Below are 115343 nucleotides of genomic sequence, written 5' to 3'. Positions count from 1 at the left end.
GACCGGCTGCCTCATACCCGGCGGGCTCCGGCTGGGCCATCCTCCGAGGGTGCTGCTGGTACACCCCGGGGTGGACCGGGTGTGCCACGAAGGGGGTTCCCGCTGCGGCGCGATCTGCTTCGGCACCGCGCAGCGCGATCTCGCGCGCGGCCTCCAGGTAGGAGAGCGCGCCCGTCGACCCAGGGTCGTAGGTCAACACGGTCTGCCCATAGCTGGGAGCCTCCGACACCCGGACCGAGCGGGGGATGCTGGTCTTGAGCACCTCCTCCTGGAAATGGGTGCGGACCTCCTCGGCAACCTGCGAGGCGAGGCGAGTGCGCGCGTCGTACATCGTCAGCAGGATCGTCGACACATGCAGATGCGGATTGAGGTGCGCTCGTACCAGGTCCACATTGCGCAGCAGCTGACCCAATCCCTCCAGTGCGTAGTACTCGCACTGGATCGGGATCAGCACCTCGCGCCCGGCGACCATGGCGTTGACGGTGAGCAGTCCCAGCGACGGCGGACAGTCGATCAGCACGTAGTCCAGCGGCTGCTCATAGGCCTCGATCGCCCGCTGCAGTCGGCTCTCCCGAGCCACCAGCGAGACCAGTTCGATCTCTGCGCCGGCGAGGTCGATGGTCGCGGGGCAGCAGAACAGACCTTCCACGTCGATCACGGGCTGCACCACATCGGCCAGTGGCTTGCCCTCGACCAGTACGTCGTAGATGGAAGGAACCTCGGCGTGATGGTCGATTCCCAACGCCGTGGAGGCGTTCCCCTGAGGGTCCAGGTCGATCACCAGTACGCGGGCTCCATGCAGGGCCAGCGAGGCGGCAAGGTTGACCGTGGTGGTCGTCTTGCCCACGCCGCCTTTCTGGTTGGCCACCACCATCACCCTGGTGGTGGCGGGCCGGGGAAGTGCTTCCCCAGTGCGTCCCATCGCCTCGACCGCTGCCTGTGCGGCACGTCCGATGGGTGTGTCGTCGATCAGCGGGGTGGCCTCAGAGTCCTGCATGGGCGCCAGTGTTTCATGGGCGACCCGCGCCTGGGGGGTGACCCCCGATCCATGGCTCCGGCCACGAGGGCCCGGCAAGGGGTCACCGACTGGATGAAGTCCGTTGGGCACCTGGATTTCGCTGGGCACCTGAATCTCGCTAGGCAAGGGTTCGCCCCCCTCTCTGTCCTGGCTGACGCTGAAATCATCGCGCAACCGACTGACACGAGGTGGCTGTTGTGGTTCTTCTGGACCCCGACGGGCCGGATCTTCACTCGAACGACGACTGAGCTGTGCGGCCCCGCGGCTGCGGCTCAGAATTCCCGGAAGCAGAGAGCGACGTTTCACGTGAAACACGATGCCCGTTTTGCTGGAAATCTGACGTTTCGACACTCCGGTGAAGGCAGGAGAGAGATCCAGTGCCGACCAGGCCACCACACCACTGAGGGCTGGTGTTTCACGTGAAACGTGAAACACCAGCCCTCAGTGGTGTGGCTCTGACTACTGCCTTCTCGCCTACCGCCTTCTGACTTGCTGCCTAGCGGCGGCGCTTGGACGAGGTTCCGCGCGCGGCAGCGGCCCCCGCCCGTCCGGCACGCGCCGCTCGGGCTCGTCGCGTCGCGGCCTTAACGCCGCCTGGACTCTCGCCCACCGTGACCCGGACCACGTGAGTCGGAGTCTCCACGACACCCTCGCCGGCCGTCCCCACCGACCAGTCCTGCGCCCCCAGCCGTACCAGGGCCGCCTGGTGGTCGACCAGCTCCTGGGCCGCCGAGTCGCCCTTCAGTGCCAGCATCTCGCCGTAGGGCCGCAGCAGCGGCAGTCCCCAGCCCGCCAGGCGGTCCAGCGGAGCGACCGCTCGCGCCGTCACCACATCGACGGACAGGGTGCCGACCATCTCCTCGGCCCGGCCGCGCAGCACTCGCACATTGTCCAGCTCCAGCTCCCGGACGACCTCCTCCAGGAAGTTGGTCCGGCGAAGCAGCGGCTCCAGCAGGGTGATCTGCACATCGGGACGGGCCAGCGCCACCGGGATCCCCGGCAGCCCCGCCCCGGACCCGACATCACAGAGGGTCACCCCGGGCCGGAGCAGCTCACCCAGCACCGCGCAGTTGAGCACGTGCCGGTCCCACAAGCGCGGCACCTCTCGCGGGCCGATCAGCCCACGCTTGACGCCTGCGTCGGCCAGCAGTTCGGCGTAGCGGACCGCCTGATCGAAGCGGTCTCCGAAGATCCTCCGGGCCGCTTCCGGTGCCGCAGGGAGTTCCTGGGAGAACTCCTCAGCCGCCGATTCTGCTTCCGCCATCGTTCACCCTCTCCTCAGTGCTCCGTTCACGCAGGAAGCGATCAGGCAGGAAGGACGACGACGCGCCGCTGCGGCTCCTCGCCCTCCGACTCGCTGCGCAGCCCGGCCGCCGCTACCGCGTCATGCACGACCTTGCGCTCGAAGGGCGTCATCGGACGGAGCTTCACCGGGACGCCACCCTCCTTGGCCTCCTTGGCCGCCTCGGCCCCCAGCTCCGCCAGCTCGGCACGCTTGCGTGCGCGGAACCCGGCAATGTCCAGCATCAGCCTGCTCCGCTCACCGGTCTCGCGGTGCACGGCCAGGCGAGTCAGCTCCTGGAGCGCCTCCAGCACCTCACCATCCTGGCCCACCAGACGCTGCAGCGACCGGTCCGCACCGGGACCCTCACCGATGATCGACACAGAGGCGCGGTCGCCCTCCACATCCATGTCGATGTCACCGTCCAGGTCCGCGATGTCGAGCAGCGCCTCCAGGTAGTCCGCCGCGATCTCGCCTTCCTGCTCCAGCTGGCCGAGCAGATCGCTCTTCGACTCGCCGTTCTCGACGGGCGTCACGGTGCCTTCCGTCACGGATGGGCTCCTTTTGCATTCTGTGGTGGGTAGGTCAGGCGAGAGGTGCGGGGGTACCGGCCGACGGCTAGGACTTCTTCTTCGGCTGCTGCTGCCGGCCCGCAGGCTGCGTGCTGCGCTTGCCCGGCTGGTTGCCGCGCTTCTGCTGGCCGCCGCCCTGCGCCGGCGGGGTGCTGCCGGAGGTCTTGGCTCGTCCGCGTGCCGCGGTCTGGCCGGAGCCCGACTTCTTGGCCGCACCGGCGGTCGCCGGGTCCAGAGTCTTGGCATCGGCAGTGGCAGCCTCGGCCGTGCGCACCACCGCATCCGCCGGGGCGGTGCCCGCGGCCCCGGCGCCGCCCGTGCCACCGCTCTGCCGCTGCGACTTGCTCTGGCGCTTCGGCTGCTGGCGCTTCACCGGAGCGGCGTCCTGCGGCTCCTCCTCGACCGGGGCGGCACCCTTCACCAGCGAGGCCAGGCCCGCCTTGACCGGGGTACCGTCGGCGTTCAGCTTGCCGGCCGCCTTGAGCCGCTCGATGCGCTGCTTGTGGGCGACGGAGCCGGGGGTCGGGTTCTGCCGGATGATCACGAGCTGCTGGCCCAGCGTCCAGAGGTTGCTGGTGACCATGTAGATCAGCACACCGACCGGCATGTTGATACCGAAGAAGATGTACAGCACCGGGAAGACGTACATCATCATCTTCTGCTGCTGCATGTACGGCGTCTTGACCGAGAGGTCGACGTTCTTCGTCATCAGCTGGCGCGTGGTGAGGAACTGCGTGAAGCACATCACCAGGATCATGACCGCGGTCACGACCTTGACATTGGTGATGGAGGAGTTCACGAACGTCGCCGACAGCGGCGCACCGAAGATGTGGGTGTGAAAGGCGCTGTGGAGCAGCGAACCCTTGAGCACACCGACCGGCTTGTTCTGCGCGACATCCCTCAGCACGCCGTACAGCGACATGAAGAACGGCGACTGCACCAGCAGCGGCAGGCAGCTCGACGCCGGGTTGGCCCCGGCCTCCTTGTAGAGCTTCATGCTCTCTTCGGAGATCTTCTGGCGGTCGCCCTTGTAACGCTCCTGGATGACCTTCAGCCGGGGCTGCAGCGCCTGCATCGCCCGCATCGACTTGGTCTGCTTGATCGTCAACGGGATCATGCAGGCCCGGACGAGGATCACCAGCGAGACGATCGCCAGACCCCAGGCCCATCCGCTGGTCGAGGGGAAGACGTGGCTGTAGAGCGAGTGGAACTGGGCGATGATCCATGAGACAGCGGTGTACAGCGGGCCGAGGATCGGGTCAAGAAACCCCACGGTCATGCTCCTTGGGCTTTGGTCGAGTGAGTCGGGCCAGGAGGCTGACTCGTGGTGTGGGGTCCCAAGTTCTCGGATCCTCGGGACAGGAGACGGCGCACTGACTGATGCCAGACAGGCCGCTTACGAGCCGGAACGTAGTCGACTCCGCCGGCGCTCCACGGGTTGCACCGCAGGATCCGCCACGCTGTGAGGACTGTGCCCTTGGCGGCACCGTGGACCCGTACCGCCTCGTACCCGTAGTGCGAGCACGAGGGGTGGTAACGGCAGACCGGTCCCAGCAGTGGACTGATCGTCCACTGGTAGACCCGGATCAGTCCCATCAGCAGGTATTTGCCCGCCAGCAGCACGGCCAGGCCGATGACAAGTACCAGCAGGTACGTCACTGCCCTGCTCCCGTCGGCGAGGATGCGGCGCCGCCGCGGGGCCGACCGCCCCGGGGGGCGGCGAGCTTCCGCAGCGCGGAGTCGAGATCGCGTTCCAGGTCCGCGTAGTCCGCTGTCCCGGCAGGGGGCAGCGCGCGTACCACTATCAGGCTACCTGGGGGCAGGACGGCCAGACGTGCGGCTACCAGATGGCGCAGCCGCCGCTTCACACGGTTACGGACCACAGCGGGTCCGACGGCCTTGCTGACGACAAAACCCGCACGCACCGGGGACAGTGAGTCCCCGGCGCTGTGCGGGTCCGTTGACGACAATCCCGTGACTGCCACGGGGTCACCCTCGCCGTACGACCCCCTGGTCGTGGCGCCCTCGTCCTCGTTGAGGCTGAGGTGCACGACCAGGAGGGGACGTCCGGCGCGGCGGCCCCGCCGCACCGCGGTCGCGAAGTCCTGGCGCCGCCTCAGCCGATGTTCGGAAGGCAGCACAACATGACCTGATGGATCAGGCGGACAGGCGAGCGCGGCCCTTTTCGCGGCGAGCCGCGAGGATCGCACGGCCGGCACGGGTGCGCATACGCAGGCGGAAGCCATGCGTCTTCGCGCGACGGCGGTTGTTCGGCTGGAAGGTGCGCTTGCTCACGGGGGGACTCCAGGATCAATCGAAGGGTGGCGGGGCGTCGCTTGGCCGTCACCGTGCGTCCGCGCGATCCCCATAACCGTTATGTACGGTGATCCACGACGCCCGTAGCTGCGCGCCGTGGTGTGCGGATATTCCGCGGGCATGCGGCAGCGGCCATCGACAACTCGACCTCGTTACGGTACGCGGAGAGCGACCGACGGGTCAAACCGATCACCTCGCGCCGCCGCACCACGGGCTTGACGCTCCGGTCTGCGACACTGCTGTACACACCCTGTGGACAAGAACTTGAACGCAGGCCCCCGCGCTGACTACCGTTGGCAGACTCTCAGGTCCCCTCCCCACTCCAGACCCCCCACCACCTGCCCTTGGTGGAACGAGAAAGCGTGCACAGTGGCTGATGCGAACAGCGACCTTGCGACCGTCTGGGCGCGGGTCGTCGAGCGACTGGGCAACGACCAGGGCGTCGAGTCCAAGGACGCCCAGTGGCTGCTGCGCACCCAGCCGATGGGGCTGATGCACGACACCGCGCTGCTGGCCACCACCAACGACTACGCCAAGAGCGTCCTGGAGGGCCGGCTGCTGCCGGCCATCACCGAGCTGCTGAGCCGCGAGTACGGCCGCCCGATGCGCATCGCGGTGATCGTGGACGCGAACGCCGCGCCGCTCGCCCCGCCGGTGCCCCGTGAGACCCAGCCGCAGTCACATCAGCCACAGTCGCACCAGCCGCAACAGCACCAGCCGTCCGATTACCCGTACGAGCAGCAGCGTCGCGACTACGCCCCCGGCTACGGCGGCTACGACCCGAGGGACCAGCGGGACCCCAGGGACCAGCGCGATCCGCGGGACCAGCGTCCCGGCCAGTACGGTCAGGAGCGCGGCGACTACTACGGCGGTGTCCCCTCGACCGGGCCCGGCGCCGGCTACTCCGGTTCCTTCCCCGGGCGGTCGCCTCGCGACCGCGATCCCGAGGACGAGTGGCCCCCGGCCGCGCCCGCCCCCCAGCAGCCGCGGCCCTGGGAGCAGCGCCCGTCCGAAGAGGCGTTCCGGCCGGTGCCCCGGCAGGAGGACGGCTCCGAGCGCCGGATCGACCTGCCCTACCCCGGTGAGGGCGGGGAGAGCGGCGACCACCTGCCCGCGATCCGCCCGGACGGCTCGCTTCCGGACCACCAGCAGCAGTTGCCCGGGGGTGACGCGCCGGGCCCGGTGACGCGTCCCGGTGGCGGTTCGGCCGGGTCGGGGCTGCCGCGCAAGGACGAGCCGGCCGCACGGCTGAACCCCAAGTACCTCTTCGAGACCTTCGTCATCGGTTCCAGCAACCGGTTCGCGCACGCAGCGGCCGTGGCCGTCGCCGAGGCGCCCGCCAAGGCGTACAACCCGCTGTTCATCTACGGCGAGTCGGGCCTGGGCAAGACCCACCTGCTGCATGCCATCGGGCACTACGCCCGCAGCCTCTATCCCGGCACCCGGGTCCGCTACGTGAGCTCCGAGGAGTTCACCAACGAGTTCATCAACTCGATCCGCGACGACAAGGGCGACGGCTTCCGCTCCCGCTACCGGGACATGGACATCCTGCTGGTCGACGACATCCAGTTCCTGCAGAACAAGGAGTCGACGCAGGAGGAGTTCTTCCACACCTTCAACACCCTGCACAACGCCAACAAGCAGATCGTGATCTCCTCCGACCGGCCGCCCAGGCAGCTGGTCACCCTGGAGGACCGGCTCCGCAACCGCTTCGAGTGGGGCCTGACCACGGACGTCCAGCCGCCCGAGCTGGAGACCCGGATCGCGATCCTGCGCAAGAAGGCCATCCAGGAGCAACTCAACGCCCCGCCGGAGGTGTTGGAGTTCATCGCGTCCCGGATCTCGCGCAACATCCGCGAGTTGGAGGGCGCGCTGATCCGGGTGACCGCCTTCGCCAGCCTCAACCGGGCGCCGGTGGACCTGCAGTTGGCAGAGATCGTACTCAAGGACCTGATCCCGGGCGGCGAGGAAGCAGGACCGGAGATCACCGCGACGGTCATCATGCAGCAGACCGCCGCGTACTTCGGACTCAGCGTCGACGACCTGTGCGGCTCCTCGCGCAGCAGGGTGCTGGTGACCGCCCGGCAGATCGCCATGTACCTGTGCCGGGAGCTGACCGACCTGTCGCTGCCCAAGATCGGGGCACAGTTCGGCGGCCGGGACCACACCACGGTGATGCACGCGGACCGGAAGATCCGCACGATGATGGCCGAGCGCCGGTCCATCTACAACCAGGTGACCGAGCTGACCAACCGCATCAAGAGCTGACGCCGGCACCGCCGTCGGCCCCAGGGGCACCAGGACATCTGTCCTGGTGCCCCTGTTTTTTCGAACAGCGAGGGCTGCCGGAGCGCTGTTCCACAGGTGGCAGTGGATTTTCCCGTCCACACCCTGGGGAGAGCGGAGTTATCCAGAATCCCTCCACAGCTTCGGCCATCATGGAGGGGTCTGCCCAGGTCACCCCCCTGTGGGCTTGTGGGCAGAAGTTCTCCACAGGCTGTGGAGAACTTGGGGCGACCCACTACCCCTTCCGGGTTATCCACCCGCCATCCCCAGGAGCAGGGCACTTTTCCCCAGGTTCTCCACAGCGACGTCCACAGTTCGGCAACATCAATCAGCATTTCACCGGCACGAGTGAAAGCCGTCACACGATGTTGTCCGAGGGGCTGGGGAGAACCAGGGGAAAATCTGGGGACGATGCTGGGGATAACCTGGGGACAACTCAACTGCCCTGTGGGGGAAGGGGTTCACGTCCACAGCAGGGGTAGTTTTTCCACCGGTGCCACCCACAGTCGATGTGGATAAAAAAGTGGGCCTGACCAGGCCGTAATGGGGTTATCCACGGTATCCACAACCCCTACTACTACTACCCCACGTATAGAGCTCGGGGATGATCGAAAAGCAGGTGGGTGCCTGATCTGTGGATGAGCGCAACCCGACACGGGTTCGAGGCCTCTTCGGCCCCATCTGCCTCGACTGTCGGTGGAGTGCGTCAGACTGTTCCTCGGCAACCAGAGGGATGCTCCCCATCCCGAGGCCAGACTCAAACAGACGCAGCGAGACAGACGCAGCACACAGGAGGCGGTTACCGGTGAAGTTCCGGGTCGAGCGTGACGTCCTCGCGGAGGCCGTGGCCTGGGCCGCGCGCAGCCTCCCGGCCAGGCCTCCGGTGCCGGTGCTGGCCGGACTGCTGCTGGCGGCCGACGAGGGCAAGCTGAGCCTGTCCGGATTCGACTACGAGGTCTCGGCGCGGGTCGAGACCGAGGCGGACGTCGACGAGCCGGGCACGGTGCTGGTGTCCGGCCGGATGCTGGCCGACATCGCCAAGTCCCTTCCCAACAGGCCTGTGGAGATCTCCACCGACGGGGTGCGGGTGGTCCTGGTCTGCGGCAGTTCGCGATTCACACTCCCCACCCTCCCTGTGGAGGAGTACCCCGCGTTGCCGCAGATGCCCACCGTCTCCGGGGTGATCCCGGGCGAGGCGTTCGCGGCCGCGGTCGCCCAGGTCGCGGTGGCCGCCGGACGCGACGACACGCTGCCGGTGCTCACCGGTGTGCGGGTCGAGATCGAGGGGGACCGGGTCACCCTGGCCGCCACCGACCGCTACCGGTTCGCGGTCCGCGAGCTGCTCTGGAAGCCGGAGCAGCCGGGCCTCTCGGCGGTCGCCCTGGTGCCGGCCAAGACACTGCTGGACACCGCCCGCTCGCTGAGCGCCGGCGACGTGGTCAGCATCGCGCTGGCCGGCAGCGGCCGGGGCGAGGGCCTGATCGGCTTCGAGGGGGCGGGGCGGCGCACCACCACCCGGCTGCTGGAGGGCGAGTTCCCGAAGTTCCGGGCACTGTTCCCGACCGAGTTCAACTCGGTTGCCACCATTGAGACCCAGCCGTTCGTGGACGCGGTCAAGCGCGTGTCCCTGGTCGCCGAGCGGAACACCCCGGTGCGGCTGAACTTCGAGCAGGGCGTGCTCTCGCTGGAGGCCGGTTCGGGCGACGACGCCCAGGCGACCGAGCGGGTGGACGCGGTTCTGGAGGGCGACGACATCTCGATCGCCTTCAACCCCGCCTACCTGCTGGACGGCCTGTCCGCGATCGACTCGGCGGTGGCCCAGCTCAGCTTCACCACCTCGACCAAGCCGGCGCTGCTCAGCGGCAAGCACGCGGTCGACGCCGAGGCTGACGACGCGTACAAGTACCTCATCATGCCGGTGCGGTTGTCCGGCTGAAATTGGTTGGAGTATGCCGGTGCGGTTGTCCGGCTGACGTCACAGCTGACGTAGTCGCAGCGTCCTTTCCGGGCAGCTCACGCGGATGGATCCCGCGCCCGGTGCCGTCGCGGCATCGGGCGTAGGGTTCTGCATGGCGGCAAGGGGGCCGCGCGCTGGAAGCAGTCACCTCGACACGAAGGACTTCTGATGGAGCTCGGACTCATCGGTCTCGGCAAGATGGGCGGCAACATGCGCGAGCGCATCCGCCGCGCGGGCCACACCGTGGTCGGTTACGACTTCAACCCCGAACTGGCGGATGTGTCGAGCCTCAAGGACCTGGTCGCGGCGCTTCCGGCGCCGCGCGTGGTGTGGGTGATGGTCCCGGCCGGCGCGCCCACCCAGGCCACCGTGGACGAGCTCGCCGAGCTGCTGGAGCCCGGCGACGTGGTCGTCGACGGCGGCAACTCCCGCTGGACGGACGACGAGAAGCACGCGGCGGAGCTCAGCGCCAAGGGCATCGGGTTTGTCGACTGCGGCGTCTCCGGCGGCGTCTGGGGCCTGCAGAACGGCTACGCGCTGATGTACGGCGGTGAGGCCGGGGACATCGCCAAGGTGCAGCCGATCTTCGACGCGCTCAAGCCGGAGGGCGACTTCGGTTCGGTGCACGCCGGCAAGGTCGGCGCGGGCCACTTCGCCAAGATGGTCCACAACGGCATCGAGTACGCCATGATGCAGGCCTACGCCGAGGGCTGGGAGCTGCTGGAGGCCGTGGACTCGGTCACCGACGTGCGAGAGGTCTTCCGCAGCTGGCAGGAGGGCACGGTGATCCGTTCCTGGCTGCTGGACCTGGCGGTCAACGCGCTGGACGACGACGAGCACCTGAGCAAGCTGAAGGGCTTCGCCCAGGACTCCGGCGAGGGCCGCTGGACCGTCGAGGCGGCCATCGACCACGCGGTGCCGCTGCCCGCGATCACGGCCAGCCTGTTCGCCCGCTTCGCCTCGCGTCAGGACGACTCCCCGCAGATGAAGATGATCGCCGCGCTGCGCAACCAGTTCGGCGGCCACGCGGTCGAGTCCAAGTAGGCTCGCCCCCGTCCGGTACGACGGGCGCGCCGACAGCGGTGCTGCCGACCGGTGGTACTCGCTGACAAGACACCGACGACAACTGACGAGAAGAAGGCTGACGAGTCCAGGGCATGCACGTCGCGCATCTGTCGCTGGCCGACTTCCGTTCCTACGCCCGGGCCGAGGTTCCCCTCGGCCCGGGCGTGACCGCGTTCACCGGCCCCAACGGCCAGGGGAAGACCAACCTGGTCGAGGCGATCGGCTATGTGGCCACCCTCGCCAGCCACCGGGTCTCCGGTGACGCCCCGCTGGTCCGCCTCGGGGCCGAGCGCGCGGTGATCCGCGCCAGCGTGGTCCGCGACCAGCGGCCGACCCTGATCGAGCTGGAGCTGAACCCCGGCAGGGCCAACCGGGCCCGGATCAACCGCTCCGACAACGTCCGCCCCCGCGATGTGCTGGGACTGCTGCGCACCGTGCTGTTCGCCCCCGAGGACCTGGCGCTGGTGAAGGGCGATCCGGGGGACCGGCGCCGGTTCCTGGACGAGCTGCTGGTCGCCCGGGCGCCCCGGCTCGCGGGAGTGCGCCAGGACTACGAGCGGGTGCTGAAGCAGCGCAACGCGCTGCTGAGGACCGCGGCGATGGCGCGCCGGGCGAAGGGCCGGGTCGAGCTGTCCACCCTCGACGTCTGGGACGACCACCTGGCCAGGGCCGGCGCGGAACTGCTGGCCTGCCGGATCGACCTGGTGGCAGCACTGCAGCCGCTGGTCCGGGCCGCCTACGAGGAACTGGCCCCGGGCGGCGGGCCGACCTTCCTTGAGTACCGCAGCTCGATGGGCGAGGGCGTGCCGCTGGGCGGCGGCCGTGATCCGCTGTACGCGGCGCTGCTGGGCGCGCTGGGCGCGGCCCGTCAGCAGGAGATGGAGCGCGGGGTCACCCTGGTCGGCCCACACCGGGACGAGCTCGGCCTGCGGCTGGGCGAGCTGCCCGCCAAGGGCTACGCGAGCCACGGCGAGTGCTGGTCGTTCGCGCTGGCGCTGCGGCTGGCGTCGTACGAGCTGCTGCGCGCGGACGGCGGCGAGCCGGTGCTGATCCTGGACGACGTCTTCGCCGAGCTGGACGCCCACCGCCGGCGCCGGCTGGCGGAGCTGGTCGCCGGCGGCGAGCAGGTGCTGGTCACCGCGGCCGTTCCGGAGGACGTGCCGGACGCGCTGACCGGGGTCCGCTTCGCGGTCGCCGGCGGCGAGGTGGACCGGGTCGGCTGACCGGGGGATCCCGGTGAGATCCCGGGCGGGTGAGCACTCGGGTGACTGCTGGAGGCCGCCGATGTCGGTGGGGCCTCGTAGGCTTGCAGACCCAGGCTGGGGAGAGCGAGGCGGCTGTGAGCGAATCCAACGAATCCGTGCGACCGGCGACGGCGGCTGCCGAGGCGGAGCCGGAGCTGTCCGGTGTCGACCTGGCCCGGGTGGCGCTGCGGAACGCGAAGGAGCAGGCCAGGCTGCGCGGCGACAGCGTGCGGCAGAAGAAGGAGGCCCGCAGGAACGGGCTGCGCTCCGGGGCGCGTGCGGACGGCCGCGATCCGCAGCCGCTGGGTGCGGCGATCAGCCGGCTGGTGGCCGAGCGCGGCTGGGAGGCGCCGGCGGCGGTCGGCGGGGTGATGGGCCGCTGGCCGCAGATCGTGGGCCGGGACCTGGCCGCGCACTGCGAGCCGGAGCACTACGCGGAGGAGGAGCGGGTGCTGACGGTGCGCTGCAGTTCCACCGCCTGGGCCACCCAGATCCGGCTGATGGCGCCGCAGCTGGTGGGCCGGCTGAACCAGGAACTCGGGCACGGCACCGTGAAGTTGATCAGGGTTCAGGGACCGGCGGGGCCCGCGCGTTCGTACGGGCGGTTGCGTGCTCCGGGGAGCCGTGGTCCCGGAGACACCTGGGGGTGACCGAGGGATCACCGTCGGGTGACCCGGCAGATCGGCTGAGCACCCACGTGAGCCCGCGTCGCCCCCCGTGCGGGTGGTGGGACACATCCGACCCGGATTTCGTGCGGCACGGGGGAAGCCAGGGGCCGCCAAAGGCCCATGAGTGTCACTCCTACCGGTAGACTGGACCGTGAAACCGCCGCTTGCGGTGACGCAGCGGTTACCTAGCAGTGACCCAAGCAGTGACTGAGTCGAGTACCGCGGCCGCTCCGGTCCCACCCACGGGGTACGGAGTAGGCCCGAGCTGTGCCAGAAAGGGCGCTTCGTGGCCGATTCCGGCGACCCCAGCCAGACCTCCGAGAACCTCCTGTCCGCCGCGGCCGCGCCTGGTGTCACGCCCGGCGACGTGGCCGGGGGTGACCCCGTGCCGGTGAGCGGCTCGCTCTCGGAGAACAACTCCTCCTACGACGGCAGCGCGATCACCGTGCTGGAGGGCCTGGACGCGGTCCGCAAGCGCCCCGGCATGTACATCGGCTCCACCGGCGAGCGCGGGCTGCACCACCTGGTGTACGAGGTCGTCGACAACGCGGTGGACGAGGCCCTGGCCGGCCACGCGGACACCATCGCCGTCTCCATCCTGCCGGACGGCGCGGTGCGGGTGACCGACAACGGCCGCGGCATCCCGGTGGACATCGTCCCCGGGCAGGGCAAGCGGGCCGTCGAGGTCGTGCTCACCGTGCTGCACGCCGGCGGCAAGTTCGGCGGCGGCGGCTACTCCGTCTCCGGCGGCCTGCACGGCGTCGGCGTGTCCGTGGTGAACGCGTTGTCGCAGCGTCTCGCCGTGGAGATCCGCAAGGACGGCTACCGCTGGACCCAGGACTACAAGCTGGGCGCCCCGACGGCCGAGCTGGAGCGCCACGAGGAGACCGAGGAGACCGGTACCACCGTCACCTTCTGGGCCGACGGCGACATCTTCGAGACCACCGAGTACTCCTTCGAGACGCTGTCGCGGCGCTTCCAGGAGATGGCGTTCCTGAACAAGGGCCTGACCATCGGCCTGACCGACGAGCGCCTCGACCACGTCGACGACGACGGCAACCCGATCGCCGTGAAGTACCACTACGAGGGCGGCATCTCCGACTTCGTGAAGTACCTCAACTCCCGCAAGGGAGACGTGATCCACCCCACCGTGATCGGCTTCGAGGCCGAGGACAAGAGCCGGACGATCTCGGCCGAGGTCGCGATGCAGTGGAACACGGCGTACAGCGAGGGGGTGTACTCCTTCGCCAACACCATCCACACGCACGAGGGCGGTACCCACGAGGAGGGCTTCCGCGCGGCGCTGACCGGTCTGATCAACCGCTACGCCCGTGAGAAGAAGCTGCTCCGCGAGAAGGACGAGAACCTCACCGGTGAGGACATCCGCGAGGGCCTGACCGCGATCATCAGCGTCAAGCTGGGCGAGCCGCAGTTCGAGGGCCAGACGAAGACCAAGCTGGGCAACACCGAGGCCAAGACCTTCGTGCAGAAGGTGGTGCACGAGCACCTCAACGACTGGCTGGACCGCAACCCGGTGGAGGCGGCGGACATCATCCGCAAGTCCATCACCGCCGCCACGGCCCGGGTCGCCGCGCGCAAGGTGCGCGACCTGACCCGGCGCAAGGGCCTGCTGGAGACCGCCTCGCTGCCCGGCAAGCTCTCGGACTGCCAGAGCAAGGACCCCTCCGAGTGCGAGATCTTCATCGTCGAGGGTGACTCGGCCGGCGGCTCCGCCAAGCAGGGCCGCGACCCGCGGGTGCAGGCGATCCTGCCGATCCGCGGCAAGATCCTCAACGTGGAGAAGGCCAGGATCGACAAGGTCCTGCAGAACACCGAGGTGCAGGCGCTGATCTCGGCCTTCGGTACCGGGGTGCACGACGACTTCGACGCCTCCAAGCTGCGTTATCACAAGATCGTGCTGATGGCCGACGCCGACGTCGACGGCCACCACATCAACACCCTGCTGCTCACCCTGCTGTTCCGTTTCATGCGACCGCTGATCGAGGGCGGCCACGTGTACCTGGCCCGTCCGCCGCTGTACAAGATCAAGTGGGGCCGGGACGACGTCGAGTACGTCTACTCCGACCCCGAGCGGGACGCGGCGATCCAGGCCGGCCGTGAGGCCGGGCGCAAGCTCCCCAAGGACGACGCGATCCAGCGCTTCAAGGGTCTTGGTGAGATGAACGCCGAAGAGCTCCGGATCACCACCATGGACCGGGACCACCGGATCCTGGGCCAGGTCACCCTGGAGGACGCCGCCCGCGCGGACGACCTGTTCTCCATCCTGATGGGCGAGGACGTCGAGGCCCGCCGCTCCTTCATCCAGCGCAACGCCAAGGACGTCCGCTTCCTGGATGTCTGACGACCCGGCAGGTCGCACCGACGTCCCTGGCAGCACGCACGAGAGGAACAGACCAGCAGTGGTCGACGACGACAACCCCACCGGTCCCGACGGCACCGAGCCCGGCCCGGACGAGTCCGCGGCGGCGCTCCGGATCGAGCAGGTCGAGCTCGAGAGCGAGATGCAGCGCTCCTACCTCGACTACGCGATGAGCGTCATCGTGAGCCGGGCCCTGCCCGAGGTCCGCGACGGCCTCAAGCCGGTGCACCGCCGGGTGCTGTACGCGATGTACGACGGCGGCTACCGGCCCGAGAAGGGCTACTACAAGTGCGCCCGCGTCGTCGGCGACGTGATGGGCAACTACCACCCGCACGGCGACACCTCGATCTACGACACCGTGGTGCGACTGGCGCAGCCCTGGTCGATGCGGATGCCGCTGGTCGACGGCAACGGCAACTTCGGCTCGCCGGGCAACGACCCGGCTGCGGCCATGCGCTACACCGAGTGCAAGATGATGCCGCTGGCCATGGAGATGATGCGGGACATCGACGAGGAGACCGTCGACTTCTCCGCGAACTACGACGGCCGCTCGCAGGAGCCCGACGTACTCCCGGCCCGCTTCCCGAACCTGCTGGTCAACGGCTCCACCGGGATCGCGGTCGGGATGGCGACCAACATCCCGCCGCACAACCTGCGCGAGGTCGCCTCGGGCGCGCTGTGGTACCTGAACAACCCCACCGCCTCGCACGAGGAACTGCTCGAGGCGATGATCGAGCGGATCAAGGGCCCGGACTTCCCGACCGGCGCGCTCATCGTGGGCCGGCGCGGCATCGAGGACGCCTACCGCACCGGCCGGGGCTCGATCACCATGCGCGCCGTGGTCGAGGTCGAGGAGATCCAGGGCCGCCAGTGCCTGGTGATCACCGAGCTGCCGTACCAGGTCAACCCGGACAACCTGGCGCTGAAGATCGCGGACCTGGTCAAGGACGGCCGGGTCGGCGGCATCGCCGACGTCCGCGACGAGTCCTCGTCCCGGACCGGTCAGCGCCTGGTGGTGGTGCTGAAGCGGGACGCGGTCGCCAAGGTGGTGCTGAACAACCTCTACAAGCACACCGACCTGCAGACCAACTTCGGCGCCAACATGCTGGCGCTGGTGGACGGGGTGCCGCGGACGCTGGCGGTCGACGCCTTCATCCGGCACTGGGTCAACCACCAGGTCGAGGTCATCGTCCGGCGCACCACCTTCCGGCTGCGCAAGGCCGAGGAGCGCGCGCACATCCTGCGCGGTCTGCTCAAGGCCCTGGACGCGATCGACGAGGTGATCGCGACGATCCGCCGCTCGCAGACGGTGGAGGAGTCGCGGCAGGGCCTGATGGCGCTGCTGGCGATCGACGAGATCCAGGCGAACGCGATCCTGGAGATGCAGCTGCGCCGGCTGGCCGCGCTGGAGCACCAGAAGATCACGGCCGAGTACGACGAGCTGATGGCCAAGATCAACGAGTACAACGCGATCCTGGCCTCGCCGGACCGCCAGCGCGCGATCATCGCCGAGGAGCTGGCGATCATCGTGGAGAAGTACGGGGACGAGCGCCGCAGCACGCTGATCCCGTACGAGGGCGACATGTCCGTCGAGGACCTCATCGCCGAGGAGGACATCGTCGTCACGATCACCCGTGGCGGCTATGTCAAGCGCACCCGCAGCGACCTCTACCGCTCGCAGAAGCGCGGCGGCAAGGGGGTGCGCGGCGCGCAGCTGAAGCAGGACGACATCGTCGACCACTTCTTCGTGACCACGACGCACAACTGGATCCTGTTCTTCACCAACAAGGGCCGGGTCTACCGCGCCAAGGGCTACGAGCTGCCGGACGCCGGCCGCGACGCCCGCGGCCAGCACGTGGCGAACCTGCTGGCCTTCCAGCCCGGCGAGCACATCGCGCAGGTCATGGCGGTGCGCACGTACGAGGCGGCGCCGTACCTGATCCTGGCCACGCGCGAGGGTCTGGTGAAGAAGACACCGCTCAAGGACTACGACTCGCCCCGCTCGGGTGGTCTGATCGCGATCAACCTGCGCACCGACGAGGAAGGCCGGGACGACGAGCTGATCGGCGCCGCGCTGGTGTCGGCCGAGGACGACCTGCTGCTGGTCAGCAAGAAGGCCCAGGCGATCCGCTTCACCCCGACCGACGAGGCGCTGCGGCCGATGAGCCGGGCCACCTCGGGTGTGAAGGGTATGAGTTTCCGTGAGGGCGACGAACTGCTCTCGATGAACGTGATCCGGCCCGGCACGTACGTCTTCACGGCCACCGACGGCGGTTACGCCAAGCGCACCAAGGTGGACGAGTACCGCGTTCAGGGCCGTGGCGGCCTGGGCATCAAGGCGGCCAAGATCGTCGAGGACCGGGGCACACTGGTCGGGGCGCTGGTTGTGGAGGAAACCGACGAAATCCTCGCAATCACCCTCGGCGGCGGCGTGATTCGCACCAGGGTTTCCGAGGTTCGTGAAACCAGTCGTGACACCATGGGCGTCCAACTGATCAACCTGGGTAAGCGGGACGCCGTGGTCGGCATCGCCCGCAACGCCGAGGGAGCCGGTGACGACGACCTGGACGAGAGCCCCGAGGCGGAGGCCGAGTCGGTCGACCACGGGGGCGAGGAGCAGGCGGGCGGCGCGTCCGACTGATCCATCGGGACCGGTTCCACTGCGGTTCGGACGGGCTCCGGCTACTGCCGGGGCCCGGACGGCTGTCGTGTGACCAGAAACAACGCGTCGACTGACAACGGAAAGACCACGACTGTCCAGGACTGACCGGTCCTGGTGGGGAACTGCGGGAGGACCAGGGTGAGTGGACCCACGGGTGCGACGGGCGGTGCCGGCGGCGGTGCCGCGGGACGCCAGACCCCGGGGCCTGGTATGCCCCCGGGAGGCGCGGGCGGTGCTGCGGACCGTGCGCCGGGATACGGGCAGGCCGGCCGTGAGGCGGCCGGAACCACCTCGATGATGCCCACGGTCTCCGGAGCGGCCGCCCAGCCGGCGGCTCCGCGCCGCCGCCAGGGCGGAGCGCAGGGCCAGCAGGCGCAGCAGACCGCGTCCGGGCCGCGTCCGGCTCCGGCCGGGCCGGCCGGGTCGGGGTACTCGACGCCGACGACCTACCAGAAGGGCCAGCCGACGCCGCCCGGCGGCACCCGGGTTCCGCCGGGTGCGGCCGGCGCGCCGGGTGCCGCGGCTCCGGCGGCTCCGGCGGCCTCGCCGGTCGCGGCGGCGGGTGCCCAGCTCAAGGCCAAGCTGCAGCGCTCCGGCCCTGCGGCGCCGGCGTCCGGCCGGACCCGCCGGGCGCGGCTGCGGGTGGCCAGGGCCGACCCGTGGTCGGTGCTGAAGGTCAGCTTCCTGCTGTCGATCGCCCTCGGCGTGGTCACCATCGTGGGTGTCTCGCTGCTGTGGATGGTGCTGGACGCCGCAGGCGTCTTCAGCTCGGTCGGCGGCACCCTGAAGCAGGCCACCGGCTCCGACACCACCACCGGCGGCTTCGATCTGCAGTCGTACCTGTCGTTCGGCAACGTGCTGACGTTCACGGCGCTGATCGCCGTGATCGACGTGGTGCTGCTGACGGCGCTGGCGACGCTGGGCTCCTTCATCTACAACACCGCCGCGGGCATGACCGGCGGCGTGGAGCTCACCCTCGCCGAGGAGGAGTAGGTCGTTCCGTGGCCGGGTCGCGGGGGTGTTTCCGCACCTCCGCGACCTGCCGGACGATACGGATTTGGGCGCACGGCCATCGGTGCGCTAATCTTTCAACGCAGCGAGGGCCTATAGCTCAGACGGTTAGAGCGCTTCCCTGATAAGGAAGAGGCCACAGGTTCAAGTCCTGTTAGGCCCACCCGCGCGGACGCCCCGGAAGGATCTCCTTCCGGGGCGTTTCTGCGTGCCGTACGCCCGGCGTCCACGCCGGCAGGCCCGTCCCCGGTGACTGCGGGGCGCGGGTGCGGGGTTCCGGCCCCGGGGTTCCCGCGGGCTCACCGCGTCCTCCGGGGCGTCATGGGCCATCTGCCGAGCACGACTTGCGGTTCTGGCCAGGTGTGTATCATCGGCCGGAAGGACGGCAAACACAGAAGGACGAGGTCGTGCGGTGAAGAAGCTTCTCCTGGTAGTCCTGGCTGCTCTGGGTGGGTACTTTGTGTACCGCCAGGTCCAGGCGGACCGTGCCGAGCAGGACCTGTGGACCGAGGCGACGGACGCGGTCCCGGTCGGCGCTCGCTGAACTCAGCCGTCACCCGAGGCCGCTCGCGTGGCCCGGTGAGGCACGCAACCCCGGCCCTCTGCCGGGGTTGCGCCGGTGTCGGGGCCTGCACGGCGCCGCCCGGGGGCGTACCGGCCCTGGGCGGACCGACGCGAGGGGAAACCCAGGTCGGGATTCCGTCCGGAAACCGGTACCCTGGTGCGCGGCGGTGCTGACCAGCACCGCCGAGGGGCCTTAGCTCAGTTGGTAGAGCGCCGTCTTTGCATGGCGGATGTCAGGGGTTCGACTCCCCTAGGCTCCACAACTCAACAGCAGTGTCACATCAACACCGGTGCCACGACGACGGCCCCACCTGTTCCGCGCAGGTGGGGCCGTCGTCGTGGCACCGGGTCTGCCGTCGTCGCGTGACCGGTCAGGCCTGGGACGAGCCGCTGGTGCCCTTGCGGCGGTGGTTCCCCGAGCCGGCCGTGCCGGTCTGCCTGGTCTTCTCCTCCACCTCGGGGTCCAGCGGCATGGCGCCGTCGTCCGGGCCGGCGGAGCCGCCGTCCGTGCCGGTCGTGCCCGTGCCGGTCGACGACGCTCCGGCAGGCCGCGCGTTGGCGGACGGCGCCGTGGCCGGCGTGGAGCGCGGCGGGAGGGCGCTGGACGGGGGTTCCACCAGCCAGTCCGGGTTGCTCTGCTTCTGCCACCACTTCCAGGCCGCCAGGCCGCCGCCGGCGGCGGCTCCCAGGGCGAGCAGCACCATGCCCCGCCGGGCGCGGCGCATCCGCCGGGTACGCGCCTGCTTGGCCGCGACCAGCGCCTCGACCTCGGCCAGGGTGATCTGTCCGCGCAGCACCGGCAGGGTCGCCGCGCCGCGCTCGCGGGCGGCGTGCGCCGCCTGCGCGGTCACCTGCACGGCGCCGTCCAGGGCCTGGCTGACCGCCGGGACGGCCGTCTCCCGGGCCTGGACGGCCGCCTGCGCGGCGGCGGCCCTGGCGGCCGCTGCGGACTGCCCGGCCGACTTCCTGGCGGCCTTCGCCGCGCGCCTGGTCTGCACCGTCGCCTTGTCGAGGGCGTCCTCCACCGCGGGCGGGACATGGCCGCGGGCCTGCTCCCAGAGCGGCGCGACACGCCCGTCCACGGTGCTCTGTGCCGCGTGCCGGGCCTGCTCCACGGCGGACTCGATGCGCGGTGCCAGCCGCTGCCACGCCTCGTCGGTGTAGTGCGCTGCCGCGTCCCGTGCCCCCACGGCGTACGGGGCGAGCTGTTCCCGGGTCTTGCCGGCAGCCTCGCGAGCTGCGTCGATGCGGGTCACCAGTACCTCCTCCTCGATGGCGTCCGATTCATGACCGGTCCACCCAGTTAAGGATCATGCCTCCCGGAACGTCCCCAGGCGCGCCGGTGCCACTCCAGGTGGACCACGACTCCCTCTCCCCGCATCCTGCTCCTTTGCGCTGCTTTGTGCAGGGCATGGGAGGATTCGTCCGTCAGAGCCGTACCCGGGTACGCACGTACGCAGCACAGCAGGAAGGCGCATCGTGGCCGAGGAACTGTTTGCCACTCTCACGACCAACCACGGGGACATCGAGGTCAAGCTCTTCCCGAACCACGCCCCGAAGACGGTGGCGAACTTCGTGGAGCTCGCCGAGGGCGGCCGTGAGTGGACCGACCCGCGGACGGGTGCCAAGTCCCAGGAGCGGCTCTACGACGGAACGGTCTTCCACCGGGTCATCTCCGGGTTCATGATCCAGGGCGGCGACCCGCTGGGCACCGGCACCGGCGGCCCCGGCTACGAGTTCGGCGACGAGTTCCACCCCGACCTGGCCTTCGACCGCCCCTACCTGCTGGCGATGGCCAACGCCGGCCCGGGCACCAACGGCTCGCAGTTCTTCATCACGGTGGCCCCCACCGCCTGGCTGAACCGCAAGCACACCATCTTCGGCGAGGTCAGCGGTCTGCCCGGCCGGCAGGTCGTGGACGCCATCGCGGGTGCCAAGGTGACCCCGTTCAACGACCGCCCGGTCGAGGACGTGGTGATCGAGTCGGTGAAGATCTCGCGCCGCTGAGCGGACTCCGCGACGGCGGGCAGCTGTGGCCTGCCGGTGCTTTTCTCCGGGCCCGGTACGGGGCAGGCTGGTCCTGCGCACGCACCGGGCCCGGAGCGTGTCCGTGGCGCACGAAGCGCGCAGAAGGCAGGAAGTGATGTTGTCCGACCAGCAGGGTTCCGGCGCACCCGAGCAGCCGCCGGTGCACACCCTCCCCGACTGCTACCGCCACCCCGGGCGGGAGACCGGGGTGGGCTGCACCCGCTGCGGTCGCCCGGTCTGCCCCGAGTGCCGGGTGGACGCGGCGGTGGGCTTCCAGTGCCGGGAGTGCGTGCACGGCGGGAACGCCGCGGTCCGGCGGGCGACGACGGAGTTCGGCGGTCGCCCGGTCGGCGACCACGCGCTGGTCACCAAGATCCTGATCGGGATCAACCTGGTGGTCTGGGGACTGCAGTACGTGGTGTCCCCGTCGACCCTGGACTACCTCTACATGTGGGGCACCGGGGTGGCCGTGGACGGCCAGTGGTACCGGATGATCACCTCGGTGTTCTTCCACACCGCCCTGCTGCACATCGCCATGAACATGTGGTCGCTGTGGGTGCTGGGTCCGCCGCTGGAGCAGTTGCTGGGCCGCTGGCGGTTCCTGGGGCTGTACCTGGTCTCCGGGCTGGCCGGCTCCGCGCTGCAGCTGGTGGTGGCACCGGACACGCCGGCGCTGGGGGCCTCCGGGGCGATCTTCGGGCTGCTGGGCGCGCTGGTGGTGATCCAGCGCAAGCGCGGGTTCTCCCTGGGGCCGATCCTGGCGATCGTGGCGGTCAACCTGGTGGCGACCTTCACCATCCCCAACATCAGCTGGGAGGCCCATGTGGGCGGCCTGGCGGCCGGCGCCCTGATCGGCCTCGGCCTGGCGCACGCGCCGGCCCGGAACCGCACCGCGGTCCAGGCGGCCACGCTGGTGGCGGTGCTGGCCGTGGTGCTGGTGACCACGCTGCTAGGGGTGTCCCGGATCAGCTGAGCGGCAGCCGTCCACGGGGAGCTGCCCACGGAGCTGTCCATGGAGTTGTCCACAAGGGGACCGCACAGGTGTGCGGTCCCCTTGTGTATGTCCCTGTCTACCCGCGTCCACCAGCCACTTTGATCGCTTTGACAAGCATGGGGCAGGTGTGCGAGGGGCTGGTGGGTTCAAGTTATCCACAGATAGTCATGGTTTTCCCCACTGTGGATAACCATGTGGACAACGAACATCCCAGCGGCCCCGTCGTTCGCCGGGAAGGCTACTTCCACTGCGTGGAAACGCCGAACCCGCCCGCGATGAACGCGAAACCGATGACGATGTTCCAGTTGCCGATGGCCTCGATCGGCCAGGCGGCGCTGGTCACGTAGTAGACGACGATCCAGATCAGGCCGACCAGGAACAGCCCCAGCATCAGCGGTGCGATCCAGCTGCGTCCCGAACTCAACTTCACCGCTGTCGCCGTGGTGGGCGGGGTGTAGTCCGACTTCTTCCGGATACGGGACTTCGGCACGAGGGGCACTCCTGTCGATGCGCTGCGCTGCATGGCCCTGGGTCTGTCCCGGAGCGGCTGCTGAGCTGTGGGTTGTGGGGGAGCGGCGGCGGGCGGTCGGTGCGACCGTGGATCGCCGCATACGTCTCCAGCGTCCGTTAGCGTAGTGGCTCGCGGAGTCAGAAGGAGATAAGGGTACGTGGCAGATTCGCGAGAAGTTCCGCCAGTTTCCGAAGCGAGACCTCGGTCGCGCGGTGGCAGTGCCCGGATTGTCGGTCGTTTCGCGACATGTATGGTCTTCGCCCTCGCCGGCTTGCTCTTCTATGTCAGCGCCCAGACCGCCCACGGAACCTCGCTGCGCAACGACGACACCCTGCTCCGGCTGTCCGACCTGATACAGCAGCGCAGCCAGGAGAACGCGGCGGACGAGAACGCCGTCGCCGCCCTCCGCGCCCAGATCGACGCGCTGGCCGCCCAGCACTCGCAGAACCCCGACGACCTCAGGCGGCTGGCCGTCCTGGAACAGCAGGCCGGTCTCGACCCGCTGCACGGTACCGGTGTGGTGGTCACCCTGAACGACGCGCCGCCCGGAGCCACCGCCAAGATCCCGGGTATCCCGCAGCCGCAGCCGGACGACCTGGTGGTGCACCAGCAGGACCTGCAGGCTGTGGTCAACGCGCTGTGGCGGGGCGGCGCCCAGGGGATACAGGTGCAGGACCAGCGGCTGATCTCCACCAGCGCGGTCCGCTGTGTCGGCAACCAGCTGATCCTGCAGGGCCGGGTCTACTCCCCGCCGTACGTGATCAGGGCGGTCGGCAACCAGCAGGCGCTCTCCGCGGCGCTCAACCAGGACAGCTACATCCAGACCTATCTGGAGTACGTCAGCGCCTACGGTCTGGGCTGGAAAATGGACCAGCCGAAGACGATGACTCTTCCCGCCTACTCGGGCACAGTGGACCTCCAGTACGCCACGGCGCAGGGGTGACATCCGGGGGGAGTGCGACAGGTGGGACGCGCGATAGCCCGGACGCTGGTGGAACTCTGCATCACCGCCGGCGGGCTGATCGTGCTGTTCACCGTCTACGTGCTGTTCTGGACCAGCGTCACCGCCGACAGCGCCATGGGCGGTGAGATCTCCCGGCTGCAGGCGCAGTGGCAGCAGTCCGCGGCCGCCCCGGCCGGCTCTCCCTCCGACTCCCCCACCGTCGCCGCCCCCGGCGGCCCGGCCACGGCCTCCCCGTCGGCCGGACCCGCTGCGGCCGCCTATCCACCGGGGCAGGCCTTCGCCGTCCTGTACATCCCGCGCTTCGGCAGGGACTGGAAGAAGCCGGTGGTCGAGGGGACCGGCGTCACCGACCTGCAGCACGGCATCGGCCACTACACCGGGACCGCGGCGCTGGGCGGGGCGGGCAACTTCGCGCTGGCCGGACACCGCCGGACCTACGGCAACCCGTTCAACGACTTCCCTGAGCTGCGCCCCGGCGACGCGGTCGTCCTCGACGACGGCACCGACTGGTACGTCTATGTGATCACCCGCACGCCGTTCCTCACCCTGCCCACGGACGTCCAGGTGCTGGACCCGGTCCCGGCCGAGTCCGGCTTCACCGTGCCGGGCCACTATCTGACGCTGACCACCTGTGATCCGCCCTGGGGACACAGCCACCGGCTGATCGAGTGGGGCCGGTTGCAGTCGGTCACGCCGGTGACCCAGGGGACACCGGCCGCCCTGCGGGGGTGAGCGGACCACCGGGGCCGGAGAGAGATGGGTAAAGGCTGGGCGGGTGGCGCCCCTGCCACGGGCCCGGCCCCGTACTCTGGTGCGGCGATGCGTTCGGCCGCGCCCGGCGCGGGACGTGGAGACGGGACGAGGGAGGTGGGAGCGCGGTGTACTCGTGGATCTGGCACCGGCTGCCCGGCAACGGTCTGGTGCGGGCGTTCCTCTCGCTGGTGCTCTTCCTCGCCGTGGTCGCCGTCCTCTTCCAGTGGGTCTTCCCCTGGGCGGAACCGCTGCTCCCCTTCGGCGACGTCACTGTGAACAACGGCGGCACCACCAGCGTGCAGCCGGTCGGCACCCCCGGGGCGACGCCGAGCACGGCGCCGTCCGGCTCCGGCAAGCCCTCGGCGCCCGCGCTCAACGGCGCGGCCCTCCCGACGTACCTGCCCCTCGTTCCGACCGGAGTCGCAGTCTGATGGCCACCCCAGCCCGCATCCTCGTCGTCGACAACTACGACAGCTTCGTCTTCAACCTGGTCCAGTACCTCTACCAGTTGGGCGCGACCTGCGAGGTCGTGCGCAATGACGAGGTCGAGGTCGCCTCGGTGACCAGGGACGCCTACGACGGGGTGCTGCTCTCCCCCGGCCCCGGTACGCCCGAGGAGGCCGGGGTCTGCATCGAGATGGTGCACCACTGCGCCGAGGCCGGCCTGCCGGTGTTCGGGGTCTGCCTGGGACTCCAGTCCATCGCGGTCGCCTACGGCGCGGTCGTCGACCGGGCCCCCGAGCTGCTGCACGGCAAGACCTCGGCGGTCAGCCACGAGGACGGCGGGGTGTTCGCCGGACTGCACTCGCCGCTGACCGCGACCCGCTATCACTCGCTCGCGGTCGAGCGGGACACCGTGCCGGCCGAGCTGGTGGTCACCGCATGGACCGACTCCGGACTGGTGATGGGCCTGCGGCACCGTGAACTGCCGATCGAGGGCGTGCAGTTCCACCCCGAGTCGGTACTCACCGAGGGCGGCCACCGGATGCTCGCCAACTGGCTCGCGGTGTGCGGGGACCAGGACGCGGTGGGACGGTCCGGCGGCCTGGCGCCGGTGATCGGCAGGGGCGTCGCGTGACCGCGCTGCGCCCGGAGCGGAGCTCCCCCTGGGAGTCCCAACCGGGGGGCGACTGGGACTCCCCCGGCGGCGAGAGCGTCTACCGGCAGCCCGGCGAGGGCCTTCCGGGCGAGCGTCTCCACGACGGTGGCCAACACGGCAGCGGTCAACAGGGCGGCGGTCAACACGGCGGCGGGCCGTACGGCGGCGGCGCCGAGCGTTACCCGGTGCAGCCGCAGCCCGACAGCTCCGACACGCTCGCGCTGCGGGTCCCGCGCGGGGCGGCGTTCGGCGCGGTGCTCACGGACGAGCCGCTGGCCGGTGGCCGGGCCGCACGGCGCCGGGCCGAGCAGGGCCGTCGCCGGGGCGCGCGTCGCGGTGGCGGGCGGCCGCAGGTCAAGGAGAGCGCCGGGATCATCGCGGTGCGGGTGATGGGGGAGCTGTTCATCACGCTGGGCGTGGTGATGTTCCTCTTCGTCGCCTACCAGCTGTGGTGGACCAACGTCGCGGCGGACAGCTACGCCAACGGCACCGCGAAGACGCTGGAGCAGCAGTGGGCGCCGTCCGGCGGCGGCGCGGGTACCTCCAAGGCCCATCCCGCGTACCCGACCTCCATATCCCCCGGCACCAAGTTCGCCATCATCTACATCCCCAAGCTGGATGTGATGACGCCGATCGCCGAGGGTGTGGACAAGGCGTCCATCCTCGACAACGGCCTGGTCGGGCACTACACGGGGGCGCTGGAGACGGCCTTCCCGTGGGCGGCCACCGGCAACTTCGCGCTGGCCGGGCACCGCAACACGCACGGCGAGCCGTTCCGCTACATCAACCGGCTGGTCCCGGGCGACAAGGTCGTCGTGGAGACCGCCTACGACTACTACACCTACACGGTGACGAGCACCCTGGCGCAGACCTCGCCGAGCGATGTCAGCGTGATCGCGCCCGTGCCGCCGGAGTCCGGCTTCAAGGGGCCGGGCCAGTACATCACACTGACCACCTGTACACCGGAGTTCACCTCGACCTACCGGATGGCCGTGTGGGGCAAGCTGACCGAGGACCTGCCGAAGAGCTCGGGCCGCAAGCCCCAGGCGCTGCAGTCCGGCTGACGGTGCGCCACGGACGGACGGGTGGCCGGGCACCCCGTCCGTTCCGAGGAGCCAGCGCATGCCGCGTCCGTCCGAAGCACCGTCCCGCCGTCTGCCCGCCGTCCTCGGCCTGCTCGGCGAACTGCTGATCACCCTCGGGGTGCTGCTGGGGCTGTTCGTCGCCTACTCGCTGTGGTGGACCAATGTGGTGGCCGACCGCAGCGCGGACGGGCTGACCCGGCGGGTCCTCAGGACCTGGGCCGCGCCCTCCGTCCCGGGCGACGCCGCGCCGCGGACCTACCGGGCCGGGGACGGGGTGGGCTTCCTGCACATCCCCAGGCTGGGGAGGGACTTCTCGGTGCTGATCCTGATGGGCACCGGGCTGGACACCCTGAACCAGGGCGTGGCCGGGGTGTACCAGGAGCCGTACCCGGCGGCGATGCCCTGGGCCGCCTCGGGCAACTTCGCGATGGCGGCGCACCGCGACGGCCACGGCGCCAGGTTCCACGACCTGCCGGAGCTGCGGCGCGGTGACCCGGTCGTGGTGGAGACCCGGGACACCTGGTACGTCTACCGGGTCGACAGCACGCTGCAGCAGACGTCCAAGTACGACGTGGCGGTGACCGCACCGGTGCCGCCGGAGTCCGGCTACACCCGGCCCGGCCGCTACCTGACGCTGACCACCTGCACTCCCGCCTACACCTCGCGCTACCGCATGGCCGTCTGGGCCTCGCTCACCCGTACCCAGCCGGTGGACCCCTCCCGCGACCTTCCGGCGGAACTCCGCTGAGGCATCGGCGTAACCGGTCGTATGAACCGTCGTTGGGCACCCGCGTGGAGGTGCTCGACAAGGTCAAGGCCCTGGAACTGCTGCCGGACGGGGTGCACGTGACCACGCGGATGGTCGCGGACTACTTCGAGGTTGGGCACGAAGCTGTGCACAAGGTGATCCAGCGCCACCGGGCGGAGCTGGAGGGAAACGGCCTCGTCGTTCTGCGAGGCTCTGACCTGCAGCGCTTTGAAATGGACATCTTGTCCATTTCAAAGACGAGTTATCCACAGGGGCGGGTGCACCTGACGCTCCTCCCGCGCCGGGCCGTGCTCAACACGGCCATGCTGCTGCGCGACAGCGAGGTGGCCCGGCGGGTGCGTACGTACCTGCTGGACATCGAAGACGCTGCGCGGAGCGGGCAGGGTGGGGAATCCGTGACCATGAGGACGCTGGAACTCCACGCGGGGGCCGGGGAACGTGGTGTGTTCCCCGGCCCCCGGCGGTGGCGCGGTGTGGCCCGGATCAGGGGCCGGACAGACGGTCAGTGGCCGGTGACGCCCTGGATGATGCCCTGGGTCTGGCCCTGGTTGCCGTTGCCGTTGCCGTTACCGGTGGTGTCCGTGGACCCCGGGGTAGGGCTTCCGGTGGTTCCTCCCGGGTTGCCGCCCTGGGTGGGGTTGGAGGCCGGGTTCACCACGATGGTGATCGTGCTTCCGGCCGGGACCTGCTGGTTGCCGGTGATCGGCTGTCCGTTGTAGGTCTCCTCGATGACCGCGTTCGCGTTGTAGCTGGTGTTGAACGTCTGGCTGACGTTCACTGCGACGTGCAGTCCCACCGAGGTCAGCTGGCTCTGCTGGCTCTGGTCCTGGCCCACCAGGTAGGCCGCCTGCACCTGGGCCTGGCCGGTGGACACGGTCAGGCTGACCGTGGATCCGACCGGTGCCTGGGCGTTCGCCGCGGGCGAGGTGCTGATGACGTTGCCGCTGGCGACGGTGCTGCTGCTCGCCGAGGTCGGCGGGCCGACGGTGAAGCCCTGTGCCTGGAGCGCCTGGGTGGCCTGGTCCACGGTCTTGTTGGTGACGTCGGGCACCGCCTTCGCCGGGGCGCCGGTGCTGATCCGCACGGTGATGGTGCCGCCCTTGGCCAGCGCGGTGCCGGCGGCCGGGGACTGCTGGCAGACCTTGCCCTTGTCGGCGATGGAGGGGTCGCAGGCCATCGGCTGGCCCTGGGCCACGACCAGGTTGCCCGGGAAGTTGGCGATCTGGGTCTGCGCGCCGGCCAGGTCCTGGCCGACCAGGTTGGGGGCGTTGTAGGTGGCGGCGGCGGAGCTGCCGCCGAACACGGACTTGGCCACGAAGAACGAGCCGACCAGGACCAGTACCGCCGCGACGGCGAGGATGATCCAGGAGGTGTTGCGGTTCTTCCCGCCGCCGCCGCCGGCCCGGCGGCGGTCGCCGCGGCCGCCGGGGCCCGCGCCGTCGTCGTAGCCGTCGTCGTAGCCGTCGCCGCCCACGTCGTAGCCCTGGCCGACGCCGGGGAGCAGGCTGGTCTGGCCGGCCGCGCTCTGCTGCGGCATCGCCGTGGTGCGGCCGTAGGGGTCCTGCTGGCCGTAGACCTGGGTCTGGTCGTAGCCGCCCATCGAGCCGGCGCCGTAGGCGACCGTCTGCGCGGCGGCGACCGGCAGGCCGTCCAGGGCCCGCTCGATGTCGGCGCGCATCTCGTCGGCGCTCTGGTAGCGGTAGTCACGCTCCTTGGCGAGGGCCTTGAGCACGATCGCGTCGTACTCCGGCCGCACCTCGGGGTCGTACACCGACGGAGGCTGCGCCTCCTCGCGGACGTGCTGGTACGCCACCGCCACCGGCGAGTCGCCGATGAACGGCGGGCGCATGGTGAGCAGCTCGTACAGCAGGCAGCCGGTGGAGTACAGGTCGGACCGGGCGTCGACCTGCTCGCCCTTGGCCTGCTCGGGGGAGAGGTACTGGGCCGTGCCGATGACCGCGGCGGTCTGCGTCATGGTCATGCCGGCGTCGCCCATGGCACGGGCGATGCCGAAGTCCATCACCTTGACCGTGCCGTTGCGGGTCAGCATGACGTTGGCCGGCTTGATGTCACGGTGCACGATGCCGTTGCGGTGCGAGTACTCCAGCGCCTGCAGGACGCCGGTGGTCATCTCCAGCGCACGCTCGGGCAGCAGCCGCCGCCCGGAGTGCAGCAGCTCGCGCAGCGTGGAGCCGTCGACGTACTCCATCACGATGTACGGGATGGAGATCCCGTCGATGTAGTCCTCGCCGGTGTCGTACACGGCGACGATGGAGGGGTGGTTCAGCGAGGCGGCTGACTGTGCCTCGCGGCGGAAACGGGCCTGGAACGACGGGTCACGGGCCATGTCGGCCCGCAGCGTCTTCACAGCGACGGCGCGTCCGAGCCGGATGTCGTGGCCGAGGTAGACCTCTGCCATTCCGCCGCGTCCCAGGACGCCGCCCAGCTCGTACCGGCCGCCGAGGCGACGCGGTTCTTCCATGGTTCCAACCCTCTCCCTCGCCCGTGCCGAGGTTGATCTGTCGGTCCTGCTGTGGTCTGCGGATGCTTCGGCTCGCATCCGCACGCGCGGCAATGGGCAGACCGCTGCTGGCGGATACGCTACCGGGCGCGGGTACGGTTCCGGTTCCGGCGGCCCACTTGATATGAGACCGGTATCCGTCCGCGCTGGTCTCTTGCACGTCTCTCACCTGAATGCGGGCCCTCACCAGCGGCGAGCGCTCACCCGAACGCAGTCTTCCCGTCCGGGCGACGAGACGCAGGTCACTTGCCCAGGTAGGCCTTCATCATGTCCTTGGCGATCGGCGCGGCCAGCCCGGCGCCGGAGATCTCGGTGCGGTCGGTGTTGCTCGCCTCGACCACGACGGCCACGGCGATCTCCTTGTTGCCGTCCTTGGCGTAGGACACGAACCACGCGTACGGGTTGTCGGCGTTGTTCACGCCGTGCTGCGCGGTGCCGGTCTTGCCGCCGACGGTGACCCCGGGGATCTGCGCGGGGGTGCCGGTGCCGCTCTGGACGACGTTCTCCATCATGGTCTGGATCTGCGCGGCGACCTGCGGGGTGGTGGCCTGGGAGAGCTGCTTCGGCTGGGTCTGGTCGATCACCGAGAGGTTCGCCGAGCGCAGCTGGGAGACCAGGTACGGCTGCATCAGCGAGCCGTTGTTGCAGATGGCGGCGGCGACCATGGCCATCTGCAGCGGGGTGGCCCGGGTGTCGAACTGGCCGATGGCGGACAGCGCGTTGGAGGGCCGGTTCATCCCGGTGTCGTAGTTGCTCGCGGCGACGCCGACCGGGATCAGCATGTTGGGGTTGTTGAAGCCGAACTTCTGCGCCTCGGCGACCATCTTGTCGGCGCCGACCTGGTCGCCGATGTTGGCGAAGACGGTGTTACAGGAGACCCGTAGCGCCTCGTTCATCGAGACGTTGGTGCACTGGTCGCCGCCCTCGTTCTTCAGCTCGGTGCTGGTCTGCGGAAGGATGTACTTCGCCGGGCTCTGGGTCGGCGCGTTGATGTCGGTGATCACGTTGTTCTCCAGCGCGGCGGCCGAGGTGATCAGCTTGAAGGTGGAGCCGGGCGGGTAGGTCTGCCGCAGCGCCCGGTTCAGCATCGGGTTCGACGGGTCCGCCTGCAGGGCGTTCCAGGCGGTGCTGCTCGCGGTGTCCGCCCCGGCGATCGTGGTGGGGTCGTACGAGGGCGCGCTGACCAGGCCGAGGATCGCACCGGTGGTCGGGTCCAGGGCGACCGCCGCACCCTTCTTGCCGTTGGTCTGGAAGGCGTCCCAGGCGGCCTTCTGCACCTTGGGGTCGATCGTGGTGACCACGTCGCCGCCCTGCTTCTGCTTGCCGGTGATCAGGTCCAGGGTGTTCCGGAAGAACAGCCGGGAGTCGTCGCCGGTGAGGATCGGGTCCTCGACGTTCTCCAGCAGGTTGCTGCTGAAGACCTGCGAGGAGTAGCCGGTGATCGGCGCGTACATCGCACCGTCGGTGTAGGCCCGGCGGTACTTGTAGTAGTTGCCGTTGACCAGCAGGTCCTTGGTGACCGGCTGTCCGCCGACGATGATGTTGCCGCGCGGGTAGCTGTAGGCCTCGATGGCGATGCGGCGGTTGTTCTTGTTCTGGTCCAGCGAACTGGCCTGGACGCCCTGCACGTAGTTGACGCGGATCATCAGCGCCAGCACCAGCACCAGGCAGAACACCGATACCCGTCGGATGGGCTTGTTCACGGGCGGGGTCCCCTCCTGGCGGTACTGCGTAGGCGGATCGGGCGGTTCGGGCAGGGCTGCGGATCGGACAGAGCTAACTGTCTACACGGTGTTCATGACGGTCTGAGCACCTGGGTCGGTTCTGTGCGGGTGTCGGCGGGTGTGGGCGCCGGTCTGCGCGCCACGTCGCTGATCTTCAGCAGGATGGCGACCAGGGCCCAGTTGGTGATCACCGAGGAGCCGCCCTGGGCGATGAACGGGAGCGTCATCCCGGTCAACGGGATGGTACCGGTGACGCCGCCGGCCACGATGAAGACCTGCAGCGCGAAGGCCGCGGACAGGCCCGCCGCCAGCAGTTTCCCGAACGGGTCGCGGGCTGCCAGGGCGGTCCGCAGTCCGCGCTCGAACAGCAGCGCGTAGAGCAGGAACAGCGCCATCAGCCCGGCCAGCCCGAGTTCCTCGCCGATGGTGCCGAGGATGAAGTCGCTCTTGGCGGCGAAGCCGATCAGCCAGGAGTGCCCCTCGCCCAGGCCGGTGCCCAGGGTGCCGCCGGAGCCGAGCGCGAACAGGGCCTGGCCGATCTGTCCCACGCCGCCGCCGGGGGCGGTGGCCAGCGGGTGCAGCCAGGCGGTGATCCTGGTCTGGACGTGGGCCTCGCTCGACGCCACCAGCCAGAAGCCGAGCCCGGCCATCAGCGTGCCGAACAGGATCCAGCTGGTCCGCTCGGTGGCCACATAGAGCATGATCACGAAGATGCCGAAGAACAGCAGCGAGGTGCCCAGGTCGGTCTCGAAGACCAGGATCATCAGGCTGAGCACCCAGACCGCGATGATCGGGCCCAGGTCCCGCCCGCGCGGCAGGTAGAGCCCCAGGAAGCGGCGGCTGGCCAGCGCCAGCGCGTCCCGCTTGACCATCAGGTAGCCGGAGAAGAACACCGGGAGGATGATCTTGACGAACTCTCCGGGCTGGATCGAGAAGCCGCCGACGTGGATCCAGATCTTGGCGCCGAAGTCGGACGCCCGGGTCGGCAGGAAGGCCGGCAGTGCCAACAGCACCAGCGCCGCCAGCCCGGTGAGGTAGGTGTAGCGCTGCAGCAGCCGGTGGTCCTTGAGCAGCACCATGACCGTGATGAACAGGGCGATGCCCAGGCCGGTCCAGATCAGCTGGTTCTGCGCGGCCGGGTAGTTGGGGTGCAGCTGCTGGGCCCGGTCGAGCCGCCAGATGAAGACCAGGCCCAGCCCGTTCAGCAGGGCGGCGACGGGCAGCATCAGCGGGTCGGCGTACGGCGCGTAGCGGCGCACCGAGACATGGGCCAGCAGGGCGAAGAGTCCCATGCCCAGCCCGTACTCCAGCATCCCCGCGGGCACCCGGCCGTCCATGGCCAGGCCGGTGTCCGCGAAGGCGAAGAGCGGGATCAGGACGGCCGGCACCAGCAGCGCCAGCTCGGTGTTGCGGCGGTTGGGGGCGCCCTGCGGGGTGATCGTGGCGGTGGCCCGCCAGATCTCGCCGCTGCCGCCGGGCGCCCTCACCGCAGGTGTCCGGGGCGGTGCCCGGGCCGCACGGACGCGGGAAGGGGGGTCGGAGGACGCGCGGTCAGGCGCCGGCGCACTGGGCGGCCATGGTCTGCTGCTGGGGCGTGAGCGTGGCGGTCGCGCTGGCGGACGCGGGCGGCGCGGCGGGCGGTGTGGCCTTGGTGCCGGCGCTGGCGCCGGGCTTGGGGGTCGCCGGGGGGGTGCTGCTCGCGGCCGGCGTCGGGACGGTGGAGGCTGTGGAAGCCACGGTCTTGCACACGTCCGCCTGCGTCTGCAGGGTGGCGATCTGCTGCTGCGCGTCGTTCAGGCTGGAGAAGCCGATGGTGTCCTTGACGTGGCTCTGGTCGATCTGCGGCAGGAACTTCAGCTGGACCCCGGTCGACTGGTAGACCTTGGACAGGCTCAGGCCCAGCAGGTTCTGGTTGACGCCCCGGTAGATCGCCACGGAGTCGCCGTTCGCGCCGACGTAGTACTGCGTCTGGGTCCACTGGTAGCCGAACCAGCCGCCGCCGCCGAGCAGGCCCAGCAGCACCAGGATCACCACCGTGGGGGCCAGCCAGCGTCGCTTGCGCGGCTCCCGGCGGCGCCGGCGGGAACGCCGGCCGCCCTCCTGGTCGTCGCCGTGGCCCTCGTCGCCGTAGCCGTCGTAGCCCTCGTCCGGGTAGCCCTCGCCGTCGTAGCCGTCGGCTCCGGCCGCGCCGTCGGCGGGCGGGGCGGGCTGCGGGCGGCCGAGCGAGGCGGCGCGGGCGGCGGGGGTGTTCGCCATGGTGTGGTGGCTGATCGTGGGCGGCCCGTCGGCGACCGCGCCGACCACGACCGGCGTGTCGGTGAACTGCCCGGCCACGGTGTCGCCGTCGGTGACGTCCAGGACGTCGGCGACCACGCAGGTGATGTTGTCGGGGCCGCCGCCGCGCAGCGCCAGCTGGATCAGCTCGGCGATGGTCTGCTCGGGCGCGTAGTAGCTGCCGAGGGTCTCCTCCAGGGTCTGGTGGCTGACCACCCCGGAGAGGCCGTCGGAACAGATCAGATAGCGGTCGCCGGCCCGGACCTCACGGATCGACAGGTCCGCCTCGACCTCGCTGGTGCCCATCAGCGCGCGCATGATCAGCGAGCGCTGCGGGTGGGTGCTGGCCTCCTCCTCGGTGATCCGGCCCTCGTCGATCAGCCGCTGCACCCAGGTGTGGTCCTGGGTGATCTGGCTGAGCGAGCCGTCCCTGAGCAGGTAGGCGCGGGAGTCGCCGATGTGGATCAGACCGGCCCGCTGGCCGGTCCAGAGCAGGGCGGTGAGGGTGGTGCCCATGCCCTCCAGCGAGGGGTCGCCCTCGACCAGCAGCCGCAGCCGCTCGTTGGCCCGGTCGGCGGCCTGGCTCAACGCGGTCAGCGGATCGTTGCCCGGGACGTCCTCGTCCAGCTCGACCATGGTGGAGAGGACCTCCGCGGAGGCCACCTCGCCGGCCGCCTGGCCGCCCATGCCGTCGGCGACGGCGAGCAGCCGCGGACCGGCGTAGCCGGAGTCCTCGTTGCCCTCGCGGATCATGCCCTTGTGCGACCCGGCGGCGAAGCGCAGCACGAGGCTCATGTGCCGTCCGCCCCCTTCCCTCGGTCCCCTGCGCGATGCCCCGGTGCAGCGTGCGTTGATGCATCGTACGGTGCGCTGTCCAGCCCCGCCGGGCGCGGGTGTGCCGCGCCCCGCTGTGCATGCCTCATGCGTGACTACTTCCGCAGCTCGATGACGGTCCTGCCGATCCGGATGGCAGCGCCGGGCTGGAGCGGGGTCGGGCTGGTCAGCCGGGTCCGGTCCAGGTACGTGCCATTGGTGGAGTTGAGGTCCTCGACGATCCACTGACCGCTCTGGTCCGGGTAGATCCTGGCATGCCGGGAGGACGCGTAGTCGTCGTCGAGCACGATGGTCGAGTCGTGGGCCCGGCCGAGCGTGATCGTCTGGCCCTGCAGGGCCACCGTGGTGCCCGCGAGCGAGCCCTGGGTGACCACCAGCTGACTCGGCGCCCCGCGGCGCGGCCGGCCGGCCTGGGTCTGCTGCTGGCGGCCCTCCCGCTGCGGCGGCGGAGCCTGACGGCCCGTCGGCGCGGCCCCGCCGCGCCGGGCGGTGGCGGTGCGCTGGGTCACCTTGGTGCCGAACAGGTCGCTGCGGATGACCTGCACCGCGACGATGACGAACAGCCACAGCACGGCGAGGAAACCCAGCCGCATGACTGTGAGGGTGAGCTCTGACATGTGCCCCGCGTCACCCTTCGGCTTGCCGGTAGACGATGGTGGTGCTACCCATGATGATCTTCGATCCGTCATGCAGCGTAGCGCGCTGGGTGTGCTGCCCGTCGACCACGATGCCGTTGGTGGACCCTATGTCCTGGACCACCGAGGGGGAACCGATCCGGATCTCGGCATGCTTGCGGGACACCCCGGGGTCGTCGACCCGGATGTCGGCCTCGGTGCTCCGGCCCAGCACCACCACCGGAGTGGTCACCTGCTGCCGGTCACCGTTGATCTCCAGCCAGCGCCGGGTGCCCGGCCCGGCCGCGCCGTAGCCGCTGCCCGGCATCGGCCGCACGGCCGCCTCCTGCGGCGGGGGCGGCCCGTAGCTCGGGGCCGGCGGGACGCTCGGCTCCCACTGCCCCGGCGGCCGGCCCGGCTGCACCGCGGGGAACGCCGGAGCGGTGGCCGGCATCGGGGGCACCTGCGGCTGCCAGGCCTCGGCCTGCCGACCGCCGTACGGGGCGTACGGGTCGGCGGCCGGCGGCTGGGCGGCGTCGGCGGTCGCCTCGATCCGGCTGCGTACCCGGTACAGGCCGGTGTCCAGGTCCTCGGCACGCTCCAGGGCGACCTTGAGCGGGCCCATGAAGGAGTAGCGCTGCGCCTGGGCGTACTCCCGCACCATGCCGGCGAGCTCCCCGCCGAGCTGGGCCGCGTACGGGCTCAGCCGCTCGTGGTCGTGGGGGCTGAGCTCCACCATGAAGTCGTTGGGGACGACGGTGCGGTCACGGTTCCAGATGCTGGCGTTGTTGTCGCACTCGCGCTGCAGCGCTCCGGCGATCTCCACGGGCTGCACTTCGGACTTGAACACCTTGGCGAAGGCGCCGTTGACAAAACCCTCGAGTCGCTGCTCGAACTTCTTCAGGGCTCCCACGGGGCACCCCCTTCCATCGGGCGTTCTGGGCTCACCGCGCGGTCGCGTGGCGGCTACGTGCTTGTAGTCCTTACTGATCGTATCTACGCCGGGGGCCGGTGTGCGGTTCCTCGTCGTAGCGGATGGGGCAGTGGGATCGGACACGTCGGCACCGCCGCGGGTCACCGTAGCGAAGGATGCCATCCGGTGGAGGCCGACGGGTAAGAGTCGGGGTCTGCAGGCTGAGTCGTACCCGCCGCGGCGGCTGGTCATCCGCCGATCACCCGTTCGGCTTGCGGTGACCGCCGGTCGATCACCGGTCGTTCGCTCGTCGCGGGGGCTCCGCGGGTGACTCCGAGGCGAGCCGGCGGCGTCCGCCGGGCGACCGGGGTATGGCCGGGACACCCCTTCCGACGTGCTAGTGTTCTTCTTGTCGAGAGGCGCTGACGCAGGCCGAACGGGACGTCGGAGGACCAGTCAGGAACTGGTTTGAAGACACCGGGGAGTCTTCGGTAGAGTCAACGGCATCACTCACTGCGCGAGTGGCGGAATGGCAGACGCGCTGGCTTCAGGTGCCAGTGTCCGAAAGGGCGTGGGGGTTCAAATCCCCCCTCGCGCACATGGAAGTACCGACAAGGTGCCTCCCCCGGAGACGAAAGTCGCTGGGGGAGGCACCTTGTCGTTGTGGTCGATCCTGGTGGTGCGGTCCGTCGTCCCGGCCGCGCGGCCGGGACGACGGGCGACGGACGGCGGTCAGCGCCTGGTGCCGCAGTCGGGGCAGAAGGCGGCGCCGTGCGGCACCTGGGCGTTGCAGGAGGTGCACTGGTCCGGCTGCGCCAACTGGTGGCCGCAGCCGGGACAGAAGCGGGAGCCGTGGGTCTCGGTGGCGCACTGCGGGCAGACGAGCTGCGTCGGACGCTCCACGTCGTAGGCCGCGCCCCGGGTGCCGCCGGAGTCGTAGGCCCGCTGCGAGGCGACGTCGTTCAGGCCCCGCTGCTGGGCGGCGGCGACCTCGGCGGCGGTGTCCGGCGCGCAGCCCAGGCAGAGTCCCTGGCCCGGGTTCCAGCACCGCTCGCACACATAACTGGTGCACCGGGCACAGCGGTTGAAGTGGGCGGTGGCGTCACTGACGGCCCGTTGGAACGCGGTGTCCTTGGCCGGTCCCCAGTTGGCGCCGACCAGGCCGCCGATGGCGGTGCTGGCCTCGCTGCCGGCCCGGCCCAGCGCGCCCCAGGCGCCGCTGACCGCCTTGTCCATCCAGCCCGCCATCCGGCCGCTGGTGTACGGCTGGAACGGTGAGCGCCAGGTGTCCTGGCAGCGGGAGCAGGAGAACTCGAACTGGAAGCCCGCGCCGGTGCCGTACTGCTCGCACAGGTCACGGTAGTTGTTGCTGAAGTGGATCTCGTTGCCCATGGTGCTGTGCCCCCCACGTCGTACCCTCGTTCACTGGGGCAAAGGGTGGCACAACCGACCGGCGGGCGCGACGGTGGGGCGGCTGCTCCGCCGAACCGTTACGCCCGCCGGGACGGCGGGCGGGCGGAGGCGGTCAGCGGTCGGCGATCAGGGTGCCGCCGGTGGCCCAGTTCTCCGCCGGGAGTTCGTCGATGGTGACCCAGATCGACTCGGGCTTGGCGCCGGTGGCGCGGACGAACGCGTCGGTGAGCTCACGGGCGATGGCGCGCTTCTGCTCCTCGGTGCGACCGGCGATCTGCTTGACCTGGATGAGCGGCATGGCGGGGTCTCCTTGGTGAGCGGCGGTGCTGCTGCTGACCTCAGGGTCAAGATCGGTGCCCGGCCCGGTTATTCCGCGGCCCGCGCGGGTCAGGCGCTGGCGTTGTAGCGGGCCAGGTAGGCGGCGAAGCGCTCCAGGTCGTCCTTGTCCCAGTCGCGCAGCCGCTGCAGATAGGCGCGGTGGCGCTGGTCCAGGACCTGGCGCAGCAGGTCGGCGCCCTGGGTGGAGGGGCGGATGATCTGCCCGCGCAGGTCCTCCGGGTCGGCGGTGCGTTCGACCAGGCCGAGCTTCTCCAGCGACGCGACCTGGCGGCTGACGGTGGACTTGTCGAGCATGAAGTGGGCGGCGAGGTCGGTGCCCCGGCAGCCGCCGCGTTCGTTCAGGTGGTCCAGGATCGTGAAGGTGACCAGGGTCAGGCCCGGGTGGATCTGCGAGGCCAGTGAGCGGGCCCGGCGGGCGAACGCCGTGAGCTCGCGCTGGATCGCGTCCACGGCCTCGGCGCGTTCGCCGTCGAGCAGGTCGGACGCGGTGGTGCTGGGGGGCATGGCGGCTGCTCCTTCCTTTGTTGCATCTTACAACTAAGGAGAGGATGCCCCCGGCGCGCCACGCGGGCCGGTGCCGATCAGCCCCGGTGCGGCAGCGGCAGCTCGAACCAGACCACCTTGCCGACCGCCTTGCGGCTGGTGCCCCAGCGCGCCGACAGATGGCTGACCAGGCTCAGGCCCCGGCCGTCCTCGTCCAGGGCCTCCGAGGGCTCCAGCGAGGGCAGGTTGTGGTCGTCGTCGCTCACCTCGACCAGCAGCTTCCCCACCCGCATCAGCTGCAGCTCGACCCGGTCCTTGGCGACCCGGAGGGCGTTCGTGACCAGCTCGCTGACCAGCAGCTCGGCCGCTTCGGAGAGCTCCGGGAGCTCCCATCGGGAGAGCTGGTCCCGCACCAGCAGCCGGGCCCGGCGCACCTCGGAGGTGTCGAGCTGCAGGGACCAGGAGATCACATCCTGCGGCGGGATCCCGTCGAACCGGGCGATCAGCAGCGCCAGGTCGTCGTTGCGGTCGTCGGTGTGCAGCCGCTGCAGCACGGTGTCGCAGACCTCGTCGGGGCTGCGGCGCGGGTCGACGATGTCGCCGCACAGCGCGGCCAGCCCGTCTCCTATGTCGCCGCCCCGCATCTCCACCAGGCCGTCCGTGCACAGCACCAGCATGCTGCCGTCGGAGACCTTGATCTCGCGGGAGGCGAACGGCACCCCGCCCACGCCGATCGGCGCGCCGGAGGGGATCTCCAGCAGTTCGCCCCGCCCGTCCGGGTGCACCAGCACCGGCGGAACATGGCCCGCGCTGGCGATGGTGCAGGTCCTGGCGATCGGGTCGTAGACCGCGTACAGGCAGGTCGCCAGATGGTCGTCGCCGAGCCGCTGGGCCAGGTTGTCGAGGTGGCGCAGGATCTGACCCGGCGGCAGGTCCAGTGCGGCCAGGGTCTGCATCGCGGTCCGGAACCGGCCCATCGCCACGGCGGAGTGCAGCCCGTGGCCCATCACGTCGCCCACCACCAGGGCGACCCGGCTGCCGGGCAGCTGCACCGCGTCGAACCAGTCGCCGCCCACCTCGGCCCTGCGGTCGCCGGGGATGTAGCGGTGCGCGATCAGCACCCCGGGGATCTTCGGCGGACGGGTCGGCAGCATGCTGCGCTGCAGCGTCAGCGCGGTCTTGGCCTCCATCCGGTGCAGCCGGGCGTTGTCGATCGACAGTGCGGCGCGGGCCGCCAGCTCGCGCAGGTACGCGGCGTCGGCCTCGTCGAAGGCGGGGCGGTCGGGATTCCGCAGCAGGGTCAGGATGCCCAGTACGGTGCCGCGCGCGGCCAGCGGCAGGGTCAGCATCGAGCGGCCCTCGAACAGTGCCGTGAGCGCCTCGCCGCCCCGGCCGGCCGCGCACTCGCGGGCCACGGAGGGATCCACCACCGGGACCAGTACCGGCTGGTTGGTCTGCAGGGCGAGACCTGACGGGGTGTTGCCGGGCAGCGAGAACAGGGCGCCCTCGTGCACCCGGTGCTCCCAGTCGGTCAGCGACTCGCTGAACGTGCGGGCCACCCGTCGCAGTTGGGTGGCGTCGTCGGGGCGGTCCCGGGGCAGCTCGGTCTCCACGATCAACCGGTCCCGCAGGTCCACGCAGGCGAAGTCGGCGATGCCCGGAACCACCACGTCGCAGAGCTCGTGCACGGTGGCGTCCAGGTCCAGGGTGGTGCCGATGCGTGCGCCGGCATGGCTGAGCAGCCGCAGCTGCTCGTTCACCGGCTCGGTCCCGGGCTGCGGTACGGGCCGTCGGGCGCCGGTGACACCGGCCGGGAGGGTGAGCGTCGGGACCGTCGGCGGGCCGCTGAACGGGCCGTCGTCGCTGCCGGCCGGACGTGGGACCTCGGGCCGGGAGTCGGTGGCGGGGGTGCGGCCGCCCCGGTCCGGCTGGGTACGCGGGCTGGGGACGGAGGGCAGCACGGCCGAAGCCGGGGACGACGGGCGCGGTGCCGCCGGTGCCGGGCCGGGTTCCTGCAGCGGCTCGGCCGGGGATCGGTCCGACGACTGCTTCGGCGCCTGGGCGGCGGAGGCCAGGTCGCCGGGTTCGAGCGGCAGCACCGGCAGCCGGATGGAACCGTCCAGCAGCAGCGCCGGTGCGCCGGCGGCGACCACCTGGCCGATCAGCCGCAGCCGGCGCTCCCCGCCGCCGCCGGGCAGCAGCGCGGCCAGCCGTTGGGTGGTGCGTCCCGCGTCGGCCGCGTCGGCGGGCGCGGTCCGGTCCGGGGCGACCAGCAGTGCGGGCGGACTGGAGACCGAGGTGGTGGCGTAGGGGAGGAAGTGGTTGCCCAGTGCGATCCGGGGCCCGGCGGCGCGCAGCGGCCGGGCGTCGGCGGCCAGAACCAGCAGGCTGCGGCCGGTCGGCTCGATCAGCCGGTAGGCCCAGCACAGGACGTCGACGATCCGCCCGTCCCGGTCGGTCACCAGCAGGTCGCCGCACCAGGAGGAGGCACAGGCGGTGAGGTCGTCCAGGTGGTCCAGCGCGTCGCCGAGCTTGCCGCCGCCGGGCGCCGGCATGCCCTGGTACGGGGTGACCGCGCTGCGGGCCAGCGGGAGCAGACCGGCGGCGGGCCGGTCGAAGACGTCGTCGCGGCGGTGCCCGAAGACCTCCTCGGCGGCGCGGTTCCAGTGCGTCAGCCGTCCGTCCGGGTCGACCACGAGCGCGGCCAGCCGCACCATGGCGACCACGCCGGGCGGCGCGGGCTGAGGCACCGGCTCAGCCGCTGCCGGGGCGGTCTCCGGGTCTGCGGTGCGGTCTGCCGTGGGTGCGTCGGGTGCATGGCCGGGCTCCGTCACCTGGGGCCACTCGTGTTCGGGCGCGGTGAAGGTCTCCTCCGCCATGCTCACCCTCTCTCCGCTCCCGCCGTTGTTCGAGGTGCCTGTCTGCCCGGACAGCCCTACCCGGCTGGACCGTGGTGCAAGCCGGGGACCGACGTTCCGGAGATACAGGGGTATCCCAGGCAAGCACGAAAATCGGCTCCGATACCCGTATTCGGAGAAGTCCTGAGGCGTTCAGTAGTGCGCGCGGGCTCGCACGCTCCAGTGTGCGCCCTTTGTGGTACCCCCGGGGACAGTAGGGTGACCAGGCGGACACGCGGTACAAACAACAAGTATTGAGGTTGAGATGGCTCCCGACGCCCCGGCCCGGTGGACCGACCCCGAGGAGCAGCGCCTGGAACAGGAGATCTCGCAGGCCGAGGCTATGCTGGTGGACGCCGAGGTCGAGGTCGAGACGCTGCGCGTGGAGCTGGACAACTTCGCGCTGCTGCACCACCAGCGACTCGGGCCCATGTACGTGCGCCTGGACGAGCTGGACGCGCTGATCGCCGAGGCCACCGCGGCGCGGACCGGCAGCCCCGAGGACATCCGGCGGGCCTTCGAGGCCCGCAGCGTGCTCGAACCGATGCCGGACCTGGAGGAGTTCTTCGCCCAGGGAGCGGCCGACGGCCCCGACGCCGCCGACGGCCCGGCGACCGAACAGCCCGTCATCCCGCAGGCGCCGCAGCGCATCCGCCCCGACAAGGAGGCCCAGCGGCTCTACCGCGACCTGGCCCGCCGGGCCCACCCGGACCTGGCCCAGGACCCGGCGGAGCAGCAGCTGCGCGGCGCGTTCATCGCCCGGGTGAACGAGGCGTACGCACGTGGAGATCTCCGGACGCTGGCCGCGCTGGCCCAGGAGTGGGCGGGCGAGACCGGTGACAGCGCGGCGCCGGCGGCCGGCACCCCGGAGCGGGCGGCCTGGCTGCTGCAGCGGCTCGACTGGCTCTCCGCGCGGCTGCGGCAGCTGGAGGCGGCCCAGGCCGAGCTGGCGGACAGCCCGATGGGACAGCTGCTGATGCTGCTCCCGGACGACCCCGACGCGTTGCTGGAGGTGCTCGCCGAGCAGCTGCTGGCCACGGTGGCGACTCGGCAGGCCGATCTGGACCGGTTGCTCGGTACCGTGTGAGGAGCACAGTCCGACATTCCCGTACCGCAACCGTTCCCGTACCGCAATGGAGACCCCCATGTTCCATGCCGCTGTTCCCACCGTGGACGTCGCGTCCGTACCCGCGGACGGTGCGCTGCTCGACGTGCGCGAGCAGGACGAGTGGGAGGCCGGCCACGCCGAGGGCGCGCTGCACATCCCGATGGGGCAGCTGATGGCCAGGATCGACGAGCTGCCGGAGGAGCGGCTGTACGTGGTGTGCCGCGTCGGCGGCCGCTCCGCGCAGGTGGTGCAGTACCTGGTCGCGCAGGGGCGGGAGGCCTTCAACGTGGACGGGGGCATGTACGCCTGGGAGGCGGCGGGCCGCCCGCTGGTGGGCATCGACGGAAGCCAGGCCTTCGTCCTGTAGGACGGGCAGTCGTAGCCGGCGCCGTGTGGTCGGCGCTGTAGAGCCGGCACGAGCAGGGATTCAGACGTACACGTACGTACGCACAATCGGAGGGGGCCAGATGACAGCCGTGGGCGAGGTTGCACGGACCGGGCGGGTCGAGCTGCGGGAGATCCTGCCGGCCGAGGCCGAGAATCTGGCGGCGGGCGGCAGCGGTGGCATCGGCTGGGTGCCCGACGGTCCCTACCGGGGCACCAGGGACGCCTGCACGGGCATGACCCGGGCCGTGCAGGCGGGCGGGTACGAGCCGGCCTGGGGCGTGTTCGCGATCATCCGGCTGGAGGACGGGGCCGCGGTCGGCGGCATCGGCTTCCACGGACCGCCGAGCGACGGCGTCGCCGAGATCGGCTACGACCTCGCCGCCTCGGCCCGCGGCAACGGATACGCGACCGAGGCGGCCCGGCTGCTGGTCGCCCGCGCCCTGGCCCGGCCAGGGGTCTCCCATCTGATCGCGCACACCGAACCGGGAAACACCGCGTCGCAGGCGGTGCTCACCCGGGTGGGCTTCGAACGGGACGGGGTGGGCGCGGACGACCTGTACCGCTTTGTCCTGCGAGGCGGGTCAGAGGTGGCGTAGCAGGGTGGTCGGGGACTCCACGGCGTCGGCGACGAAGCGGAGGAACGCTCCGGCGGTCGCGCCGTCGCAGACCCGGTGGTCGAAGCTGAAGGACAGCTGCACGACCCTGCGGACCGCCAGTTCGCCCTGGTGGACCCAGGGCTTCTCGGCGATCCGGCCGACGCCCAGCATGGCCGCCTCGGGGTGGTTGATGATCGGCGTGGAGCCGTCGACGCCGAAGACCCCGTAGTTGTTGAGGGTGAAGGTGCCGCCGGTGAGCTCGGCCGGCGTGAGCCGGCCGGCCCGGGCGGCGGCGGTCAGCCGAGCCATCTCGACCGCCAGATCGGCGGTGCTGCGCAGGTGTGCGTCGCGCACCACCGGGACGGCGAGGCCGCGCTCGGTCTGCGCGGCGAAGCCGAGGTGCACGGCGGAGTGACGTCGCACGCCCGTGGCGGTGCCGTCCTGGTCGGTGACCACGCTGGAGTTGAGCTCGGGATGCCGGGCCAGACCGGCGGTGCAGATCCGCGCGAGCAGCGGCAGCAGTCCGATCCGGTCCTGCGGGGCGCTGCCCGCGTTGAGGGCGCCCCGGGCCGCGAGCAGCGCGGTGGCGTCGGCGTCCACCCAGCAGGTGGCGTCGGGGATCTCCCGGCGGCTGCGGGTGAAGGTGGCGGCGGCGAGCCGGGCCACACCCTTGAGCGGGACGACCACGTCGTCGGCCGCGGGACTGGTCGCGGGCGAGGCCGCCGCCGTGGGCCGGGCGCGGCGGGTGATGGCCGCATCCACGTCCGCGCGGAGGATCAGGCCCTGCGGGCCGCTGCCGGTGAGGGCGGCGAGGTCGATGCCCTGCTCCCGGGCCAGACGCCGGACCAGCGGGGAGATCACCGCGACCGGCCCGGACGGCTGGGCTGCCGGGGTGGCTGCCACCGCGGCCCTGCCCGTGGGGGCGGGTGCTACGGCGGCGCGTACTGCGGTGCTCTGTGCGGCGGTGCTCTGTCCTGCGGCGACCGGTGCTGCGGCAAGCGGTGCCGCGGCTGCGCTGGTGGTGGGCGCGCTGAGGGGGCTCGTCACGCGGCGTCGGCGGCTGGAGCTGCTCTCGCTGGTCCCGTACCCGACCAGCACGTTGCCGGAGCCGGAGCCGGAGCCGGAGCCCGATCCGGAAGCCGAGCCCGTGTCGGTCGGGGCGGGGCTGCCGCCGGCGGGCGGGCTGACGGCGACGGTGACCAGGGCGGCGCCGACCGGGACCTCCGTGCCGGCCTCGCCGAAGCGGGCGGTCACCACTCCCCCGTACGGGCAGGGCACCTCGACCACGGCCTTGGCGGTCTCCACCTCGGCGACCGGCTGGTCGACGGCGATCACGTCGCCGACCTCCACCAGCCAGCGGACGATCTCGGCGGAGGTCAGCCCCTCACCGAGGTCGGGCAACGGGAACTCTCGTACCGAGGGCATCACGTCACTGCTCCCACTGGAGTCGAGCCACGGCGTCGAGGATGCGGTCCACTCCGGGGAGGTGGTGGCGCTCCAGCATCGGCGGCGGGTAGGGGATGTCGAAGCCGGTGACCCGCAGTACCGGGGCGGCGAGGTGGTGGAAGCAGCGTTCGCTCACCCGGGCGGCGATCTCCGCGCCCACTCCGGCGAAGCCCGAGGACTCGTGCACGACCACGGCCCGTCCGGTGGCGCGGACCGCCGCGCAGACCGTCTCGTCGTCGAAGGGCGCCAGGGTGCGCAGGTCGACGACGGACAGGTCCCAGCCTTCGGCGCGCGCGGCCTCGGCGGCCTCCAGGCAGACCGGCAGCGAGGGGCCGTAGGTGATCAGGGTCGCCGAGGTGCCCTGGCGGCGGACCACGGCGCGGCCCATCGGCTCGATCGGGGTCGGGTCGGCCGCCGACCAGTCGTCCTTGCTCCAGTACAGGCGCTTGGGCTCCAGGAACACCACCGGGTCGTCGGAGGCGATCGCGGCGCGCAGCAGCCCGTAGGAGTCGGCGACGGTGGCGGGGGTGACCACGTGCAGCCCGGGGGTGTGCGCGTAGTAGGCCTCGGAGCTGTCGCTGTGGTGCTCGACGCCGCCGATGCCGCCGCCGTAGGGGATGCGGATGGTGATCGGCAGCGGCATCCGGCCCGCGGTGCGGTTGCGCATCCGGGCGACGTGGGAGACCAGTTGCTCGAAGGCCGGGTAGGCGAAGGCGTCGAACTGCATCTCCACGACCGGCCGCAGTCCGTACATGGCCATGCCGACGGCGGTGCCGAGGATGCCGGCCTCGGCCAGCGGGGTGTCCAGACAGCGGTCGGCGCCGAAGGTGGCGGCCAGTCCGTCGGTGATCCGGAAGACCCCGCCGAGGGCGCCGACGTCCTCGCCCATGACGTGCACGGACGGGTCCGCCTCCAGGGCGTCGTGCAGTGCGGCGTTCAGGGCCTGGGCCATGGTGGCCTGGGTCCGCGCGGGCGTCGGGACGGGTGCCAGGGTGGTGCTCACTGCTGCTCCCCTTCGGCTTCCGCGGCCAGCTCGGCGGCGAGCTGGGCGGCTTGTTCCCGCAGCTGCGGTGTGGGCTCGGCGTAGACGTGGGTGAACAGCGACATCGGATCCAGTTCGGGTTTCACGTGAAACATCGAGCGCATCCGGTCGGCGAGCGCCTCGGCGGCCTCGGCCGCCTCGCTCACGTCCTTGTCGCCGATCAGACCGGCCTCGCGCAGATGGTGCTCCATCAGGGTCAGCGGGTCCCGCTGACGCCAGGCCGTGACCTCCTCCGGGGTGCGGTAGCGCCCCGCGTCGTCGGCGTTGGTGTGCGCGTCCAGTCGGTAGGTGACCGCCTCGACCAGGACCGGGCCCCGGCCGGAGCGGGCGTGCTCCACGGCCTCGCTGAGCACAGTGTGCATCGCGGCGGCGTCGTTGCCGTCGACCAGACGTCCATGGATGCCGTAGCCGACCGCCTTGTGCGCCAGGGTCGGAGCGGCGGACTGCTTGGCCAGCGGCACCGAGATCGCGTAGCCGTTGTTCTGGACCAGGAAGACCACGGGGGCGTTGAGCACCCCGGCGAAGTTCAGCGCCTCGTGGAAGTCGCCCTCGCTGGTGCCGCCGTCGCCGACCAGGGCCAGTGCGACCACGCCGTGCTCGGGGCCGGTCTCGCCGCGCAGGCGGGCGGCGTGGGCCAGGCCCACGGCGTGCGGGGCCTGGGTGGCCAGCGGGGTGGAGAGCGGGGCGACCCGGTGCTCATAGGGGTCGTAGCCGGTGTGGGCGTTGCCGCGCAGCAGGGTCAGCGCCTCGATCGGCTCCACGCCCCGGGAGACCACGGCCAGCGTGTCGCGGTAGCTGGGGAACAGCCAGTCGGTGGGCCGCAGTGCCGTCGCGACGGCGACCTGGCAGGCCTCCTGGCCGGTGGAGGCCGGGTAGACGGCGAGGCTGCCCTGCTTGGTCAGCGTGGTGGCCTGCTGGTTGTAGCGGCGTCCGACGACCAGCCGGCGGTAGAGGTCGCGCAGCAGCTCGGCCGGCATCTCGGCGAGGGCAGGGGTGCCCAGGATGCGCACCGGCTCCGGGTCGGGGAGCAGCGGTGCGGGGTCGCGCCGCGGCCCGTGGGCGTCGGGCGTCCAGCCGGGCGCGGTCGCGGAACCTGCATCTGAACCTGGGGAGCGTGAACCCGGGGCGTCTGAACCTGGGGCGGATCCGGGCGCGTGGTCGAGCACGGTCATGGAGGGCACCTCCTGCGAGGGTGGTGGGGAGAGGTGCGGGACGTGGCGCTGAGAGGGGTGGCTCTCCCTACCGATTGTTCGGTTGTCTGATCGAATCGGCTACTGTCCTCCCCCAGTGGTGGACAAACGGCTGGTCTCGCGCTGTGCTGGAATCAGGACGTCCACCAGGGGAGGGCTGAGGGACATGCCCGCTGAACACATGGCCGACGCGGGTGACCCGCGTGCCGTCCCGGCGCCGGCCCGCGCCCCGGAGCCGCCCGGCGCGAGCCGGGTGCTGGACCGGATCGACCGGGCGATCCTGCGGCTGCTCCAGGCGGACGGCCGGGCGTCCATCCGGTCGGTCGCCGAGCGGGTGCATGTCTCGCGGGCCAACGCCTACGCGCGGATCGCGCGGATGGTGGAGGACAACGTCATCCGCGGCTTCACCGCCAGGGTGGACCACGAGCGGGCCGGTCAGGGCGCGTCGGCGTACATCACGCTGAAGATCGTGCAGAACTCCTGGCGCTCGGTACGGGGGCAACTGCTGGAACTGCCCGGTGTCGAGCACATCGCGCTGGTGAGCGGCGAGTTCGACGTGCTGATGCTGGTGCACACGGTGGACAACCGGGCGCTGCGGGAGCTGGTGCTCAACCGGATCCAGGGCATTCCGGAGGTGCTCGGCACCAACACCCTGCTGGTGTTCGACGAGACCGACCGGACCCCGGTGCTGCCCGACTGACCCGCCGGGCCGCCGCGGCTAGCGGGGGGTGCGCAGCCCGCCGAAGGCGAGGTGGGTGACGGCGTCGGCCACCTGCTCCGCGGCCCTGACGTCGGTGGCGTCCACGCCGGTCGGGCGGTACCACTCCACCAGCGAGTTGATCATGCCGAAGAGCAGCCGGGTCGCCAGCCTGGGCTCCACGTCCGTGCGCAGGTCCCCGTCCCGTACCGCCTGCGCGAGCAGCTCGGCGACCTGGTGGTCGAACTCCCGGCGGCGCTGCAGGGCCCACTGCTCGGTCTCGGTGTTGCCGCGCACCCGCAGCAGCAGGGTCACGTACGGCAGTTCGGTGAGCAGCACCTCGGTGGTCCGCCGCACCACGTGCTCCAGCCGCGACACCGCGGGGCCGGTGGCGGCCTCCGGTTCGGCGAGGGTGCCGAACAGGGCGTCCAGGGCCCGTCCGACGGCCAGCCGCAGCAGTTCCTCCTTGCCGCGGACATGGTGGTAGATCGACGACTTGGTGATCCCGGCGGCCCGCGACAGGTCCTCCATCGAGGTGCCGTCGTAGCCGCGCTCGTTGAAGACCCGGACGGTGACCGCGAGCAGTGACTCCACGGTGTAGCTCTCCCGCCGGGAGGCACGGCTGTTGTCGACCATGCGCGCAGCCTACGGTCTCCACCCGCCGCCGTGCTGCGCTGTTCCAGCACCGGACGTCCGGTCAGGCCGCGACCGCCCACCGGGCTTTGCTGTATTGACCAACAGTTGTAGTCATGCAATGGTTGTAGAAATACAATCATACGGACGGAGTGCCTGATGCCCGAGCTCAGTGCGCGCAGACGGTTCCTGGTCCTGGCGATCTGCTGCATGAGCCTGTTCATCGTCGGCCTGGACAACACGATCGTGAACGTCGCGCTGCCCTCCATCCAGCGCGACCTGCACGCCTCCGTCTCCGGTCTGCAGTGGATCATCGACGCCTACACCCTGGTGCTGGCCAGCCTGCTGATGCTGTCCGGCTCCACCGGGGACCGGATCGGCCGGCGCCGGACCTTCCAGTTCGGGCTGCTGCTGTTCACCCTCGGCTCGCTGCTGTGCAGCCTGGCGCCCGGCCTCGGCTGGCTGATCGCGGCCCGGATGATCCAGGCCGTCGGCGGCTCGATGCTCAACCCGGTGGCCATGTCGATCATCACCAACACCTTCACCGACCCGCGCGAGCGTGCCCGGGCCATCGGTGTCTGGGGCGGAACCGTCGGCGTCAGCATGGCCCTGGGCCCGCTGCTGGGCGGCCTGCTGGTGGGGTCGATCGGCTGGCCGTCGATCTTCTGGATCAACATCCCGGTCGGTATCGCCGCCCTGCTCCTGGCCGGGCGTTTCGTACCGGAGTCCAGGGCCGCGCGTCCGCGCCGGATCGACCCGGTCGGCCAGCTCCTGGTGATCACCCTGCTGGCCTCGGTCACCTACGGCATCATCGAGGCCCCCGCCGCCGGCTGGACCTCCGCGCAGACGCTGCTCTGCTTCGCCGCCGCCGTCGGCGCGCTGGCCGGGCTGGTCGGCTACGAGACCCGTCGCCGGGAACCACTGATCGACCTGCGCTTCTTCCGCAGCGTCCCGTTCGCCGGGGCGACCGTCATCGCGGTCTGCGGCTTCGCCGCACTGGCCGGCTTCCTCTTCCTGAACACCCTCTACCTGCAGAACGTGCTGCACTACAGCGCCCTGCACGCCGGCCTCTACACCCTGCCGATGGCCGTGATGACGGTGGTCTTCTCGCCGCTGTCCGGACGGCTGGTCGGTACCCGCGGTCCCCGGCTGCCGCTGATCGTCGCGGGAATCGCCATGTCGCTCAGCGGGCTGATGCTCACCGGTCTGTCGCTGACCACGCCGGTCTGGCAACTGCTCACCGCCTACCTGCTGTTCGGCATCGGCTTCGGCATGCTGAACGCGCCGATCACCAACACCGCGGTCTCCGGGATGCCCCGGAGCCAGGCCGGGGTGGCCGCGGCGGTCGCCTCCACCAGCCGGCAGGTCGGCCAGTCGCTGGGCGTCGCGGTGATTGGCTCGGTGGTGACCTCCTCCGTCCACGGACCGCTGGGCGCCGGCTTCGCCGAGGCCAGCCATATCGGCTGGTGGATCGCGGTGGGTTGCGGACTGGCGGTGCTGCTGCTGGGTATCCTCACCACCGGTGCCTGGGCCAAGGGCACGGCCGCCCGTACCGCGGCGAGGCTCGCCCCCGAAGACGTCAGGACGCCGGTCCCCGCATGAGCAACACAACGAGCACCGACACGACGAGCACCGACATCACGAGCACTCCCGCCGGGCAGTCGGACACCGCCGCGCGCGTGTTCGCGGCGATGCGCCATCTGGTGCTGGAGCAGGACGACCGCAAGGCCGAGGTCGCCGAGGCGCTGGGGATGAGCTTCGTGCGCAGCAAGGCGCTGCGCCGACTGGTGGCCGGGCCGCTGCGGATGAGCGAACTGGCTACGGCGCTGGCCACGGACAAGCCCTACACCAGCGTGATCGTCGACGATCTGGAGCGCCGCGGGCTGGTGCGGCGCAGTGTCGACCTGGACGACCGGCGCTGCAAGGTGGTCACCGTCACGGAGCTGGGGACGGCTGCCGCGCTGCGGGCCGAGGCGATCCTGGCGCGGCCGCCGGGGGTGCTGCTGGCGCTGGATCCGGAGGAGCTGGCCCTGCTGGATCGGGTGCTGGCCCGGCTGTAGCGCGGATGGCGGGCATCGCCCCCGACCCGCGCCGTCGGGCCGGCTCCGTCGGTCCGGTACTGGCCGGCCGGACATTTCGGCAGGCCGGGCACTCTTGAACCGACCGATCATTCGGTTACTGTGGGTCCTGGCAGCGTCGCCAGGACCCATCGAGGAGTGTCCCTTATGCCGCAAGAGCTGATCGACCGTCATCAGCCCACTCTGGACAGCGCTCTCGCTGCCCTCGCCACCCGCGACTACTGGTCGCCGTACCCGGAGAGCCCGCGCGCCTACGGCGAGCCCTTCGCGCTGGACGCCTTCCACGGCCACGACCTGCTGGTGGACCAGCCGGGCACGGACGGCCGGGTCGGCCCCGACCTCGAGAACGGCGGGGAGCAGTCCCCGTACGGGCCCGAGCTGCGGGTCGGCTACCCGCACGCCGGGGACCCGGAGGCGCTGGTCGCCGCCGCCCGCGCCGCGCAGCCCGCCTGGGCGCAGGCCGGACCGCTGGTGCGGGCGGTCGTCTGCTGCGAGATTCTCGCCCAGATCAACGCCCGCTCCGCGGAGTTCGGCACCGCGGTGATGCACACCACCGGGCAGGCCTACGGGATGGCCTTCCAGGCCGGCGGCCCGCACGCGCAGGACCGCGGCCTGGAGGCCGTCGCCGTGGCGTACCTGGAGCAGACCCGGCTGCCTGAGCGGGCCGAGTGGACCAAGCCGCAGGGCAAGCGGGACCCGCTGCGGATGGTCAAGGAGTTCACCGCCGTCCCGCGCGGGGTGGCCCTGCTGGTGGGCTGCAACACCTTCCCGACCTGGAACGGCTACCCGGGCCTGTTCGCCTCGCTGGCCACCGGCAACCCGGTGCTGGTGAAGCCGCATCCCCGCGCGGTGCTGCCGCTGGCGCTGACCGTCGCGATCGCCCGCGAGGTGCTGGCCGAGGCCGGCTTCAGTCCGGACCTGGTGCTGCTGGCCGCCGAGAAGCCGGGGGAGGGTCTGGCCAAGACGCTGGCGCTGAACCCGGCGGTGCGGGTCATCGACTACACCGGGTCGACCGCCTTCGGCGACTGGCTGGAGGAGAACGCCGTCCAGGCGCAGGTCTACACCGAGAAGGCCGGCGTCAACACGGTCCTGGTGGACTCCACCGACGACTATGCCGGGATGCTCGCCAACCTCGCGTTCTCGCTCAGCCTCTACAGCGGGCAGATGTGCACCACTCCGCAGAACCTGCTGGTCCCGCGCGGCGGTATCGCCACCGACCAGGGCCACAAGGAGTACCAGCAGGTCGTCGCCGACCTGACCGGGGCGATCGAGGGGCTGCTGGGCGACGACGCCCGGGCGGCCGGGCTGCTCGGGGCCATCGTCAACCCCGGTGTGCTGCAGCGGATCGAGCGCGCCGAGAAGGGTGAGTTCGGCGCGTCGGCACTGGTCTCCCGCAGCGTCCCGGTCGACGGCTTCCCCGACGCCGTGGTCCGTACGCCCGCGCTGGTGACCCTGGACGGCGAGACGGACGCGCTGCCCGGCGAGTGCTTCGGCCCGATCAGCTTCGTGGTGGCCGTGGACTCCAGCGCGCAGGCCGTCGAGCTGCTGCGGGACACGGTGCGTGAGCGTGGCGCGATGACCGCCTCCGCGTACACCACCTCGCCCGAGGTCGAGTCCGCGGTCATCGGCGCCTGCCTGGACGCCGGGGTCTCGCTGTCGCTGAACCTCACCGGCCAGGTCTACGTCAACCAGACCGCGGCCTTCTCCGACCTGCACGGCACCGGGGCGAACCCGGCGGCGAACTCGGCGTACTGCGACGCGGCCTTTGTCGCCTCCCGGTTCCGCGCGATCGAGGTGCGCCGCCACGCCTGACCGCGCTCCGCGCCGCTGACAATCCGACAAGGATCGACGAGCCGCCGACGAGCCGCTGACGAACTGCCGACCACTGAGAAGGGGCCGTGCCGGGATCATCCCGCACGGCCCCTTCGTCGTCCGACTGTCAGAGCAGCAGGGCTTCTGTTGCGCCTTTTACAAGCTGTAGCTAGCCGATCCGGGGGGCTATCACCCACTGTGAGCAGAGGTGCGGATCACGTCGCGGAATGTTCACGCAGGTAACGATTCCGCAGTCAACCAGGCATAGGGCCGTGGAATTCGCAGAATTTTCGCCTAGCCTCTGACCCCATCCACTGATGCGGCACCCGAATTGCCCCGCCTCCACCGCTGGAAAGGACCTTCGACCAGCACCCCCGCGTCCCGCAGAAAGGCCACTCCACCCCCATGACGGGCCCCAGCTTCTCCGACCTCGTGCGGTTCTCGAACCGCACCCGCGCCCACTCGGCGGCCGCCGCGATGAGCCGTCGTTCCCTGCTCCGTGGTGTGACAGCGGGAGGTCTGGCCGCGGCCGGCGCCGGGCTGCTGTCGGGCTGCGGTGTGCAGGGCCATGTCGTCCCGCCTGGTGGCAAGGAGGTGGGGCAGGCCGGCAAGGACTACTCCGCCACCGAGAAGAAGGTCGTCTTCGCGACCTGGCCGGCGTACATCGACGTCGACCCGAAGAACCCCAACAAGCGCCCCACGCTGGACGCCTTCGTCAAGCAGAGCGGCATCCAGGTCACCTACCTGGAGATCATCAACGACAACAACGACTGGTACACCAAGGTCGACCCGTCGTTGGTGAAGGGGATCGACACCGGCTACGACATCATGGTGGTCAGCGACTACATGGTGGCCAAGTACCGCGCGTACGACTACATCCAGGAACTGAACCTGGCGAACATCCCGAACCACTCGAAGATGCTGCCGAGCGTTCTGCACGACGCGACCGACCCGGGCCGCCGCTTCTCGGTGCCGTGGGCCTACGGCTACACCACCATCGCCTACAACACCGAGCTGGTGAAGCAGCCGATCACCTCGATCTCCGAGGTCTTCACCCGGCCGGACCTGCGCGGAAAGGTCGCGCTGTTCAGCGAGATGGAGGACACGGTCGCGCTGTCGCTGCTCGCGCTGGGCTTCGACCCCGAGCACTTCACCGACTCGCAGTTCAACCAGGCCCTGGAGTACGTCCGCCGGGCCAAGGACTCGGGCCAGATCCGCTCCTTCACCGGGAACGACTACCTGAGCGCGTTCCAGCAGGGCAACACCGCGGTGACCATGGCCTACTCCGGCGACGTGGCGCAGCTCGGCAAGCCCAACCTGGTCACCGTGGACCTCCCCAAGGAGGGTCTGCTGGCCTGGTCCGACAACTGCGTCATCCCCAACTTCGCGCGGCACAAGACCAACGCCGAGAAGCTGCTGAACTACTACCTGCAGCCCGACGTCGCCGCGGCGCTCGACGACTACATCGACTACATCCCCTCGGTCGAGGGTGCCGTGGCCGCGCTCCAGCAACTGGACTCCACCGCCGCCGCCGTACCGCTCATCGTTCCCACCCAGGAGATGCAGGCCAAGGCCCGCGGCTTCATGGCCCTCAGCATCGCCCAACTGGACGACTACACCAGCCGATTCCAGCAGATCACCGGCCAGTAGCGGACCCCGCCTCCTCACCGAAAGAAGAGTCTCGATGAGCTCCAACGATGTACTCGGCCGCACCGAGGGCGGGGATCTCCGCCTGGTCGGCCTGACCAAGCGCTTCGGTGCCTTCACCGCCGTCGACAACCTGGACCTGACCATCCCGCAGGGGTCGTTCTTCGCGCTGCTGGGCGCCTCCGGGTGCGGCAAGACCACCACCCTGCGCATGGTCTCCGGCCTGGAGGACCCGACGGCGGGTCAGATCTTCCTCGGCGACGCCGAGGTCACCGACACCAAGCCGTACCGGCGCCCGGTGAACACGGTGTTCCAGAACTACGCGCTCTTCCCGCACCTGGACATCTTCGAGAACGTCGCCTTCGGCCTGCGCCGCCGCGGCTTCAAGAGCGTCAAGCAGCCGGTCGAGGCGATGCTGGAGCTGGTCGAGCTGGGCCACCTGGCGAAGCGCAAGCCCAACCAGCTCTCGGGTGGCCAGCAGCAGCGCATCGCGCTCGCCCGGGCCCTGATCAACCAGCCGCAGGTGCTGCTGCTGGACGAGCCGCTGGGCGCCCTGGACCTCAAGCTGCGCCGGCAGATGCAGATCGAGCTGAAGCGGATCCAGACCGAGGTCGGCCTCACCTTCGTCCACGTCACCCACGACCAGGAGGAGGCCATGACCATGGCCGACACCATCGCGGTGATGAACCAGGGCCGGATCGAGCAGATGGGCTCCCCCGCCGAGCTCTACGAGAACCCGGCCACCACCTTCGTTGCCAACTTCCTGGGCCAGTCCAACCTGATCCCCGGCACGGTCGAGGGCGTCGACGGCGACGTGGTCACCGTCAGCGCCCACGGGCGCACGCTCACGCTGCCGGCCGCCCGCTGCCGTGCCACCAGCGGCACGGTGATCCTCGGCGTCCGCCCGGAGAAGGTGCAGATCGCCGAGACCGAGGCCGACGTGCCGAGCGGCTTCAACAGCCTCAGCGGCACCGTGGTGGACACCTCCTTCATCGGCGTCTCCACCCAGTACCTGGTCAACCTGCCCTCCGGCGAGGAGGTCTCGGTGTTCGAGCAGAACACCGGTCGCGCCATCCAGCGCCCCGGCAACGAGGTCGTCATCTACTGGGACCCGAGCCAGGGCTTCGGCCTGGACGGCACCCAGGACATCGAGGCCGGCGCGGTCCTGGACGAGGAGGGCGCCGCGTGACCACCGTCGCCGACCCCTCGGTCGGGAAGGCGGAGCGCAAGGCGGTCCCTCCGGACCACAAGCCGCGCCGCAACCTGACCCCCTGGCTGCTGCTGCTGCCGGGCCTGATCTGGCTGACCGTCTTCTTCCTGATCCCGATCCTCACCTCGGTCTCGGCCTCGGTGCAGACCGGCAACTACGACGACGGCTTCAAGCTCACCTGGCACTGGGGCAACTACGCCCACGCCATCAAGGACTACGGCACCCAGTACTGGCACTCGTCCCTCTACTCGGTGCTGACCACGTTCTTCTGCCTGGCGCTGGGCTACCCGGTGGCCTACTTCATCGCCTTCAAGGGCGGTAAGTGGAAGTCGCTGCTGATGGCCCTGGTGATCGTGCCCTCCTTCACCAGCTTCCTGATCCGCACCATCGCCTGGGAGACGATCCTCGCCGACCAGGGCCCGGTGGTGCACGTGCTGAAGAGCGCGCACATCCTCTCGGTGACCCAGGCCCTGGGCTGGACCACCGGCGGCCATGTGATCAACACACCGGCGGCCGTGGTCTGCGGGATGGTCTACAACTTCCTGCCGTTCACGATCCTCCCGCTCTACACCTCGCTGGAGAAGATCGACCCCAGGCTGCTGGAGGCCGGCAACGACCTCTACTGCAGCACCTTCACCACCTGGCGGCGGATCACGCTGCCGCTGTCGATGCCCGGTGTCATCGGCGGCACCCTGCTGACCTTCATCCCGGCGGTCGGCGACTACATCAACGCCCAGCTGCTGGGCAACCCGAACACCGGCGTGGTCGGCCAGAAGATCGAGGACCTGTTCCTGCGGCAGACCTCCGGTTACCCGGTCGGTTCGGCGATCTCGGTCGTGATGATGGTCGGCACGCTCGTCCTGGTGATGAGCTACATCCGCAAGGCCGGTACGGAGGATCTGCTCTGATGACGACTCTGACTGCTCCCCCCGCCGCCGCCCGCGCGGCAGCCCCGGCGGTACGCCGCCGCAGCCCGCTGGCCTGGGCCCGCGAGCGCGTCCTGCTGGTCGTCACGGTGGCGATCTTCGTCTTCATGCTGCTGCCGAACGCGGTCATCCTGTGGATGTCCTTCAACAAGCCCTCGGGCAAGTTCAACTACGTCTGGAACCACTTCTCGACGTCGGCGTGGACCAATCCCTGTGCGCAGGCCGGCATGTGCCACAGCATCGGGCTCTCGCTGGAGATCGGCGCGGTCGCCACCATCGTGGCGACGGTGCTGGGCACGATGATCGCCTTCGCCATGGTGCGGCACCGCTTCAAGGCCCGCTCCGGCATCAACGCCCTGCTGTTCCTGCCGATGGCCGCCCCCGAGGTGGTCATGGGCGCGACCCTGGCCGCGATGTTCTTCAACACCATCGGCCCCGGCGCGCTGGGCTTCTGGACCATCACCATCGCGCATGTGATGTTCTGCGTCAGCTACGTCGTGGTGACGGTCAAGGCCCGCCTCGCCGGCATGGACCCGACCCTGGAGCGGGCGGCACAGGACCTCTACGCCACCCCGTTCCAGACCTTCATGAAGGTCACGCTGCCGCTGGTGGCCCCCGGTATCGCGGCGGCGGCACTGCTCGCCTTCGCGCTCTCGGTGGACGACTACATCATCACCGTCTTCACGGCCGGCAACCTGGAGACCTTCCCCATGTACATCTGGGGCTCGGTGCAGCGTGCCTACCCGGCCCAGATCGACGTGATCGGCTCGATGATGCTGCTGGGGACGATGGCGATCATCGCGACCTCCACCATCCTCGGCCGGGTGCGCGCGGCCCGGAAGTAGTCGCCCCGGCACCGCACCGTAGGCGGCGAGCGCCCTGCCCGGACCCCCGGGCAGGGCGCTCCGCCGTTCGCCCACGGGCCCCCACGGGGCCGTAACCTGGGGCGATGAACGACAGGGAGAGCGCGTTGCGGCAGTGGCGCGAGGCCGAGCGCGCGGACGACAGCGTGCTGCTCGACGGCTTCCACGCGCTCAAGCACGCGCTGCGCTTCGGCGCGGAGGTACGGGCGGTGCTGACCCGCGACCGGGCCGGGGTCGCGGCGCTGGCGCAGGAGCTCGCGCCGGACCTCGCCGCGCGGGTGGACGCGCTGGCGGTGGAGGTCCCGGTGGCGGAGCTGCGGACGCTGGTGCCGCGGCTGCACCCCACCGGCGTCGCGGCGCTCGCAGCGCGTCGGCCGCGCGCGGCGAACCTCGCCGCGCTGGCGCGGCAGCCGCGCCGCGCGCCGGTGGTGGTCCTCGACAACCCGCGCAACCTCGGCAACGTCGGCGCGGTGGTCCGCCTGGCGGCCGGCTTCGGCGTCACCGGCGTGGTCACCACCGGTGACGTGGACCCCTGGCACCCCGCGGCGGTACGCGGCGGCGCGGGACTCCACTACGCCACCGCGGTCGAGCCGCTGACGCAGGACCAGCTGCCGGACGGCCCGCTCTTCGCGCTCGACCCGGACGGCGACGACATCCGCGCCATCACCTTCCCCGACGGCGCGCTGATCGCCTTCGGCTCGGAGCGCCACGGCATCTCCCCCGCCGTCCGCGCCCGCGCCACCCGGCTGGTCGCCATCCCGATGCAGCCCCAGGTCTCCAGCTTCAACCTGGCCACCAGCGTCGGCATGGGCCTCTTCCACTGGATGTCGCGACGGGCCTCGTAACCCGGCCGTCGACGCGACTGTCAGACCGTGGTCGCTCCTTCGGTGGAGCGCGCGACGCGGGTGCGGCGTGCGAACACCTGCCGCACGACCGTGGCGAGGGGAGTGGCGTGGCGGGTCAGCCGGGTGCCCAGCCAGACCAGGAAGGTCGTCGGTAGGAAGACCGCGTCGGCGGAGATCATGGCCAGTGAGAAGAACGGCAGCCCCAGCGTCACCGCGATCGCGGCGTGCTCGGTCATCATCAGCACCAGCAGCACGTTCTTGATGCGCCGGTTGAACACCAGGAACGGGAACGCGACCTGCACGATCACGGTGCCGTAGGTGATCAGGAGGACCGGCACCGGGTGCGCCGAGAGCAGGTGCGACAGTCCGGTCCAGGGGTTGAAGTAGTCGAGGTGCAGCGGGTAGTAGAGCGCGCTGCCGCTCTGCCAGAGCGATCCCTGGATCTTGTACCAGCCGGCGGTGGCGTAGATGAAGCAGACCTCGACCGCGACCACCAGCATCGCGCAGTTGTGCAGCATGGTTCCGATAGCGTCCATCAGCGCGCGGGGCTCGCCGTCCGGGTCGCGGTGGCCCAGGAACCACCGGACGCCGGCGAGTGTCCAGAACCCCCAGAAGACGGTGCTCCAGCTGTAGACACCGCCGCCCAGCATGCCCATCGTGTCGACCCCGCCGAACTGCACGTACATCAGCAGCACGCCGAACGCGGTCCAGAGCAGCACGCCCACGGTGTCCCGGTCGCCCACCCGCTCCGGGTGCAGCCGCCGCCGGCGCGAGTCCAGCGACCAGACCGTGCCGCAGCGGGTGAAGGCGAGGTAGATCGCCATCAGGTGGATCACGTTGTCGCCGCCGTCGCCGACCAGCACGCTGCGGTTCTGGATCGACAGCACGCAGACCATGAACAGCACGGACATCGACCGGGTGCGCCAGCCGAGCAGCAGCAGCACGCTGACCACGATCGCGGCCACGTAGACGAACTCGAACCACCAGCCGCTGGAGGACCAGGCCAGCACCGTGAAGGCGTGGTTGTCGGCCAGCATCTGCCGGGCCAGGTCCAGGCTCCAGGCGGCGTGGTCGCCGTAGAGCTCGCGGCGGTGCGGCCACTCGCGCAGCAGGAAAGCGCCGAAGCACAGGGCGAAGCCGATCCGGACCACCGCCGCCTGGTACGGCGCGAGGGCGCGGCCGGTGACGGTGGTCCAGCCGGCCAGCAGGGCCGAGCCGGCACGGGCACGCAGGGTGTCCATCAGTGCAACCCCACGTAGTCGTCGTCGGCGACCGGCCACCACTGCGGCGTCCGGTAGCTGGTCTGCGGCTGCTGCGGCGCACCGGTCCAGGCCGGTCCGCCGACCGGGGTGCTGGCGGAGCGGAACTGGACCTCGATGATCGGGTTGCCGTTCCAGTCCCGGCCGAGCCGCTGCAGCGCGATGCGCTTGAGGTACTCCTTGGACAGCGGGCCGCCGCTGCCGAGCGAGCTCTCGTCCGACTGGTTGTGCCACGAGGTGTAGTAGTCCCAGGCCCGGCGCAGCAGGTTCTGGTTGATGTGGCTGGGCGCCGGGTTGTCCCGGATCTGCGCGATGTCCCGGGCGGTGAGGTTGATCCAGCCGGACTGCGGTCGGCTGCCGTCGGCGGCGAGGGTCTGCAGGCGGACCTCGATGGCGATGTTGTCCTGCAGCGGGTTGGGCGCGAACAGCTGCCAGTTCTGCTCGAACTCGGGGTTCACATGGGCGCTGATCGTGGACTGGTAGGACTGCGAGAGGGTGTTCGACGGCGCTATGGAGAGGAACACCGTGCCCAGGTGCCAGGCGGTGGCGCCGACCAGCATCACCGCGGCGGCGGCGAGCGTCAGCAGCGATGCCGTCGACCAGCGGCGGGCCCCCGCCCCGGTGGGCGTACCCGCCTCGGCGGGGGCGGCCGACGCGGCGGGGGTGTCCGCCCCGGCGGGGGCCTCGGCTTCGGCGGGGGGCCGGGCCTCGGACGGCGCGGAGCGCTGCGCGGGCAGGGTGGGGCCGGGTATCGCCTCCGGCTCTGCCGCCGTCTCGCCGGGGTGCTCTGCCACGCGCGTACCTCGAACCTCCTGGCGGTCCCGCCGGTACGGTCTGCCGTGGCGGGGTGGTCGTCCCGAACGCTACTGACCTTGTGGCTCTCGCGACAGCGGCAGTCAGGCATTGTCCGACTTTGTTGTCATGTCGGAACCCGGGGGTGGACGCCGTATCCAGGCGATCCCGTGCCTTCCCATCCAGTAGAACCTGTTCTAATCTGACGTCTCGTCACATCAGGGCGCAGAAGGGGACCAGCCGTGGACTTCACCTTCACCGAGGAGCAGCAGGCCGCAGCCGAGGCCGCCCGTGCGGCCTTCGCCGACGTGCCGCCCGGCGGCGGCACCACCAGCCCGGCCCTCGGCGTCGAACCCGTCGCCCCCGACATCGACCGGGAGCTCTGGCAGCGGCTCGCCAAGTCCGACCTTCCGGGCATCGCGCTCGCCGAAGAGTACGGCGGCTCCGGTCTCGACCCGGTCGCCTGGTGCCTGGTGCTGCGCGAGGCGGCTCGGGTGCTGGCCCGGGTGCCACTGCTGGAGACCGGGGCCGCGGCGCTCGCGGTCCAGCGGTACGGGTCCGTCGAGCAGCGGCGCAGGCTGCTGCCCGAGGTCGCGGCCGGACGGCTGCTGCTGGGCGTCGCCGCGCACGGCCGCAGCGGCCACGAGCCGGCCGACCAGGCGGTGCTGGCTCGCGCCGACGGCGGCGGCTGGACGCTGCACGGCTCGCAGACCGCGGTGGCGTACGCGCAGGTCATGGACCGGGTGCTGGTTCCGGCCCGGACCGGGGACGGCGCGACCCTGCTGGTGCTGGTCGACCCGAAGGCGGCCGGGGTCGAGCTGCGCGGCCAGGTGTCCGCGAACGGGGAGGCGGCGGCGGAGCTGGTGCTGGACGGGGCCCGGGTGGACGCTGCCGCGCAGCTGGGCGAGCCGGCGCCGGACGGCGCGAACTGGCAGTACCTGCGCGGACTGCTGATCGTCGGCAACGCCGCGCTCTGCCTGGGCGTGGGCGAGCAGATGCTGCGGATCACCGCCGACTACACCAGCAAGCGCGAGCAGTTCGGCCACCCGGTGGCGACCTTCCAGGCCGTGGCGATGCAGGTGGCCGACCGCTACATCGACCTGCGCGCGATGGAGGTCACGCTGTGGCAGGCCGCCTGGCGGATCGGCCTGGACGACCCGGAGCTCACCCACGCCGGCAGCGGCGCGCACCTGCCGCTGGCCGCCGACCTGGCCACCGCGAAGGTCTGGTCCGCGGAGGGCGTGCGGACCGTGGCGTCCACCGCGCAGCACCTGCACGGCGGGATCGGCGCGGACCTCGACTACCCGCTGCACCGCTACCACGCCTGGGCCAAGCACCTGGAGCTCTACCTCGGCCCGGCCCCGGCCTTCGAGGACGAGGTGGGCGCGATCCTGGCCGACCACCAGCTCTGACCGCTCCCGTCGCTGTCGCGGACTCTCCACCGGCAGCGGCCCCGGCACCGATACTTGCGGTATGGACGCTGGGTACGACGCGATGGTGCTGGCCGGGGGTGCCGCGCGGCGGCTCGGGGGCGCGGACAAGCCGGGCCTGAGCGTCGGCGGGACGCCGCTGCTCGACCGGGTGCTGGCAGCCTGTGCGGGGGCGGGGACCACGGTGGTGGTGGGCCCCGAGCGGGTGACGCGCCGACCGGTGCGGTGGGTGCGCGAGGCGCCGCCGGGGGGTGGCCCGGTGGCGGCGGTCGCGGCCGGGCTGCCGCAGACGCGCGCGGAGGTGGTCCTGCTGCTCGCCGCCGACCTGCCGTTCTTCGACCCGGCCACGGCGGACCTGCTGGTCGGCGCCCTGTCCGGCCCTGCGTCGTCCACTTGCCTGTCGTCCGGTCCGGTGCCGTCCGGTCCGGGGTCGGTGGTCGACGCCGCGCTGCTGGTCGACGCGGAGGGTCGGGACCAGCCGCTGGCGGCCGCGTACCGGACCGCCGCGCTGCGTACCGCGCTGGCCGGACTGCTGGCGGCGCACGGAGGTGACCCGTCCGGGCTGCCGCTGCGCCGGCTGGTCGGCGGACTGACGGTGCGCCGGATCGCCGATCCAGGGCGGGCCGCGCTGGACTGCGACACCTGGGACGACGTCGCGACCGCGCGCCGGATCGCCGACGCTGCCTGCGGCACCGCCATCGACGCCGCCGCCACCGACACCGCTGCGGGAGAGCGGTGAGGGGGCGGACACGAGCCGGAAACCGCCCCTTGCGCGCTCCCGGCCCGTCCATCGGCGACGATGGACGGGTGCTGGATGACTGGATCGCCGCGGCGAAGACCGAGCTGGGGATCGACCTCGACGTCGATGTCCCCGGACTGCTGGACATGACCAGGGAGGTCGCCCACGGTGTGGCGCGTCCCGCCGCCCCGCTGACGGCGTTCCTGGTCGGCTACGCCGCTGCCCGGTCGGGGGGTGGCCGGGAGGCTGTGGCCGAGGCGAACCGCAGGGTCACCGCCCTGGCCGCGCGCTGGCCGGCACCGCCGGCCACCGGCCCGTCGGCCGCCGACACAGCTGGCACAGCCGGAACCTCGACGGGTGGAGCGGGCGGCGCGGCGACTCAGGAGGAACCGGGGTGACCGAAGTGGACTCCGCCGCCGACGGCGATCTGCTCGGCGCCTACCCGTTCCTGATCCGTCCGGCGGCCGCTCCGCCGAACCCCGCGCCGGCCGGTGATCCGCCGTTCGACGTCGAGGACATGGCGGCGTCCCGCCCCGGGGCGGGCGCCGGGGATCCGTGCGGCCCGCCGAATCCCGGTGACACCAGGTCCGATGTCACCGGATCCGAGGTCACCGGGCCCGGTGTGCCCCGGCCGGCCGGGGCGCCGCGCAGCGCCGGCTCCGCCGGGCCGTACGACTACGAGGCCGCCGCCGCGCCCGGTTCGCCCGGCGCGGCGCCGGTGGGTCCGGTCGGCTGGCGCGAGGCGCGCCGCCGGGCCCGGCGGGCCGCCGGAGCAGCGCTGGTACCGGAGCGGCTGGAGCTGGCCGACGCGCTCGGAGGGGTTCTCGCCGTACCCCTCGAAGCGCTCACCGACCTTCCCGCGTTCGACACCTCCGCCATGGACGGCTGGGCCGTCTCCGGTCCGGGCCCCTGGCGGACCGTGGGCCAGGTCCTGGCCGGGGACTCGGCCGCGCAGCTCGCCGACGGCACGGCGGTCCGCATCGCCACCGGCGCCCAACTGCCGCCCGGCGCCACCGCGGTGCTGCGCCGCGAGGACGGCCGGATCCGCGGCGACCGCGACGGTGCGGAGCTGCTGCACGACTGCGGACCGTCCCCGCTCGACACGGGCCGGGACATCCGCCCGCGCGGGCAGGAGTGCCGCAGCGGGGAGCCGCTGCTGCCGCCCGGCACCGTGGTCACCCCCGCCGTGCTCGGCCTCGCCGCAGCGGCCGGCTGCGACCTGCTGACCGTGCACCGTCGCCCCACCGTGGAACTGCTGGTCCTGGGCGACGAGCTGCTGGACTCCGGGCTGCCCAGGGGCGGCCGGATCCGGGACGCCCTCGGCCCGCTGCTGCCGTCCTGGCTGCGCGGGTACGGGGCGCGGATCCTGGCCGTGCGCCAGGTCCGTGACGACATCGGCCTGCTGCGGGAAGCCCTGCGGCGCAGCCCGGCCGACGTGGTGGTGACCACCGGCGGCACCGCGGCCGGACCGGTCGACCACCTGCACCGGGTCCTCGCCGAGCTCGACGCGGTGCTGCTGGTGGACGGGGTCACGGTCCGGCCCGGTCACCCGATGCTGCTGGCCGCGCTGCCGCCGGCCGAGGACGGCGCGCGGGCGCGGCACCTGGTCGGGCTGCCCGGCAATCCGCTGGCCGCCGTCGCCGGGACGGTCACCCTCGCCGAGCCGCTGCTGCGTGCTCTGGCGGGCTTCCCGGCGGCCGCCCCGTACCTGGTGGAGGCCGCGGTGCCGCTGCCGTGGCATCCGGAGGACACCCGGCTGGTGCCGGTGGCGCTGCCGGATCGGGGAGCGGTGCCACTGGCCTTCGACGGTCCGGCGATGCTGCGCGGGCTCGCCGTGGCGGAGGGCCTCGCGGTGGTGCCGCCGGGCGGAGTCCGGGCCGGTTCCGGCGTCGAAGTGCTGGAGCTGCCCACCGGGGCGGGCGCCTGATGGCCCGTCGGCGGCCCGGCCGGCAGCACCCGCCAACGCGGCGCCCGCGAACGCAGGGTCCACCACCGCAGGACCCGCGACCGGGCCCGGCCGTGCACGACCCGAGCGGGACGGCACTGCGCCAGGTGCTGCTGCCCGAACCGGCGTCCGACCCGCGCCGCCAGGTCGGACGCCGCTGCGTGCTGGCCCTGCTGGTGATGCTGGCGACCGTGCTGCTGGTCTACCTCGGCGGGGACGGCTACCGGGACAGCGCCCACGACCGGCTGGACCTGCTCGGCGCCGTCTACTACGCCACGGTCACCCTCTCCACCACACGCTACGGCGACATCGTCCCGGTCAGCGACAGCGCCAGGGTGGTCAACATCCTGCTGATCACCCCGCTCCGGGTGGTCTTCCTGATCATCCTGGTCAGCACCACCCTGGAGGTGCTGACCACCCGCACCCGCCGGCTCTGGCGGATCAAGCGCTGGAGGGCCGCCATGGACCAGCACATCGTGGTCGTCGGCTACGGCACCAAGGGCCGCAACGCCGTGGACACGCTGCTGCTCAAGGACGTGCCCAGGGACCGGATCGTGGTGGTCGACCCGCAGCACAAGGCGGTCCAGGCGGCCAACGAGGACGGCCTGGTCGGCATCCTCGGCGACGCGACCCGCACCGAGGTGCTGCGCCGCGCACAGGTGGAGCGGGCTGCGCAGATCGTCGTCGCCACCCAGCGCGACGACACCGCCGTGCTGGTCACCCTGACGGTGCGGCAGCTGAACAAGCACGCCACCGTGGTGGTCGCGGTCCGTGAGGACGAGAACGCGCCGCTGCTGCGGCAGAGCGGCGCGACGGTGGTGGTCAGCAGCTCCAGCTCGGCCGGACGGCTGCTCGGGATGTCCACGCTCAGTCCCGACTCCGGTGCGGTGCTGGACGACCTGATGACCGTCGGCAACGGCCTGGACGTGATCGACCGCCCGGTCAGTGCCGCCGAGGTCGGCGGCAGCCCGCGCGACTGCGGCGACCTGGTCCTCGCCGTCGTCCGCGGCAACCGGCGCCTCCCCTGCACCGACCCGGACGCCGCGGTGCTGCACCCCACCGACCGCGTCATCGCGATCCGCCGTTCCGACGCCCTCCCCGGCTGACGGCGGAGGTACCTGCCCCGGCCTGGGACGACGGGGTAGCGTCGGGGGCATGCGAGCCATCACGATCACGAAGCCCGGCGGTCCCGAAGCGCTCACCCTGACCGAGGTGCCCGATCCCTCGCCCGGGGAGGGCGAGGTACTGGTCGAGGTGGCGGCCTCGGCCGTGAACCGGGCCGATCTGCTGCAGCGTCAGGGGTTCTACGACCCGCCGCCCGGCGCCTCGCCCTACCCGGGCCTGGAGTGCTCCGGGCGGATCGTCGCGCTGGGTTCCGGTGTGGCCGGGTGGGCGGTCGGCGACGAGGTCTGCGCACTGCTGTCCGGCGGCGGGTACGCGGAGCGGGTGGCCGTTCCGGCGGGCCAGTTGCTGCCGGTGCCCAAGGGCGTCGACCTGGTGACGGCGGCGGCCCTGCCCGAGGTCACCTCGACGGTGTGGTCCAAGGAGTGTGTGACGATACCCCCATGCTCCCCAACGTCACACATATAGGCACCATAACCGCAGGTCAGGGCGACCGACCGCGAGCATTTCTGTACGCGCGCCAGTCCAAGCTGAACGAGGACGGCAGCGACGCCAGCCCGCTGATGCAGTGGGAAGCCGGCGAATCCCTGTGCGCCGCCCGAGGGTACGAAGTGGTCAACCGCTTCCGGGACGTGGGCAAGTCGGGGTGGGATCCGAGCACGAAGCGCGACGGCTTCGACAAGATGATGAGCCTGATCCGGAGCGATCAGTGCGACGTCGTGGTGATCTTCGCTCTCGCGCGGCTGACGCGGATGGGAGCCCAAGAGGCGTTCGCGATCGAGAAGGAGATGCGCGACCACGGGGTGGCCCTGGTCAGCGTCCGCGAGCCCTACCTCGACACCAGCGACCCGATCGGCGCGGGTATCTTCGCCATCATCGCGGGGCTGGCCAAGCAGGAGAGCGACACCAAGTCGGTCTTCATCACCAACACGAAGCAGCTGGCCCGCAGGGCGGGTGGCCACGTCTCCGGAACCGCGCCCTTCGGCTTCGTCAACGAGAAGGCGTTCACCGAGGACGGCGTGAAGTACATCCGCCTGTCCCAGGTGCCGGAGGACGCTCTGGTGATCAAGGAGATGGTCGCCCTCGCGAACGGCGGGATGTCCGCCCGGCGAATCGCGAAGACGCTGACGGACAGGGGCGTGACGCCACCGGGCGCACGGAACGAGGCCGGCATCAACCGCATGAAGGCCCGCCAGGCGCAGGGGCACTACAAGATCCATGCGGGCCCCCGCTGGCAGGCACCGGCGGTGCTGCGCATCCTCCGGGACCCTAGGATCGCCGGTATGGCGGCCGACAAGGCCGGACCGGACAAGTGGGACATCCGCCGGGACGTGCACGGCGAGCCGATGAACGTCCACGACGCGATCATCAGCCCGGCCGAGTGGTACGCCCTGCAGATCGCGATCAGCCCGAAGGGCATGGTGCGGCGTACCTATCACGGCGGGACCTACCTGCTGAGTGGCTGGCGGTTCCTCTTCTCCTACAGCGGCGCCACCATGAGCTCCACCATCACCGACGGTGTCCCGAGGTATCGCTGTAACCGCCACGACGACACGGCCGACATGCTGAAGGTGAGCCGCGTCAGTATCCGGGTGGACCTGACCGATGACTACGTCGCCCGTCAGGTCTGGTCGCGCGTCCTGGCGGCGAACCCTAACAATCCGGCCGACGCCGAGCTGCTGACGGCCGCGGCGCAGAGGTTCGCGCGCCAGCAGGACACCGTCGGCGTGGCCATCGAGTGCAACGAGCTGGAGGTCCAGGTCAAGCACACCCAGGAGCGGCTGAAGCAGGTCTATGCCGAGCGGCGCGCGGGGCTCTACAAGGGTGCGATCGGTGCCGCAGCGTTCGCCGAGGAAGTCACTGCGCTGCAGGACAGCGAGGAGCGGTGCAGCACCCGGCTCCGCGAGCTACGGGCCTTGCAGGTGGACTCCGTCCGCCTCCCCCTGGACGAGTGGATCGGCGACAGCCAGGGCGACCCGATCGGCGAAGGTTCGCCCTGGCACGCGTGGACGATGCAGCAGCGGCGCGAATTCCTCCAGGTCTGGGTGGAATGGGTGGAGGTTCTGCCCCGGGTGACAGGTCGGGGGGACGACCTCGCCAAGCGCATCGTGCTCCACTGGGCGAAGCCCGCAGTGGACGACGGAGACATCGAGGCGGCGCTGCCAGCGCTGGCCTCGGTGCATGACGGAGAGCCGGAAATGCGGTGAATTGTGTTGATTCTCATAGGAATTCTGATAACAGTTCGGTAACTGTCCTTGACAAGTGGCAGATTCTTCCCCTTGGATACCCACCCATGCGCTAGCATGATCGTCCACCCATCCACCACCGTCACACCCGCAAGGACTACCCCAGCCGTCACAGGAACGAGGACGCCGATGACCGACCGCCCGGATACGGGCCCCCAGCGCGCTGCAGGAGTCCCCGCAGCCCCGCTGGCAGTTCTACCTGCCTGCTCCAGGCCCGCTGACCCCGCCACCGGCGTCTCCGCCGGCAGAGCGATGTAACGGTCAGCTCTCCACGCTCCGACACCCGGGCCTGCCAGCCCTGATCGGCGCGTTCCCCCACGCAGCTTCAGTCGCAACTCCCTGCCGATCCTGATCCCTGCGTGTCTTCCCGGCCGTGATGCCCAGCCTGCGCCACCGCATCGCCTGCCGCGCACCTCCCCCACTCCCACAGCAAAATCCGCTCCCAGAACGGTCCTCCACCGCCTATGCCCGATCGACAGCCCTGCCCCGCCCGCCCCAGCGTGACCACTTCCCTGTCCACGGCCAGCCTCCTCGCCCCGCCTGCGGAGCGCCCGCCGGTCGGCAAGTTCCGCTCCGGCCGCATGGCCGAGACTTTGCCTGAAGCGCTGGCAGCCTGGCGTATCACCACACCCCACGCCGAGGTCGCCGACTCCACGGCCCGGTTGCTGGGCGGAACGGTTCGCCCCGGCCGCCCCGCAGGAGACGATGCCTTCGAGGTCCTCACGGACACCGCCGACGTCGACATCGTCATCGATGCCCCCAGCGCGATATCGACGGAGCTGAAGCTCTGGGACCACCGCGGCCTCGCACACCACTGCGACGGCTCGGTCTTCCTGTCCGCTGACGACCGCCGAGGTACGGCCTGCGGCTGCCCGGCAACCTATACCGAGCGCCGAGTACTGGCACACGACGGCCAGGGCCCTCAGGTCTACACCTCAACCCGGTTCAGGCTGGCGAACCAGCTGACCCTCGGAACATTCCTGCACGAGTCCATCTCCTGGGAACTCGCCGAGGAAATGTCGGGCCTACGAGCAGCAGTAGGCCGAGCCGGCCGGCCAGCCCGTCTCAGGCTGAAGCTGGCGCACGCGGAGTTCGTCAGTCCAACGGGCATCCGTGTCGACCGGACGCGACCCGTCCTGGAGTTCATCGCTCCCATGGCCGCTGGCTGGACCCGCCTCCAGTCCAATTCCGCGCGCCTCGCTAAGGAAGCCGCAAGAGCCACCTGGGGGGCAGTAGTACGGGCCTCCCGACACCGTGGTGCAGCACTCGGCAGCCGTGTCCAGCCCGCCGTTCACCGGTAGGGAAATCAGCTGACCGTGGTGCGGCGGCGAAGTCACGGTGAGCGCGACGGTGGTTGCGGGCTGACGTGTGATCAGGGTCTCTGGGATGGAAGGAGGGCGAGCGCGATTTTGCTGGTACGGTCCGTGGTCCACGAACTGAATAGGCGACCCCGGCAGCGCTCGAACGCCCCGGGGTCTGGCACCAAGGAGCTCGAACTCCCGATGCGCGTACATCGTAGCCGCCACCTGAGCGGCTTCACCGTCCTGCCCAACACCCTCCTCCAGGACCGGCGGCTGTCGTACACCGCCCGGGGCCTGCTGGCCGACCTGCTCTCGCGCCCCGACGGGTGGCGCGAGGACGGCCGGCAGATGGCCGACTCCAGCCCGCAGGGCCGTACCGCGGTCTACAAGGCGCTGCGGGAGCTGGCCGAGGCCGGGTACTACCGGGTGGTGCGGATCCGCCGCGCCGACGGGACCTTCCACAACGAGTCCCACGTCTACGACTCCCCGCAGACCGGCCAGCAGCCGCGAGGACGGGGCGGGGATAGCGCTGCTCCGGGTGCCGTCGGTCCGGAAGCCGGTAGCGCGGCTGTCGATCCTGCTGGCTCCAACCCCGTAAAGGACCTGGAGAAAGAACCCTCCCTCCCCGCACCCCGCCAGCAGGCCGGGCAGCCGCACGACGGCAGCTCGGCCGGCACCGGCGGGGAGGGCGGGCGGGAAGCCGCCGATCCCACCACCGCACCCCGCGAGCCTGATGCGGCAGCCCCCGCCGCCGAGGGCCCTGTACGGCGGGCTGCGCAGACGCTGCTGCGTGCGCTGGGCGCCGAGCCGCGCCTGCGGCTGGGCACCGTCGAGGCCGTGGCCCTGGCACCCCAGGTGGTGCCGTGGCTGGAGCGCGGCTGCAGCGAGCGCGACCTGCGCGACGCGCTGCTCAGCGGGCTGCCGGACCGGATCCACAGTGCGAGCGCGCTGCTGCGCGACCGCCTGGAGCGCAAACTGCCCCCCGTACCGGCCCAGGTCCCCGCGTCCGGACCCGCCGGCACACCGCTGGGGGAGTGCCCGGCCTGCGGCGATCCCGTGCGGCAGGCGGGCAACTGCCGCACCTGCGCCGGGCTCGGCCCGCGCAGAGTCGCCGTCGGCACAGGCGAGGCCGCCTCCCGACGCGGAGCCGCCCTGGTCCGCGCCGCCATGCGCCCCGCTGGCCGCCAACCCGCCCTCAGCGGAGCCTGACCACCCGCCACCACCAGGGCACCACCACCCTCCACACCCCACCGGCGGCTCGGCGACCCCGCGCCGACCCGCCGGACCGGGCTCCTCGCCGCAACAGCCCACGGCCCTCGCACCACGGCCTGCCCGTGCAGGCACCCCCACCTCCCTCAAGCACCCTTCTGGAGCGACCTTGCCCACCCCCGCCATACCCCCGTCCCCGACCGCGGCATCCGGCGCCGTCGGCCATACGGCCACGTTCTGGGATCGCCTGGCGGTCCTGCTGCTCGGCGCGGCCGGGTGCATCCTGTCGTACGACGCGCTGCGGCAGATGGCCTTCGCCATCCACGTCCGCCCCGCCCTGACGTACCTGTTCCCGGTGGTCATCGACGGCTTCATCGCCTACGGCGTGCGCGCCCTGCTCGTCCTGCGCGCCGCACCGCTGCGCGCCAGGCTCTACGTCTGGACGCTGTTCGCGACCGCCACGCTGGCCAGCATCTGGGCCAACGCCCTGCACGCCGTACGCCTGAACCAACTCCCCACCACCGGGACCGAACTGCGCCTGGGCGACACCACCGTCGGAGTCCTGTCCACCCTGGCCCCGCTTGCCCTGGCCGGAGCCACCCACCTGCACATCCTGATCACCCGCCACGGCGGCACCCGTCCCCCGACTTCCGAACACCACGCCGACAACGCGCAGCGGCCCGTCCCCGCAGCCGGTCCGGTCCCCGCGCAGACGCCGGCATCAGCACCGGCACTCGGGGTACTCAGCACCGTCCCGGCCACGGGCGCGGAGGCGGACCAGGAGCCGGTCCCGACTTCCGGAGGCCCTGCTGAGACCGCGCAGCCGCTCGCCCTCGCAGCCGAACCGGCCCCCACACCGACACCGGCACCGACGCCCGAGGTGCCCAGCGCAGTGCCCGCCACGGGCATCGAGGCGGACCCGGAGCTGGTCCCAAGCCCCGGTCCGGACAGCGTCACCGAGCCGGACCAGCTCTTCGGCTGGGAGGGTTTTGGTGCTGGTCAGGGCAGTACCGGGACTTCCGGTCGGCCTGCCCACCCGGGTCGTACCGGGCGTCCCCCGGCCGCGTCCATCGAGGAACTGGTCCAGCTCGTGCGCGCCGCTCACCTCGACCTGGACGACCTCAGCCGCAGCTCTGCCCGCGCCGCGATCACCGAACAGGGACTTACGGTCGGCGCCGAACGGCTGACCGAGGTCCTGGCCCGCCTGCGCCCCGACGCCGAAGCCCGTCCCCGCACGGGCCTGGCCGCCGACCCCGACTGACCCACCCGCAGGGGTGGTCCGGGACGACTTCCGAACCACCCCTGCCCCATCCGCGCGAACCCCTCGCACCACCGGACCAACCACCTGCTACCCGCGATAGAGCGGGGACCGCAGCCGGACATACCGTCCACCCACTCGCCGAACTTCGGAGCCGCCCATGCACGACCGTCCCGAACAGCACCCGTCCGCCTATGACACCTCCGCAACTACCCTAGTCAGCAGTGATGTTGAGGTCCCTCGTGTGACCGGCGGAGCCAGCAATAGCCTGCGACCCTCCTACGGAGGGTCGCAGGCGCAGGCCCCCGCCCAGGGGGGTAGGGGAGCTCCGGCGGGGGCGCCAGAGCAGGGGGTCGCGGCCGAGGGCAGCCGCGACCAGCAGGAGGAGCCGCACCCCGCCGCCGCGCCGCCCGCTGCTGCTGCGTCGTCCGCGCCGCTCGTCGTGCGTGCGTCCGCCGCCGCTGCCGCGCGCCGCAAGCCCAAGCGCCGCAAGCGTGATCCCGACGATCCCAAAGAGCCCGTCAGTGTGCGCTTCAGCGATGCCGAGCGACAGCACCTGCAAGCTCAGGCCAAGGCCGCCGACCTGAGCCTGGCCCACCTGATCGCCCGCCGCGCCCTGGCCGACCAGAGCACCGCGATGAGCGCTGACGCCCGGGTCGAGCAGCTGGACTCGGCCATCGACGAGCTGGCCGCCACACGCAGCGAGCTGGCCGCCTGGGGAAACAACCTCAACCAGGTCGCCCGCCGCCTCAACACCGACGGAACCTTCCTCACCTCCTCCGCCAAGGACTTCCTCGCCGCCGCCCCCGCGCTGCTGGACCAGGTGCAGGCCAAGGTGGAACACGTGGATGAGGCCGTCCACCGCATCGCCCGCCGCCGGGGCCGCGCATGATCGCCTCCGTCACCCGGGGCGACCGCACCCGCGGCATCCTCGCCTACGTCTACGGCCCCGGAGACGAGGACGAACACACCGACCAGCACACCGTCGCCGCCTTCGAGCCCCTGCTGTTCGACCCGGGCCTGGACGCGGACCCCGAGCGCGCCCTGACCCGGCTGGCGAAGATCCTGGACCTGCGCGTGGTCCAGGCCGGCGCGAGCGCACCGAAGGACCACGTGTGGCACTGCTCGCTGCGCGCTGCCCCCGAGGACCGGCACCTGTCCGACACCGAGTGGGAGCAGATCGCCCGCCGCGTGATGCACGCCGCCGGCATCGCCCCCACCGGTGATCCGGACGGCTGCCGGTGGGTGGTGGTGCGCCACGCCGAAGACCACGTCCACATCGTCGCCACCACCGTGCGCGCCGACCTGACCGGCGCCAGGCTGCACAACGACTGGCAGCGCGTCATGGCCGAACTCACCCTCATCGAGCGCGACTACGGCCTGCGTCAGGTCGAACGCGCAGCCTCCGGCAAGCGCACCGCGCGCACCACCGTCAAGCGGCCCACCCGCGCCGAGATCCACAAGGCCAGGCTCCGGGGTCTGCCTGAGCCCAGCCGTGCGGTGCTGCGTACCGCTGTGCGCGAATCGCTGGCCGGAGCCAACTCGGAGGACGAGTTCCTCGGTCGTCTGGCCGGACACGGTGTCCAGGTCAAGGTCCACCGGCTGCCGTCGGGCGACGCGAAGGGCTACTCCTTCCACCTGCCCGGCGACCGCAACGGAGACGGGCAGCCGCTCTGGTACTCCGGCAGCAGCCTGGGCCCGGACCTGAGCCTGCCCAAGATCCGCGCACGCCTGTCGATCACCGCCGACGAACCCGCCCCCGCCATCACCCAGGCCCGGAGCGCTCGCCCCGCCCTCCAGCAGGCCGGGCGCCTGGCCGACCAGGCCCTCGACTCCTTCACCGCGCCGCACCCCGGCGAAGAAGAGCCCGATCAGGAGGTGTGGCAGGTGCGGGCGGCGGGGTTCGGTGAGGTCCTCGACGCCTTCGCGCAGACCCACCGCGGATCCCAGCGAGCCCAGATCGCGGCTGCCGCGAAAGCCTACGGACAGGCCGCCTACCTCCACGAGCGCGCCGCAGAGCAGGAGATGCGGGCGCTTCGCTCGATGGCCCGCACTGTGCTGGCTGGCGGTCCCAGCCACGGGGCCCTGGAGGGGGACGCGATCGCCGCGTTCCTGGACGTGCTAATCCTGATCGCCGTGGCTCTGCACCGCAGCCACCGGGCGGCCGGGCACACCCAGCAGGCCCGCATCGCCCAGGCCACCGCCGACCAGCTCCGCACCGCCTACACCCAAGCCGCCGCCCGACCCCTGGCCGCGCTGAAGGCCCAGGGCGAGCGGCTGCCGCCGACGGTTCGTGACCACACCACCAAAGCCGTGCACCAGGCCCTGCCCGCAGACCTGGCCCATCGGGTCCTGGGCGGCAAGGACTGGCCCGCGCTGGCCGCCACCCTCTACCAGGCCCAGCTGCTGGGTGACAGCCCCGCCGGGCTGCTCCAGCAGGCCCTGGGCGCACGGGAGATGGACAGCGCGGACAACCCGGCCGCCGTCCTGCTGTGGCGCATCCGCCGCACCACCGACCTCCCCGCACCCGCCACCGCGAGGAAGCCGGCCAAGCGCGGGCCCGCCACGCCACCGGCACCGGCACCGCGACCGGCCATCGCGCCCACGCCGCCCGCTGCACGTAGGCGCTGACCCACCATGGGGGCGGCATCACTCGGTGCCGCCCCCATCCGCCTCTACCCCCATTACCGCGCAACTCCTGGAGATCTCCCATCCCCATGTTGCAGCCACAGTTCGCCCAGTGGCTGGGCGTTCAGCTACTGACCAGCGACTCCGTTCAGCTTCCGAACGCCAATGACGTTCACCCTCTGAACGCCATTTACCCGGCGAGCCCTTGTCCAGTTTCTGGACACCGGCCCTTTGCGAAGCTGAACACCGGCTCTGTCCCGAATCGGGACACCAGCCTTGTCCCGATTCGGGACAAGCACCGGCCTGAACACGACCACCATTCCGGGACTTCGGGCGTGGTCGATGTCGTTTCGGTGTCGTCTTCGCTGATGGGGAACTTTTGACGACCGTCGGTCCTTGGTGTCGTTGCCCCAACGCCAAGGCCCCGGGAGGCCTGCTTGACCCAGCCCCAGCAGCCCGACGACCAGCCCACCCCGCGCATCCCCGACTACCCCGTCGAAATCCCCGACCTCCTGCCCGGCCAGGTCCTCACCCGCTCGATCGTCCACGGCGGGGAACTGCGCCCCCGAGGCTTCCTGATCACCTGCGCCTGCTGCCTCGCCACTCGGGACTGGTTGATCGTCGAGGTCTACGGCAGGGTCTACATCCGGTGCCGCTGCACCCACGAATGGCTGGAGCCCGACCTCGATCTCGACGCCTTCAACGACCTCTTCGGCGAAGTCGACCGCGTCTGGGACAGCCTCACCGACGTCATCACCAGCCTGGGATTCGACGGGCTACTCGCCGGGACCACCTGGACCCTTGATCCTCAGTAGATAGTTGCCCACAGGATTCCCGCCCGGCCTGTTCCCCATGGAACAAGCCGGGCGTTCCCCGTCGCAATAGGGCAGATGTTCCCTCGCGGAACAAGCCGGACATGATCCCCGGAGAACGGTCGCCCCCGCTGAAGCACTGCGCGGATCGTCACGTACCCTCACCCAATGCACCGTGTACGTCACGATAAAAGTGCAGGTCAGTCGGGGCTTCGGCCTTCTGCGAGCGAGGCCGATCTGCACGCGATCCTGCACGCCGGGCGGATACGGCTGCACCAGCTCGCCCTCGCAGAGCAGGGCCTGGCCGAGCGGTTCTACGCCACTCTCGCCAGCCTCCGCGCGGATCTGGCCGTAGCCACGGTCCGCGCCATCGGGGCCAGCCGGGTCAGAGGGATCGCTGAACTTCAGGCCATGGGCTCCTCCCAGTACGGGACCGCACTCCACGCCTCGGACGTCGACCTCTACGCGCCGATCCCGCCGACCTGCCCAGACCTCGACTCACTGCGAGCCCTGCTGGACGGCCACGCCGAATACCGCAAAACCAGGTCCGTGCCGACTACAGGGCCCAGGCACCTGTTCGCCTTCCAGCAGGACGGCGTGGACGTGGACCTCAACCTCGTCGAGCACGCCGACTACCGGCTGGCCGTCACCGTCGTCCAAGAGATCGCCGCCGCCCTGACCGTGCCGGACCGCATCGCCAACACGTGGATCAAGCACCTTCTCCAGCAGCAGGAGCAGGCCGACGCCTACGACCGGTGGAAGGACGCCACACGGCTGCACCACTCCCCGACGCTGAGGCTGCTGAGGTCATCAGGGCACGCTGCCTGAAGCCGACTCCACATCCGCCGCAGATCCCGGCAGCGAGAGCCTTCCGGCGGCCACGCTCAGCCGAAGACGAGTTCACGGAAGCTGTTGCGGAGCGTAGTCAGCTGTTCACGGTCGCGGGTGAGCTCGGTTCCGCGCGGCGAAGAGGATGTGCGTGCCACCGTCTCGGGCCCCGGGGGCGGAGCAGGCGGTGGACTCGTGGTTGAGGAAGCGCTGCCAGAGCTTCTCGTCCTGCTCCAGGACGGCCAGTGTGTCGCCGTGGTGGAGGCTGGCCCAGTTGCTGGCCGAGCCGTCGACGATCTGGGCATCAGCGGCGTGGACCAGGGCCTCGACCTCCTGCCAGGTGAACATCCGGCAGACGTGCTCCAGGCCCGGGACGTGGCGCAGGTCGCCCGTGGCCAGGACCATGTCGCCGACTCCCGTGCCGTGCTCGGCCTCCATGGAGAGGACGCTGCTGAGACCGGCGCGCCAGGTGCCCCAGAGCGACATCACCGAGGCGAGCACCACCCCGCCCGGCCGGACCACCCTGAGCATCCCCTGCATCGCAGTCCGCTCTGCCTCGAAGGCGTAGGAGAGCGGGCCGCCATATGCGAGGACGGCGTCGAAGGAGCCGTCGGGAAAGGCGGACAGGTCGCGGACGTCGAGTTCCTCGCGCCGTTCCACGGCGTGCTCCACGCCGGCGGCGGCGACGAACTCCGCGTTCAGGGCCAGTTGCACCGGGGAGATGTCGGTGACGACGACGGTGGAGCCGAGGGCAGCAATCTCGACGGTAAACCGGCCCGGGCCGGCGCCGATCTCCAGCACCCGCGAGCCAGGGCTGAGGTGGCGGCGCAAGAAGCGACGGTGAACTTCGAACGAGACCCTCCCGGGGAGATCCTTGACCAGCCGGTCCGCCTCACCGCTGGCGAGGCGGTCATAGAAGGAGCGGATGCCCTCCGCCGAGCCGTACTGGCCGTCCTGCTCCGACGGGGTGGTCTGCACGCGTGGCTCCCGGCTCTCCTCGTACGAGGCTGCCCGCGGCAGCAGGAGCAGGATGGGCGTCCTGCCGCCACGGGGGCGGGACCGCATCGGCGACACCCCGGAAGGTTCACCGGAAAGGCGGCGGCGCAGCAGCCCTCAGTGCTGCGCCGGACTGCAGACCTGAATTAGCCCGTAGGTTCCGCTGGTGCGCCAGGACTCTCCAGTGGCGTCCAGCCGGGCAACCACGGCTGCGTCGAGGCCGACGGCGACATCCGACTTCAGCGTGCGCAGTGCAGCCACCGGAGAGGGGAAGTGGCTGACCAGCCCGGCGAAGGGTTCGCTGGCGGCCCAGAGCTGGTCGCCGACGAGTCGTCGGTAGTTGAGGTCACCCTTGACGATGGTCAGGGTGGACCCGGCGAGTTCGCTCCTGAGGTCGCTGGGGATGTCGTGGAACGGCAGCGGGGCGAGCAGGAACGGGTGCGTTCGGATCGTCAGGGTGCCCTTGGACATCGCGTTCCACAGACGACGCCCGATCAGTTCGGCTTCCTGGCCCGGTCCGGCGACGAGCCTCTCCACGGTGGCGAGGACGTCGGCGGTGGTCGCGTCGGAGACGTAGTAGGGAGCGGGCTTGACGTAGAGGGCGACCTCAGCAGCCAGCCCTGTGGTCAGGAGATGGTCGAGCAGGACGAGGTCGGGCAGCAGCTCTCGCCCGGCGTTGTCAGCGAGCAGGCTTACCTGCGGGTTGTCTGCGGTGGCGAGCGTTTCCCGCAGCGCCGCGCTGTCGTCCACCAGCAGGGCGGAGGAGTGATCCCCGGCGGTGGATGCGGTGATCTGGAAGCTGAGGTCCGCCCGGTTTCCCCACAATGCTGAGGAGAGCAGCGCCTCGAACCGCGCCTCCTCGGGCAGGAGCGGCAGCTCGGCCAGGGCGGCCAGCTCGCTGTCCACGGCCGCGCCGGCCAGTTCGGCGTTCTTGAACGGGGCGAAGGGATCGATGCCCTGCCAGGCGCCGGGGCGGAAGAAGCCGGTGGCCTCCAACAGTCGACGGTAGAAGTAGCTCTCCGCCCACAGGAACGGAGCCTCGCCCCATGTGCGTCCGTACAGGCCAGAGCCCCATGCCGCCCACTGCGTGTGATCGTGCGCGCTGTCGTCTAGCGGTCGCAGCAGGCCGCTGGTGCTCTCGGCGAGCAGTTGCTCGGCCGCCTGCCGTTCGGCGGGTCCGTACGGCAGGGCGTCCAGTACCTGCTGGATGAGCTTCGGGTGTCGCTCGTGGAAGACGTCCCTGGCGAAGGACCCGGGTGTACCACTCAGGATCACGGGTGCGGTGGGCACGGTCAGGCTCGTCCTTCTCCTCGTCGGAATCCGCCGGAGCCTGCTGGCAGGGCGGCGTCGGCCTGGTCGGCTGCGGCGTCGCCGAGGACCAGGCGCAGTGCTGCCGATCCAGCTGCACTTCCGACCAGCACGCTGCCGGCCGCGGAGCTGGCAGCGGCGCAGTTCAGCGACGCATCCACTCGGACCTCGGCGAGCTGGCGCTGGAGGCTGAGTGACCAGGCCCTGACTGTTCCGTCGGCTGCTGCCGACACTAGACGATCAGCATCGTCCGTGAACGCGAGCATGAGCACGCGGCCCGCGTGGCCTGTGAGGTGTCCGACGAACTGCTCTGTATGAACATCGCGGATGTGGACCTCCCCGGTGCCCGAACCCACGGCGATGCGGGAGCCTGCGGCGTCGAGGGCGACCGCGCGGGCCCAGCCGCCGGGGTTCACGAAGCGGGTGAGGTGGCGGCCGGTCCTGCCGTCCCAGAGATGCACGGTGCCGTCTCCGCCGCTGGCCGCGAGCAGATCACCGGCGGCGTCGAAGGCCAGCGAGCGGACTCGCCCGGCGTGCGCCTGCTGCTCCCACAGAAGTTCTCCGGTCGGAAGGTTCCAGCAGCGGATACGTCCGTCGCCGGTACTGGCTGCGAGGCGGGTGCCGGACTGAGGCAGAGCGACGCTCCAACTGCGATGAACATCGTCGTTGAGCAGTAGCGTCCAGCTCTCGTCGTCCAGTGCCCAGACGCGTACCGATCCGTCGCCGCAGGCAGCTGCGAGGTGCTGGCCTCCTGCGGTGGCTGACCAGACCCGGCCCACGCCGCACTGCAGTTCTCGGCGCGGCACCGCGGTGGGGAGATCCACCAGCTCCATGCGGCCGTCGCCGTATCCGACAGCGCCGAGCGTGCCGCCGTCGGCGATGTACGTGGACCAGACTGTGTTGGCGCCATGGGCCAGCACCTGCAGCCCGTCGGGTTCGGACTTCGTCCAGGTTCTGACTGCTCCGTCCTCGCAGCCCGCGATGACTGTGCCGTCTGCGCCACAAGCCAGGGATCTGATCCAGTCGACGCCGGGGGGCATTCTGACCTCGCCTACCGGCCCGGTCGCGTCGAAGGCCCGGATGACGGCGTCCTCGGTGGCTGCCAGCAGAATGCCGGACTGGCTGTCGATGGCCACGGACCGGATCCGGGCGGGAAGGTCCTGTACGCGCCTGACCTGGTTGAGCCTGCCGGTGCTGGTGTCCCAGACCGCGAGCGAGCAGTCGCCGGAGCCCGAGACCAACAGCGAGCCGGCGGGGGAGAAGGCAACGGAACGGATCCAGTCGCGATGTCCGGGCTTCTCGTCAAGAAGCGCGCCGGTCGGAAGGTCGTACAGGCGAACGAACTCGTCCTCGCCTGCTGCAGCCACGACCCTGGCCGCCGCATCGACTGACACCGTCCACAGGGGTGTGCCGCAAGCCGCCATGCTGTGACTGAGCGTCAGCCGCTGGATGTCCCAGACGTGCACATGTCCGTCTTCGGCTGCCGAGAGCAACCGCTGGCCGTCCGGGGTGAAGCACAGGGAGCGAACGCGCTGCTCGTGCCCGGTGAGGACGCCGAGGGGGTGGCCAGTGCGCGGCTGCCAGAGGCGGATCAGACCGTCCTCGCCAGCCGAGGCCAGCACAGAACCATCGGAGGACAGCCCGGTGGCGAACACCCAGCCGGTATGGCCTCGGAAGACATGCAGCGGCGTGCGGGACTTCGAGTCCCAGACCCGGACGGTGCCGTCCTCGCCGCCGGAGGCGACCAGTCCCGCTGCGGTCGCCACGGAGACGACCGCACCCACATGGCCGCTGCCTGCCTCGCCGGATTCGCTTTGCTGGGCCCAGGTCGGCTGGAAGCCAGTGGCGTGCTGGCTGTCACCCGAAGGACTGGCGGGTGCGTCGCCGCCGCGCATTAGGGCCAGCGCCAGTGTCGAAGCCATGTCCTGCGGGGTCTGCATACCGTGCAGCAGATACCCCGCTCCAGTCAGCCTGGTGGCCCTGAGCCAGTTCCCATGCCGTGGATGGCTGTCGGTTCCGTGGGCAACAGCGGACGCGATGACGACGGCGTCGGCTGCCAGCGACTGGCTGCCGACGAGAGCGGCCTTGCCCGCCACGTAGGAGACGGAGGACAGCAGTTCGACCAGTTCGTCGTCGAGCCCGGCCTCGTGCAGGTGGTACGGAAGCTGCTGCCACATATACGCATGCCGGGGGTCGAGTTGGGGCCAGCCCTGGCCATCAGACCCCCGATACGAGTTGATCAGGGATCGGTGCAGTGCCGTCCACTGATCGCCGACCAGGTGCCGCAGGTAGGAGCGGAAGACGTCGTGGAGGACGACCGCCTGCTGGTCCGCCAGGTAGGCGCTGATCAATGACCGGTCGGCGAGAACGCGGCAGAACTGGCGGACCGCGCCGGCCGACCAGCCGTGGGCGGAGCCCCACCAGTGGTTGAGCACGCTCAACGGGACCGGCACTGTGGCGGGGAAGACCGCCAGCGAGAGGTAGCGCTCCCGGAGCGCGGAGCCACCGGTGATGCGCACCCCTTCGTCGAGGCTCTGCAGGCTGGCAGTGATCGCATGGCCGATCGCGTGGGAACGCTGGTCCGCATCCCATACGTCGAACGCCTGAGGGCCGTAGGCGTAGAGCGCATCCCCCGCCTCCTCGACAGCGGCCTCGACGGAGGCGCCAGCAGAGAGGTCCGAGGAGACGTTGGAGCCCACCACGGTTGCTAGCAGGGGCCATCCGCCGCAGAGGGCTGCCAACCGGTCGGCAGCCGGAGCGGCGAGCTGCGCCACCGCGCGTGTGAGCAGCTCGCTGATCTCCGTTCCTGTCATCGGCCCCAACCGGAGCACCCTGGTGGTGGAGGGGCAGGTGCGGAGGTTCCTGGTGGTCACCAGTCGGACGCAGGAGGGAGCGCCGAGGAGGAACGGCTCCAGGTCCGCGGCCGACCAGACGTTGTCGACAACCAGCAGCACGCGCCGCTCACCGAGGAGCCGTGCGAGGTGGAACCCGGCCTGCACCGGATCACTGAGGGCGGGGCGACTACCGTCCAGGTGCACACAGAGGTCCGAGATCAGCTCGACGACTCGCGCGGGTGTGCACCCCTCGCCGGTCTCGACCCAGAGGATCTCGGGGAACAGCGCCCTGACTCCAGGATCCTCACAGACCTGGGTGACCAGCGTGGTCTTCCCGAAGCCACCAGGGCCACACACGGCCAGGGGCGTACTGGCCCCGGCGCTGCCGTCCGTCTGGGCGAGCAAGGCTACGAGGCTGTCGAAGTCTTCTGATCGGTGGACCAAGCCGTGCTCCGGAGCTGGTGCGAGGACGTAACTACCTGAGGCGGGTGCCTGACGTTGGCCTGGTCCGTCAAGGAGCTCCCGGAAGCGCTCCACGACGTCCGGGTCCGCACGGTCGAGCACCGTGTCGAGCATCGCCTGGGAGTCGGGCATGGGAAACAGATGTTCCCCGCCGGCCTCCCATTTGGACACCGTCCGATCGCTGACGCCGAGGTGGGCTGCGAAGGCACGGACAGTCATCCGCAGCGCACCGCGCAGAGCCTTGGCCTCGCGGCCCGACCAGCGCTGTACAGATCCCACTCGAGCCCCCGCAATCGATGGCACTGACGCTAGCAGCGTATTGCGGACTGACCTGCGCCGTACGCCCAACGGTTCAGCGGGAGTTCAGCACGAGTACGACAAGGACTTGCCGGCACCGACGCAGCGATGCGCTGGTCCGATGCGATCCGGTTCGGTGCCGGTTCGACGGCAGTGCAGCACGCGGACCTTCGATTCAGAGCCGGTCGCCGGGCACGCTGTCATTCCATCCACCAGCCTGCAGCGGAAGGAACCTGATGGACAGTCCGCCCCAGTTCACCGCCCTGGTCCTGGACCTCTTCGGCACCCTGGTGCCGGCCCCGAGCACCCGGGAGCGAGCCCTGGCCGTGCACGAGATGGCCTCCGCCATGAAGGTTCCCGAGAACCTCGTCACGGTCGCGGTCAAGGAAAGTTGGCTGCCCCGCCATGACGGCACCCTGCGCACCACCGGCGAGGTGGCCGCCAGACTCACCGCTACCTGCGGCGCACCCAGAGGGCGCGCGCCTCATGTGGAGGCGGTACTGCGGAAGCTGGCGCCAGGAAGGCTGCAGGCCGACGCCACGGTCCTGCAGTGCCTGGCGAAACTGCGACGCTCCGGCCTCAAGCTGTGCCTGCTCAGCGACGCGGCCCCGGACATCGCCGAGGCATGGAGCCGGTCCGCGCTTTCCTCGCACTTCGACGTCGCGCTGTTCAGCTGCCGTGAGCAGGCGGTCAAGCCGTCGCGCCAGCTGTACGCCAAGGCCCTTGAGCGGCTCGACCGCGACCCGCGGTCGGTGCTGTACTGCGGCGACGGAGGCGGTGCAGAACTGGCCGGGGCGGCACGCTGCGGACTGCGCGCGGTGCGGGTGGAGAGGCGCGGTGGGCCGACCGCGCTGGCCTTCGGCGCAGAGCCCTCCGCCTGGCGGGGCGTGACGCTGAAGTCGGTCGAGGAACTTCCTACCTGGCTGGCTGGCCTCCCTGTCGGTGCCGGGAGCTCCCGGTGAGTGCCCGCAGCGATCTCGTCTGGGAAGCGCGCTCGCCCGGGGCCGGTGAGCCCGTACGTCTCACCGCCGTACGCAGAACCGTCGCGCCGCTGGAGAGCTTTACGGAGATCCGGATGCGGTTCTCCGGCCTGTGCGGCAGCGACCTCGGCAAGCTCGACGCCGGCTCTTGGGCCGGTTCGATTCCGCAGGGATGGGTGCCCGGCCACGAGGTCGTCGGCATCGACACCAGGACCGATCGGTGGGTGGCCGTCAACCCGCTGGTCAGCTGCGACCGATGCGCCGAGTGCGCGATCGGCCGCATCCACCTCTGCACCAGCCTCCAGCGCATCGGCTGGGACCTGCCCGGCGGCATGGCGGAGTCCCTTCACGTCCCACCCCAGAGCGCCGTCCCGCTACCCCCGGACACCCTGGACCCGGTGGTGTTCGTGCTCACCGACCCGATGGCCGTCGCCCTGCACGGCATCCGCTGTGGGCTGCCCGGACCACCTGCCGACGGGACGCGCCGCCTCGGAGTGATAGGCGCGGGAACGCTCGGCATCTGCACCGCTGTCAGCGCCGTTCACGCTGGGTGGGAGGTATGCCTCGCCACCCGCACAGCCGACCAGGCAGGACGGCTGGGCGCCATCCTGGCCGGGACCGGGATCTCCGCGCTACCAGCAGGCGACCTCGCATCCGGATCATGCGACGCCGTCGTCGACGCCGCGTCGGGCCGGTCGGACACTCCGCTGCTCAGCGCCATGAAAGCGGTTCGAGACGGCGGGACGGTCCTGGTCCAGAACGCCTACGCGCCGCAGGTGGCGCTGTCCGTCCCACTACGGGAGGTGTTCCGGCGCTCGATCACGCTGCGCGGGTCCTACTCCCACTGCCGGGCAGCGGGAGGCGACGACTTCCGCGACGCGATCCGGCTCCTCCATGAGTCCGCTGGCTCTAGGTGGGTCACCGCCCTGACGGCCACCCGCTACCCGCTCGCCTGGCTCCCCGACGCCCTGGCCACGCTCCACCCGCATGCCGCGAACCGCCCGATCAAGGTCCTGCTCGCCTCGCGCCGTTGACCACTTCACCGCACCGGAGGTCCTTCATGCACGCCTACTCCCTTCCCTCCCTCGTCCACCGGATCAACTCCCCCGACGACCTCGACCCGCAGGAGGTGCACGACGGACTGCTGCACCTGCTCGCGCTTCCGGAGGGGCCGTCCCGTGACGTGATGCTCGGCAGTGTGCTGACCGGGTTACTCCTGCGCGGTCCACGCCCCAGCGAGGTGGAAGCGGCGATCCGGGCCGCCACCGAACTGGACCGCGCCTCCTGGGAGTACCTGGCCCCGCCGCCCGGCATGCACCTGGTCGGCTACACCGGCAGTGGGAAGAAGACCCACAAGACCATCAACATCAGCTCGGCCGCAGCATTGATCGCGGCGGCTGGGGGTGCGCACATCGCCAAGCTCGGCTCGCGAAGCGCTTCCTCTCGGACGGGATCACGGGACTTCGTGGACCTGGTGGGCGCCCGCTGTACGGACATCCCGCCCCAGACCATGGTGGACATCGCTGGGGAGTGCGGCTTCGGCTTCTTCTCGATCGAGCACCGGGTGCCCGGATTCGACCGGCGCTACGGGAACCGCTTCCAGGCGGTGCATGCACTGAGCCTGGGTTTCCCTGCGGTGCTGAGCCCGGTGGCCTGCCAAGGCTTCGTCTACGGGCTCGCCCATCCGGCAGTGGAAGTCTCCGCGCAGCTGCTCCACCGACTCGGCCTCGGCGACATCACCGTCGTCAACTCATCGCCCTACGAAGGCAGTCAGACCGACGAGATCATTCCAGGCGGCACGGTCCGAGCCTGCAGGTTGAAGGCCGGCTGCAATGACGCGGACTTCGACAGCGCCGTGCGCGAGGCGGCGGATAGCACGCCGTTGCACGGCCTGGGCTACCTCACCCAGCGCGCCGACCCGCGGGCCAACGTCGCAGCGGTCGTGCAGCTCCTGGCCGGCCGCGCCCCGACGGCGGCGATGCACACCGTGGCGTTGAACGCGGCCCTGTTGCTGGTCACCTCCGGTGCGGCAGCCAGCCTGCCTGCCGCCGTGGACACGGCGCTCGCCGTGCTGAACGACGGCACGGCCCTTACGACCCTGCGCGGCTTCGTCCGGCTGACCGGCGGTAGTCCGAGCACCGTGGACGAGCTACTGACGCTCGCCGACGGCCCCGCCGCTCTCGTCTTCCCCGCCGAGGAGCTAACCGCATGCTGAGCCGTGACGAACTGGGCATCGTCCACCTGGTCCTCAACACCGACTGCAACGCCTGGGGTCTACCCAAGACGGCAGAGTCTCCAGGGGTCTGCCGCTTCTGCTACCGCGAGCGCAATCGAGTCCACACCGACGAACCGACGGTTCGTCGCGTCATCGACCAGGTCCGTGCCGAATCGGACGCCACCCGGATCGTGTTCACCGGCGGGGACCCGGTGATGCCCTACGACAACCACCTGGAGCCCGCCCTGCGGCACGCCCGCGCTGCTGGCTTCGCCACCAACCTGCACACCAACGGCCTGCTGCTGGCCGAGCGCTATCCGGGACTGCACGAGCACGTGAGCCTCTACTCCCTCGCGATCGACGGCCCCGACGCACGCACTGCCGACTGGTTCCGGGGCGACGGCTACTTCTCCCGCTTCCAGGCCAACGTTGACCTGCTCATCGCCGACCGGCGGCGCCTCGCCTTCAACACCTTCACCAGCGCCGCCTCTCTGCCCGAGTTGGCCGAACTCGCGAAGACCATCGCCGCGATCGCCACGCGCACGCCGGTGGAGTACTGGCTGATCTCCCAGTACCGGCCGATCGGCCGCGCTGACGACCGCAAGGCCGCCCTTTACGCCTACAGCCGCGAGGCATTCACCGAAGCCGTCGCAAGCGTCCGGGAGCAGCTGGCCGGCAGGGGAGTCCAGGTCTACGACCAGCCGACCCGTGCCGCCACCGACCCCTATCCCTTCCGGGTCTGGGTCCTGGCCGACGGCACCGTCACAGCTGACCTCGGCAGCGTTGCCGCACCTCGGAACACAGTCCTCGGCAACCTCCTCTCCGACGGCTTCGAACCCCTGGTCCGCCGGGCCTTCGCAGCCCGCGCCTGATCCGCGCCCTCACCGTTCCACCCTGACGAAGGAGTGACCGCTCCATGAAGTTCGACTCCGCCTACTACGACGACGTGATCGCCCGCCACAGCTACGAGCGCATCGGCCCCGATGGCACCCCCGACGCCCCCGGCCTCGGTGCCATCGACTTCCCGCTCGCCGACATGAGCCCCAGCGACCTGCGCACCAAGTGGGTCTGCCACACCGGGGGCCGCGACTTCGCCGCCGCCGTTGCCGACGGCAGGCCCACTACCGTGACCACCGGGGTCGGCCTGGGCGGCCCGCCCCACGCCGGCACCGTCTTCCAACTGCTGAGGGCCGTCGTGCTGCAGCAGCACGGACTCCACGTCCAGATCGTGCTCGGCGACCTCGACTCCTACAACGCCCGCCGTACGCCCCTGGTCGAGGTTCGCCGACTCGCGGACCAGTACGAGGAGTTCGTGCGCCGCATCGGCTTCGACGAGCAGCAGGGGGTCTTGCGCCGACAGGAGGGCTGCACCGACGTCCTGGCCACCGCGTTCCTGCTCTCGCGCCACCTGGACGACGCCGACTTCCAGTGGGCCGAGGAAGACCTCTCCGGCCTCTACCGGAACCATGGCGTCTTCGACCACCTCAGCTACGGCATGAAGCAGGCCACCCTGCTCATGGCCGCCGACTTCGTCCACCTGCTCGCCGAGGGTCGCCACGTGCTGGTCTCACTCGGTGTGGACGAGCACAAGTACGTGGCACTCGCCCGCCGCGGGGCTGAGCGCTGGGGACTGGCCGCCGACCACCTAGGCGGCATCTACACCAAGATGATCCCCGGCCTCGGAGGGCTGCCCAAGATGAGCAAGAGCATCCCCGGCTCCGGCATCACCGCCGCCCTGCCCCCGGACGACATCCGAGCACTGCTTGCCGCCGATCCCGACTCCGGCCCGGAGGACGACACTTCGGCCCTGCTGCAGATGATCGCCTGCCTCCCGGAGACCGACGGAGCCGCCTACGACCTGGCCTCCGAGGCGCGCCGCTCCGGCGGACGTCGGTGGCAGCAGCTCCGCGACGAGTTCACGGAACGGCTGATCGGCATCCTCGCCCTTTGGCCGCAGTCATGACACGCATGCGGAGGTCCCCCATGGTCGGTACCCCCGAGCCGGCGTCTGCGGTAGCGCCGTACCCCGTTCTTTCGCATCAGCCGCTCGGCGCTGCGGACACGTACTTCATCAGGGCCGACTACCGCCATCGCAGCGCTGTGGAGTACTTCACCGACAGCGCCGACGACGGCGTCGTCTGGCAACCCGACGTCTACCCCTACACCGCCAGCCTCGTGCTCCGCCACGGCGCTGACGCCGTCATCGACCTCGGCTGCGGCCGGGCGGCCAAGCTCGCTGCCCTGGCCGCCGAGCAACCGAGCTGGAGCTACACCGGCGTCGACTTCGGCCCCAACCTGGCCTGGTGCAGCGCGAACCACCCCTTCGGCGAGTGGTTCGACGCCGACCTGGAGAAGACCGAGAACCTTCAGCTCGACCCCGCGCTGCTGCGAAGCGCCGTCATCGTCTGCTCCGACGTGATCGAACACCTCCTCGACCCGCTGCCGCTCCTCGCTCTCACCAGGAACCTCCTGACGGACGGCTGCCGCGCCGCGGTGTTCTCCACCCCCGCACGGGAGTTCCGCAGCGGCTACGACGCCCCTGGGCCGCCCCGGAACACCAGCCACGTGCGCGAATGGGCCTGCGACGAATTCCAGGCCCTCCTCCGGCATCACGGATTCGAGATCCACTACGCCGGGCTGACCAGGAGCGACGACGCCTCCAACGGCATGTCCACCCAGCTCGTCACCGTCGGGCTGCCGGAGGTACGCAGATGAGCGCCGAGAGCGTCCCCAAGGGCAGCAGTCTGCGCGTGGTTCACCTGCCCGCACGCACCCCGTACGCCCGGAAACTGAACGGCGCGGGGATCCACGCGCTCAACGCCTACAGTGCCACCGAGCTGCCCGAGATCAGCCCGGGTGTCACAGTCCCCCCAGACGTCACCGCATCCTGGTTGCTCAGCCACACCCCGTTGGATTGGCTCGACGTCCTCCACCTCCACCACATCGACCTGGAGACCCCGGCCGACCTGGAACGCCTCCTCGACGCCTGCGCCCGTGCGGATGTCCGGGTGGTCTTCACCGCACACGACACCCAGCCCATGATCGACGGGATGGACTCCTTCGTCCGCCGACTCGGACTGCTCCTCGCCGCCGAGGTTCCCTGGATCTGCCTCACCGAAGGCTCACGAACCGACCTGGCCACCATCCTCGGCGCCAAACTCCCGGCCGCTGTCATCCCGCATGGCTACGTCGTCCCGCCCGAGACCGTGCGCCACCGCGCTCACCGTCCGGCCGACTCAGGAGTCCGCTCGCTGCTCTACGGCGCCGTCCGTGCCAGCCGCGACCAGGTCTCGCCCGTCGTCAACTGGTCCCTCTCCAACAGCCACGCCAGCCGGGCCCTGCATCTGCTGCTCCGTGCTGCCAGCCCGGCCGACTTCACCAAGGGCGCCACCAGCAAGCTGCCGATGCTCCTCGACGCAGCCCGAAGCGACCCGCGCATCAGCATCACGCTGCGCCCCTACCCCACCGACGCCGAAGTCCTGGAGGCCGCGCTTGGCAGCGATCTCCTGCTGCTCCCCTACCTCTGGGGCACCCACTCTGGGCAGCTGGAGCTGGCCTTCGACCTCGGCCTCATCCCGGTGTGCTCCCGAGTCGGCCACCTTCACGAGCAGTTCGAGCTGCACCGACAGCACGGCCAGGCCGTCCCGGAGCCGGAGTGGTTCGACTGGACGGCCGGCCACCCCAACCTCTTCGGCGAACGCTTCCTGGCAGCCCTGGAGACCGCGACCACCCGAGCAACTGCCACCCGGCGCCGCATCGACCACAAATTCCTGGATTACCGCGTCGACGAGCACGAGCGGGTACTCGCCGCGCACCTTGCCCTCTACGAAGGCGGCACACCATGACGGGCGGCCGACCGACCGTGCCGCGGATCTCGTGCGTGATCCTCTGCCACAACTACGGCCGCTACCTCGACCGCGCCATCACCAGCTGCCTGGACCAGGAGCCTGGCCCCTACCAACTCCACGAGATCATCGTGATCGACGATGGCTCCACCGACGAGACCCCGGAGATCTGCCGACGCCACCACGGCCGCATCCGCGTCGTCCGACGTCCACGCCAGGGATTCGGCCAGACGCTCACTGACGCCGTGCTCCTCGCTGAGGGCGACTGGATCGCACCGCTCGACGCTGACGACTGGTTCGACCCTGCCAAGCTGCGCATCTGTGCCGAGGCCATGACACCCGGCTGCCTGCTCATCGACCACTGGGAAACGGTCGTCGACGCCGACGGCGACCCGCTGCTGCCCGAGCCTCATCCCGGCGGAAACACCAGCACCCTGCTGTTGCAGCGTGCCGCCGCTCTATCCCTGCTGCCAGTCACCAACGAGCTCTACTTCCACGCACTGCGTGACGCCGGGCACGGTCTCACCTTGACCGAGCCCTTGGTCAACTACCGGATACACCCCGCGAGCATGACCGACCGGGAGCGCAATGGCGCCTCCCAGTTCTACCGCGCCGACATCTGCACCGGGCTGGCCGACCGGCTCACCGAGCTCGCCTCCTCCCCACCTCTCTGGACCACCAGCACCGCGCTGCACCGCGCCACCCATGGCTACCGCGCCCGCGCCGCTGGCCACCTCGTCGAAGGCCACCTCCAACAGCAACACCGCCTCCGTACGATTCGCCCTCTGGTCTCGCTGCTCCGCCACGCCCTTCGCGGCTGGGCGCCGTTTGGTGCCTGCTGCCGCGCGATCGTCAGCGTCATACGCAACCAACCGCTGGTGCCATCCCCACCGGAAGCAAAACGGAACGTAACTATTCAAGTGCAGTGAGGTACAGCCCGGTGCTAGAGTCACCTGCCCTCTCAAGCCCTGCTGGCCACGCCAGCGCACAGAGAACAAAGGAGCGTAGCGACGCCATGAGCCGTCTCAGCGAGTCCGTAGTCCGCGCCATGGAGATCCTCAAGGGATCGGACCTGGCGGCGGACTATTCGGTCGCTCGGCTCCTGGAAGAGACGTATCGCCGCCGCTCCCTGGACCTGTCCGACCTCTCCCCGGCGGAGCAGGCTGCGCTGGTCGAGGGCCGCGCGATCAACGTCATCCCGTCCGCCTCGACGCTCGCGGACCGGATCAGCGCCGCCCAGACGGAGGGGCGACCACTGGTGATCAAGTACGGCATTGACCCGACGTCGCCCGACGTGCACCTGGGCCACTCGGTGCCGATCATCATCGCGTCCCGGTTCCAGCGGATGGGCCACCACGTCGTCTTCATCATCGGCGACGTCACCGCGAAGATCGGCGACCCCTCCGGCCGCTCCTCGGAACGGCCGCCGCTAACCGACGCGGACATCGCCCACAACCTGAGTGGCTACCAGCAGCAGGTCACCCCGTTCATCGACTTCGCCCGCGCGGACCTGCGCTTCAACGGCGAGTGGCTGAACAAGGTCAGCCTGCCCGAGCTGGTCGGCATCCTGGCCCACGTCCCAGTCTCGATGACCCTCCAGCGCGAAGACTTCCGCAGCCGCCTGGCCGCCGGCGACGGCCTCTCGGTCGCGGAGTTCGTCTACTCCGTCGTGATGGCCCTGGACTCCGTGGCCATCACCGCGGACGTCGAGCTCGGCGGCGTCGATCAGCTCCTCAACCTGCAGATGTGCCGCAGGGTCATGGAGATCCGGGAGCAGACCCCGGAAGTCATCATCACCACCCCGCTCATCGAGGGCACCGACGGCACGGGCGCCAAGATGAGCAAGTCCAAGGGCAACTACGTCGGCCTGTCGGCGTCCCCAGATGACATCTATGGCCGCCTGATGTCCATCCCCGACCACCTGCTCGTGCCCTACCTGAAGCAGCTCACCGAGTGGACCGACGACGAGATCGCCACCGTCACCAGCCGCCTTGCAGACGACACGGCGCACCCCATGGCCGTCAAGCGCATCCTGGCCGGCGAAGTCACCGCGGCCCTCCACGGCCTGGAGGCCGCCGAGGCCGCCCGCGCCGAGTTCACCGCCCGCTTCTCGAAGCGGGCCTTCGGCGACACCCAGAACCTCCCGTCGTTCTCCCTCAAGGAGCACGCCGGCACGGCCCTGGTCACCCTGCTCACCGAGGTCCTGGCCTTCGCCCCGAGCAACTCCGCCGCGCGCCGCGTCGCCGCCCAGAACGGCCTCCGCCTGATCGCCGAAACCGCAGAGGGCGACCAGCACACCACCGCCCTTGACGAGGACACCATCCACCAGCCACTCGCCGCCCTGATTCCCCAGGCAAGTGGCTCAGCCGAGGCCACCCTCTACCTCAAGGCCGGCCGAAAGGTCGCCCGTATCGACGCATAACTGCACCCGGGGTTGCGGAAACTAGCGGACTACAGCTGAGCCAGGGGCGGCCAGTAGCAAGTGGGCGACCTTGGCTGTTGCCCTTGACGAGCGAGGACGCCCCAAACCACAAGCGGCATCAGTCGGTCTCGCCCATGCACCCGTACTTGGTGCTAGTGGTGTCCACAGCCTGTGGACACCACTAGCACCAAGTACTGCCGGGGCCACGCTCAGTCCGCGTCGACGGGAAGGAGGGCGAACAGCTCCTCAGGCGCGACGGGGTACTTGATCTTCGTTACGTCGAAGTAGGCGCGGAGCGCCCTGCTGATCTGGGCCTTCGAGCGCGGTGCCAGGTGCACCTGCAGCAGGTCGTACAGGAGTTGATTGTTGCCGCTCGCCATTTTGCCCTTGGTTTTGCCCTCCGGCGTCTCGATCCACATGGCAGAGAACGGAGCCGCCGTCATCTTCCAGTCGAGCGCTGACAGCCGCTTCAGCACCTCAGACCATTCCAGCAGTCCCTGCTCGAGAATGTGGCGAACAACCTTGGCGACCTGGTTCTGAATGGCGGGGCGCATGAACGGGTGGCCAGCGCCCTCACGACCCTTCGGGGCCCGAAGATCCTTCCCCGACAGGGCAGCGAGGTACCGTTCCCTCAGGTTCCCGCACGCGTCGAGGAATTCGTGAAGGCGGATGGTCAACAGCTCGAAGCTCTTGTCGAGAAGCTCATCAGTGGCTCGCTGCTTGGCTTCGCCCGTGGTGCAAGGCAGGTCGTAGCCGATCTCCTTGATGATGTCATAGAGGACAGCGATGGTGCTCCAGGCAGGGCTTGACTGATTGCTGATAGACCGTTGAGCGAGGACGAGTTCGCCGTCCTGACCAACCTTGCTGAAGACGAGAACGACGTCGTCACGGCGGAGGAAGCTGTCCTCGTCGAGCAGGCGGCGGGTCAGGATGGCGAAGCTGTCGTCCTCGTCGAGGGCGATGTTCTCCTGTAGATTGGTGCTCTTGGCATTCCGGTTGATGTTGGTGAACAGCCGTCGTGTCCTACGACGTCCATCGGCCGTGTCAAAATGCGGCACCACTATGACATTGATGTCCTCGCGGCCCAGCTCGGGATTCTGCTTGATCGCATCCTTGATGGCCTTGAGCCTGTGCTGACCGTCGAGCGCGAAAAACTGCTGCGTGCCATCGAACGTGAGTACACCGAAGTTGCGGTCCACTCCCTGGAGAACGGCCTGGCTCTCGGAATCCATTGACACAGAAAGGTAATTCGGGTCACCGCCCCAGACTGCGATGATGAGGGCGCCGAGGAATCGGTTCTCGTTGGTGAGCAGATACTCCGTGATCTCCTGCGTTCGGGTGCCGACCCCACGCTGGATCATCGTGCCGAGATCGCGGTTGCCTCCGAGCTCGTGCGCGAAGTTGATCTCGCGCGCTACCTGGGCGTAGCTCATCAGGCAGGAGTAGTAGGTCCAGTTGCCCACCTTGGCCTCGAAGGCGGGAACGAACGTCTTGGACGGCATGAGGTACCTCATTGTCAGGAGGGGTGCGAGCTAGGAGCGGAGTACTGGTTTGGGGACGGTGCTGAGCCGACCTCGAAGAGTGGGACCGCCATGGGTGTTGAGCGGCGGGTTGTACAGGTGCAGGAGGCGGTCTTCCAGGTTCTTGATTGCCGACCGGCTTTCGACGGTCGTGAACCAGTACTCCAGAGGGCGCAGCGCGAGATAGTGCGTAAGCAGGGCGTCCCGATTGCTGGGTGGTTCGCGGGTCCAGAGGCTTTCGGGGTCTCCGCGCAGGTGCTTACGGTAGTCCCGATACCTGTTCCTGAGCGTGTTGCCCATCTGGCCGGCTCCGCCGGCGTGCCCGATGTAGAGGACCTGATGGAAGCGGCCCTCGGTCCGGTCAGCCATGGTGAGCTTGATGGATGGCCGCCAGACGAACATGTAGAGGCCCGGCTCGTCGGGTATGGCGTTGACGATGCCTTCTGTCGCAGCGAGCCGCTCCCAGGGGGAGGCGAGTCGGCTGAGATCGTCCTGTAGCAGCTGATGTGCCGGCACGTCCATCATCGGCGTGATGCCAAGCTGGATCTCGAAAGCGGGGCTAGCGTCCAGCCGATGGCGTATGACCGCACGCGCCGCGGTGTCTGGTGTCGCCATTCCCCCTGTGCTCCGTCTGCGTGACCGTGTGTGATGAGCTGACACATCCTTACACGCACCACCGACAATCGGGCCGCCGAACGGAAAAGGGTCCGGTTGATGACGATTTGTCATCAACCGGACCCTGGACCGTAGTTCTTCCTAGAGGTGGCAGACGGAGCAGCCGGCTTCGTCGTCATCTGCGTCGAGGGCATCCGAGAGGACCTCGAGGAGCGGTCGGTTGGGCTTGACCCGCTTCGCCGCTCGAGCAAGGTTGGCCTCGTGCTTGGCCTGGATATCCTCACGGCGCTCTACGAGCTCGTGCAGGGACTCGCCCTGGGACCAGGTGTAGTCGCGGCCCTGCATCGCGGTGTCCTGGTGGCGGACCTTCTCTTCGTAGGCAACGGCCTTGTCGAAGAGTTCAGGGTGACGGTCTTTAAGGCCGAGCCACTCGTGCTTGCGCTGGAAGAAGCAGAAGTAGCAGCCGGACCGTGTACGCCACTCGTAGTAGGCAGGCAGTCCGGTGCCGGCCTCGTCGAGGATGCGGCCGACGCCCTCGCGATCGATGCCGTCCTCTCGGAAGGGGAAGACCGCGGTGATGTTGGGCTTGGTGCTGACGTAGCCGAGGCGGTTTTCGTCGGCACGAATGGCGACGTAGGAGATCACCTCGTCGTCGCCGACCCACTCCTCAAGGGGCTTGATCTTCAAGTTCTTGGTGCACCAGCGCATCTGGGGGCTGGGCAGAGTGCCCTGGTAGACCTCGAGCCAGTGGTCGAAGTCGCGGTCGGTATTCAGGCGCACGATGGGCTTGCCGACGGCGGCTTCGAGCTTGTTGAGGTACTCGTATGTCTCGGGCAGCTCGGCGCCGGTGTCGCAGAAGAAGTACTCCATCTCCGGCACGCGGTCGCGCATGTAGATCGCGAGGGCAGAGGAGTCCTTTCCACCCGACAGGCCCAGGACATGCCGGACCTTCTTCTCGGAAGCGGTGTCGGTCATTATCACTCCGTCCTCTCAACTGTGGTGGTGGCGGGTTCGGTGACGCGCTGGGCCAGGGCAGCGAGCAGGATCCGGGCACCATCGGGACCGAGGGCCTTTTCAGCCTGCTCTAGGACACTGACAGCGAGGTGTTCGGCTTCCTGCTGGGCCTGCTTGGGCAGGTAGATCAGCGTGCGCTGTTCGACCCCGGCCTTATCTGTCAGGGTGAGCAGCCGGGCGTCGAGTTCCTCGTCGCCGCCTGCAGGAGCGTCGGTTTTGTACAGGTGGCTGACGCGGTCGAGGGCGCTGGCCATCTCGCGCACCCGGCGGGCGAAGACGCTGACGTCGTTGTCCGACCAGTCGCCGAGCGCGGCATGGGACAGTCGGACGATCATGGGGTCCAGCCAGTCCTCGTCCGCGAGGTAATCGTTCGTCGCTATGGCGACGAAGCCGCGCAGCTCCAGGCTGAGTGCAACGCCGGCAAAGCCCTTAAGGCGAGCAGCCAGGGCCCGGCGCATCTTGGGCAGCGAGGACGGCAGGCGGAACTCACGGCTGATCGTCTCGATGACCTCGGCGCGCAGCGCTCGGTCCGCACCCGAGATCTCATCGGCCGCGGCGGTGATGCGTTCGACGTAGCCCTTGTTGCCAGCGGTGCTCTTGCGCTGCTCGGGGGTGATCGGATTGAGCCCGAGGGCCTTAGGGAGTGCCCCAAAGAGCAGTTCGTCCGGATCCTGAGCCGCGATCAGGGCGGAGCGGACGGCGATGGCGTCCTTGCTGAGTCGCTGGGTTCGCCGGGCATAGGGGGTGAGCACCATGACTCGTTCCAGCAGCGCGCGGGTCACCGCAAGGAGGGCCGGGTTGCGAAGGGCCTGCGAGCGGGGCTGTTCCCCGTTGAGGGCTACGGTCAGGTTCTTGACCACGCTGTGGCGCAGGCCGTCACCGACAGGCGTGGCCTTGACGGCGAAGCGGCTGGGGGATTTCACCATGCGCTCAACGGCTTCGGGCGTCAGGCGAGGGAGATAGGAGCCGTTTTCGAAGAGGGCGACATCCTGGCTGCGCACGATGAGGGCGGTCACCACGAGCAGCGGCACGATGCCGGCCTTGACACCGTAGGGCGGCACCATGATGACCCGAAGGATCTGCTCCAGGTTGGTGCGCTCGTGCGCTTCGGTCAGGGCCGTCTCAAGCGCGTTCCATGCCGCTTGGGTGTGCGCGTGGGCTGGGCCGGGCCGGGAGAAGCCGTAGGGCAGAAGGGAAGGGGAGGACTCGTCGGCAGCTGCGGGGTTCTCGCGGTGTAGACCCATGTAGGCCAGCGCGCCGCTGTACATGGCGCGCTCGGCGGGGTACTGGACGATGCCAAGGTACGGCTCGCCCGATTTCTGCAGCATCGCGGTCAGAAGCTCGCGGCGGGCTTTGGCACCCTGGCTGGTCAGCTCGTGTCGGCCGAGCATCTCATTGCGGATGTGCGGTGTTGCCGGGAAGACTCGGTCGCAGGCGATGGAGGCGAGGCCGCTGAGGCCGCGAGCCTCGATCACCTCACCGTCTTCGGAGTCGATGGAGATGCCACAGGGCCACAGTCGCCATGTGGCTCGCTGGGTGGGTGGGAAGAATGCGGCACTTAGGAGGTCGAGGAGCTCGCGCTTAGCACCGGATGTCCGCTGGCTGATCTCCCGCCGTGCGACGGGGTCGAGTGACTTATCGCCCTGCAGTTGCTCTAGTGCAACGAGGTTATACGCGGCTCGAAGAACGAGATCGGGTTCCTCGGTGACCCCAAGTACAACCGGCAGGGAGGACTCGATGATGGGCCGCTCTTCGAGGCTGCCGAGGTGGAAGACCAGGAGGCCGTCAGCGTGGTCGGTCAGTTCGTCGGGGCCAGCGAGGCGCTTGGTTTGTGCGGTGGTGACCTGAACGAAGAGGGCGCGGAGCATGCCCGTGACCTGACTATGCCGGCCCGCAGCCACTGCCAGGGGCAGGTACCGGCCCAGGCGCTTAACAACGAAGGCGTCGTCGAGGTGGCTCCGCGCCTCCCTGAGACGCTCTTCGATGTCGACGTCGGTGCCGCGCCAGGCGCGGTACTCGCCGTTGAAGGAGCGGTATCCCAGGAACCCACCGGTGACGAGGCTGTTGAGCTGCTCCTCCAGCGCGGCGAACGCCTTTGGGTCGGTCTCGCCCGGCTCATGCAGCGCGTAATAGACCATCGCGGCGGTTGCCCGCAGCGCGCCGTCCTCGTCGATCAGGTTGAGCATGCCGACTGTGCGCAGCACGCTCTGGTCCACAGTGGACAGGCCGTTGGCCAGGGTTACGCGGGACTCGATCTCAATCCACTTGCTCGCATTGGTGGATGCAAGAAGCGAGGTGCGCCCGGAGTCGAGGAAGAAGTCGTACAACTGCGGGAGTTTGACGGTGCTGGCGCGGCGCGGCTTGTCGCTCGAGGACGACTCTAGGGAGCGGCGGACGGTGCTGGGTTCGTCGTTGTTGAGGAACCCGGTCAGGCTGCGGTCGTGCTGGCCAATCTGCGCGGCGAGGAACGGTGCAGCGGCGGCAGTCAGCGGGTGGAGCGGGTACAGGTCCGCGAAGTCTTGCGCCTTGAGGACGACGACATTGTTGAGGCCGTGGTCGCGCCATGTCTCCTCGGCCGCTTCTGCGTATGCCGAGATCAGCTTCTGCCCGGACGCTGAGACCCCAGAATGATCAAGGCGGCGCCGCATCAGCTGGACCGCGTCGCCGAGGTGGGGGGCGAAGGTGATGTTCTCGAAGCGGCCTTGGATCTTCGCCCACTCGCGGATCTGCAACTCGCTGGACTGCGCCGCGTAGTCGAAGAACGACATGTGCTGGAGCGTCATCATGAACAGCGGCAGCCCCTTGGGACCGGCGCTCTTCTCAGCTAGTTCCTGCAGCAGGAACAGGTCCGTCTTGGCGGTGGCGAACTCGCTGTGACCAGCTAGGTGTTCAAGGGTCTTGCCGAACTCGTCGATGACCAGCAGCATGGGCTGCTGCGCGCAGAGGGCGGTGACCGCGGCGATGACGTCTTCGGGTCCGGTCGTCGAGGGGTTGGAACACCGTGCGAGTGCTGCAGAGATCGACTTCGGCATGCGGGTGGGCCACCGGCGCTCAGCCGCGGTGCGTACGGCCCGCGACAGAGTAGTGACGAGCGGCTCGCGGCGGGCAGTGGTCACGGCGCCGAGGAAGCCCGACGGCGCCAGTTCCGCGCGGGTCGCCTCCAGACGGTTGGCCAATCCGGGACTTGTGGCGGCCAGTACCTCTTGTGCTTCGGTGCGGCGTGCCTCGTCGTGCCCGAGGAGAGCATCGATGAGGTTGACGAGCGTGGACTTGCCCGAGCCGTATGCACCAGTAAGCGACCAGGAGCGGGGACGGCGCGGGTCAGAGAGGGCGTTGGCCAGCCGGTCAAGGACGTCCAGCGCTCGGGTCCCCACATAGGGTGAGTGCAGTTCGTCCAGAACGTCGCGTTCCACGTTGGTCGAGCGCATCTTGGAGCCGACGAGCCGGATGCCGGCGGGAAACTGTGTGCCACCGGTGGTCTTACGGGCGGCCCTAGGCCGTGTGGGGGTTTCGGTGGTCACTGGGATGTCTCCTCGATCAGAGGGAGCTGTTGCTCAACGGCATTGCGAAGTTCTCGGGCCTCGGAGGCGGCGAGCTTGGGGTAGGCGCTGGCCCACTCCTGCCGGGTGGGGAAGTCCGATTGCTTTCGCACATGGTCGTACTGGGCGTCCAAGACTTCCCAGGCAAGGTCGAAGGGGTCGGCTGTGAAGACAAGGCTGCGCTGGCCCACGGCTTCGATGAGATTGAGGCCGGGAGTGGTGGCCGCGACACGCTCGATGGCCGCCGCGATGTCGGGTTCACGGATGCGGAACGCCCGTCCTGGACCGCCATGCTCGTTGGCTAGCCGGGCCAGTGAGATCGAGCCGGCGTTGCGCGTCATAGTGGCGGCGTAGTCCAGGCAGGCGTAGGCGATGATCCGGTCCGGAAGGGTGATGCGGGTGCCAGTGGTGAACTCCCACTCCGATCGACCAGAAGAGGGTTGATCCACGGTCTCGATCAGACCTAGTTCGCGGAAGGGGCAGGCCAGCAGGTCCTCGAGCGCACCGGGTGCACCCCCCTTGGCCCTCTTAGCCGGGACGTACATCTTGGTAATGCAGTCGACGTCCTTGGCGACTGATGCCTCGACCGGCCCCTCCGCGTAGGAGAGGTTCACATGCCGGACGATCAGCTCGGTCATGTCGGATGCGGAAAAGCGGGCGAACGGGGCGAGCTGGAAGGCGACGTACCAGGACGGCGCCCAGCTCTTGGCGCCTGGACGGGAGCTCAGCAGCCACCAGTGCAGCAGCCAGAGGCTGCCCTGCTCCTCCAGATACGGGTCGGCCCCGTTCTCGTCGAGCAGCCAACGTGCCTCCCATGTGGGGTACGAAAGCATCGCTCGGGAGTTAGTCTCGTCGCCGTAGTGCTCGCGGGTCAGCTTGAACGCCCGGGACCAGTAGCGCATGGAGTGAACCATGTTCTTGCCGACGCCGAGCAGGACCGGGGCGTCCTCGGCGAGGAATACCTCCGGGTTCTCCTTCACCTGCATGTAAGCCTTATGGAGCCACCCGAAGCGCGGCGCGAACGTCTCATGGCGCGCGAAGGAGGGGTGGGCGGCTTCCGTGAGCCGGCTGTCTGACATGCGAGGCGTTCTCCGTTGTCCGGTCGGTCTTGGATGATCTTTGGGCAGGCTGGTTACGATGCGACGGACATGGCCTCCTGTACGAGCCGCACAGCGTGGACTGTGGAGGACACGGCTCTCTCGATGTCATGAGCGGTGGTGGCGTACCCGAGGGAGAACCGGATCGTGCTGTCTGCCTCTTCCCGGCTACGGCCCATGGCGAGGAGCACATGGCTCGGGCTGGGTGCGCCGGAGGAGCACGCACTCCCTTCCGAAGCTGCCACGTCTGGCATCGCAGCGAGAACCGCATCCGCCGGGGTGCCCGGAAACGTGATGCTTGTCACTCCGGGCAGACGTCGGTTCCTTGCACCGTTGATCCGGCAGTCGCCAACCTGCTCAACGAGCGCTTCCTCCAAGGCGTCACGCAGGCACGCGATGCGGAATGCTTCGTCGGCCATGGAAAGTCGGGCGGCTTCGGCAGCCGCTCCGGCGCCAGCAATACCTGCCACGTTCAGGGTGCCAGCCCGCCAGCCGCGCTCCTGCCCCCCGCCGAAGAGCAGCGGGCGGTAAGGCAGCCGGATGCCCCGGCGGACGAACAGAGCCCCGACCCCCTGCGGGCCGCCGAACTTGTGCGCGGATAGTGACAGGAGGTCCAGATCTGTTTCGGCAAGATCAATCGGCAGGCGGCCGACTAGCTGCGTCGCATCGGAGTGGACCAGGACTCCGGCGTCGTGGGCGAGTTGCACGATCGGCGCGAGATCGGTCAGTACGCCCGTCTCGTTGTTAGCCGCCATCAGCGAGACCACCGCCACTCCACCTGCGACCAGTGCCGCATGAAAGCCGTCCAGGTCCACTGCGCCGTCAGCATCGACAGGCAGCGTCAAGAGCGACCCGGGCGCATCGATGGTCAGGGCCTTCGCTGTTTCGAGTACCGCCGGATGTTCCACCGCGCTCGTCACCAGTCGGCCCCCGACGGCAAACGCCGCTCGCAGGGCGAGGTTATTCGCCTCGGTGGCACCGGAAGTGAAGATGATCTCCCCAGGTGAGCAGCTCAGGAGGTATGCAACCTGACGGCGCGCCAGGTGAACCCGATCGGCGGCATCGCGCCCGGATTGATGAGTACTCGACGCGTTACCGACGGTGCGCATCGCAGCGAGGGTCGCTTCCAGCGCTTCGGGGCGAGTGGGTGCTGTCGCGTTGTAGTCAAGGTAGACCGGACCCACATCAGGTGACTGAAGTGTCACGCTTAACCCCATTTCGCTCCGCTCTGACTGCTCAACTGGTGGAGGTTCTCGTCCGGCACGAGCAGCTCCACCAGTAGTACTCTCGCGATCCTAGCCGGAGGGAGGGGCAGGCAGGGCGGAGGCCGTCACTTCTGCACCTCAGAAAACATGCAGTGCCATTATATCGAACAAATGTTCCCATATTGCGACTTTGGCATAGAGCGTGGTGAAAGCTGTTACCCAGCAGGGGAGTTAGGGGCAGCCAATGCCTGCCCTGCTGCCGTGCAGCGGGATTCCCAGGCATTGCCGCGGGGTGTCAGTGGGCAGGGCTAGGGTTTGATCACCAGCCAGGCGCGCGGGGAAGGCCACACCGCACTCCGGCGATGCGATCGGGCCGGACAGAAGGGGATGCACCGCGGTGTACAGCGACGACAGAATGCACGCAGACCAGGCCAGGGCATGACGGGTTCGCCGGGCATCGCGTTCGAGACGGTCCTCGGCGCTGCACCCCTGCCCTACATCCGCAGCCTCCTCGGCGAGCAGGCCTGTGACCTCCTGGACCTCCTGCACCAGGGACAGGACACCGAAGCCGCGCTGCGGAAGGTCGCGGCATCGGCCGTTTCCCCCGAGCGGATCATCGGCGACCCGTCCGGGCGTGCCGCGTTCCTGCAACTGTTCCCTGAGGGAAAGCGCGTCGAACTAGCCGGTCGTCTCGGCGGGACCGGAGCTGCCGATGACTTCCTCGCGTCCCTGCCCTGGTCTCCGGAGCAACGCCGCACACTCCTGGGCTTTCTCGGACTCGTTGTGGAGCGGGTGCCCGAGCCGCCGCCGACCTTCCGAGGCTCCAGCGCGCCGCAGTACGGGCTCTTCCCCCACCAGCGCCTCGCTGCAGGCCGTGTGCGGCGACTCCTGTACTCCGGCGAGCGGCGAGTCGTCTTGCACCTGCCCACCGGTGTCGGAAAGACGCGCACCGGCATGAACATCATCTGTGACCACCTGCGCCAGCGCGAACCGGCCGTCGCGGTGTGGCTGGCACGAGGGCGTGAGCTCCTGGAGCAGGCGGCCGTGGAGTTCGAGAGCGCCTGGGCCGCACTCGGGAACCGAGAGCTCTCCGTGGTGCGGATGTGGGGGGACGCGCCGACCGACCTCGACGGCATCGAGGACGGCATCGTGATCCTCGGCCTCGACAAGGCCACTGCCGCCGCCAGCGCAGACCCGACTTTCCTCGACCGTCTCGGCATGCGCGCCACTTTCACCGCCTTCGACGAAGCCCACCAGGCCATCGCCCCGACCTACCGCCGGACCGTCGATGCGCTCACCTTGCGCAGCGACTCCAGCCTGCTCGGCCTCACGGCAACCCCTGGCCGGACCTGGGCCGACATCGCCGAGGACGAGAAGCTGTCGGATTTCTTCGCACGTCAGAAGGTGATGCTGGAGATCGACGGCTACGACAACCCTGTCACTGCCCTCATCGAACAGGGCTACCTCGCCCGCCCGACCTTTCACACCGTGGCCGCCGAGTCCGGCACCACGCTGAGCAGCCGGGACAGGCAGGTCCTCGCCGCCTCCTTCGACATCCCCGACTCCCTCATGGCCCGGCTCGCCAACAACGTGCAGTGGAACCTGCAGGTCGTACGCACGGTGCTCGACCTCAGCCAGCACCACCGCCGCATCCTGCTCTTCGCGGCCTCCGTCGAGCACAGCCGCCTACTGGTAGCGATCTTGTCGGTGCTCGGCCTCGATGCCGACCAGGTCACAGCCGAATCCTCCCCACGCCACCGCGACCGGGTCATTGCGCGGTTCAAGGGGCCGAGCACCAGGCCGATGGTTCTCTCCAACTACGGCGTCCTGACCACTGGCTTCGATGCGCCGGCCGCGAGCGCAGCCGTCATCGCCCGCCCGACCCGGTCATTGGTCCTGTATAGCCAGATGGTCGGACGGGTCATTCGCGGCCCGAAGGCAGGCGGAACTTCAACCTGCGACATCGTCACCGTGATCGACCCCGCAGTCCCTGGCTTCGGAGACGTAGCGGAAGCATTCACCAACTGGGAGGACGTGTGGAAAGCCCGATGACCTCGAAGTACTCGATCGTCACCTCTGACCTGACGGTCAAGGCGCTGCAGGACAGCGGTTACAAGTCCACCGCCCACGCCATCGCCGAACTCATCGACAACGGCCTCGAAGCAGATGCCGATCTCGTTGAGCTGTTCGTAGTGGAGGGCAACGAGCACACCGGGAAGCGCACGCAATACCGCGTCGAGAAGATCGCCGTCCTCGACAATGGCACCGGGATGGACCCCGAGACCCTGCGGCAGTCCCTGCGCTTCGGTGCCGGCACCCGGCAGCATCGCAAGGGCATCGGCCGCTTCGGAGTCGGCCTGCCCAACTCGAGCATCTCGCAGTGCAACCGCGTCGACGTCTGGTCCTGGACCAACGGACCCGAGAACGCTCTCCACACCTACCTCGACCTCAGCGAGATCGCCCGGGGCCTCGAAGAGGTCCCGGAACCCAAGCCCGACGCCGTGCCCGACGAGTGGCAAGCCCTCTCCGAAGGGCTCGGCCGCTCCGGCACCCTGGTGCAGTGGACCGACCTCGCGCGCGTCCAGTGGCGTGGAGCCCAGACCACCGTCACGAACACCGAGAGCCTGATCGGGCGGATCTACCGGCGCCTCCTCGCCAAGGGGAAGCGGATCAAGCTCGTCCCCGTGCGCGGATGGGCACAGCTGCCCGATGCCGGCAACACCCGCCCGAACGACCCGCTGTACCTGATGGCCCCCAGCTCCACACCCGCGCCATTCGACAAGAAGCCGATGTTCCGCGCTTACGGCGCAAGCAACACCGGCGAGATCGGCGTGGAGAGGTTCATGGTCCGGGCCGCGGACGGTCAGGAGCACCCCGTCCTGGTGCGCTCCTCGCTCGCAGTGGAGGCGGCACGCCGCACGGACATTGAGGGAGAGCCCTGGCCGGCGAACGTCGCGCTCAGCCTCAAGCCCGGGGAGACCCCCTGGGGCAAGCACGCCGCGAAGAACCTCGGCATCTCCCTCATCCGAGCGGACCGGGAACTCGACCTCGACACCGGCTGGATCAACTCCTACGACCCGGTCGAGCGCTGGTGGGGCGTCGAGATCGACTTCCCGCCGGCCCTCGACGAGGTCTTCGGCGTGACCAATAACAAGCAGTCCGCGACGATCTTCTCCAGTCTCGCCCACTTCAACTGGCGGGAAGAGGCCGCAGGGCTGACTTGGGAGGAGTACCGCGAGGAGCTGCGCGACGAGGGAGACCCTCGTCTTCCGCTCATCGAGATCGTCTACCACATCCGCGAAAAGCTGCTCGGCCGGCTGCGCACCGAACTTGGCCACCAGACCGAGGGAACACGGTCAAGCCGCAAGCGGCACGAGACGGCCGAGATTCAAGCCGAGGTGGCGGTCCAGCGCCGGCGCACCGAGACCCGACCGAGCCTGACCGACCAGCTTGCGGAAGAGACCACTGAGGAGGTCAGCAAGCAGCTCCAGTACGAGAGCCTGGTCGAGACGCACCGCTACAGCCCGGCCGACGCCCAGCGCATCATCGAAGAGACGATGTCGCAAGGCAAGCACGTTCGGCTCCTGACCAGCCGTAATCCCGATTCGCCGGCCTTCTTCAACGTCGAGTACATCCCGGGCATGCTCCAGGTCGCCCTCAACATCGACCACCCGGTCTACAGCGACCTGATCGCTGTCCTCGACGGGGACATCGAAGGTGCAAGCCGGGAAGAGCTCGCCGAGCGCCTCACCTCCGCCGCCAATGCCTTCAAGCTCATCCTGATCTCCTGGGCAAGGTTCGAAGACGAGCAGCCCGAGAAGCCCCGCGAGCGCGCGAAGAAGATGCGCCAGGACTGGGGCCGCCTCGCCAGCGAGTTCCTTGGTGCCAGCGACGCCGACGATGAGGACGACGAGTGACGGTCGACCATGTCTGGCTCCAGATCGAGAGACTCCTCGCCACCGCGACCAACCGCGTCGTGCTGGTAGCGCCCTTCATCAAGAAGGAGGTCTTCCAAGCGACGCTCGACGCCGTGCCTGCGGAAGTCGAGGACATCACCTGCATCACCCGCTGGTCCGTCGCCGAGGTGGCTGCTGGTGTCTCCGACCCGGAGATCGCTGAGCTGGCACAGCGGGACGGGCGCGCCACCATCCGGCTGCGCCACAACCTGCACGCGAAGCTCTACGTCGCCGATGACCGCTGCCTCGTCGGGTCCGCCAACCTTACGGGCAAGGCCACTGGCCGCGTGCCCGCGGCGAACATCGAGCTCCTCGTTGAAACCGGCGTGGCCCACGCGGAGGTTCAACGGGTCCTGGCCGCGCTCCAGAACGGCACGGTGCCGGGAACAGTGGAGTTGGCCGCACAGATACGTGAGCAGGCCTCCCTAATGCGGGACGACGAAGACAGCCCTCGCGTTGTCGTGCCCGGCCAGGACGAGCAGGCGACGCGATGGCTGCCGGAGACGCGCAACCCGGACCGGCTCTACCGTGTCTACAACGGCCGGCACCGCCACATCGGGGGTGACGTGCTTGCTGGCGTCCTCCGGGACCTCGCCTACCTCGACATCGGCCCCGGCCTTGACGAGCAGACCTTCGGTTTCGAGGTCCTGGCCCGGCTCCACGCCATGCCTGAGCTGCACGCGTTGACAGCAGCGGGACGGATGAGCCTCGCTGATGCACAGGCGGAGTTGCTTGGCACAGGAGAATTCTCGGCCGAGCAGGCCCAGCGTGCTGTCGAGACAATGGCGGCCTGGCTTCACTACTTCGACGACGTCCACTTCGTGCCCACGGGCCCCTGGGAGATTCGCCAGGGCAAGGAGCTCGCGTAGCGGCCATGCCAGGAGCTGGGTGGCGTAGCCGATGCTGCGCCGCCCGCTCTCAGTGACCTCGACCTCGACAGCGAGGTCCAGCACGAACCTGAGCGGCGCGGTATTTTGAATGCGCTCAGAACAGGGTTCCATCGTGGCGTGTATGGCGGAGAAGGCACGGGACATGACACAGGTGCGGATTCCGTATCTGCTGGGGCATGCCGAAATCGCTGACCTCGTCGGCATCGAGCGCCAGACCTCGGCGAAGTGGCGTGCTGATGGCACGCTGCCCGAGCCAGATCTCGTCGCCTCCGGCAACCCGTACTGGCTGCTGGACACAATCCTCACCCTCGCTGGCCGACAGGTTACCGAGGAGAGCCTGCACGAGTACGAAGCGAAGCTCCCCGACGGATACCGCGTCCAGACTCGTGAACTCCTGCCCGTCATCATGGGCATCCAGGAAGTCGCCCTTGCCCTCGGCACCGACCAGCAGACGGTGTCCCGATGGCGGCATCGCAAGCGGATCGCCGCAGCCGACCTAGTGCTCTCCCGGTCTCCCCTGTGGCTGCTAGACACCATCACAGCGGACGCCGCCGAGCGAGGGCGCAGCCTTGTGACGGCGCAGATCGAGCGGCTGCAGGCAGGTGAGCGCATCCCGCAGAAGCCTCGAGGCCGGAGGGTGCCCACCGAGCCGCGTTCGCCCAAGAAGCCGCTGCCTGAACCGCAGAGCTTCACCAGCTCCGAGCAGGAGGAAGCAGTTGCCTTCGTTACGGAGATGCTGGCTGAAGGGCACACTGCCGTCGTCCGACCGAAGCGATAAGTAGACCGCACCCAGTAGACCTTCGGCATGCTCGCGCGTGCTTGCATTCACATGCCCTTCAGTGAGAGAAACAGTTGATGGAAGCTATCCTATCCATAGAATCTCTCATGTAGTCCACTCTGAGGCGGATCCATGTCATGCGATACCTGCACCATCACGGCGCCAACCCGCGCGAGCGGCGCACGGTCCACAGGGTGTGGACGGGAGGCTCGCCCATGAGAGCGATCTCCTACGGCGGCGGGGTCCAGTCCACGGCGCTCCTCGTCCTTGCAGCCAAGGGCGACATCGACTACTCCACCTTCCTGTTCGCCAACGTCGGCGACGACAGCGAACACCCGGCGACCCTCGCCTACATCCGCGACGTCGCCGCGCCCTACGCGGCAAGGGCGGGGATCGAACTGCACCAGCTCCGGCGGACACGGCGGGACGGCACTACCGAGACGCTCATGGAGCGGCTGAACCGACCGGACACCCGCTCGATCCCCATTCCAGTGCGAATGGCGAACGGGGCACCCGGGCGCAGATCCTGCACCGCGGACTTCAAGATCAGGGTGGTCGGGCGCTGGCTACGGCAGCATGGGGCTACTGCTGACGCCCCCGCGACTGTTGGGATCGGCATCTCCCTCGACGAAATCCACAGGGCCAACCGCCGCCGAAGCGAACCCCACGAGCGGATCGAGTACCCGTTGCTCGACCTGCGGCTACGGCGAGACGACTGCGAGCAGATCATCGAGGGTGCCGGCCTCCGCGTACCTCCGAAGAGCTCGTGCTTCTTCTGCCCCTTCCGCACCATCGATGCCTGGCGTCAGCAGCGGCGGACAGAGCCAGAACTCTTTGCCCAAGCGGTAGCGCTCGAGAAGACCGTGAACGGCCGACGCGCCGCCCTCGGGCGCGACCCCGTCTACCTCACCCGATTCGGCAAGCCTCTCCCGGAGGCTATTCCCGCCGAGACTGTGCCCATCCCAGAGGACGTGGAAGACGGCGGCTGCGACTCCGGCTGGTGCATGACCTGACTACCCGCAGCCCTGCTGGCAAGCTGGAGAGCGGTTGGCATCGTCTGTCACCGATGACTCGCCAAACGGGCCCGTGAGATGAGTCCGAACGCTCGTGGCAGGTAGCGTCGGAGTATGCGAGCTATCACCATTGCCGCGCCAGGCGGCCCCGAGGTCCTTCAGCTGACTGAAGTCCCCGACCCTGTAGTCGCCGAGGGCGAGGTTCTGGTCGAGGTCGTCGCTTCAGCTGTGAACCGCGCCGATGTCCTGCAGCGGCAGGGCTTCTACAACCCGCCGCCGGGTGCCTCTCCGTATCCCGGCCTGGAGTGCTCCGGGCGCATTGCCGCGCTCGGAGCTGGGGTAGCCGGATGGGCAGTCGGCGACGAGGTCTGCGCCCTGCTCTCGGGTGGCGGATACGCCGAGAAGGTGAGCATCCCAGTCGGCCAGCTGCTGCCCTTGCCGAAGGGGATCGACCTCGTCGACGCCGCAGCGCTCCCCGAGGTCACCTCGACGGTATGGTCCAACGTCTTCCAAACTGTCCACTTGCGTCCGGGCGAGACCCTGCTGGTGCATGGTGGGTCCAGCGGGATCGGGACGATGGCGATCCAGCTGGGCAAGCAGATCGGCGCCACAGTGGCCGTCACCGCCGGCAGCGCGGAGAAGCTGGAGGCCTGCAGCGCCCTGGGCGCGGACATCCTGATCAATTACCGCGACCAGGACTTCGTCGACGCCCTCGGCGACCATGGCGCCGACGTCATCCTGGACGTGATCGGTGCCAAGTACCTGAGCCGCAACATCGACGCCCTCGCCGTCAACGGCCGCCTGGTCATCATCGGTATGCAGGGCGGTACCAAGGCGGAACTGGACATCGGCAAGCTCATGGCCAAGCGAGCGGCCGTCGCCTCCACCAGCCTGCGCGCTCGCCCCCTGGACGAGAAGGCTGCGATCGTCGCGTCCGTCCGGGAGCACGTCTGGCCGCTGATCGGAAACGGCCGCGTGCGCCCCGTCGTGGACCGGATCCTCCCGCTCGCGGACGCCGCAGAGGCCCACCGCCTGATGGAAGGCAGCACCCACATCGGCAAGATCCTGCTCAGGGTTTGACCCCTGAGGGCGCTTCACACGGCAGCAGGCTCGTGATCATCAGATCATGATCTAGGACTGCTTCAGCCCGTCGTCGTCGGCATAGGGAAACGCCTTGTAGGGCAGGACGAACCCAGCCATCATCGACGGCCTGGAGTAGTCATCCTCTCCGAAAGCCCAGTAGTAGAGGTTCGGGTTCTGCGGCCAGATCACGACACCAGCGCCACCGATAGACCCGAGCGAGTGCTTGTGAGCGAGTGGGTAGAGAAGGTCCTTGAGTCCGAGCGCCGCAGGTCGCCCGGCGACCGCGGCCGTGGAGGCAGCGACAACGAGGTCTGCCAGTTGCAGGTGCGGCAAGTGGTGGCTGGAGGCCGTCACGATCGGAAGGACGACCTTCCCGGGCTCAATGTACTCAGTCCCGTGGTTCGTCAGTGCGAGCGTTCCGGCGAGCCACTTGCCCTCTTCGGCCACTCCTCCGCCGGGCTTGTCAGCAAACGCGATGCCGATCTCGTCGTAGTCGCCAAGGTGCATCGAGATGCGCTCGTACAGCCACTTCAAGATCGTGCGTCCCGCCTCCTCCTTGGAGGAAGCGGTGTAGGCCTTCGAGTGGTCAAGAATCACCACCATTGAGCGGATGTCTCGGTCAATTGCCGCTTGGAGCATTCGCCGCCGAAGGCTCGTCACGACCTCACCCCCTGCAGCCGCAAGGAAGCTTCCTTTCGGGGGCTTCCACTTGATCTCTTCGCCAGCCGGGATCCCGAGGTCCTTCTTGATCTCCCGAAGATCCTCGGCAAACGGGAGCACGGACTGCTCCGGGACACTGACGCAGCCCAGAGAGATCAGGTCGCCGATGCCCGCGCGAGGGCAATCCCTCTGTCCACTGTCGTCGATGAAAATCAACCGCATGGTCTGCGCTGTCTCCGTTCGTGCTGCGGGATGCTCGGCGGCTGGTGCCGACAGGCTCCGGATCAGGTTCGCGGCTCGGAGCTGCGACCGCACCCGGATTTGTGCAGAGGCGTGGCTCCGCTGCGCCCTGGATCACCTTGGCGATGGTCCTCACCTCTTCGCGCCATTCGGCAACAAGAATCGCCCTGCGCCCAGGGGCAGGGCACCTTCTTGACAAGCTTCCGGAACGCTGGATCCAGAGAAGATGTGGCGCAGATCACCCTGGGGGTACTGTCACAAGGTCCAACGTCTTCCAGGTCTGCCATCTGCGGCCGGCCGAGACGCTGCTGGTGCACGGCGGGTCGAGCGGCATCGGCACCATGGCGATCCAGCTGGGCAAGGCGATCGGTGCCCGGGTGGTGGTCACCGCGGGCAGCGCGGCGAAGCTGGAGGCCTGCCGGGAGCTGGGCGCGGACGTCCTGGTCAACTATCGCGAGCAGGACTTCGTCGAGGCGGTGGCGCCGTTCGGCGGTGCCGACGTCATCCTCGACGTGATCGGCGCCAAGTACCTCGACCGCAATGTGGACGCCCTGGCCGTCAACGGCCGGCTGGTCGTGATCGGGATGCAGGGCGGGGTGCGGGCGGAGCTGAACCTCGCCAAGCTGATGGCCAAGCGCGCGGCGGTGGCGGCCACCAGCCTGCGCGCCCGGCCGCTGGACGAGAAGGCCGCGATCGTCGCCGCCGTCCGTGAGCACGTCTGGCCGCTGATCGGATCCGGCGTGGTCCAGCCGGTCGTGGACCGGGTGTTCCCGCTCGCCGACGCCGCCGAGGCGCACCGGCTGATGGAGTCCAGCACCCACATCGGCAAGATCCTGCTGCAGGTGTGACGGCGGCTCCGGTGCCTGCGCGAAAAGCTGTGCCCGTGGCCGTCCCCCAGAGGAACGGCCACGGGCACAGTGGAGCGGGGAGGGCAGACCTACGTGGTGTAGTAGCCGTCCAGGTCGGCGATGAGCTGGACGGTGCCTCCGGAGCCGTTGTAGAGGTCGACCTTTCCGTCGACGACGGGGACGACGACCAGGTTGGGGATCGTCTGTCCGGCGCTGAAGTTGAGGTTGGAGACGGTGGGCAGCGGTCGGCTGTCGGGGTAGACGGTGACGAAGCCCGCGCTGGTCGGGGTGACCGCGGTGACGTTCATCGCGACGGCGGTGACGCCGCCGGCGGGAACCCCGGCGGTGTTGTCGACCTGCAGCTTCACCGTCCGCCGTGCGCCGACATGGGCCTTGGGCGCGCCGATGCCGAGCCGCGTGTCCAGGATCCGGGACGGAGTCAGCGGGGTGAACAGGCTGTTGGGCTGCGGTGCCGGGGCGGGCGTGACGGTGTAGGCGCCGGGCAGGTATCCCGGGGAGGGGGTCCCAACGGTGTAGCCGACACCGTTGAGCACCAGATCGTACTTTCCGGGTGCGAGACCGTACGTGGAGAACAGCACGGTGAGCGACGTGCCGTCAGCGCTGACGGAGACCGCCTGGTTCATCTGGTAGTTGCTCGCCACGATGCCGTTGCCGGCGAGGTCCAGCTCGGTGCCGAGAGTGAGGCCGGTTCCCCGCACGACGACCTGATTCAGCGCCCCCGCCGTTCCGACGGCGGGCGAGACCGAGGTCAGCGTCGTGGGTGGGGGAGTGACGCAGCCTCGTTCGCAGACGCCCTGCATGGTGTAGCCGACCGGGGTCGGTGCCGTGCTCGGGGTGACCAGCATGACCGCCTGCCCGGCCGCGTCGTTCGACTGCGTCTGGCAGGTGTAGCTGAAGGAGCCGAGGTTGTTGCCGTTGCAGAAGCCGATGCCGTTCGTCCAGTTGGCGCTGGAGTAGAGGCTCACCCACGGCACCTTGAGGTCTGTCGCCGTGGACACCCCGAACACCCCGAACGCCTGTGACGGCTGGACCTGCACCACGGCGCAGTAGGCGGTGGAGGTCTCGGTCAGGGACCCGTTCTGCGGGGCGAAGCCGTTCGCGGAGAGCTGGTGCGCTGTGCACTGGGGCGCCCAGCCGGAACGCTGCCGTAGGTCTGCTGGGTGGCCGCCAGGCACCCCTGCGGGTTCGAGAGGCTGTTCAGCTGGAGGAAGTAGCTGTCCGCGTTCGCGTTGGTGTCGCTGGCCAGGACGCGGTACGGGGCGGTGCCGGTCAGGGTGCACTTGCCCTGGTCGTCGACGCAGATCTGTGCGCCGGTCGCGTCGTAGACGACGACCGAGAGCTCCTGGTAGGGCGTGGACGAGAGGGCGACGTGCAGCACGCTCCCGCTCGTGATGGCGAGCGAGTAGCAGTTGCCCGTGGCGTCCGCGGCGAGCGAGCCCTGGATCGTCGGCGAGCTGAACGAAGGGTTGGCGACCGCGCAGGAGGTGTCGGAGAGCAGCGCGGTGTACTCCAGCGTGAAGGCGTTGCCTCCGTCTTGGACCTGCAGGGTGTAGGTGCCGGCCTGGGTGGTCGCGCACTGCGGGGCCTGGAACCAGTAGGGCTGCTGGCAGCTGACCGTGCTGCCGCCGGGTGCGGTGACGGTGATCGGCAGCGAGCTGCTGCTGCTCGACGCGGCACGCACGACCAGCAGGTCGGTGGCGTTCGGCAGGGTCAGGGTGTAGGTCTCGGTGCCCGCCGGTGTGGTGCAGGGGTACATCGTGTCCGCCACGACGGCCCCGGAGCAGGTGCTGGGCACGCTGCTGTGGGCGAGGGCGCTCCGGACGGCGGCCGAGTGGAGCGCTTTCGCGTCAGCCTTGGGGCGGACGGGGAGCTGTGCCTTCGTCGGTGCGACGGGCTTGGTGACGAGCTTGGGCTTCGCGGCGGTGGCGGCGGACGTCCCGCGCGTCGGCGTGGTCGACGCTCCGGCTGTCCGTGTCGCCGTTGTGGTGGTCTTCGCCGTTCCGGCCGGCTGGGACGCGACCGCGTACGCGGTGCCGGTCGGGCCGACGAGCGCGGCCAGCACCGCGACGAGCAGCGTGAGCACGCCCCACAGGCGGCCGGTTCTCGATCTGAGTACGGTAATTGCTGACATTTTGCCTGCTTTCCCCCTCTGTGAGCCCAAAGCCTGCCCCCATGGAAATCACAGCGGGCCCCTGGGCAGCCGGAGCCTAGCAAGCACATTCACCTGCGCCCAGGCGCCCCCGGACTGCGACGATGCGGCCGTGGGGCCAATTCCTCAACGATGTGTCAACGGCGAATTCGCCGCCGTCGAAATAAGCGCAGATGAGGGGAATAGCGTCGGCACCTGAGGTGTGACGGCGGCTTCCGGACCGGGCCTGTGGAGAGGCCCGGTCCGGTTCGCGGCCAGGGGCTCGCGCCCAGGGCTCAGCGGTGGGCCGACGAGGAGAGCCAGCCGTGCTCGGTGGCGAGGAAGCCGGCCTGGAACCGGCTCCGCGCGCCCAGCTTGCTCATCAGATCGGCGATCAGGCGCCGCACGGTGCGGTCGGAGATGCCGAGCTTGCGGGCGGTGGCCTCGTCGGTGTCGCCCTGGGCGAGCATCCGCAGCAGCGCCTTCTCCTGGTCGGAGAGGCCCTGTTCGTCCCGCTGCTTGGCGATGCCGAGCGGCGTGGCGGTGTCCCAGATCTGCTCGAACAGCGCGCACATCGCCGCCACCGCGCCACTGCCGTGCAGGACGGCGGCACCCGCACGCGGGGACTGCGGGTTGAGCGGGACCACGGCCGTCTCCCGGTCGACCACGATCATCCGCAGCGGCAGCGTGGCCGTGGTGCGGACCTGGCCGCCCCGCTCGGTGAGCCAGCGCGCGTAGGCGATGGTCGCCGGGTCGTTCCGGACCGACTCCAGGTAGACGGTGCGCATGTCGACGCCGCGTTCCAGCAGCTTCATGTCCAGCGGGCGGCTGGAGTCGCGGGCGCCCTCGGTCTGGGCACCGCTGGGGACAAAGGTCAGCACCTCGAAGCGGGTCGACGCGGTCAGCCGCTCAAGGCGCTCGCGGATGGCGTCGATGCCGACGAGTTCCTCGACGTCGGCGGCGCCGGTGTGGCGACCGCCCGCGGTCTCGGCGACCACGACGGCGAGGGCGGCCCGGCCCTGCTCGATCTGGTGCTGACGGGTCAGCAGTTCCGCCTGCTGGCGTGCGAGCAGGGCCTCCAGTCCGAGTTCGGGAGTGACCGGGCGCAGCGCCAGCGGATCCTCCCAGGATGGGCGGAGCAGCGCCAGCCGGGCGAGCTCGTCGAGAGCTGAGCGCACGGTGTCCCCGTCGAGTTCCAGGTGTGCGGTCAGTTCCTCGGCATCCGCGTCGGGACGCCGCAGCATCGCCAGGTACACGGCCTCGGCAACCGGATCCACCCCAAAGGCCTCAAGCATGCATTCCCCCAAGTGACCACGTTGACATGGTCATCATAGGTCGTCCGGTGTCGGCCAGGCACTATGCGGCCAGGCTTCTTCCATGGAATTCGCTGGAAGCTCTTGCCACGCTTGGTGGGTGTATTTCGTATGTACCAGACTGACAAGGGGACATCCGGCGACGGCTGTGGGAACCGCTGCCCTGTGCGAGGAAATTCGGCAGGCGGCTGGACCGGGTGATGGATTGGTCCACGTTTACGCGCAACCGTCCGATGCCGGCATGGACCTCGTCCTCTTTGTGATCGCTGGCGCGGTGGAGACCGCGGAGGATTCGGCGGCGGCGTTGCTACGGCGGGCGCTCGCCTCCTCCGGCACGGGCTTGGTGCTCGACCACTGCGCCGTGGAGCTCTTCACCCCTGCCGCGGAGGCCCTGCTCGGACCCGACCCGCGGCTGGGCGTGTCGCGCCAGGAGTGGGTGCTGTGGGCGATGGGGCCCGACGCTCCCGACCGGACGGAGGTGCCCGGCGACGGGGAACCTGACGCCTGGTGATCAAGCAGGCCTGCAGGCCATGGCGCTGCGAGGGCCCCGCATCGATGCGTCGGTACGCGTCGCTGCCGGGCCCTCGCCGCGCCGGCTCCCCAAGTCGCCCTGCAGTCACGGAAGTTTGAAGAGCCACCGATCCGCCGTCGGTACCGCGTGAGCGCATCGAACCACCGGTGGGACCGGTACCCGCACCGCAACGACGTTGGGGCGCCTGCGATGCAGGCGCCCCAACGTCATGTCCGGACTTTCTTCCTATCGCCGCCGGGGATCACCGGGGGCGAGTGGTGCGCGTCGATCCATTCAGACGCAGCCGCTTCCGTCCCACGTCATGCTCAGCGGGCACACGGTGTTGGGAGAGACGCCGGAAGCGCGAACCACGGTCGTGCTCGGCTTCACCGCGGCACCCGCCGCGAAGGTGGTGACGAACGGAAACGCAAGACCCAGACCGAGGACCACGGCGACTATTCGGATCGAGCGCATGAAAGCTCCCTGAGAAGATGAGAAACAGTATGGACGAGAACGGTTCGGAATTCTGAGGTCCCGCGGTGACTTCATTTCCGGTTCCGCCTGCAGGGACAACTCTGCGCTATCCACGCTCCTCACACCACGGGTTTGCGTGTCCAACCCGTGACTGTCCGGTTGCGGACAGCACTGCCCGCCGCCCCACCGCCCCGCCGCCCGCCGGTGGGGCGGCGGGGTAGCGGGGCAACGGGACGGCGGGACCGCAGGATGGGACGCCCCGGGCGGGCGCGGGTGGGCTATCGGCCGGCGGCCGCCGCGAGCTTCTCGTCGATCGCCGCGGCCAGCGCGCTGACAGCCGCGTTCCCGTACAGCAGACGGATGTTGACCTTCACCCCGAACTTCTTCCGGAGTTGGCTGACCACTCGCATCGCCTGCAGCGAGTTGCCGCCGATCGCGAAGAAGCTGTCCTCCGCGCCGACCTGGCCGAGCGTCAGCACATCGGCGTAGATCCCGGCCACGCCCTCCTCGGTGGGGGTGCGCGGAGCGACGTACTCCGCTGCCGCGCTGCCGGCGTCGACCGGGTCGGGCAGTGCCCGGTAATCGATCTTCCATCCGGCCCGGATCGGTAGTTCGTCCAGCACCACATACGCTGTGGGAACCATGTATTCCGGAAGCAGCTCGGTCAGACGGCGTCGCAGTTCGTCGACGGTCGGCTCGGTGTCCTCCGAGGTCAGATAGCCGACCAGCCGGTTCTCCCCGCGGGCGTCCGGACGCATCACCACCACGGCCGTGCGAACGCCGGGATGCGACCTCAGTGCGGCCTCGATCTCGCCGAGTTCGATCCGCAGGCCGCGCAGCTTGACCTGGTTGTCGATCCTGCCGAGGTACTCGATCTGGCCGTCGGCGTTCCAGCGGACCAGGTCGCCGGAGCGGTAGACGGTGCGGTCGGGGTCGAACGGGTCGGCGATGAACTTCTCCGCGCTCAGCTCCGGCTGGTTCAGGTAGCCCTCGGCCAGCCCGGCCGGGTCACCGCCGATCAGCAGTTCCCCCGGCACGCCTCTCGGGACCAGGTTCTGCCACTGGTCCACGACGTAGACCTGCCGGTTGACCTGCGGGCGGCCGATCGGCGGCGCGGAGCTCCAGTGGGTGTGCTCCAGGCGGTACTCGGTGCAGGCGATCGCGGTCTCGGTGGGGCCGTAGAGGTTCGCGAAGGTGCGGCCCGGCAGGTTCCAGGTGTTGACCACCTCGGCGGGCAGCGCCTCGCCACCGGCCATCACGTACTTCAGGTCGGGGTAGGGCCCCGGTTCGACCAGGGACAGCATCGCCGGGGAGAGCCCGATGAAGCTGAGCCGCTGCTCCCGGATCAGAGCCGCCAGCGCCTCCGGGGACTCCCCCTCCTCGGGGGCGACGGCGACCACGGTGGCGCCGACCAGGAAGCCGGTCCACATCTCGCCCTGCGACATGTCGAAGGAGAGCGCCGCCTGCTGGAGCAGCCGGTCCTGGGGTCCGAGGTCGAAGGTGCGGCGGTAGGCCTCGGCGAAGAGGGAGACGGCCTGGTGGGCGATCATGACGCCCTTGGGGGTGCCGGTGGATCCGCTGGTGTAGAGGATGTAGGCGAGGGACTCGCGGGTGGCCCACTCCTCCAGGGGTTGGTCGGTGGGGGTGGTGGCGATGGTGTCCCAGTCGGTGTCGATCTGGACGGTGGTCCAGCCCGAGGATTCGGGCAGGACGTGCTGGAGGGTGGAGCGGGTGATGACCAGGGGTGCGGCGGTGTCGCGGATCATGAAGTCGAGGCGGTTGGTGGGGGC

General features: G+C 69.9%; 95 protein-coding genes, 3 tRNA genes and 4 pseudogenes. 62 read left to right on the top strand and 40 right to left on the bottom strand.

What is annotated here, in order from left to right:
* Positions 1–124: 124 nt before the first annotated feature.
* From ABH925_RS26740 to rpmH, 7 genes and pseudogenes are all read right to left on the bottom strand, one after another.
* Positions 125–1114: pseudogene (locus ABH925_RS26740) on the bottom strand (ParA family protein); the annotation flags it as partial.
* A 400-nt stretch (positions 1115–1514) separates the two neighbouring features.
* Positions 1515–2282, bottom strand: coding sequence for a 16S rRNA (guanine(527)-N(7))-methyltransferase RsmG (rsmG, locus tag ABH925_RS26735; RefSeq protein WP_370151595.1), 768 nt, complete (start codon positions 2280–2282; stop codon positions 1515–1517).
* Positions 2283–2323: 41 nt separating this feature from the next.
* Positions 2324–2851 (bottom strand): protein jag, encoded by a 528-nt coding sequence (locus ABH925_RS26730; protein WP_370151593.1) that lies wholly within the window; start codon positions 2849–2851, stop codon positions 2324–2326.
* Positions 2852–2918: 67 nt separating this feature from the next.
* Positions 2919–4151 carry a membrane protein insertase YidC gene (gene yidC / locus ABH925_RS26725; protein WP_370151591.1) on the bottom strand — a complete coding sequence of 411 codons (1233 nt, stop codon included), beginning with the start codon at positions 4149–4151 and terminating at the stop codon, positions 2919–2921.
* Positions 4148–4468, bottom strand: a complete 321-nt coding sequence (gene yidD, locus ABH925_RS26720) for a membrane protein insertion efficiency factor YidD (protein ID WP_370151611.1) — start codon at positions 4466–4468, stop codon at positions 4148–4150. Before yidD ends, yidC begins: the two co-directional genes overlap by 4 nt.
* 59 nt (positions 4469–4527) lie before the next feature.
* A complete protein-coding gene (rnpA, locus tag ABH925_RS26715; protein WP_370151589.1) occupies positions 4528–5013 on the bottom strand; it encodes a ribonuclease P protein component in 486 nt (161 codons plus the stop codon).
* 16 nt (positions 5014–5029) lie between these two features.
* Entirely contained in the window at positions 5030–5167 is a 138-nt protein-coding gene (gene rpmH / locus ABH925_RS26710; RefSeq protein ID WP_034089364.1) for a 50S ribosomal protein L34, read from the bottom strand.
* 390 nt (positions 5168–5557) lie between these two features.
* Between rpmH and dnaA the strand changes: the two genes are divergently transcribed.
* The 11 genes from dnaA to ABH925_RS26655 all read left to right on the top strand — a co-directional run bounded on the left by dnaA (position 5558) and on the right by ABH925_RS26655 (position 19285).
* Positions 5558–7456 (top strand): chromosomal replication initiator protein DnaA, encoded by a 1899-nt coding sequence (gene dnaA, locus ABH925_RS26705; RefSeq protein WP_370151587.1) that lies wholly within the window; start codon positions 5558–5560, stop codon positions 7454–7456.
* Between the two features lie 823 nt (positions 7457–8279).
* Positions 8280–9410, top strand: a complete 1131-nt coding sequence (gene dnaN / locus ABH925_RS26700; RefSeq protein WP_370151585.1) for a DNA polymerase III subunit beta — start codon at positions 8280–8282, stop codon at positions 9408–9410.
* A 189-nt stretch (positions 9411–9599) separates the two neighbouring features.
* A complete protein-coding gene (gnd, locus tag ABH925_RS26695) occupies positions 9600–10475 on the top strand; it encodes a phosphogluconate dehydrogenase (NAD(+)-dependent, decarboxylating) (RefSeq protein ID WP_370151583.1) in 876 nt (291 codons plus the stop codon).
* A 113-nt stretch (positions 10476–10588) separates the two neighbouring features.
* Positions 10589–11719, top strand: coding sequence for a DNA replication/repair protein RecF (gene recF, locus ABH925_RS26690; protein ID WP_370151582.1), 1131 nt, complete (start codon positions 10589–10591; stop codon positions 11717–11719).
* Between the two features lie 116 nt (positions 11720–11835).
* The gene (locus ABH925_RS26685; RefSeq protein ID WP_370151580.1) at positions 11836–12390 is read left to right on the top strand and encodes a DUF721 domain-containing protein; all 555 of its coding nucleotides are present in this window, start codon (positions 11836–11838) and stop codon (positions 12388–12390) included.
* 385 nt (positions 12391–12775) lie between these two features.
* On the top strand, positions 12776–14770 hold the full coding sequence (gene gyrB / locus ABH925_RS26680; RefSeq protein WP_370151609.1) for a DNA topoisomerase (ATP-hydrolyzing) subunit B: 1995 nt from the start codon (positions 12776–12778) through the stop codon (positions 14768–14770).
* 133 nt (positions 14771–14903) lie between these two features.
* Positions 14904–17429 (top strand): DNA gyrase subunit A, encoded by a 2526-nt coding sequence (gene gyrA, locus ABH925_RS26675; protein ID WP_370151607.1) that lies wholly within the window; start codon positions 14904–14906, stop codon positions 17427–17429.
* 231 nt (positions 17430–17660) lie between these two features.
* A complete protein-coding gene (locus ABH925_RS26670; protein WP_370151578.1) occupies positions 17661–18443 on the top strand; it encodes a DUF3566 domain-containing protein in 783 nt (260 codons plus the stop codon).
* A gap of 107 nt (positions 18444–18550) precedes the next feature.
* Positions 18551–18624, top strand: a tRNA-Ile gene (locus tag ABH925_RS26665).
* Positions 18625–18873: 249 nt separating this feature from the next.
* Entirely contained in the window at positions 18874–19005 is a 132-nt protein-coding gene (locus tag ABH925_RS26660) for a DLW-39 family protein (protein ID WP_221201912.1), read from the top strand.
* A gap of 207 nt (positions 19006–19212) precedes the next feature.
* Positions 19213–19285 (top strand) — tRNA-Ala (locus ABH925_RS26655).
* 111 nt (positions 19286–19396) lie between these two features.
* Here the strand turns inward: ABH925_RS26655 and ABH925_RS26650 are convergent.
* Positions 19397–20281 (bottom strand): DUF5324 family protein, encoded by an 885-nt coding sequence (locus ABH925_RS26650; RefSeq protein WP_370151575.1) that lies wholly within the window; start codon positions 20279–20281, stop codon positions 19397–19399.
* Positions 20282–20504: 223 nt separating this feature from the next.
* Between ABH925_RS26650 and ABH925_RS26645 the strand changes: the two genes are divergently transcribed.
* Positions 20505–21032 carry a peptidylprolyl isomerase gene (locus ABH925_RS26645; protein ID WP_370151574.1) on the top strand — a complete coding sequence of 176 codons (528 nt, stop codon included), beginning with the start codon at positions 20505–20507 and terminating at the stop codon, positions 21030–21032.
* A 136-nt stretch (positions 21033–21168) separates the two neighbouring features.
* On the top strand, positions 21169–22026 hold the full coding sequence (locus ABH925_RS26640) for a rhomboid family intramembrane serine protease (protein WP_370151573.1): 858 nt from the start codon (positions 21169–21171) through the stop codon (positions 22024–22026).
* Positions 22027–22285: 259 nt separating this feature from the next.
* Here the strand turns inward: ABH925_RS26640 and crgA are convergent, their stop codons facing one another.
* Positions 22286–22537: a cell division protein CrgA gene (crgA, locus tag ABH925_RS26635; protein ID WP_370151571.1), complete on the bottom strand. Its 252-nt coding sequence runs from the start codon at positions 22535–22537 to the stop codon at positions 22286–22288.
* A 271-nt stretch (positions 22538–22808) separates the two neighbouring features.
* On the opposite strand from crgA, the gene ABH925_RS26630 reads away from it, so the two are divergent.
* The 6 genes from ABH925_RS26630 (at position 22809) to ABH925_RS26605 (ending at position 27207) form a co-directional block, all read left to right on the top strand.
* Positions 22809–23501: a DUF881 domain-containing protein gene (locus ABH925_RS26630; protein ID WP_370151569.1), complete on the top strand. Its 693-nt coding sequence runs from the start codon at positions 22809–22811 to the stop codon at positions 23499–23501.
* Between the two features lie 21 nt (positions 23502–23522).
* A complete protein-coding gene (locus ABH925_RS26625) occupies positions 23523–24254 on the top strand; it encodes a class E sortase (RefSeq protein ID WP_370151566.1) in 732 nt (243 codons plus the stop codon).
* Between the two features lie 146 nt (positions 24255–24400).
* Entirely contained in the window at positions 24401–24706 is a 306-nt protein-coding gene (locus ABH925_RS26620) for a hypothetical protein (protein ID WP_370151614.1), read from the top strand.
* Positions 24706–25353, top strand: a complete 648-nt coding sequence (locus ABH925_RS26615) for an aminodeoxychorismate/anthranilate synthase component II (RefSeq protein WP_370151564.1) — start codon at positions 24706–24708, stop codon at positions 25351–25353. Before ABH925_RS26620 ends, ABH925_RS26615 begins: the two co-directional genes overlap by 1 nt.
* Positions 25350–26438 (top strand): class E sortase, encoded by a 1089-nt coding sequence (locus ABH925_RS26610; RefSeq protein WP_370151562.1) that lies wholly within the window; start codon positions 25350–25352, stop codon positions 26436–26438. Before ABH925_RS26615 ends, ABH925_RS26610 begins: the two co-directional genes overlap by 4 nt.
* Positions 26439–26496: 58 nt before the next feature.
* Positions 26497–27207: a class E sortase gene (locus ABH925_RS26605; RefSeq protein WP_370151560.1), complete on the top strand. Its 711-nt coding sequence runs from the start codon at positions 26497–26499 to the stop codon at positions 27205–27207.
* Positions 27208–27730: 523 nt separating this feature from the next.
* Here ABH925_RS26605 and pknB read toward each other — a convergent pair.
* The 6 genes from pknB to ABH925_RS26575 form a co-directional block, all read right to left on the bottom strand.
* A complete protein-coding gene (gene pknB, locus ABH925_RS26600) occupies positions 27731–29710 on the bottom strand; it encodes a Stk1 family PASTA domain-containing Ser/Thr kinase (RefSeq protein ID WP_370151558.1) in 1980 nt (659 codons plus the stop codon).
* 281 nt (positions 29711–29991) lie between these two features.
* Positions 29992–31452 carry a peptidoglycan D,D-transpeptidase FtsI family protein gene (locus ABH925_RS26595; protein WP_370151557.1) on the bottom strand — a complete coding sequence of 487 codons (1461 nt, stop codon included), beginning with the start codon at positions 31450–31452 and terminating at the stop codon, positions 29992–29994.
* Between the two features lie 92 nt (positions 31453–31544).
* Positions 31545–32960, bottom strand: a complete 1416-nt coding sequence (locus ABH925_RS26590) for an FtsW/RodA/SpoVE family cell cycle protein (RefSeq protein ID WP_370151555.1) — start codon at positions 32958–32960, stop codon at positions 31545–31547.
* 64 nt (positions 32961–33024) lie between these two features.
* Positions 33025–34542 carry a PP2C family serine/threonine-protein phosphatase gene (locus ABH925_RS26585; RefSeq protein WP_370151553.1) on the bottom strand — a complete coding sequence of 506 codons (1518 nt, stop codon included), beginning with the start codon at positions 34540–34542 and terminating at the stop codon, positions 33025–33027.
* 134 nt (positions 34543–34676) lie between these two features.
* Positions 34677–35198 (bottom strand): FHA domain-containing protein, encoded by a 522-nt coding sequence (locus tag ABH925_RS26580; RefSeq protein WP_370151551.1) that lies wholly within the window; start codon positions 35196–35198, stop codon positions 34677–34679.
* 10 nt (positions 35199–35208) lie between these two features.
* Positions 35209–36108 (bottom strand): FhaA domain-containing protein, encoded by a 900-nt coding sequence (locus ABH925_RS26575; RefSeq protein ID WP_370151549.1) that lies wholly within the window; start codon positions 36106–36108, stop codon positions 35209–35211.
* Positions 36109–36623: 515 nt separating this feature from the next.
* Here ABH925_RS26575 and ABH925_RS26570 point away from each other — a divergent pair.
* Positions 36624–36706 (top strand) — tRNA-Leu (locus ABH925_RS26570).
* Positions 36707–36840: 134 nt separating this feature from the next.
* Here the strand turns inward: ABH925_RS26570 and ABH925_RS26565 are convergent.
* The 4 genes from ABH925_RS26565 to ABH925_RS26550 form a co-directional block, all read right to left on the bottom strand.
* Positions 36841–37500, bottom strand: a complete 660-nt coding sequence (locus ABH925_RS26565) for a zinc ribbon domain-containing protein (protein ID WP_370151547.1) — start codon at positions 37498–37500, stop codon at positions 36841–36843.
* A gap of 133 nt (positions 37501–37633) precedes the next feature.
* Positions 37634–37819 carry a 2-hydroxymuconate tautomerase gene (locus ABH925_RS26560; RefSeq protein WP_370151544.1) on the bottom strand — a complete coding sequence of 62 codons (186 nt, stop codon included), beginning with the start codon at positions 37817–37819 and terminating at the stop codon, positions 37634–37636.
* Between the two features lie 89 nt (positions 37820–37908).
* Positions 37909–38364 carry a MarR family winged helix-turn-helix transcriptional regulator gene (locus ABH925_RS26555; protein ID WP_370151543.1) on the bottom strand — a complete coding sequence of 152 codons (456 nt, stop codon included), beginning with the start codon at positions 38362–38364 and terminating at the stop codon, positions 37909–37911.
* 77 nt (positions 38365–38441) lie between these two features.
* Positions 38442–41222, bottom strand: a complete 2781-nt coding sequence (locus ABH925_RS26550; RefSeq protein WP_370151605.1) for a SpoIIE family protein phosphatase — start codon at positions 41220–41222, stop codon at positions 38442–38444.
* A 283-nt stretch (positions 41223–41505) separates the two neighbouring features.
* On the opposite strand from ABH925_RS26550, the gene ABH925_RS26545 reads away from it, so the two are divergent.
* The 3 genes from ABH925_RS26545 to ABH925_RS26535 all read left to right on the top strand — a co-directional run bounded on the left by ABH925_RS26545 (position 41506) and on the right by ABH925_RS26535 (position 43331).
* Entirely contained in the window at positions 41506–42327 is an 822-nt protein-coding gene (locus ABH925_RS26545) for a hypothetical protein (RefSeq protein ID WP_370151541.1), read from the top strand.
* A 58-nt stretch (positions 42328–42385) separates the two neighbouring features.
* On the top strand, positions 42386–42715 hold the full coding sequence (locus tag ABH925_RS26540) for a rhodanese-like domain-containing protein (RefSeq protein ID WP_370151539.1): 330 nt from the start codon (positions 42386–42388) through the stop codon (positions 42713–42715).
* Positions 42716–42824: 109 nt separating this feature from the next.
* The gene (locus ABH925_RS26535; RefSeq protein ID WP_370151536.1) at positions 42825–43331 is read left to right on the top strand and encodes a GNAT family N-acetyltransferase; all 507 of its coding nucleotides are present in this window, start codon (positions 42825–42827) and stop codon (positions 43329–43331) included.
* On the opposite strand, the gene ABH925_RS26530 is transcribed toward ABH925_RS26535, so the two are convergent.
* The 3 genes from ABH925_RS26530 to ABH925_RS26520 are packed head-to-tail and all read right to left on the bottom strand — an operon-like array spanning position 43317 to position 46991.
* Positions 43317–44756, bottom strand: coding sequence for a dihydrolipoamide acetyltransferase family protein (locus ABH925_RS26530; protein ID WP_370151533.1), 1440 nt, complete (start codon positions 44754–44756; stop codon positions 43317–43319). The two genes, ABH925_RS26535 and ABH925_RS26530, sit on opposite strands and share 15 nt — an antisense overlap.
* Before the next feature lie 4 nt (positions 44757–44760).
* Complete coding sequence (locus tag ABH925_RS26525; protein WP_370151603.1) at positions 44761–45729, bottom strand: alpha-ketoacid dehydrogenase subunit beta; 969 nt, start codon at positions 45727–45729, stop codon at positions 44761–44763.
* A gap of 47 nt (positions 45730–45776) precedes the next feature.
* Complete coding sequence (locus tag ABH925_RS26520; protein WP_370151531.1) at positions 45777–46991, bottom strand: thiamine pyrophosphate-dependent dehydrogenase E1 component subunit alpha; 1215 nt, start codon at positions 46989–46991, stop codon at positions 45777–45779.
* A 184-nt stretch (positions 46992–47175) separates the two neighbouring features.
* Between ABH925_RS26520 and ABH925_RS26515 the strand changes: the two genes are divergently transcribed.
* The gene (locus ABH925_RS26515) at positions 47176–47709 is read left to right on the top strand and encodes an Lrp/AsnC family transcriptional regulator (RefSeq protein ID WP_370151530.1); all 534 of its coding nucleotides are present in this window, start codon (positions 47176–47178) and stop codon (positions 47707–47709) included.
* Positions 47710–47727: 18 nt separating this feature from the next.
* On the opposite strand, the gene ABH925_RS26510 is transcribed toward ABH925_RS26515, so the two are convergent.
* Positions 47728–48342 (bottom strand): TetR/AcrR family transcriptional regulator, encoded by a 615-nt coding sequence (locus tag ABH925_RS26510; RefSeq protein ID WP_370151528.1) that lies wholly within the window; start codon positions 48340–48342, stop codon positions 47728–47730.
* A gap of 156 nt (positions 48343–48498) precedes the next feature.
* Between ABH925_RS26510 and ABH925_RS26505 the strand changes: the two genes are divergently transcribed.
* The 8 genes from ABH925_RS26505 (at position 48499) to ABH925_RS26470 (ending at position 57720) form a co-directional block, all read left to right on the top strand.
* Complete coding sequence (locus tag ABH925_RS26505; protein WP_370151526.1) at positions 48499–49941, top strand: MFS transporter; 1443 nt, start codon at positions 48499–48501, stop codon at positions 49939–49941.
* A complete protein-coding gene (locus ABH925_RS26500; RefSeq protein WP_370151525.1) occupies positions 49938–50399 on the top strand; it encodes a MarR family winged helix-turn-helix transcriptional regulator in 462 nt (153 codons plus the stop codon). Before ABH925_RS26505 ends, ABH925_RS26500 begins: the two co-directional genes overlap by 4 nt.
* Before the next feature lie 165 nt (positions 50400–50564).
* Positions 50565–52229: a phenylacetic acid degradation protein PaaN gene (gene paaN, locus ABH925_RS26495; RefSeq protein WP_370151523.1), complete on the top strand. Its 1665-nt coding sequence runs from the start codon at positions 50565–50567 to the stop codon at positions 52227–52229.
* A gap of 405 nt (positions 52230–52634) precedes the next feature.
* On the top strand, positions 52635–53879 hold the full coding sequence (locus ABH925_RS26490; protein WP_370151521.1) for a PotD/PotF family extracellular solute-binding protein: 1245 nt from the start codon (positions 52635–52637) through the stop codon (positions 53877–53879).
* Positions 53880–53913: 34 nt separating this feature from the next.
* The gene (locus ABH925_RS26485) at positions 53914–55065 is read left to right on the top strand and encodes an ABC transporter ATP-binding protein (protein WP_370151519.1); all 1152 of its coding nucleotides are present in this window, start codon (positions 53914–53916) and stop codon (positions 55063–55065) included.
* Complete coding sequence (locus ABH925_RS26480) at positions 55062–55994, top strand: ABC transporter permease (RefSeq protein ID WP_370151515.1); 933 nt, start codon at positions 55062–55064, stop codon at positions 55992–55994. The genes ABH925_RS26485 and ABH925_RS26480 overlap by 4 nt, the downstream gene beginning before the upstream one ends.
* The gene (locus ABH925_RS26475; RefSeq protein WP_370151514.1) at positions 55994–56857 is read left to right on the top strand and encodes an ABC transporter permease; all 864 of its coding nucleotides are present in this window, start codon (positions 55994–55996) and stop codon (positions 56855–56857) included. The genes ABH925_RS26480 and ABH925_RS26475 overlap by 1 nt, the downstream gene beginning before the upstream one ends.
* 104 nt (positions 56858–56961) lie before the next feature.
* The gene (locus tag ABH925_RS26470; RefSeq protein ID WP_370151511.1) at positions 56962–57720 is read left to right on the top strand and encodes a TrmH family RNA methyltransferase; all 759 of its coding nucleotides are present in this window, start codon (positions 56962–56964) and stop codon (positions 57718–57720) included.
* A 20-nt stretch (positions 57721–57740) separates the two neighbouring features.
* Here the strand turns inward: ABH925_RS26470 and ABH925_RS26465 are convergent, their stop codons facing one another.
* Both ABH925_RS26465 and ABH925_RS26460 read right to left on the bottom strand, forming a co-directional pair.
* Positions 57741–58961, bottom strand: coding sequence for an HTTM domain-containing protein (locus tag ABH925_RS26465; RefSeq protein WP_370151509.1), 1221 nt, complete (start codon positions 58959–58961; stop codon positions 57741–57743).
* Complete coding sequence (locus tag ABH925_RS26460; protein ID WP_370151507.1) at positions 58961–59773, bottom strand: DUF5819 family protein; 813 nt, start codon at positions 59771–59773, stop codon at positions 58961–58963. The genes ABH925_RS26465 and ABH925_RS26460 overlap by 1 nt, the downstream gene beginning before the upstream one ends.
* 240 nt (positions 59774–60013) lie before the next feature.
* Here ABH925_RS26460 and ABH925_RS26455 point away from each other — a divergent pair, with 240 nt between their 5' ends.
* From ABH925_RS26455 to ABH925_RS26395, 13 genes and pseudogenes are all read left to right on the top strand, one after another.
* Entirely contained in the window at positions 60014–61183 is a 1170-nt protein-coding gene (locus tag ABH925_RS26455; RefSeq protein WP_370151505.1) for an acyl-CoA dehydrogenase family protein, read from the top strand.
* A 61-nt stretch (positions 61184–61244) separates the two neighbouring features.
* Positions 61245–62338: pseudogene (locus tag ABH925_RS26450) on the top strand (DUF6457 domain-containing protein).
* Positions 62335–63867 (top strand): molybdopterin molybdotransferase MoeA, encoded by a 1533-nt coding sequence (locus ABH925_RS26445; protein WP_370151502.1) that lies wholly within the window; start codon positions 62335–62337, stop codon positions 63865–63867. Before ABH925_RS26450 ends, ABH925_RS26445 begins: the two are co-directional and overlap by 4 nt.
* A gap of 92 nt (positions 63868–63959) precedes the next feature.
* Positions 63960–64991: a TrkA family potassium uptake protein gene (locus ABH925_RS26440; protein WP_370151500.1), complete on the top strand. Its 1032-nt coding sequence runs from the start codon at positions 63960–63962 to the stop codon at positions 64989–64991.
* Between the two features lie 49 nt (positions 64992–65040).
* Positions 65041–65427 (top strand): annotated as a pseudogene (locus ABH925_RS26435) (alcohol dehydrogenase catalytic domain-containing protein); the annotation flags it as partial.
* Positions 65428–65450: 23 nt separating this feature from the next.
* Positions 65451–67214, top strand: coding sequence for a recombinase family protein (locus ABH925_RS26430; protein WP_370151497.1), 1764 nt, complete (start codon positions 65451–65453; stop codon positions 67212–67214).
* 539 nt (positions 67215–67753) lie between these two features.
* On the top strand, positions 67754–68554 hold the full coding sequence (locus tag ABH925_RS26425) for a hypothetical protein (protein ID WP_370151495.1): 801 nt from the start codon (positions 67754–67756) through the stop codon (positions 68552–68554).
* A gap of 201 nt (positions 68555–68755) precedes the next feature.
* The gene (locus ABH925_RS26420) at positions 68756–69763 is read left to right on the top strand and encodes a hypothetical protein (RefSeq protein WP_370151493.1); all 1008 of its coding nucleotides are present in this window, start codon (positions 68756–68758) and stop codon (positions 69761–69763) included.
* Positions 69764–69932: 169 nt separating this feature from the next.
* A complete protein-coding gene (locus tag ABH925_RS26415) occupies positions 69933–71024 on the top strand; it encodes a DUF2637 domain-containing protein (protein WP_370151490.1) in 1092 nt (363 codons plus the stop codon).
* A gap of 523 nt (positions 71025–71547) precedes the next feature.
* Positions 71548–71913, top strand: a complete 366-nt coding sequence (mobC, locus tag ABH925_RS26410) for a plasmid mobilization relaxosome protein MobC (RefSeq protein ID WP_370151488.1) — start codon at positions 71548–71550, stop codon at positions 71911–71913.
* Positions 71910–73652, top strand: coding sequence for a mobilization protein (locus ABH925_RS26405; protein ID WP_370151486.1), 1743 nt, complete (start codon positions 71910–71912; stop codon positions 73650–73652). Before mobC ends, ABH925_RS26405 begins: the two co-directional genes overlap by 4 nt.
* A 434-nt stretch (positions 73653–74086) precedes the next feature.
* The gene (locus ABH925_RS26400; RefSeq protein WP_370151485.1) at positions 74087–74464 is read left to right on the top strand and encodes a hypothetical protein; all 378 of its coding nucleotides are present in this window, start codon (positions 74087–74089) and stop codon (positions 74462–74464) included.
* Positions 74465–74629: 165 nt separating this feature from the next.
* A complete protein-coding gene (locus tag ABH925_RS26395) occupies positions 74630–75289 on the top strand; it encodes a hypothetical protein (protein ID WP_370151483.1) in 660 nt (219 codons plus the stop codon).
* A gap of 105 nt (positions 75290–75394) precedes the next feature.
* Here ABH925_RS26395 and ABH925_RS26390 read toward each other — a convergent pair whose 3' ends face one another.
* The 3 genes from ABH925_RS26390 to ABH925_RS26380 all read right to left on the bottom strand — a co-directional run bounded on the left by ABH925_RS26390 (position 75395) and on the right by ABH925_RS26380 (position 80832).
* On the bottom strand, positions 75395–76267 hold the full coding sequence (locus ABH925_RS26390) for a class I SAM-dependent methyltransferase (RefSeq protein WP_370151482.1): 873 nt from the start codon (positions 76265–76267) through the stop codon (positions 75395–75397).
* 135 nt (positions 76268–76402) lie between these two features.
* Positions 76403–77575: a damage-control phosphatase ARMT1 family protein gene (locus ABH925_RS26385; protein WP_370151480.1), complete on the bottom strand. Its 1173-nt coding sequence runs from the start codon at positions 77573–77575 to the stop codon at positions 76403–76405.
* Between the two features lie 2 nt (positions 77576–77577).
* Positions 77578–80832 (bottom strand): NB-ARC domain-containing protein, encoded by a 3255-nt coding sequence (locus ABH925_RS26380; protein ID WP_370151477.1) that lies wholly within the window; start codon positions 80830–80832, stop codon positions 77578–77580.
* 590 nt (positions 80833–81422) lie between these two features.
* On the opposite strand from ABH925_RS26380, the gene ABH925_RS26375 reads away from it, so the two are divergent.
* The 9 genes from ABH925_RS26375 to tyrS all read left to right on the top strand — a co-directional run bounded on the left by ABH925_RS26375 (position 81423) and on the right by tyrS (position 90648).
* The gene (locus tag ABH925_RS26375; protein ID WP_370151475.1) at positions 81423–82148 is read left to right on the top strand and encodes an HAD family hydrolase; all 726 of its coding nucleotides are present in this window, start codon (positions 81423–81425) and stop codon (positions 82146–82148) included.
* The gene (locus tag ABH925_RS26370; protein ID WP_370151473.1) at positions 82145–83200 is read left to right on the top strand and encodes an alcohol dehydrogenase catalytic domain-containing protein; all 1056 of its coding nucleotides are present in this window, start codon (positions 82145–82147) and stop codon (positions 83198–83200) included. The genes ABH925_RS26375 and ABH925_RS26370 overlap by 4 nt, the downstream gene beginning before the upstream one ends.
* 26 nt (positions 83201–83226) lie before the next feature.
* Positions 83227–84381: a hypothetical protein gene (locus ABH925_RS26365; RefSeq protein WP_370151471.1), complete on the top strand. Its 1155-nt coding sequence runs from the start codon at positions 83227–83229 to the stop codon at positions 84379–84381.
* Positions 84375–85253: a radical SAM protein gene (locus ABH925_RS26360; protein WP_370151469.1), complete on the top strand. Its 879-nt coding sequence runs from the start codon at positions 84375–84377 to the stop codon at positions 85251–85253. The genes ABH925_RS26365 and ABH925_RS26360 overlap by 7 nt, the downstream gene beginning before the upstream one ends.
* A gap of 44 nt (positions 85254–85297) precedes the next feature.
* A complete protein-coding gene (locus tag ABH925_RS26355; RefSeq protein ID WP_370151467.1) occupies positions 85298–86344 on the top strand; it encodes a hypothetical protein in 1047 nt (348 codons plus the stop codon).
* A 20-nt stretch (positions 86345–86364) separates the two neighbouring features.
* Positions 86365–87096 (top strand): class I SAM-dependent methyltransferase, encoded by a 732-nt coding sequence (locus tag ABH925_RS26350; RefSeq protein ID WP_370151465.1) that lies wholly within the window; start codon positions 86365–86367, stop codon positions 87094–87096.
* The gene (locus tag ABH925_RS26345; RefSeq protein ID WP_370151463.1) at positions 87093–88226 is read left to right on the top strand and encodes a hypothetical protein; all 1134 of its coding nucleotides are present in this window, start codon (positions 87093–87095) and stop codon (positions 88224–88226) included. Before ABH925_RS26350 ends, ABH925_RS26345 begins: the two co-directional genes overlap by 4 nt.
* On the top strand, positions 88223–89155 hold the full coding sequence (locus ABH925_RS26340) for a glycosyltransferase family 2 protein (protein WP_370151460.1): 933 nt from the start codon (positions 88223–88225) through the stop codon (positions 89153–89155). Before ABH925_RS26345 ends, ABH925_RS26340 begins: the two co-directional genes overlap by 4 nt.
* A gap of 86 nt (positions 89156–89241) precedes the next feature.
* Positions 89242–90648, top strand: a complete 1407-nt coding sequence (gene tyrS, locus ABH925_RS26335; RefSeq protein WP_370151457.1) for a tyrosine--tRNA ligase — start codon at positions 89242–89244, stop codon at positions 90646–90648.
* Between the two features lie 209 nt (positions 90649–90857).
* Here the strand turns inward: tyrS and ABH925_RS26330 are convergent, their stop codons facing one another.
* The 6 genes from ABH925_RS26330 to ABH925_RS26305 form a co-directional block, all read right to left on the bottom strand.
* Positions 90858–92150 (bottom strand): DNA sulfur modification protein DndB, encoded by a 1293-nt coding sequence (locus ABH925_RS26330; protein WP_370151456.1) that lies wholly within the window; start codon positions 92148–92150, stop codon positions 90858–90860.
* Between the two features lie 30 nt (positions 92151–92180).
* Entirely contained in the window at positions 92181–92783 is a 603-nt protein-coding gene (locus ABH925_RS26325) for a hypothetical protein (RefSeq protein ID WP_370151453.1), read from the bottom strand.
* Between the two features lie 141 nt (positions 92784–92924).
* Positions 92925–93758, bottom strand: a complete 834-nt coding sequence (locus tag ABH925_RS26320) for a phosphoadenosine phosphosulfate reductase family protein (protein WP_370151450.1) — start codon at positions 93756–93758, stop codon at positions 92925–92927.
* Between the two features lie 2 nt (positions 93759–93760).
* Entirely contained in the window at positions 93761–97318 is a 3558-nt protein-coding gene (locus ABH925_RS26315) for an ATP-binding protein (RefSeq protein WP_370151448.1), read from the bottom strand.
* The gene (locus tag ABH925_RS26310) at positions 97315–98415 is read right to left on the bottom strand and encodes a DUF4007 family protein (protein WP_370151445.1); all 1101 of its coding nucleotides are present in this window, start codon (positions 98413–98415) and stop codon (positions 97315–97317) included. Before ABH925_RS26310 ends, ABH925_RS26315 begins: the two co-directional genes overlap by 4 nt.
* Positions 98416–98468: 53 nt before the next feature.
* Positions 98469–99650 (bottom strand): cysteine desulfurase family protein, encoded by a 1182-nt coding sequence (locus tag ABH925_RS26305; RefSeq protein ID WP_370151442.1) that lies wholly within the window; start codon positions 99648–99650, stop codon positions 98469–98471.
* Positions 99651–100076: 426 nt separating this feature from the next.
* Here ABH925_RS26305 and ABH925_RS26300 point away from each other — a divergent pair, with 426 nt between their 5' ends.
* From ABH925_RS26300 to ABH925_RS26275, 6 genes are all read left to right on the top strand, one after another.
* Entirely contained in the window at positions 100077–101690 is a 1614-nt protein-coding gene (locus ABH925_RS26300; RefSeq protein ID WP_370151440.1) for a DEAD/DEAH box helicase, read from the top strand.
* Positions 101687–103555: an ATP-binding protein gene (locus tag ABH925_RS26295; protein ID WP_370151437.1), complete on the top strand. Its 1869-nt coding sequence runs from the start codon at positions 101687–101689 to the stop codon at positions 103553–103555. The genes ABH925_RS26300 and ABH925_RS26295 overlap by 4 nt, the downstream gene beginning before the upstream one ends.
* On the top strand, positions 103552–104463 hold the full coding sequence (locus ABH925_RS26290) for a phospholipase D family protein (protein WP_370151434.1): 912 nt from the start codon (positions 103552–103554) through the stop codon (positions 104461–104463). The genes ABH925_RS26295 and ABH925_RS26290 overlap by 4 nt, the downstream gene beginning before the upstream one ends.
* Before the next feature lie 142 nt (positions 104464–104605).
* On the top strand, positions 104606–105262 hold the full coding sequence (locus tag ABH925_RS26285) for a hypothetical protein (protein ID WP_370151431.1): 657 nt from the start codon (positions 104606–104608) through the stop codon (positions 105260–105262).
* Between the two features lie 215 nt (positions 105263–105477).
* Entirely contained in the window at positions 105478–106275 is a 798-nt protein-coding gene (locus ABH925_RS26280; RefSeq protein WP_370151428.1) for a phosphoadenosine phosphosulfate reductase, read from the top strand.
* Between the two features lie 114 nt (positions 106276–106389).
* A complete protein-coding gene (locus tag ABH925_RS26275) occupies positions 106390–107355 on the top strand; it encodes an NAD(P)H-quinone oxidoreductase (RefSeq protein WP_370151425.1) in 966 nt (321 codons plus the stop codon).
* Between the two features lie 51 nt (positions 107356–107406).
* Here the strand turns inward: ABH925_RS26275 and ABH925_RS26270 are convergent, their stop codons facing one another.
* Complete coding sequence (locus ABH925_RS26270; RefSeq protein WP_370151422.1) at positions 107407–108240, bottom strand: DUF3800 domain-containing protein; 834 nt, start codon at positions 108238–108240, stop codon at positions 107407–107409.
* A 281-nt stretch (positions 108241–108521) separates the two neighbouring features.
* Here ABH925_RS26270 and ABH925_RS26265 point away from each other — a divergent pair.
* Positions 108522–109106 (top strand): annotated as a pseudogene (locus ABH925_RS26265) (zinc-binding dehydrogenase); the annotation flags it as partial.
* 89 nt (positions 109107–109195) lie between these two features.
* Here ABH925_RS26265 and ABH925_RS26260 read toward each other — a convergent pair.
* The 3 genes from ABH925_RS26260 to ABH925_RS26250 form a co-directional block, all read right to left on the bottom strand.
* Entirely contained in the window at positions 109196–110125 is a 930-nt protein-coding gene (locus ABH925_RS26260; protein ID WP_370151419.1) for a hypothetical protein, read from the bottom strand.
* 68 nt (positions 110126–110193) lie between these two features.
* Entirely contained in the window at positions 110194–111210 is a 1017-nt protein-coding gene (locus ABH925_RS26255; protein ID WP_370151416.1) for a hypothetical protein, read from the bottom strand.
* A gap of 341 nt (positions 111211–111551) precedes the next feature.
* A complete protein-coding gene (locus tag ABH925_RS26250; RefSeq protein ID WP_370151414.1) occupies positions 111552–112550 on the bottom strand; it encodes a LuxR C-terminal-related transcriptional regulator in 999 nt (332 codons plus the stop codon).
* 259 nt (positions 112551–112809) lie between these two features.
* On the opposite strand from ABH925_RS26250, the gene ABH925_RS26245 reads away from it, so the two are divergent.
* Positions 112810–113079 carry a hypothetical protein gene (locus ABH925_RS26245; RefSeq protein ID WP_370151412.1) on the top strand — a complete coding sequence of 90 codons (270 nt, stop codon included), beginning with the start codon at positions 112810–112812 and terminating at the stop codon, positions 113077–113079.
* Between the two features lie 294 nt (positions 113080–113373).
* On the opposite strand, the gene ABH925_RS26240 is transcribed toward ABH925_RS26245, so the two are convergent.
* On the bottom strand, positions 113374–113553 hold the full coding sequence (locus ABH925_RS26240; RefSeq protein WP_370151410.1) for a hypothetical protein: 180 nt from the start codon (positions 113551–113553) through the stop codon (positions 113374–113376).
* A 278-nt stretch (positions 113554–113831) separates the two neighbouring features.
* Positions 113832–115343, bottom strand: a 1512-nt coding sequence (locus ABH925_RS26235) for a non-ribosomal peptide synthetase (RefSeq protein WP_370151408.1), incomplete at its 5' end; no start/stop codon positions are given.

This window comes from Streptacidiphilus sp. EB129, from assembly GCF_041262645.1.
Lineage (GTDB): Bacteria > Actinomycetota > Actinomycetes > Streptomycetales > Streptomycetaceae > Streptacidiphilus.
This window is presented reverse-complemented; position numbering and strand designations above follow the sequence as displayed.

Coding starts and splice junctions, on each gene's coding strand:
- rsmG (WP_370151595.1), bottom strand. CDS start 2,282: ATGGCGGAAGCAGAATCGGCGGCTGAGGAGTTCTCCCAGGAACTCCCT.
- yidC (WP_370151591.1), bottom strand. CDS start 4,151: ATGACCGTGGGGTTTCTTGACCCGATCCTCGGCCCGCTGTACACCGCT.
- yidD (WP_370151611.1), bottom strand. CDS start 4,468: ATGGGACTGATCCGGGTCTACCAGTGGACGATCAGTCCACTGCTGGGA.
- gnd (WP_370151583.1), top strand. CDS start 9,600: ATGGAGCTCGGACTCATCGGTCTCGGCAAGATGGGCGGCAACATGCGC.
- recF (WP_370151582.1), top strand. CDS start 10,589: ATGCACGTCGCGCATCTGTCGCTGGCCGACTTCCGTTCCTACGCCCGG.
- ABH925_RS26670 (WP_370151578.1), top strand. CDS start 17,661: ATGCCCCCGGGAGGCGCGGGCGGTGCTGCGGACCGTGCGCCGGGATAC.
- ABH925_RS26640 (WP_370151573.1), top strand. CDS start 21,169: ATGTTGTCCGACCAGCAGGGTTCCGGCGCACCCGAGCAGCCGCCGGTG.
- ABH925_RS26630 (WP_370151569.1), top strand. CDS start 22,809: ATGGTCTTCGCCCTCGCCGGCTTGCTCTTCTATGTCAGCGCCCAGACC.
- ABH925_RS26615 (WP_370151564.1), top strand. CDS start 24,706: ATGGCCACCCCAGCCCGCATCCTCGTCGTCGACAACTACGACAGCTTC.
- ABH925_RS26605 (WP_370151560.1), top strand. CDS start 26,497: ATGCCGCGTCCGTCCGAAGCACCGTCCCGCCGTCTGCCCGCCGTCCTC.
- pknB (WP_370151558.1), bottom strand. CDS start 29,710: ATGGAAGAACCGCGTCGCCTCGGCGGCCGGTACGAGCTGGGCGGCGTC.
- ABH925_RS26585 (WP_370151553.1), bottom strand. CDS start 34,542: ATGAGCCTCGTGCTGCGCTTCGCCGCCGGGTCGCACAAGGGCATGATC.
- ABH925_RS26580 (WP_370151551.1), bottom strand. CDS start 35,198: ATGTCAGAGCTCACCCTCACAGTCATGCGGCTGGGTTTCCTCGCCGTG.
- ABH925_RS26565 (WP_370151547.1), bottom strand. CDS start 37,500: ATGGGCAACGAGATCCACTTCAGCAACAACTACCGTGACCTGTGCGAG.
- ABH925_RS26560 (WP_370151544.1), bottom strand. CDS start 37,819: ATGCCGCTCATCCAGGTCAAGCAGATCGCCGGTCGCACCGAGGAGCAG.
- ABH925_RS26555 (WP_370151543.1), bottom strand. CDS start 38,364: ATGCCCCCCAGCACCACCGCGTCCGACCTGCTCGACGGCGAACGCGCC.
- ABH925_RS26550 (WP_370151605.1), bottom strand. CDS start 41,222: ATGGCGGAGGAGACCTTCACCGCGCCCGAACACGAGTGGCCCCAGGTG.
- ABH925_RS26545 (WP_370151541.1), top strand. CDS start 41,506: ATGGCTCCCGACGCCCCGGCCCGGTGGACCGACCCCGAGGAGCAGCGC.
- ABH925_RS26540 (WP_370151539.1), top strand. CDS start 42,386: ATGTTCCATGCCGCTGTTCCCACCGTGGACGTCGCGTCCGTACCCGCG.
- ABH925_RS26530 (WP_370151533.1), bottom strand. CDS start 44,756: ATGCCCTCGGTACGAGAGTTCCCGTTGCCCGACCTCGGTGAGGGGCTG.
- ABH925_RS26525 (WP_370151603.1), bottom strand. CDS start 45,729: ATGGCCCAGGCCCTGAACGCCGCACTGCACGACGCCCTGGAGGCGGAC.
- ABH925_RS26520 (WP_370151531.1), bottom strand. CDS start 46,991: ATGACCGTGCTCGACCACGCGCCCGGATCCGCCCCAGGTTCAGACGCC.
- ABH925_RS26515 (WP_370151530.1), top strand. CDS start 47,176: ATGCCCGCTGAACACATGGCCGACGCGGGTGACCCGCGTGCCGTCCCG.
- ABH925_RS26510 (WP_370151528.1), bottom strand. CDS start 48,342: ATGGTCGACAACAGCCGTGCCTCCCGGCGGGAGAGCTACACCGTGGAG.
- ABH925_RS26505 (WP_370151526.1), top strand. CDS start 48,499: ATGCCCGAGCTCAGTGCGCGCAGACGGTTCCTGGTCCTGGCGATCTGC.
- ABH925_RS26500 (WP_370151525.1), top strand. CDS start 49,938: ATGAGCAACACAACGAGCACCGACACGACGAGCACCGACATCACGAGC.
- paaN (WP_370151523.1), top strand. CDS start 50,565: ATGCCGCAAGAGCTGATCGACCGTCATCAGCCCACTCTGGACAGCGCT.
- ABH925_RS26490 (WP_370151521.1), top strand. CDS start 52,635: ATGACGGGCCCCAGCTTCTCCGACCTCGTGCGGTTCTCGAACCGCACC.
- ABH925_RS26485 (WP_370151519.1), top strand. CDS start 53,914: ATGAGCTCCAACGATGTACTCGGCCGCACCGAGGGCGGGGATCTCCGC.
- ABH925_RS26475 (WP_370151514.1), top strand. CDS start 55,994: ATGACGACTCTGACTGCTCCCCCCGCCGCCGCCCGCGCGGCAGCCCCG.
- ABH925_RS26470 (WP_370151511.1), top strand. CDS start 56,962: ATGAACGACAGGGAGAGCGCGTTGCGGCAGTGGCGCGAGGCCGAGCGC.
- ABH925_RS26465 (WP_370151509.1), bottom strand. CDS start 58,961: ATGGACACCCTGCGTGCCCGTGCCGGCTCGGCCCTGCTGGCCGGCTGG.
- ABH925_RS26430 (WP_370151497.1), top strand. CDS start 65,451: ATGCTCCCCAACGTCACACATATAGGCACCATAACCGCAGGTCAGGGC.
- ABH925_RS26420 (WP_370151493.1), top strand. CDS start 68,756: ATGCGCGTACATCGTAGCCGCCACCTGAGCGGCTTCACCGTCCTGCCC.
- ABH925_RS26405 (WP_370151486.1), top strand. CDS start 71,910: ATGATCGCCTCCGTCACCCGGGGCGACCGCACCCGCGGCATCCTCGCC.
- ABH925_RS26395 (WP_370151483.1), top strand. CDS start 74,630: ATGCACCGTGTACGTCACGATAAAAGTGCAGGTCAGTCGGGGCTTCGG.
- ABH925_RS26375 (WP_370151475.1), top strand. CDS start 81,423: ATGGACAGTCCGCCCCAGTTCACCGCCCTGGTCCTGGACCTCTTCGGC.
- ABH925_RS26365 (WP_370151471.1), top strand. CDS start 83,227: ATGCACGCCTACTCCCTTCCCTCCCTCGTCCACCGGATCAACTCCCCC.
- ABH925_RS26360 (WP_370151469.1), top strand. CDS start 84,375: ATGCTGAGCCGTGACGAACTGGGCATCGTCCACCTGGTCCTCAACACC.
- ABH925_RS26355 (WP_370151467.1), top strand. CDS start 85,298: ATGAAGTTCGACTCCGCCTACTACGACGACGTGATCGCCCGCCACAGC.
- ABH925_RS26350 (WP_370151465.1), top strand. CDS start 86,365: ATGGTCGGTACCCCCGAGCCGGCGTCTGCGGTAGCGCCGTACCCCGTT.
- ABH925_RS26345 (WP_370151463.1), top strand. CDS start 87,093: ATGAGCGCCGAGAGCGTCCCCAAGGGCAGCAGTCTGCGCGTGGTTCAC.
- ABH925_RS26340 (WP_370151460.1), top strand. CDS start 88,223: ATGACGGGCGGCCGACCGACCGTGCCGCGGATCTCGTGCGTGATCCTC.
- tyrS (WP_370151457.1), top strand. CDS start 89,242: ATGAGCCGTCTCAGCGAGTCCGTAGTCCGCGCCATGGAGATCCTCAAG.
- ABH925_RS26330 (WP_370151456.1), bottom strand. CDS start 92,150: ATGCCGTCCAAGACGTTCGTTCCCGCCTTCGAGGCCAAGGTGGGCAAC.
- ABH925_RS26325 (WP_370151453.1), bottom strand. CDS start 92,783: ATGGCGACACCAGACACCGCGGCGCGTGCGGTCATACGCCATCGGCTG.
- ABH925_RS26320 (WP_370151450.1), bottom strand. CDS start 93,758: ATGACCGACACCGCTTCCGAGAAGAAGGTCCGGCATGTCCTGGGCCTG.
- ABH925_RS26310 (WP_370151445.1), bottom strand. CDS start 98,415: ATGTCAGACAGCCGGCTCACGGAAGCCGCCCACCCCTCCTTCGCGCGC.
- ABH925_RS26305 (WP_370151442.1), bottom strand. CDS start 99,650: ATGGGGTTAAGCGTGACACTTCAGTCACCTGATGTGGGTCCGGTCTAC.
- ABH925_RS26300 (WP_370151440.1), top strand. CDS start 100,077: ATGACGGGTTCGCCGGGCATCGCGTTCGAGACGGTCCTCGGCGCTGCA.
- ABH925_RS26295 (WP_370151437.1), top strand. CDS start 101,687: ATGACCTCGAAGTACTCGATCGTCACCTCTGACCTGACGGTCAAGGCG.
- ABH925_RS26285 (WP_370151431.1), top strand. CDS start 104,606: ATGGCGGAGAAGGCACGGGACATGACACAGGTGCGGATTCCGTATCTG.
- ABH925_RS26280 (WP_370151428.1), top strand. CDS start 105,478: ATGAGAGCGATCTCCTACGGCGGCGGGGTCCAGTCCACGGCGCTCCTC.
- ABH925_RS26275 (WP_370151425.1), top strand. CDS start 106,390: ATGCGAGCTATCACCATTGCCGCGCCAGGCGGCCCCGAGGTCCTTCAG.
- ABH925_RS26270 (WP_370151422.1), bottom strand. CDS start 108,240: ATGCGGTTGATTTTCATCGACGACAGTGGACAGAGGGATTGCCCTCGC.
- ABH925_RS26250 (WP_370151414.1), bottom strand. CDS start 112,550: ATGCTTGAGGCCTTTGGGGTGGATCCGGTTGCCGAGGCCGTGTACCTG.
- ABH925_RS26245 (WP_370151412.1), top strand. CDS start 112,810: ATGGACCTCGTCCTCTTTGTGATCGCTGGCGCGGTGGAGACCGCGGAG.
- ABH925_RS26240 (WP_370151410.1), bottom strand. CDS start 113,553: ATGCGCTCGATCCGAATAGTCGCCGTGGTCCTCGGTCTGGGTCTTGCG.